The organism is Geodermatophilus sp. TF02-6 (assembly GCF_003319115.1).
Lineage (GTDB): Bacteria > Actinomycetota > Actinomycetes > Mycobacteriales > Geodermatophilaceae > Geodermatophilus.
In genome coordinates this window covers 170,451-281,726 of record NZ_QOHF01000001.1, presented here as the reverse complement: position 1 = coordinate 281,726, position 111,276 = coordinate 170,451, and the positions used below count along the sequence as shown (strand labels likewise).

At 74.8% G+C, this 111,276-nt stretch carries 116 protein-coding genes and 3 pseudogenes (2 of these 119 running past the window's edge); 68 read left to right on the top strand and 51 right to left on the bottom strand.

All coding sequences use genetic code 11. From position 1 onward, the window contains the following. The 3 genes from DQ238_RS01380 to DQ238_RS01370 all read left to right on the top strand — a co-directional run. Positions 1-1,383, top strand: partial view of an APC family permease gene (locus tag DQ238_RS01380; protein ID WP_113779494.1) — the 3' portion only. Its footprint begins 147 nt before the window's first position; the window shows 1,383 of its 1,530 coding nt (coding positions 148-1,530); the start codon falls outside the window, past its left edge; its stop codon occupies positions 1,381-1,383. 363 nt (positions 1,384-1,746) lie between these two features. Beyond that, positions 1,747-3,180, top strand: coding sequence for a hypothetical protein (locus DQ238_RS01375; RefSeq protein ID WP_113779493.1), 1,434 nt, complete (start codon positions 1,747-1,749; stop codon positions 3,178-3,180). Positions 3,181-3,278: 98 nt separating this feature from the next. Continuing rightward, the gene (locus tag DQ238_RS01370; protein ID WP_158550681.1) at positions 3,279-4,328 is read left to right on the top strand and encodes a PD-(D/E)XK nuclease family protein; all 1,050 of its coding nucleotides are present in this window, start codon (positions 3,279-3,281) and stop codon (positions 4,326-4,328) included. A gap of 85 nt (positions 4,329-4,413) precedes the next feature. On the opposite strand, the gene DQ238_RS01365 is transcribed toward DQ238_RS01370, so the two are convergent. The 6 genes from DQ238_RS01365 to DQ238_RS01340 all read right to left on the bottom strand — a co-directional run bounded on the left by DQ238_RS01365 (position 4,414) and on the right by DQ238_RS01340 (position 12,124). Continuing rightward, complete coding sequence (locus tag DQ238_RS01365; RefSeq protein WP_113779491.1) at positions 4,414-5,385, bottom strand: NAD(P)-dependent oxidoreductase; 972 nt, start codon at positions 5,383-5,385, stop codon at positions 4,414-4,416. A gap of 13 nt (positions 5,386-5,398) precedes the next feature. Further along, positions 5,399-7,954: an alpha/beta fold hydrolase gene (locus DQ238_RS01360; RefSeq protein ID WP_233495615.1), complete on the bottom strand. Its 2,556-nt coding sequence runs from the start codon at positions 7,952-7,954 to the stop codon at positions 5,399-5,401. Continuing rightward, positions 7,951-8,982 (bottom strand): 3-oxoacyl-ACP synthase III, encoded by a 1,032-nt coding sequence (locus DQ238_RS01355; protein ID WP_233495614.1) that lies wholly within the window; start codon positions 8,980-8,982, stop codon positions 7,951-7,953. The genes DQ238_RS01360 and DQ238_RS01355 overlap by 4 nt, the downstream gene beginning before the upstream one ends. A gap of 182 nt (positions 8,983-9,164) precedes the next feature. Then, on the bottom strand, positions 9,165-10,691 hold the full coding sequence (locus DQ238_RS01350) for a long-chain fatty acid--CoA ligase (RefSeq protein ID WP_113779490.1): 1,527 nt from the start codon (positions 10,689-10,691) through the stop codon (positions 9,165-9,167). Further along, positions 10,688-11,560, bottom strand: a complete 873-nt coding sequence (locus DQ238_RS01345) for an amidohydrolase family protein (protein WP_113779489.1) — start codon at positions 11,558-11,560, stop codon at positions 10,688-10,690. The genes DQ238_RS01350 and DQ238_RS01345 overlap by 4 nt, the downstream gene beginning before the upstream one ends. A gap of 120 nt (positions 11,561-11,680) precedes the next feature. Then, positions 11,681-12,124, bottom strand: coding sequence for a TIGR03618 family F420-dependent PPOX class oxidoreductase (locus DQ238_RS01340; RefSeq protein WP_113779488.1), 444 nt, complete (start codon positions 12,122-12,124; stop codon positions 11,681-11,683). Positions 12,125-12,227: 103 nt separating this feature from the next. Between DQ238_RS01340 and DQ238_RS01335 the strand changes: the two genes are divergently transcribed. After that, a complete protein-coding gene (locus tag DQ238_RS01335; RefSeq protein WP_113779487.1) occupies positions 12,228-13,043 on the top strand; it encodes an SDR family oxidoreductase in 816 nt (271 codons plus the stop codon). Between the two features lie 52 nt (positions 13,044-13,095). Here the strand turns inward: DQ238_RS01335 and DQ238_RS01330 are convergent, their stop codons facing one another. Next, complete coding sequence (locus DQ238_RS01330; RefSeq protein ID WP_113779486.1) at positions 13,096-13,794, bottom strand: alpha/beta fold hydrolase; 699 nt, start codon at positions 13,792-13,794, stop codon at positions 13,096-13,098. 31 nt (positions 13,795-13,825) lie between these two features. Beyond that, positions 13,826-14,587 (bottom strand): IclR family transcriptional regulator, encoded by a 762-nt coding sequence (locus DQ238_RS01325; RefSeq protein ID WP_199506055.1) that lies wholly within the window; start codon positions 14,585-14,587, stop codon positions 13,826-13,828. A 106-nt stretch (positions 14,588-14,693) separates the two neighbouring features. On the opposite strand from DQ238_RS01325, the gene DQ238_RS01320 reads away from it, so the two are divergent. Further along, entirely contained in the window at positions 14,694-15,686 is a 993-nt protein-coding gene (locus tag DQ238_RS01320) for a PDR/VanB family oxidoreductase (protein ID WP_233495613.1), read from the top strand. Positions 15,687-15,712: 26 nt separating this feature from the next. Next, positions 15,713-16,942, top strand: a complete 1,230-nt coding sequence (locus DQ238_RS01315; RefSeq protein ID WP_113779485.1) for a cytochrome P450 — start codon at positions 15,713-15,715, stop codon at positions 16,940-16,942. Between the two features lie 36 nt (positions 16,943-16,978). Here the strand turns inward: DQ238_RS01315 and DQ238_RS01310 are convergent, their stop codons facing one another. The 3 genes from DQ238_RS01310 to DQ238_RS01300 form a co-directional block, all read right to left on the bottom strand. Next, entirely contained in the window at positions 16,979-17,788 is an 810-nt protein-coding gene (locus DQ238_RS01310; RefSeq protein WP_113779484.1) for a fructosamine kinase family protein, read from the bottom strand. Positions 17,789-17,878: 90 nt separating this feature from the next. After that, complete coding sequence (locus tag DQ238_RS01305) at positions 17,879-18,829, bottom strand: alpha/beta hydrolase (protein ID WP_113779483.1); 951 nt, start codon at positions 18,827-18,829, stop codon at positions 17,879-17,881. 17 nt (positions 18,830-18,846) lie between these two features. Further along, positions 18,847-19,662 carry a mycofactocin-coupled SDR family oxidoreductase gene (locus DQ238_RS01300; RefSeq protein WP_113779482.1) on the bottom strand — a complete coding sequence of 272 codons (816 nt, stop codon included), beginning with the start codon at positions 19,660-19,662 and terminating at the stop codon, positions 18,847-18,849. A gap of 117 nt (positions 19,663-19,779) precedes the next feature. Between DQ238_RS01300 and lhgO the strand changes: the two genes are divergently transcribed. Next, positions 19,780-21,003, top strand: a complete 1,224-nt coding sequence (gene lhgO, locus DQ238_RS01295; RefSeq protein WP_113779481.1) for an L-2-hydroxyglutarate oxidase — start codon at positions 19,780-19,782, stop codon at positions 21,001-21,003. Between the two features lie 21 nt (positions 21,004-21,024). Here the strand turns inward: lhgO and DQ238_RS01290 are convergent, their stop codons facing one another. Next, on the bottom strand, positions 21,025-21,351 hold the full coding sequence (locus DQ238_RS01290; RefSeq protein ID WP_113779480.1) for a hypothetical protein: 327 nt from the start codon (positions 21,349-21,351) through the stop codon (positions 21,025-21,027). Between the two features lie 84 nt (positions 21,352-21,435). On the opposite strand from DQ238_RS01290, the gene DQ238_RS01285 reads away from it, so the two are divergent. The 6 genes from DQ238_RS01285 (at position 21,436) to DQ238_RS01265 (ending at position 23,290) form a co-directional block, all read left to right on the top strand. Next, positions 21,436-21,780, top strand: coding sequence for a hypothetical protein (locus DQ238_RS01285; RefSeq protein ID WP_199506054.1), 345 nt, complete (start codon positions 21,436-21,438; stop codon positions 21,778-21,780). Positions 21,781-22,070: 290 nt separating this feature from the next. Next, positions 22,071-22,307 (top strand): hypothetical protein, encoded by a 237-nt coding sequence (locus DQ238_RS22645; protein WP_158550680.1) that lies wholly within the window; start codon positions 22,071-22,073, stop codon positions 22,305-22,307. After that, on the top strand, positions 22,304-22,483 hold the full coding sequence (locus tag DQ238_RS01275) for a hypothetical protein (RefSeq protein ID WP_113779479.1): 180 nt from the start codon (positions 22,304-22,306) through the stop codon (positions 22,481-22,483). Before DQ238_RS22645 ends, DQ238_RS01275 begins: the two co-directional genes overlap by 4 nt. A gap of 17 nt (positions 22,484-22,500) precedes the next feature. Then, positions 22,501-22,656, top strand: coding sequence for a hypothetical protein (locus DQ238_RS22640; RefSeq protein WP_158550679.1), 156 nt, complete (start codon positions 22,501-22,503; stop codon positions 22,654-22,656). Between the two features lie 2 nt (positions 22,657-22,658). Continuing rightward, the gene (locus DQ238_RS01270; RefSeq protein ID WP_158550678.1) at positions 22,659-22,940 is read left to right on the top strand and encodes a hypothetical protein; all 282 of its coding nucleotides are present in this window, start codon (positions 22,659-22,661) and stop codon (positions 22,938-22,940) included. Continuing rightward, on the top strand, positions 22,937-23,290 hold the full coding sequence (locus DQ238_RS01265) for a hypothetical protein (protein ID WP_113779477.1): 354 nt from the start codon (positions 22,937-22,939) through the stop codon (positions 23,288-23,290). The genes DQ238_RS01270 and DQ238_RS01265 overlap by 4 nt, the downstream gene beginning before the upstream one ends. Before the next feature lie 121 nt (positions 23,291-23,411). Here the strand turns inward: DQ238_RS01265 and DQ238_RS01260 are convergent, their stop codons facing one another. The 9 genes from DQ238_RS01260 to DQ238_RS01220 form a co-directional block, all read right to left on the bottom strand. Next, the gene (locus DQ238_RS01260) at positions 23,412-23,597 is read right to left on the bottom strand and encodes a hypothetical protein (protein ID WP_147262992.1); all 186 of its coding nucleotides are present in this window, start codon (positions 23,595-23,597) and stop codon (positions 23,412-23,414) included. Between the two features lie 62 nt (positions 23,598-23,659). Continuing rightward, positions 23,660-24,052, bottom strand: coding sequence for a hypothetical protein (locus DQ238_RS01255; RefSeq protein WP_113779475.1), 393 nt, complete (start codon positions 24,050-24,052; stop codon positions 23,660-23,662). Between the two features lie 1,127 nt (positions 24,053-25,179). Then, positions 25,180-25,413, bottom strand: a complete 234-nt coding sequence (locus tag DQ238_RS01250; RefSeq protein WP_113779474.1) for a hypothetical protein — start codon at positions 25,411-25,413, stop codon at positions 25,180-25,182. Beyond that, positions 25,413-26,510 (bottom strand): phage major capsid protein, encoded by a 1,098-nt coding sequence (locus DQ238_RS01245; protein ID WP_147262991.1) that lies wholly within the window; start codon positions 26,508-26,510, stop codon positions 25,413-25,415. The genes DQ238_RS01250 and DQ238_RS01245 overlap by 1 nt, the downstream gene beginning before the upstream one ends. A 202-nt stretch (positions 26,511-26,712) precedes the next feature. Further along, positions 26,713-26,952: a hypothetical protein gene (locus DQ238_RS22635; RefSeq protein ID WP_158550677.1), complete on the bottom strand. Its 240-nt coding sequence runs from the start codon at positions 26,950-26,952 to the stop codon at positions 26,713-26,715. 295 nt (positions 26,953-27,247) lie between these two features. Beyond that, positions 27,248-27,547 (bottom strand): hypothetical protein, encoded by a 300-nt coding sequence (locus DQ238_RS01235; RefSeq protein WP_113779471.1) that lies wholly within the window; start codon positions 27,545-27,547, stop codon positions 27,248-27,250. Continuing rightward, complete coding sequence (locus DQ238_RS01230; protein ID WP_113779470.1) at positions 27,544-28,452, bottom strand: hypothetical protein; 909 nt, start codon at positions 28,450-28,452, stop codon at positions 27,544-27,546. Before DQ238_RS01230 ends, DQ238_RS01235 begins: the two co-directional genes overlap by 4 nt. Positions 28,453-28,455: 3 nt before the next feature. After that, complete coding sequence (locus tag DQ238_RS01225; protein WP_113779469.1) at positions 28,456-28,821, bottom strand: hypothetical protein; 366 nt, start codon at positions 28,819-28,821, stop codon at positions 28,456-28,458. Between the two features lie 67 nt (positions 28,822-28,888). After that, a complete protein-coding gene (locus DQ238_RS01220) occupies positions 28,889-29,092 on the bottom strand; it encodes an AlpA family transcriptional regulator (protein ID WP_233495612.1) in 204 nt (67 codons plus the stop codon). Positions 29,093-29,177: 85 nt separating this feature from the next. Here DQ238_RS01220 and DQ238_RS01215 point away from each other — a divergent pair, with 85 nt between their 5' ends. Genes DQ238_RS01215 through amrB form a run of 4 tightly spaced genes read left to right on the top strand, consistent with a single transcriptional unit; the run spans position 29,178 to position 32,435 of the window. Next, a complete protein-coding gene (locus DQ238_RS01215; RefSeq protein WP_113779467.1) occupies positions 29,178-29,567 on the top strand; it encodes a helix-turn-helix domain-containing protein in 390 nt (129 codons plus the stop codon). A gap of 1 nt (position 29,568) precedes the next feature. Beyond that, positions 29,569-30,696 carry a site-specific integrase gene (locus tag DQ238_RS01210; protein ID WP_113779466.1) on the top strand — a complete coding sequence of 376 codons (1,128 nt, stop codon included), beginning with the start codon at positions 29,569-29,571 and terminating at the stop codon, positions 30,694-30,696. A gap of 29 nt (positions 30,697-30,725) precedes the next feature. Continuing rightward, positions 30,726-31,580: an AmmeMemoRadiSam system radical SAM enzyme gene (gene amrS, locus DQ238_RS01205; RefSeq protein ID WP_370447497.1), complete on the top strand. Its 855-nt coding sequence runs from the start codon at positions 30,726-30,728 to the stop codon at positions 31,578-31,580. Positions 31,581-31,583: 3 nt separating this feature from the next. Continuing rightward, positions 31,584-32,435 (top strand): AmmeMemoRadiSam system protein B, encoded by an 852-nt coding sequence (gene amrB / locus DQ238_RS01200; protein WP_113779465.1) that lies wholly within the window; start codon positions 31,584-31,586, stop codon positions 32,433-32,435. Between the two features lie 16 nt (positions 32,436-32,451). On the opposite strand, the gene DQ238_RS01195 is transcribed toward amrB, so the two are convergent. After that, on the bottom strand, positions 32,452-33,432 hold the full coding sequence (locus tag DQ238_RS01195) for a magnesium transporter CorA family protein (protein WP_113779464.1): 981 nt from the start codon (positions 33,430-33,432) through the stop codon (positions 32,452-32,454). 61 nt (positions 33,433-33,493) lie between these two features. Then, entirely contained in the window at positions 33,494-34,183 is a 690-nt protein-coding gene (locus tag DQ238_RS01190) for an NRDE family protein (RefSeq protein ID WP_113779463.1), read from the bottom strand. 269 nt (positions 34,184-34,452) lie between these two features. Between DQ238_RS01190 and DQ238_RS01185 the strand changes: the two genes are divergently transcribed. After that, the gene (locus DQ238_RS01185; RefSeq protein WP_113779640.1) at positions 34,453-35,304 is read left to right on the top strand and encodes an alpha/beta fold hydrolase; all 852 of its coding nucleotides are present in this window, start codon (positions 34,453-34,455) and stop codon (positions 35,302-35,304) included. Between the two features lie 22 nt (positions 35,305-35,326). Here the strand turns inward: DQ238_RS01185 and DQ238_RS01180 are convergent, their stop codons facing one another. After that, positions 35,327-36,784 carry a DUF2252 domain-containing protein gene (locus tag DQ238_RS01180; protein WP_113779462.1) on the bottom strand — a complete coding sequence of 486 codons (1,458 nt, stop codon included), beginning with the start codon at positions 36,782-36,784 and terminating at the stop codon, positions 35,327-35,329. Positions 36,785-36,899: 115 nt separating this feature from the next. On the opposite strand from DQ238_RS01180, the gene DQ238_RS01175 reads away from it, so the two are divergent. From DQ238_RS01175 to DQ238_RS01160, 5 genes are all read left to right on the top strand, one after another. Then, positions 36,900-37,472, top strand: coding sequence for a gluconokinase (locus DQ238_RS01175; protein ID WP_113779461.1), 573 nt, complete (start codon positions 36,900-36,902; stop codon positions 37,470-37,472). Further along, positions 37,469-38,950, top strand: coding sequence for an SLC13 family permease (locus DQ238_RS01170; protein WP_113779460.1), 1,482 nt, complete (start codon positions 37,469-37,471; stop codon positions 38,948-38,950). Before DQ238_RS01175 ends, DQ238_RS01170 begins: the two co-directional genes overlap by 4 nt. A gap of 60 nt (positions 38,951-39,010) precedes the next feature. Beyond that, entirely contained in the window at positions 39,011-39,613 is a 603-nt protein-coding gene (locus DQ238_RS01165) for a DedA family protein (RefSeq protein ID WP_233495611.1), read from the top strand. 87 nt (positions 39,614-39,700) lie between these two features. After that, complete coding sequence (locus tag DQ238_RS22630; protein ID WP_158550676.1) at positions 39,701-39,868, top strand: hypothetical protein; 168 nt, start codon at positions 39,701-39,703, stop codon at positions 39,866-39,868. Further along, complete coding sequence (locus tag DQ238_RS01160; RefSeq protein ID WP_233495610.1) at positions 39,865-40,971, top strand: major royal jelly family protein; 1,107 nt, start codon at positions 39,865-39,867, stop codon at positions 40,969-40,971. Before DQ238_RS22630 ends, DQ238_RS01160 begins: the two co-directional genes overlap by 4 nt. Positions 40,972-41,031: 60 nt before the next feature. On the opposite strand, the gene DQ238_RS01155 is transcribed toward DQ238_RS01160, so the two are convergent. Beyond that, positions 41,032-42,144: an ABC transporter substrate-binding protein gene (locus DQ238_RS01155; RefSeq protein ID WP_113779459.1), complete on the bottom strand. Its 1,113-nt coding sequence runs from the start codon at positions 42,142-42,144 to the stop codon at positions 41,032-41,034. Further along, complete coding sequence (locus DQ238_RS01150; protein ID WP_113779458.1) at positions 42,145-42,633, bottom strand: ABC transporter substrate-binding protein; 489 nt, start codon at positions 42,631-42,633, stop codon at positions 42,145-42,147. It lies immediately after the preceding gene. Positions 42,634-42,804: 171 nt separating this feature from the next. Between DQ238_RS01150 and DQ238_RS01145 the strand changes: the two genes are divergently transcribed. The 3 genes and pseudogenes from DQ238_RS01145 to DQ238_RS24315 form a co-directional block, all read left to right on the top strand. After that, positions 42,805-43,857 (top strand): NAD(P)-dependent alcohol dehydrogenase, encoded by a 1,053-nt coding sequence (locus tag DQ238_RS01145; RefSeq protein WP_113779637.1) that lies wholly within the window; start codon positions 42,805-42,807, stop codon positions 43,855-43,857. 39 nt (positions 43,858-43,896) lie between these two features. Beyond that, positions 43,897-44,046: a hypothetical protein gene (locus DQ238_RS23450; protein WP_233495609.1), complete on the top strand. Its 150-nt coding sequence runs from the start codon at positions 43,897-43,899 to the stop codon at positions 44,044-44,046. Next, a pseudogene (locus DQ238_RS24315) lies at positions 44,043-44,507 on the top strand (SDR family NAD(P)-dependent oxidoreductase); the annotation flags it as partial. The gene DQ238_RS23450 and the pseudogene DQ238_RS24315, both read left to right, overlap by 4 nt. Positions 44,508-44,609: 102 nt before the next feature. Here the strand turns inward: DQ238_RS24315 and DQ238_RS01135 are convergent. Further along, the gene (locus DQ238_RS01135; RefSeq protein ID WP_113779457.1) at positions 44,610-46,106 is read right to left on the bottom strand and encodes a carboxylesterase/lipase family protein; all 1,497 of its coding nucleotides are present in this window, start codon (positions 46,104-46,106) and stop codon (positions 44,610-44,612) included. A 2-nt stretch (positions 46,107-46,108) separates the two neighbouring features. Between DQ238_RS01135 and DQ238_RS01130 the strand changes: the two genes are divergently transcribed. Together DQ238_RS01130 and lon are read left to right on the top strand one after the other, a co-directional pair. After that, on the top strand, positions 46,109-46,288 hold the full coding sequence (locus DQ238_RS01130; RefSeq protein ID WP_113779456.1) for a hypothetical protein: 180 nt from the start codon (positions 46,109-46,111) through the stop codon (positions 46,286-46,288). 100 nt (positions 46,289-46,388) lie between these two features. After that, the gene (gene lon, locus DQ238_RS01125; protein ID WP_113779455.1) at positions 46,389-48,719 is read left to right on the top strand and encodes an endopeptidase La; all 2,331 of its coding nucleotides are present in this window, start codon (positions 46,389-46,391) and stop codon (positions 48,717-48,719) included. Between the two features lie 82 nt (positions 48,720-48,801). Here the strand turns inward: lon and DQ238_RS01120 are convergent, their stop codons facing one another. Further along, positions 48,802-49,029 (bottom strand): hypothetical protein, encoded by a 228-nt coding sequence (locus tag DQ238_RS01120; protein ID WP_113779454.1) that lies wholly within the window; start codon positions 49,027-49,029, stop codon positions 48,802-48,804. A gap of 203 nt (positions 49,030-49,232) precedes the next feature. Continuing rightward, positions 49,233-49,808, bottom strand: coding sequence for a PadR family transcriptional regulator (locus tag DQ238_RS01115; protein WP_199506053.1), 576 nt, complete (start codon positions 49,806-49,808; stop codon positions 49,233-49,235). A gap of 258 nt (positions 49,809-50,066) precedes the next feature. Between DQ238_RS01115 and DQ238_RS01110 the strand changes: the two genes are divergently transcribed. From DQ238_RS01110 to DQ238_RS01095, 5 genes and pseudogenes are all read left to right on the top strand, one after another. Next, positions 50,067-51,467 (top strand): ferric reductase-like transmembrane domain-containing protein, encoded by a 1,401-nt coding sequence (locus DQ238_RS01110; protein WP_113779636.1) that lies wholly within the window; start codon positions 50,067-50,069, stop codon positions 51,465-51,467. 4 nt (positions 51,468-51,471) lie between these two features. Beyond that, on the top strand, positions 51,472-51,930 hold the full coding sequence (locus tag DQ238_RS01105) for an FMN-binding protein (RefSeq protein WP_113779452.1): 459 nt from the start codon (positions 51,472-51,474) through the stop codon (positions 51,928-51,930). Between the two features lie 47 nt (positions 51,931-51,977). Next, positions 51,978-52,214, top strand: a pseudogene (locus DQ238_RS23445) (FAD:protein FMN transferase); the annotation flags it as partial. Beyond that, positions 52,151-52,732 carry an FAD:protein FMN transferase gene (locus DQ238_RS23440; RefSeq protein ID WP_370447496.1) on the top strand — a complete coding sequence of 194 codons (582 nt, stop codon included), beginning with the start codon at positions 52,151-52,153 and terminating at the stop codon, positions 52,730-52,732. The pseudogene DQ238_RS23445 and the gene DQ238_RS23440, both read left to right, overlap by 64 nt. Before the next feature lie 30 nt (positions 52,733-52,762). Further along, complete coding sequence (locus DQ238_RS01095; protein ID WP_113779451.1) at positions 52,763-53,188, top strand: hypothetical protein; 426 nt, start codon at positions 52,763-52,765, stop codon at positions 53,186-53,188. A 112-nt stretch (positions 53,189-53,300) separates the two neighbouring features. Here the strand turns inward: DQ238_RS01095 and DQ238_RS01090 are convergent, their stop codons facing one another. Next, a complete protein-coding gene (locus DQ238_RS01090) occupies positions 53,301-53,591 on the bottom strand; it encodes a DUF1540 domain-containing protein (RefSeq protein ID WP_113779450.1) in 291 nt (96 codons plus the stop codon). A 369-nt stretch (positions 53,592-53,960) separates the two neighbouring features. Here DQ238_RS01090 and DQ238_RS22625 point away from each other — a divergent pair, with 369 nt between their 5' ends. Next, entirely contained in the window at positions 53,961-54,584 is a 624-nt protein-coding gene (locus tag DQ238_RS22625; RefSeq protein WP_158550675.1) for an AAA family ATPase, read from the top strand. Here the strand turns inward: DQ238_RS22625 and DQ238_RS01080 are convergent. Beyond that, entirely contained in the window at positions 54,569-55,036 is a 468-nt protein-coding gene (locus DQ238_RS01080) for a DUF1707 domain-containing protein (protein ID WP_113779449.1), read from the bottom strand. The genes DQ238_RS22625 and DQ238_RS01080 overlap by 16 nt on opposite strands. 143 nt (positions 55,037-55,179) lie before the next feature. Between DQ238_RS01080 and DQ238_RS01075 the strand changes: the two genes are divergently transcribed. After that, positions 55,180-56,724, top strand: coding sequence for a cell wall metabolism sensor histidine kinase WalK (locus DQ238_RS01075; protein ID WP_233495608.1), 1,545 nt, complete (start codon positions 55,180-55,182; stop codon positions 56,722-56,724). Positions 56,725-56,886: 162 nt separating this feature from the next. Here the strand turns inward: DQ238_RS01075 and DQ238_RS01070 are convergent, their stop codons facing one another. The 4 genes from DQ238_RS01070 to DQ238_RS01055 form a co-directional block, all read right to left on the bottom strand. Then, entirely contained in the window at positions 56,887-57,492 is a 606-nt protein-coding gene (locus DQ238_RS01070; protein WP_158550674.1) for a flavodoxin domain-containing protein, read from the bottom strand. 126 nt (positions 57,493-57,618) lie between these two features. Further along, positions 57,619-58,662 (bottom strand): zinc-dependent dehydrogenase, encoded by a 1,044-nt coding sequence (locus tag DQ238_RS01065; RefSeq protein WP_113779447.1) that lies wholly within the window; start codon positions 58,660-58,662, stop codon positions 57,619-57,621. 8 nt (positions 58,663-58,670) lie between these two features. Next, positions 58,671-59,108, bottom strand: a complete 438-nt coding sequence (locus DQ238_RS23435; RefSeq protein ID WP_113779446.1) for a PTS sugar transporter subunit IIA — start codon at positions 59,106-59,108, stop codon at positions 58,671-58,673. A 19-nt stretch (positions 59,109-59,127) separates the two neighbouring features. Beyond that, a complete protein-coding gene (locus DQ238_RS01055; protein WP_113779445.1) occupies positions 59,128-60,702 on the bottom strand; it encodes a PTS mannitol transporter subunit IICB in 1,575 nt (524 codons plus the stop codon). Between the two features lie 251 nt (positions 60,703-60,953). Between DQ238_RS01055 and DQ238_RS01050 the strand changes: the two genes are divergently transcribed. The 4 genes from DQ238_RS01050 (at position 60,954) to DQ238_RS01035 (ending at position 67,026) form a co-directional block, all read left to right on the top strand. Then, positions 60,954-61,904: a sugar-binding transcriptional regulator gene (locus tag DQ238_RS01050; protein WP_199506050.1), complete on the top strand. Its 951-nt coding sequence runs from the start codon at positions 60,954-60,956 to the stop codon at positions 61,902-61,904. A 44-nt stretch (positions 61,905-61,948) separates the two neighbouring features. After that, the gene (locus DQ238_RS24185; RefSeq protein ID WP_199506049.1) at positions 61,949-62,728 is read left to right on the top strand and encodes a phosphotransferase; all 780 of its coding nucleotides are present in this window, start codon (positions 61,949-61,951) and stop codon (positions 62,726-62,728) included. A 79-nt stretch (positions 62,729-62,807) separates the two neighbouring features. Continuing rightward, the gene (locus DQ238_RS01040; protein WP_113779444.1) at positions 62,808-66,182 is read left to right on the top strand and encodes a pyruvate carboxylase; all 3,375 of its coding nucleotides are present in this window, start codon (positions 62,808-62,810) and stop codon (positions 66,180-66,182) included. An 85-nt stretch (positions 66,183-66,267) separates the two neighbouring features. After that, positions 66,268-67,026 (top strand): FadR/GntR family transcriptional regulator, encoded by a 759-nt coding sequence (locus DQ238_RS01035; protein ID WP_113779443.1) that lies wholly within the window; start codon positions 66,268-66,270, stop codon positions 67,024-67,026. A 33-nt stretch (positions 67,027-67,059) separates the two neighbouring features. On the opposite strand, the gene DQ238_RS01030 is transcribed toward DQ238_RS01035, so the two are convergent. Genes DQ238_RS01030 through DQ238_RS01020 form a run of 3 tightly spaced genes read right to left on the bottom strand, consistent with a single transcriptional unit; the run spans position 67,060 to position 69,797 of the window. Next, a complete protein-coding gene (locus DQ238_RS01030; protein ID WP_113779442.1) occupies positions 67,060-67,830 on the bottom strand; it encodes a crotonase/enoyl-CoA hydratase family protein in 771 nt (256 codons plus the stop codon). Then, positions 67,827-68,591: an SDR family NAD(P)-dependent oxidoreductase gene (locus DQ238_RS01025; protein ID WP_113779441.1), complete on the bottom strand. Its 765-nt coding sequence runs from the start codon at positions 68,589-68,591 to the stop codon at positions 67,827-67,829. The genes DQ238_RS01030 and DQ238_RS01025 overlap by 4 nt, the downstream gene beginning before the upstream one ends. A gap of 3 nt (positions 68,592-68,594) precedes the next feature. Then, positions 68,595-69,797 carry a thiolase family protein gene (locus DQ238_RS01020; protein ID WP_113779440.1) on the bottom strand — a complete coding sequence of 401 codons (1,203 nt, stop codon included), beginning with the start codon at positions 69,795-69,797 and terminating at the stop codon, positions 68,595-68,597. Between the two features lie 140 nt (positions 69,798-69,937). On the opposite strand from DQ238_RS01020, the gene DQ238_RS01015 reads away from it, so the two are divergent. From DQ238_RS01015 to DQ238_RS01000, 4 genes are read left to right on the top strand one after another with little or no spacing between them, the layout of a single operon-like run. Further along, positions 69,938-71,062, top strand: a complete 1,125-nt coding sequence (locus tag DQ238_RS01015) for an acyl-CoA dehydrogenase family protein (RefSeq protein WP_199506048.1) — start codon at positions 69,938-69,940, stop codon at positions 71,060-71,062. Between the two features lie 30 nt (positions 71,063-71,092). Continuing rightward, positions 71,093-72,139 (top strand): LLM class flavin-dependent oxidoreductase, encoded by a 1,047-nt coding sequence (locus DQ238_RS01010; RefSeq protein ID WP_113779438.1) that lies wholly within the window; start codon positions 71,093-71,095, stop codon positions 72,137-72,139. Between the two features lie 24 nt (positions 72,140-72,163). Further along, positions 72,164-72,991, top strand: coding sequence for a mycofactocin-coupled SDR family oxidoreductase (locus DQ238_RS01005; protein WP_113779437.1), 828 nt, complete (start codon positions 72,164-72,166; stop codon positions 72,989-72,991). A gap of 10 nt (positions 72,992-73,001) precedes the next feature. After that, positions 73,002-73,838, top strand: a complete 837-nt coding sequence (locus DQ238_RS01000; RefSeq protein ID WP_113779436.1) for a mycofactocin-coupled SDR family oxidoreductase — start codon at positions 73,002-73,004, stop codon at positions 73,836-73,838. A 91-nt stretch (positions 73,839-73,929) separates the two neighbouring features. Here DQ238_RS01000 and DQ238_RS00995 read toward each other — a convergent pair whose 3' ends face one another. Both DQ238_RS00995 and DQ238_RS00990 read right to left on the bottom strand, forming a co-directional pair. After that, positions 73,930-75,606, bottom strand: coding sequence for an NAD(P)/FAD-dependent oxidoreductase (locus DQ238_RS00995; protein WP_113779435.1), 1,677 nt, complete (start codon positions 75,604-75,606; stop codon positions 73,930-73,932). 62 nt (positions 75,607-75,668) lie between these two features. Continuing rightward, complete coding sequence (locus tag DQ238_RS00990; protein WP_113779434.1) at positions 75,669-76,610, bottom strand: alpha/beta hydrolase; 942 nt, start codon at positions 76,608-76,610, stop codon at positions 75,669-75,671. 328 nt (positions 76,611-76,938) lie between these two features. On the opposite strand from DQ238_RS00990, the gene DQ238_RS00985 reads away from it, so the two are divergent. From DQ238_RS00985 to DQ238_RS00975, 3 genes are all read left to right on the top strand, one after another. After that, positions 76,939-78,060 carry an NDMA-dependent alcohol dehydrogenase gene (locus DQ238_RS00985; protein ID WP_113779433.1) on the top strand — a complete coding sequence of 374 codons (1,122 nt, stop codon included), beginning with the start codon at positions 76,939-76,941 and terminating at the stop codon, positions 78,058-78,060. 11 nt (positions 78,061-78,071) lie between these two features. After that, on the top strand, positions 78,072-78,518 hold the full coding sequence (locus DQ238_RS00980) for a nuclear transport factor 2 family protein (RefSeq protein WP_113779432.1): 447 nt from the start codon (positions 78,072-78,074) through the stop codon (positions 78,516-78,518). A 66-nt stretch (positions 78,519-78,584) separates the two neighbouring features. Further along, positions 78,585-80,099 (top strand): aldehyde dehydrogenase, encoded by a 1,515-nt coding sequence (locus DQ238_RS00975; protein WP_113779431.1) that lies wholly within the window; start codon positions 78,585-78,587, stop codon positions 80,097-80,099. Between the two features lie 52 nt (positions 80,100-80,151). Here DQ238_RS00975 and DQ238_RS00970 read toward each other — a convergent pair whose 3' ends face one another. Further along, positions 80,152-82,161, bottom strand: coding sequence for an FAD-dependent oxidoreductase (locus tag DQ238_RS00970; RefSeq protein ID WP_113779430.1), 2,010 nt, complete (start codon positions 82,159-82,161; stop codon positions 80,152-80,154). Between the two features lie 123 nt (positions 82,162-82,284). Here DQ238_RS00970 and DQ238_RS00965 point away from each other — a divergent pair, with 123 nt between their 5' ends. The 14 genes and pseudogenes from DQ238_RS00965 to DQ238_RS00900 all read left to right on the top strand — a co-directional run bounded on the left by DQ238_RS00965 (position 82,285) and on the right by DQ238_RS00900 (position 95,333). Continuing rightward, positions 82,285-82,851, top strand: a complete 567-nt coding sequence (locus DQ238_RS00965; RefSeq protein WP_113779429.1) for a nuclear transport factor 2 family protein — start codon at positions 82,285-82,287, stop codon at positions 82,849-82,851. A 5-nt stretch (positions 82,852-82,856) separates the two neighbouring features. Beyond that, complete coding sequence (locus DQ238_RS00960) at positions 82,857-83,732, top strand: amidohydrolase (RefSeq protein WP_113779428.1); 876 nt, start codon at positions 82,857-82,859, stop codon at positions 83,730-83,732. Then, positions 83,729-85,195, top strand: coding sequence for an MFS transporter (locus tag DQ238_RS00955; protein WP_113779427.1), 1,467 nt, complete (start codon positions 83,729-83,731; stop codon positions 85,193-85,195). Before DQ238_RS00960 ends, DQ238_RS00955 begins: the two co-directional genes overlap by 4 nt. 175 nt (positions 85,196-85,370) lie before the next feature. Then, entirely contained in the window at positions 85,371-86,537 is a 1,167-nt protein-coding gene (locus tag DQ238_RS00950; protein ID WP_113779426.1) for an acyl-CoA dehydrogenase family protein, read from the top strand. Positions 86,538-86,628: 91 nt separating this feature from the next. Then, positions 86,629-87,522: a CoA ester lyase gene (locus tag DQ238_RS00945; RefSeq protein ID WP_113779425.1), complete on the top strand. Its 894-nt coding sequence runs from the start codon at positions 86,629-86,631 to the stop codon at positions 87,520-87,522. 58 nt (positions 87,523-87,580) lie between these two features. Continuing rightward, positions 87,581-88,102 (top strand): annotated as a pseudogene (locus DQ238_RS00940) (MaoC family dehydratase); the annotation flags it as partial. Between the two features lie 37 nt (positions 88,103-88,139). Further along, positions 88,140-89,015 carry an SMP-30/gluconolactonase/LRE family protein gene (locus DQ238_RS00935; protein WP_158550673.1) on the top strand — a complete coding sequence of 292 codons (876 nt, stop codon included), beginning with the start codon at positions 88,140-88,142 and terminating at the stop codon, positions 89,013-89,015. Between the two features lie 95 nt (positions 89,016-89,110). After that, positions 89,111-90,325: an ABC transporter substrate-binding protein gene (locus tag DQ238_RS00930; RefSeq protein WP_158550672.1), complete on the top strand. Its 1,215-nt coding sequence runs from the start codon at positions 89,111-89,113 to the stop codon at positions 90,323-90,325. A gap of 74 nt (positions 90,326-90,399) precedes the next feature. After that, a complete protein-coding gene (locus DQ238_RS00925) occupies positions 90,400-91,287 on the top strand; it encodes a branched-chain amino acid ABC transporter permease (RefSeq protein ID WP_113779421.1) in 888 nt (295 codons plus the stop codon). A 100-nt stretch (positions 91,288-91,387) separates the two neighbouring features. Continuing rightward, positions 91,388-92,410, top strand: a complete 1,023-nt coding sequence (locus DQ238_RS00920; protein ID WP_113779420.1) for a branched-chain amino acid ABC transporter permease — start codon at positions 91,388-91,390, stop codon at positions 92,408-92,410. Continuing rightward, complete coding sequence (locus DQ238_RS00915) at positions 92,407-93,237, top strand: ABC transporter ATP-binding protein (RefSeq protein WP_113779419.1); 831 nt, start codon at positions 92,407-92,409, stop codon at positions 93,235-93,237. Before DQ238_RS00920 ends, DQ238_RS00915 begins: the two co-directional genes overlap by 4 nt. Then, positions 93,221-93,943, top strand: a complete 723-nt coding sequence (locus tag DQ238_RS00910) for an ABC transporter ATP-binding protein (protein ID WP_113779418.1) — start codon at positions 93,221-93,223, stop codon at positions 93,941-93,943. The genes DQ238_RS00915 and DQ238_RS00910 overlap by 17 nt, the downstream gene beginning before the upstream one ends. A gap of 164 nt (positions 93,944-94,107) precedes the next feature. Then, positions 94,108-94,575, top strand: coding sequence for a nuclear transport factor 2 family protein (locus DQ238_RS00905; protein ID WP_113779417.1), 468 nt, complete (start codon positions 94,108-94,110; stop codon positions 94,573-94,575). Beyond that, positions 94,572-95,333, top strand: coding sequence for an SDR family NAD(P)-dependent oxidoreductase (locus DQ238_RS00900; protein WP_113779416.1), 762 nt, complete (start codon positions 94,572-94,574; stop codon positions 95,331-95,333). The genes DQ238_RS00905 and DQ238_RS00900 overlap by 4 nt, the downstream gene beginning before the upstream one ends. 32 nt (positions 95,334-95,365) lie before the next feature. On the opposite strand, the gene DQ238_RS00895 is transcribed toward DQ238_RS00900, so the two are convergent. Further along, positions 95,366-95,863, bottom strand: coding sequence for a pyridoxamine 5'-phosphate oxidase family protein (locus tag DQ238_RS00895; protein WP_113779415.1), 498 nt, complete (start codon positions 95,861-95,863; stop codon positions 95,366-95,368). Positions 95,864-96,014: 151 nt separating this feature from the next. On the opposite strand from DQ238_RS00895, the gene DQ238_RS00890 reads away from it, so the two are divergent. From DQ238_RS00890 to DQ238_RS00865, 6 genes are read left to right on the top strand one after another with little or no spacing between them, the layout of a single operon-like run. Further along, complete coding sequence (locus tag DQ238_RS00890) at positions 96,015-97,730, top strand: FAD-dependent oxidoreductase (RefSeq protein ID WP_113779414.1); 1,716 nt, start codon at positions 96,015-96,017, stop codon at positions 97,728-97,730. A 15-nt stretch (positions 97,731-97,745) separates the two neighbouring features. Beyond that, entirely contained in the window at positions 97,746-99,431 is a 1,686-nt protein-coding gene (locus tag DQ238_RS00885) for an FAD-dependent oxidoreductase (protein WP_113779413.1), read from the top strand. A 13-nt stretch (positions 99,432-99,444) separates the two neighbouring features. Further along, positions 99,445-100,998, top strand: a complete 1,554-nt coding sequence (locus tag DQ238_RS00880) for an AMP-binding protein (RefSeq protein WP_158550671.1) — start codon at positions 99,445-99,447, stop codon at positions 100,996-100,998. Then, positions 100,998-101,750, top strand: a complete 753-nt coding sequence (locus DQ238_RS00875) for an enoyl-CoA hydratase/isomerase family protein (RefSeq protein WP_113779411.1) — start codon at positions 100,998-101,000, stop codon at positions 101,748-101,750. The genes DQ238_RS00880 and DQ238_RS00875 overlap by 1 nt, the downstream gene beginning before the upstream one ends. Before the next feature lie 14 nt (positions 101,751-101,764). After that, positions 101,765-102,178 (top strand): nuclear transport factor 2 family protein, encoded by a 414-nt coding sequence (locus DQ238_RS00870; protein WP_113779410.1) that lies wholly within the window; start codon positions 101,765-101,767, stop codon positions 102,176-102,178. Further along, positions 102,175-103,032 carry a mycofactocin-coupled SDR family oxidoreductase gene (locus DQ238_RS00865; protein ID WP_113779409.1) on the top strand — a complete coding sequence of 286 codons (858 nt, stop codon included), beginning with the start codon at positions 102,175-102,177 and terminating at the stop codon, positions 103,030-103,032. Before DQ238_RS00870 ends, DQ238_RS00865 begins: the two co-directional genes overlap by 4 nt. A 5-nt stretch (positions 103,033-103,037) precedes the next feature. Here the strand turns inward: DQ238_RS00865 and DQ238_RS00860 are convergent, their stop codons facing one another. The 7 genes from DQ238_RS00860 to DQ238_RS00830 form a co-directional block, all read right to left on the bottom strand. Further along, positions 103,038-104,006, bottom strand: coding sequence for an alpha/beta hydrolase (locus DQ238_RS00860; RefSeq protein WP_113779408.1), 969 nt, complete (start codon positions 104,004-104,006; stop codon positions 103,038-103,040). Between the two features lie 74 nt (positions 104,007-104,080). Then, on the bottom strand, positions 104,081-104,389 hold the full coding sequence (locus tag DQ238_RS00855) for an EthD family reductase (RefSeq protein ID WP_113779407.1): 309 nt from the start codon (positions 104,387-104,389) through the stop codon (positions 104,081-104,083). A 53-nt stretch (positions 104,390-104,442) separates the two neighbouring features. Continuing rightward, positions 104,443-104,868, bottom strand: coding sequence for a thioesterase family protein (locus tag DQ238_RS00850; RefSeq protein ID WP_199506047.1), 426 nt, complete (start codon positions 104,866-104,868; stop codon positions 104,443-104,445). 77 nt (positions 104,869-104,945) lie between these two features. Further along, positions 104,946-105,374 (bottom strand): MaoC family dehydratase, encoded by a 429-nt coding sequence (locus DQ238_RS00845; RefSeq protein WP_113779406.1) that lies wholly within the window; start codon positions 105,372-105,374, stop codon positions 104,946-104,948. After that, positions 105,371-105,859, bottom strand: a complete 489-nt coding sequence (locus tag DQ238_RS00840; protein ID WP_113779405.1) for a hypothetical protein — start codon at positions 105,857-105,859, stop codon at positions 105,371-105,373. The genes DQ238_RS00845 and DQ238_RS00840 overlap by 4 nt, the downstream gene beginning before the upstream one ends. Further along, positions 105,856-106,656 carry an alpha/beta fold hydrolase gene (locus DQ238_RS00835; RefSeq protein WP_158550670.1) on the bottom strand — a complete coding sequence of 267 codons (801 nt, stop codon included), beginning with the start codon at positions 106,654-106,656 and terminating at the stop codon, positions 105,856-105,858. The genes DQ238_RS00840 and DQ238_RS00835 overlap by 4 nt, the downstream gene beginning before the upstream one ends. 2 nt (positions 106,657-106,658) lie before the next feature. Continuing rightward, positions 106,659-108,212, bottom strand: a complete 1,554-nt coding sequence (locus tag DQ238_RS00830; protein ID WP_113779403.1) for a class I adenylate-forming enzyme family protein — start codon at positions 108,210-108,212, stop codon at positions 106,659-106,661. A 141-nt stretch (positions 108,213-108,353) separates the two neighbouring features. Between DQ238_RS00830 and DQ238_RS00825 the strand changes: the two genes are divergently transcribed. Next, positions 108,354-109,178: a mycofactocin-coupled SDR family oxidoreductase gene (locus DQ238_RS00825; RefSeq protein WP_113779402.1), complete on the top strand. Its 825-nt coding sequence runs from the start codon at positions 108,354-108,356 to the stop codon at positions 109,176-109,178. 73 nt (positions 109,179-109,251) lie between these two features. Here DQ238_RS00825 and DQ238_RS00820 read toward each other — a convergent pair whose 3' ends face one another. Next, a complete protein-coding gene (locus DQ238_RS00820) occupies positions 109,252-109,662 on the bottom strand; it encodes a nuclear transport factor 2 family protein (protein ID WP_113779401.1) in 411 nt (136 codons plus the stop codon). A 354-nt stretch (positions 109,663-110,016) separates the two neighbouring features. Between DQ238_RS00820 and DQ238_RS00815 the strand changes: the two genes are divergently transcribed. Next, positions 110,017-110,505, top strand: coding sequence for a hypothetical protein (locus DQ238_RS00815; RefSeq protein ID WP_113779400.1), 489 nt, complete (start codon positions 110,017-110,019; stop codon positions 110,503-110,505). 519 nt (positions 110,506-111,024) lie between these two features. Here DQ238_RS00815 and DQ238_RS00805 read toward each other — a convergent pair. After that, a protein-coding gene (locus tag DQ238_RS00805) for an SMP-30/gluconolactonase/LRE family protein (RefSeq protein WP_113779399.1) crosses the window boundary here: on the bottom strand, positions 111,025-111,276 show its final stretch. It continues 807 nt past the right edge of the window; the window shows 252 of its 1,059 coding nt (coding positions 808-1,059); its start codon lies beyond the right edge, outside the window; the stop codon is at positions 111,025-111,027.

Below are 111,276 nucleotides of genomic sequence, written 5' to 3'. Positions count from 1 at the left end.
ACCGTGGCCGAGGTCGGCCTGCAGATGCCGGCGGTCTTCCTCGCCGGGTTCCTCCCGATGCTGCTGGTCGCCTACGCCTACCGGGAGCTCAACCGGGTGGCGCCGGACTGCGGCACGTCGTTCACCTGGACGACGAAGGCGTTCAACCCCTACCTCGGCTGGCTGTGCGGCTGGGGCGCCCTGCTGGCCACGATCATCGTGCTGTCCAACCTGGCCGGGGTCGCGGTCTCCTTCTTCTACCTGCTGCTCGGTGAGGTCACCGGCTCGGAGTGGGTGGCCGGGCTCGGGGACGACACCCTGGTCAACGTGCTCACCTGCGTGGCCTTCGTCGCGCTGGCCACCTGGATCACCTACCGCGGCGTCGAGGTCACCAAGCGGCTGCAGTACGTCCTGGTCGGCTTCCAGATGGCGGTCCTGGCGCTGTTCGCCGTCCTCGCGCTGGTCAAGGCCCCGGACGCGGCGGGCAGCACCTCCTTCGACGTCTCCTGGCTGGACCCGACCGCCATTCCCTCGTTCAGCGCCTTCACCGCCGGCCTGTCGCTGTCGCTGTTCATCTACTGGGGTTGGGACACCTGCCTGACGGTCAACGAGGAGACCGCCGGCAGCGCCCGGACGCCCGGCCGCGCGGCGCTGGTCACGATGCTGGTCATCATCGTCACCTACCTCGGCGTCGCGATCGCGGTGCAGGTCTACGCCGGGGTCGGCACCGAGGGCACGGGCCTGGGCAACCCCGAGACCGAGGACAACGTCTTCGCCGCGCTGGCCGGGCCGGTCATGGGCCCCGGGCTGGCCTTCCTGCTGTTCCTCGCCGTCGTCGCCAGCTCGGCCTCCTCGCTGCAGACGACGTTCCTGCCGCCGACCCGCACGATGCTGGCCATGGCCACCTACGGCGCGCTGCCGCGCCGGCTGGCCGAGGTGCACCCTCGCTTCCTCACCCCGTCGACCGCGACGCTCGTCGCCGGCGCCGGGACGGCGGCGTTCTACGTGGGCATGACGCTGATCAGCCAGAACGTCCTCATCGACACCATCTACGCGCTGGGGCTGATGATCTGCTTCTACTACGGACTCACCGCGTTCGCCTGCGTCTGGCACTTCCGCCGCGAGCTGCGCCGCAGCGCCCGCGACCTGCTGTTCAAGGGGGTCCTCCCGCTGCTCGGCGCCCTCATGCTCACCGCGGTGTTCGTGCAGACGGCGGTGGACACCCTCGACCCGGCCTACGGCAGCGGCTCGTCGGTGTTCGGGGTCGGCAGCGTGTTCGTCATCGGGAGCGGCCTGCTGCTGGCCGGGGTGGTGCTCATGCTGCTCTGGCGCAGACGGCACCCGGAGTTCTTCCGTGGGGAGATGCTGCGGCCCGACACCCCTGCCCTCGTGTTCGACGAGTGACCGTGCCGTCCGACGCCTCCGCCGAGCTGGTGGCGTCGTCGTCGTCGTCGTCGTCGAAGGCGAGGGAGCGGTGACCACCGGGGGACGGCGGTGCTCACCGCGGGAGTCGCGGTCCCGGGGGGCAGGTGGCTCCAGGGCGATGAGTGCCGGTGGCACCCCGTCGCCGTCCCCGCGGTCGTCATCGGATTCTGCCAACAGCGAACAGCCGGCGCCCGTGTGCTGGAACTCGTGCGGGACGAGCCCCTGAGCTGGACTTCTGCCACGGCCGGCCCGGAGGGGTGCAGACCGGCGCGCGGTCAACTTGTCACACCCTCTCCGTAGCTTCGGAGTCGACATCTTCCCCGTGTCGACAAGGAGTTCACCATGGCCGTCTCCGGCCTGAAGACCCGCAAGCCCACCGGTCGAGTGCCCTGGCCCTGCATCCTCCTGGAGGGTGAGGAGAAGGCCGGCAAGTCGTGGGCCCTGGCCCAGTTCAGCGCCAGCGACCGGATCGGCGCGCTGTACTGGATCGACCTCAACGAGGGCGCCGGCGACGAGTACGGCGCGATCCCCGGCGCGAACTACCAGCTCATCGAGCACGACGGCTCCTACGCCGCGGTGCTGGCCGCGGTGCAGGCGGTCAAGTCCGAGGCCCGCCGTGCGGCCGACGCCGGCGAACCCCCGGTGGTGCTCGGCATCGACACCGGCTCGGCCATCTGGGACGGCCTCAAGGACTGGGCCAGCGAGCGCGCCGCGAAGTCGGCCCGCAACCGCGAGCTGCTCAAGCGCGACCCCAACGCCGAGGTCACCATCAGCCAGAACCTGTGGAACGACGCCGGCGCCCGCTGGCGCAAGCTGCAGACCGAGCTGCTGACCTTCCCCGGCATCGTCGTGGTGACCGCCCGCGGCAAGGAGGTCACCGAGGTCGACGCCAACGGTCGTCCCGTCGAGGGGCAGAAGACCTGGTCGGTGCAGACCCACCGGGAGTTCCCCTACGCGGCGACGGTGTGGATGCGGCTGCGCCGCGGGCGGCGGCCGCTGATCGTCGGCGCGCGCAGCGTGCACATCGGCATCAAGCCCAACACCGACCCGGCCAAGGAGGTCACCGACTCGGCGGCCACCGGCCGGCTGCTGGAGTGGCTGGTCTTCGACGCGCTCAAGTGCGACCCCGGCACCGCGCACGTGCGCGACCTGGTCCCCTTCCACGGCGGCGGGCTGCTCGGCCACGAGCAGGCGGGCCAGAACCCGACCGGGCGCGGCAGGTCCGAGGCCGCCGCCCTGGCCCAGCGGATCCGCGCGGCGAGCGACGACGACGAGCTGCGCGAGGTCTGGGCCGAGGCCAACCGCAGCGCGCTGCTCGAGGCCGACGTGGAGACCCCGGCCGGCCAGTACACCGTCGCCGAGCTGATCCAGGCCCGGCACGAGGAGTTCCTCGAGGCGTCGGTGAAGGCCCACCCGGCCGGACGGCGGGCGGCTCCGGCCGCACCCACGACGCCCGCCGCGGTGGTCGAGGCCGCCCGCGCCGCGGCTGCCCGGCCGGCTCCCGGCCAGGACGCCAAGGCCCCGGCGCTCCTGGACGCCTCGCCGACCCCCGACGACCCGCAGGCCTGCCGGCCCAACGCGGCCCGCCGCGGCGTGCTCGCCAGCCTGGAGGCCCTCCACGTGACCGGGGAGCAGATCGCCGCCCGGTTCGGCCGGCCCACCGAGCAGGTGGCGACCAAGCGGCTGACCGCGCTCGTGCGCGAGGTCATCGCGACCCAGCGGTCCGGCGAGGCCGGGCAGCAGGAGATCGAGGTCGGCGGACAGGACGTGGCCTGAGCGACGCGGTCGCCGCAGGGGGTCGGTCCGGTCGGCGAGACCCCGCCGACCGGGCCGACCCCCGCGGCCCGCTGCCCACCCCCGACCCGAGGAGCGCCATGACCGCCGCCGTCCTGCCCACCCGCCCCACCGCCGCCGAACGGCGCGCCGCCCCCAGCCTGGCCGCCGCCGTGCGCGACCTGGACGCCCGCCGGGCCCGCTCGCGCCAGCGGATGATCGGCGCCTCGGAGGTGGGCGAGTGCCGCCGCCGGGCGGCCTACCGGATCGCCCGCCGCCGGCCCACCAACCCCCGCACCGGCCTGCCGGCCTTCCTGGGCACCGAGCTGCACCGCGGGGTGCTGCGCGCGCTGCGCCGGCAGTACGGCGGGCTGACCGAGGTGGCGCTCGCGGGGGAGCAGGTCAAGGGCCGCTGCGACTGGTGGCACGCCCCCGTCGTGGAAGACCTCAAGACCACCTCCCGGGGCGGGTTCGAGCGGGTCCTCACCCGCGGGGTGCCGGCCAAGCACTGGTTCCAGGTCGCCCTCTACGCCTGGCTGCTGCGCACCGGGCAGACCCACGACCGCCGACTGCCCGTCGGGACCGAGTGCGGTGTCGAGGGGGTGCGCCTGCGCTACCTGTCCCGGGACTCCGGCGAGGACGTCGTCTTCGAGGCCGACTACGACCCGCTGCTGACCGCCGAGGCGATCCTGTGGCTGACCGAGGTCTACGCCACCGTGGAGGACGACGGCGTCGACGCCGTCCCCCGGGACGGCTTCGGCCCCGGCGTGGACGCCATGTGCGACTGGTGCCCGTTCCTCGACCTGTGCTGGGGCCCACCGGTGGACCCGGAGACGGAGGGCGACCTCTCCCGCCAGTCGCGGCTGACGGTCACCGAGGAGGACTACGTCGAGGCCGTCGAGGACTACGACAGGTGGCGCGCCGCCGAGGGGGAGGCCCGACGCCACAAGGAGTACGCCCGGGAACGGCTGCGCGGCCGGTCCGGGCCGGCGGGGGAGCTGCACTGCGAGTGGTCGGGCGGCAACGTGCGCACCCAGGTCGACAAGGACGCCGCGGTCGAGCGGCTGGTCGAGCTGGGTGAGATCGTGCCGACCCGGAGGACCCGCAGCCCCCGGTCGATCCGGGTGACGAGGGCGGCCTCCGCGGAGTGACCCCGGGTTCCCCGCCGGAGGCGTACCAGGCCCTCACCCGCCGGAGGCGTACCAGGCCCTCACCCGCCGGAGGCGTACCAGGCCCTCACCCGCCGGAGGCGTACCAGGCCCCCAACCGCGCGAAGCCCTCGTCCAGGCCCACGTGCGGCCGCCAGCGCAGGGCGGCCCGCGTCCGCGTCTGGTCGAACCAGTGGGCGGTGGCCAGCTGCTCGGCGAGGAAGCGGGTGAGCGGCGGGGTGGAGCGCCGCCCGGTCGCCGTCCAGACGCCCTCGGCGACCCCACCGGCCAGCCAGGCCACCCCGAACGGCACCCGGCGGCGGGGCCCGGGGACGCCGGCCGCGCGGCACAGCCGGGCGACCACCTCGCCGACCGGGCGCGGCTCGCCGTTGGACACCACGAGCGCCTCGCCGTGCACCGGCCCGCACGCGTCGGCCGCGGCGAGCAGCGCGGCGGCGGCGTTGTCGACGTAGGTCGTGTCCACCAGCGCCGCGCCGGACCCGACCAGCGGCAGCCGGCCGGCGCGGGCGCGCTCGACGATCCGGCCGACCAGCTGGGGATCGCCGGGCCCCCACACCAGGTGCGGGCGGACGGCCAGCACGGCCAGCGACTCCGAGTCCGCAGTCAGCGCGTCGAGCTCGGCCACGGCCTTGGAGCGGGAGTAGTGCCCGCGGGCCCGCGCCGGGTCGGCGGGCTCGGCGCCGGCGCCCACCAGCGCCGCCCCGGCGTGCGCCACGGACGGCGAGGAGACGTGTACCAGCCGGCTGACGTCCGCGGCCCGGCAGGCGGCGACGACCGTGCGGGTGCCCTGCACGTTCGCCCGGGCGTACTCGGCCCAGGGGCCGGTGACGTCGACCTTCGCGGCCAGGTGCACGACGGCGTCGCGACCCTGCGCCGCCCGTGCCACGACGCCCGCGTCGGCGACGTCGCCGAGGACCTCGCGGCACGGCAGCCCCGACGGACGGCGCTGCAGCACCGTCACCTCGTCGCCCCGGGCCAGCAGCGCACGGGCCGTGGCCCGGCCGAGCATCCCGCTGGCGCCGGTGACCAGCACCCTCACCGGACCGGGACCCTCACCGCCGCCGCTCCCGCGTCCGGACGCCGGCCAGCAGCCGCGCCGCCGCCCGGGCCACCGCGCGGCGGTCCACCTTCGACTGGTGCCGGACGTCGACGGGCAGCCGCCGCGCGGTGAGCACCGCGGCGACGTCGACCCCGGCGACGGCCCGGACGGCGTCGGCCAGCTCGGCGCCGGCCACGGCCAGCCGGCGCCGGCCGGACCCGTCGGCGGGAACGACGACCACCACGACGACCTGGCCCCCGGCCGGGCCGACCCCGACGGCCGCGGCCGCGCTCACCGCGGCGAGGTCCTCCACCCGCTGCTCGACGCCGACCGGGGCGACCGGCCCCCGGGCGGTGGTGACCACGTGCGCCAGGCGCCCGCTGATCCACAGCCGGCCGGCCGCGTCCAGGTACCCGAGGTCCCCGGTGCGGTGCCAGCCCGGGTTCCGCGAGGCGGCGCGCTCGGTGGCCCACAGCGCGTCGTAGCGGTCCTTGACGTGGGCGGCGCGCACGCACACCTCGCCGAGGACGCCGGGTGCGTCGGTCAGCGGCCCGTCGGCCGCACCGGCCGCGTCCAGCGGGCTGACCTGCACCGCCACGCCGGCCAGGGGCCGCCCGACGCACACGCCGTCCCCCGCGCCGGCCGCCTCCACCTCGGCCGCGGTCACGTCGGTGACCGGCAGCGCCTCGGTCATGCCGTACGGCGTGCGGGCCTCGGCGGCCGGCAGGACCTCCCGCAGGGCCCGCAGCAGCGAGGCGGGGACGGGGGCGCCGGCCGACACCACCAGCCGGACCCCGCCCAGCGCGCCGCGCTGCTCCTCGGTCAGGTCGGAGGCGGTGGCCACGACCCGGCGCAGCGCGGCCGGGGAGGCGAACACCACCGTTGCGCCCAGCGCCCGCACCGCGTCGGCCAGGGCCGCCGCGGAAAGCGTGCCGGGCGCGGTGACGTCGACGTCGGGGACCGCCGAGCCGATCCCCAGCCCGGGGCCGAGGATCGCGAAGGGCGCGAAGGCGGCGACCAGCCGGTCCCCAGGAGTGAGGCCGTAGGTCGAGCGCACCAGCTCCAGCTGGGCCGCGGCCTGCCGGCGCGTGTAGACCACGCCCTTGGCCGGCCCGGTCGCGCCCGAGGTGAACAGCACCGCGCAGTCGGCGTCCTCCGGCGGCTCGGCCGGTGCCGGGGCGGACCGGCCGGCGGCCGCCAGCCCGTCCAGGGTCGGCGGGTCGCCCAGCGCGCGGCGGGCGGCCGGGCCGAGGCGGCCGGCGGCGACGCGGGAGCCGGGCAGTCCCATCAGCCGGGCGGCCGCCAGGCCCCGCGGACCGCCGATGACGGAGTCGACGCCGGCGCTGCGCAGGGCGCGGCGCATCCCGGCCAGGCCGAGCCCCTTGTCGGCCACGACGACGACCGCGCCGGCGCGCCAGACCGCGTACACCGCGGCGGTGAGGTCGGCCGAGGGCTCCACGAGCAGCGCGACGCGGTGCCCCGGGCGCACGCCGGCCGCGGCCAGCCCGGCGGCCAGGTCGCCGACGCGGGCGTGCAGGTCGGCCCAGCTCACGGTCGCCCCGCCCACCTCGACGATCGCGGGGGAGTCGTCGTCCGCCCGCGCGGCCAGCGCCGCCCCCAGCGGCCGGACGGCGTCCGGCGCGGGGCGCTCCCGGTCGGCCGGCCCGCGGTCGAGGTCGGTCACCCACCGGGCGACGACGTCGGCGTACTGCGGCGCGTCCTCGGGGAGCAGGTGGGAGGCGCCCTCGAAGCGGTGCAGCGAGGCCTGCGGCAGCCGGTCGCGCAGGTCGGTCAGGTACCGCTCGCCGAAGACCGGGTCACGGGGCCCCCACAGCAGCAGCACCGGGACGTCGAGCGTGCGGATCCCCTCGGCGACGGCCTCCTGCACCGGGCGCGAGGGGTGCCCCGGGACGAAGGGGATGTCGGCGACGAAGTCCCCGACCGACCGGCGACGCGCCGCCGACCGGTAGGGGGCGGCGAAGGCCCGGCGGACGTCGGCCGGCAGCGCCGGCCGGGACAGCGCGGTCGCCGCCCGCACGAACACCGGCGTGCCGACGGTGACGGCGGCGCGCACCCCGGGCGCGGAGGCCAGCCGGATGAGCGCCGGGCCGCGGTCGCCCTCGGGCATGGCGACCGCGGTGTTGGCCAGGACCACGCCGCGCAGCTGGCTGCGGTGCGCCAGCGCCCAGCCGAGGGAGACGACCCCGCCCCAGTCGTGCCCGACGGTGACCACCGGGCCGGTGACGCCGAGCGCGGCGGTGAGGTCACCGAGGTCGGCCACCCGCTGCTCCAGCGTCCGGGGCTCGTCCAGCCGCTGCGACCAGCCCATGCCCAGCTGGTCGGGGGCGACCACCCGCCAGCCGGGCGGGGCGGCGGCGAGCAGCCGGCGCCACAGGTAGGACCACGTCGGGTTGCCGTGCACGCACAGCAGCGTGCCGACCGGGTCCCGGACGCCGTTGTCGAGCACGTGCCAGGCGTGCTCCACCCCGGCGGGGTCCGCGACGCTCAGGCGGCGGGACCAGGCCGGGTCCAGCCCCGGGAGCGGGACGGCCGCGTCGTCCGCCGTCACCAGGCGATCTCGACGCACGAGGCGTTGAGCCCCGAGCCGATGCCCATGAGCAGCACCCGGTCGCCGAGCGCGAGGGAGTCCTGCTCGCCGGCGAGGGTGAACGGGACCGACGCCGGCCCCAGGTTGCCCCTGGTCGGGAACGTCCGCGGGACGAGGGCCGGGTCGACCGAGAAGCGGTCGATCATCGCCTGGGTGTGCACCTTGGACACCTGGTGCATCACGTACCGGCTCATGCCCCGCGCCCAGTCGAACTCCTCCGCGGCCTCGCGCCACATGTCCAGCGAGAGCGCCAGCCCGGCGTCCAGCAGGCCCTTGAGGTCGGTGTGCATCGCGTCGTTGTCGCCGACGCACAGCTCGTGGTGCTCGGTGCCCGCCCGGCTGACCGACCCCACCATGCGGTGGCCCTCGGGGTGCCGGTCGGCGCGGCCGAGGACCATGGCCACCGCCCCCGAGCCCAGGGTCAGGGTCGCGAACTGCGACAGCACGTCCCGGGCCACGGCCTGCGGCCGGTTCAGCCGCTCGATGGTGCGCTCCTGGACCGGTCGGGAGTCCTCGCCGTTGACGATCAGGGCGTACTCGACGGCCCCCGCGTCGATCATCGCGGCGGCCAGCTCCATGCCGTTGACGAACCCGAGGCAGGCGTTGGTGACGTCGAAGTTCCGGCACGAGCGCGGCAGGCCGAGGGCGGCGTGGACGGCCACCGCGGTCGACGGTTCGAGGTAGCGGCGGCTGACCGACGTGTTGATCATCACGCCGATGCGCGCCGGGTCGACGCCGCTCTCGCTGACCGCCTTCGCCCCGGCCTCGGCGGCGCCGTCGACGAAGGTCACCCCGTCGGACCACCAGCGCCGCTCGCGGATGCCGGCCAGCCGCTCGAGCAGCCCCGGGCGCAACCCCACCCGGCGGTAGGTGTCGACCAGCAGGTCGTCGAGGGCGTCGGAGGTGACGACCTGGGTGGCGTCGGCTCCCTGCACGGCCAGGACGGCCGTGTTGGCGAACCGGTGTGTCGCGTTGTCAGTCATGTGCATGGGTCCAGTCCTCCAGGAGGGCCGAGCCCCTGCCTGTCGAGCGCTGTCTGGCGGTCGGCCGGGCTCTACCCGGCCTCCCCGCCGTCATACCGTGCGCAATCCTCTCGCAGTCCCTGCCCGGGCGGGCAAGCACCCCGGGTGCCGCCCGCCGACGGCCGGCACCCGGGCGAGGGCTGCGGTGCTCACCTCGGGCCGGTGCAGCCGGCCCGCAGGTCGGGTTTGCGGATCTTGCCGGTGGCGGTCTTGGGCAGCTCGTCGACGAAGTGGACGTGGCGGGGCACCTTGAAGCCGGCCAGCCGCTCGCGCAGCGCGGTGCGGACCGCCTCGGGGTCGCGCTCGGCGTCGGGGGCGGCGACGAGGACGGCCAGGCCGACCTCGCCCCACCGCTGGTCGGGCACGCCGATGACCGCGGCCTCGAGGACGCCGGGCAGCTCGAGCAGGGCGGACTCGACCTCGGCGGGGTAGACGTTCTCCCCACCGGAGATGATCATGTCCTTGTAGCGGTCGCGGATGTAGAGGAAGCCCTCGACGTCGAACGAGCCGGCGTCCCCGGTGGCGTACCAGCCGTCGGACAGCACGGCGGCGGTCTGCTCGGGGTCGTTCCAGTAGCCGGCCATGACGTTGGGCCCGGAGACGAGCACCTCGCCGACCTCGTCGACGCCGGCCGGGCTGCCGTCGGGGCGGACCACCTGCACGTCGGTGAAGAACACCGGCTTGCCGGCCGAGCCGACCTTGCGCACGGCGTCGGCGGAGTCGAGCACGGTGCAGCCGGGTGCGGCCTCGGTCATGCCGTAGGCCTGCTGCACGGTCACCCCGCGGTCGAGCCAGGTGCGCAGCGTCGGCAGGGGCAGCGGGGCGCCGGCCGCGCCGATGGTGCGCAGCGCGGAGAGGTCGCGGGTGCGGAAGCCCGGCTCGCGGGCCATCGCGTCGAGCACGGTGGGGACGGCGAAGAAGCTGGTGACCCGCTGCTCCTCGATGACCGCCAGGGTCCCGGCCGGGTCGAACCCGCGCACGACGACCGCACAGCCGCCCCGCAGCAGGGTCGGGTTCACCGTGCCGTTCAGGCCGCCGATGTGGAACAGCGGCGCCAGCGCCAGCGTGCGCTCGGTGGGGGTGAAGTCGAAGCCGAGCAGCTGGTTGGCGGCGTTCCAGGTCATGTTGCCGTGGGTGAGCACCGCGCCCTTGGGCCGGCCGGTGGTGCCGGAGGTGTACATGACCAGGCACGGGTCGTCGAGGGAGACCGGCTCGTCGCGTCGCTCCGGCTGGGCGGCGGCCAGCAGCTGCTCGTAGGGCAGCGAGTCCGCGCCACCGCTCGTCGGCGGCTCGGCGGCGACCCAGGTGGGGACGACGTCGCGCAGGGCGTCGGCCAGGACGCCGGAGTCCCGCCCGTGCACCACCACCGTCGAGCCGGAGTGCTCGAGCACGTACCGCGCCTCCGGGGCGGTGAGCCGGGCGTTGACCGGCACCCAGATCGCGCCGAGCTGGCCGCAGGCGTAGAGCGTCTCCAGCGCCGAGGGGTGGTTGCCGCTGATCCAGGCGACCCGGTCGCCGGCGCGCACGCCGAGGCCGGCCAGCGCGCCGGCGGTGCGGCGGACCCGCTCGGCGAAGCCGGCGTGCGACGTCGTCCGTCCCTCGAACCAGATCGCGTCGCGCTCGGGGGAGATGCGCAGCCGCCGCTCCGGCCACGAGCCCAGCCCGGCGTTCCTCACCGCAGCCCCAGGGCCCGGATCGCGTTCTCCTTCATGATCAGGGGGCGGACCTCGTCGCGGATGTCGAGGGCGTCGAAGTCCTCGATCCACCGCTCCGGGCGGATCAGCGGGTAGTCCGAGCCGAACAGCACCTTGGTCTTGAGCAGGGTGTTGGCCGCGCGCACCAGCTGGGGCGGGAAGTACTTCGGGGACCAGCCGGACAGGTCGATGTAGACGTTGGCCTTGTGCTGGGCCACGGCGATGGCGGCGTCCTGCCAGGGCACCGAGGGGTGGGCCAGGATGATCGTCAGCTGCGGGAAGTCGGCGGCGACGTCGTCTAGCAGCATCGGGTCGGAGTAGCGCAGCTTGATGCCGCGCCCGCCGGGCAGGCCGGAGCCGATGCCGGTCTGCCCGGTGTGGAACAACGCCGGCACCCCCAGGCTCTGCAGCTGCTCGTACAGCGGGTAGGCGCGGCGGTCGTTGGGGGAGAAGGCCTGGATGGAGGGGTGGAACTTGAAGCCGCGCACGCCGTGGTCCTCGACCAGCCGGCGGGCGGCGCGCACGCCGGCGACGCCGCGGGCGGGGTCGATCGAGGCGAACGGGATGAGCACGTCGGGGTGCTCGGCGGCGGCCTGGGCGATCTCCTCGTTGGACAGGGTGGGGTGGCCGGTGGCCAGCTCGGCGTCGACGGTGAAGACGACCGCGGCCATGTTCTTCGCGCGGTAGTCCGCGGCGATCTGGGGCACGGTGGGGTGGTACGGGTCGCCCTTGAAGTACTTCGCCGCCGCGGCGAGCAGCTCGTCGTCCATCGACTTGTGGCCGTGCAGGTCCTGCTCGACGTGCACGTGCACGTCGATGGCGACCAGCGCGTCGAGGTCGAGTGCGGTCACGGGTCCTCCTCGGACGGCGCGGGTGGCAGGGGCCCGACAGCGGTGCCGCCGGTCACCGTAGGGAGGTGACCGTGCGGTCGGGAAGGGCGTGCACCGCTCCCGGTCCGAGCGGGGCGGCGGTCACCCGTTGCCGTAGGTCCTGACCGGTTCGACGAGCACGGCGGTGCGCCGCTGCTCGGCCATGACCCGGTCGTACTCGTCCCAGTCGTCGTGCCGGCCGCCGGCCGCGGTGAACACCTCCCGCAGCAGCAGGCGCAGCCCATCGGCGTCGACGAGCCACGGCTGCGGGTCCTCGGGGCCGGCCAGCTCGGCGCGTCCCTCCACCGTCGCCCACCGCCAGCCGTGCCGGAAGGTGACGGCCACCTGCGGCCGGCCGCGGAGGTTGGCCAGCTTGACCCTGCCGTAGGTCACGAAGCCGAGGACCGGGTGCCCTCCGGCGGGATGGGGCATCACCCCGGCGTTCACCACGGACGACTGGATGGTCGAGTCGGCCCGCAGGGTGGACACGACCGCCAGGTGGTGCTCGCTGCGGGCGACGGCCGACACGTCCTCGAGGCTGGTCATGCCCGCACCCTGGCACCGGCGACCGCCCGGCGCGCGCCGGTCGGTGCCGCCGCGGCCGCGTCGCCGACGTGCGGTCCTCCGCCGGGGGCGGGAGGCTGTCGGCGTGCAGCTGGGGGACGCCGTCGCCGTCGTCACCGGAGCGGGCAGCGGGATCGGGGCCGCGCTGGCCCGCCGCTTCGCCGCCGAGGGGGCCGCGGCCGTGGTGGTCAGCGACCGCGACGGCGCCTCGGCGCAGCGGGTGGCCGACGGGATCGGCGGGACGGCGGACACCACCGACGTCACCGACGAGGCCGCCGTCGCCGCGCTGGTGGAGCGGACGCTCGCCGCGCACGGGCGCATCGACCTGTTCTGCTCCAACGCCGGCGTCTTCACCGGCGGCGGGGTCGAGGTCGACCCGGCCACCTGGCAGCAGGTGTTCGCGGTCAACGTCCTCGCCCACGTGTACGCCGCCCGCGCGGTGCTCCCGTCGATGCTCGAGCGGGGCAGCGGCCACCTGCTCAACGTGGCCTCCGCGGCCGGCCTGCTCACCACCCCCGGGGACGCCCCGTACACGGTGACCAAGCACGCAGCGGTCGCGCTGGCGGAGTGGCTCGCGGTGACCTACGGCGACCGGGGGATCGGGGTCAGCGCCGTCTGCCCGCTCGGGGTGGCCACGCCGCTGCTGCTCGACCCGCTGGAGGAGGGCCGCTCGGCGGCGTCCGTGGTGGCCGCGTCGGGCTCGGTGATCTCGCCCGAGGACGTCGCGCAGTCGGTGGTCGAGGGGCTGGCCGCGGAGCGCTTCCTCATCCTCCCGCACCCCGAGGTGGGCACCTACTGGGCGCAGAAGGCCGCCGACCCCGACCGCTGGCTGGCCGGCGTCCGCCGGCTGGTGCGGACGACGACCGGGAGCGCACCACCCGCGCCGCCGGACCGACCGTGACGCGGACCGCCGCACCCGCCGGGCCGTGGGGTCAGCGCGGCGGGGAGCGCCCTCACCCGACCGCGGCGACCCGGTCGGCGACGAGCCCTGCCACGACCTCCGGACGGGTGGCTGCGGGGCTGTGCCCGCACGGCCACTCCAGCCGCCGCGTCGCCCGCTGCGCCATGGCCCGCTGCAGCTCCGGGTGCACCACCTCGTCGGCGGCGCACACGACGTAGGTCGACGGCACGGTGTGCCAGGCCACCGCCGAGGGGACGCCGCGGAAGACCCGCCGTCCCACCGGCCGCAGCCGCGCCGCCGCCTCGGCCGCCACGCCGGGCGGCGCGTCGCCGTACAGCAGGCGGGGCCCCAGCACCGGGTCGAGGGCCACCTCGTCGCCGGTGACGCGCAACGCCTCGCCCAGCCGCGTCTCCGGCACGGAGCGCCCGGGCAGGACGCGGCTGACCGACTCCCCGTCGTCGAGCTGGAACGCCGCGACGTAGACCAGCTCGCGGACCAGCGGGTGCGCGCCCGCGCCGGTGACGACGGCGCCGCCGTAGGAGTGCCCGACCAGCACCGCGGGCCGGCCGAACCGGTCGAGCGCATCCCGGGTCGCCCGCGTGTCGGCGGCCAGGTCGGTCAGCGGCAGCTCGACGGCGATGCTGCCGACGCCCCGCTCGTGAAGCGCGGCGCGGACGCCGTCCCAGCACCACGCGCCGTGCCACAGCCCGTGCACGAACACGGCGCCGGGCGTCGTCGGGTCGTCGTCCATCGACGCCAGTGTGGCGGGCGCTGCTCGGTCGTCAGGATCCGGGGCGGCTGCCGGCCAGGGCCCGGCTGATGCCGCGGGCGGCGGCCAGCAGGGCCGGTACCTGCGCCTGGGCGCGGCCGTCGTTGGGGACGATCACCGACAGCGCTGCCACGACCTCGCCCAGCGGCCCCCGGACGGGGACGGCGACCCCGGCGGCCTCCTCGTGCACGTGGCCGGGCAGCAGGGCGTACCCGCGGCGGCGGGTCTCGGCGAGCGCCGCCCGCAGCGCTCCCGGCGTGGTGATGGTGCTGCCGGTGCGGCGCTCCAGCGGCCGGCCGAGGACGCGTTCGTGCAGGTCGGGCGGGCCGTGGGCGAGCAGCACGTGACCCGAGGACGAGATGTGCGGCGGCAGCCGGCCGGCGATGCGCGAGAAGTTGACGACGGCGTCGCGGGCGGACAGCCGCTCGACGAACAGCACCTCGTCGCCGTCGAGCACGCCGAGCTGGGCGTGGTGGCCGACGACGGCGTGCAGGTCCTCGAGGTAGGGCATGGCGGCGTCCCGCAGCGACAGGGTGGGGGAGGCCCGGGACGCCAGCTCCCACATCCGCACCCCGACGCGGACCCTGCGGTCGGGTCCCCGCTCGAGCAGTCCGTGGGCGGCGAGCTCGGCGACCAGCCGCGACGCCGTGGCGACGTGCAGGCCCGTCCGCCGCGCGATCTCCGAGACCCGCAGGGACGTGTCGTCCGGGGTGAACGCGGCGAAGACCCGCACCGCTCGGGCGATGGACGACTCCCCGGTGGCGGTCCGCGGCACGACCGCAGTGTGCCACGCGGGCAGAACGCGTCTCTCGTCCATTGAGACGACGCTTCGCCACCGGTGCGACCTGGGCCACGCTTTCCGAGACGACGAGGAGGACCGGGTGGTGCACACACTGACCGGGGTGGTCGGCACCGAGGCGGGGGCCGTGTCCGCGGACGTCGCCACGCTGCGGGTGACCGGCAAGCGGCTGGTGGCCGAAGACGTGCTGACCCTGGACCTGGCCTCGCCCACCGGACACCGGCTGCGGGACTGGGCACCCGGCGCGCACGTCGACCTCGTGCTGCCCAACGGGGTGACCCGGCAGTACTCCCTCTGCGGGGACCGGTGGGACCCGTTCACCTACCGCGTCGGGGTGCTGCGCGAGCCGGCCGGCCGCGGTGGCTCCGCCTACGTCCACGGCGAGCTCGACGTCGGTGACCTGGTCGGCGTGGGCGGCCCCCGGAACAACTTCCCGCTGGTCCCGTCGGAGCGCTACCTGTTCGTCGCCGGCGGCATCGGCATCACCCCGCTGCTGCCCATGGTGCACCAGGCGGACCTGCTCGGCGCCGACTGGCGCCTCCTCTACGGCGGCCGCCGCCGCGCGTCCATGGCGTTCCTCGACGAGCTGGGCCGCTACGGGGAGCGCGTCCAGGTGGTGCCGCAGGACGAGTTCGGGCTGCTCGACCTGCCCGCCTTCCTCGGTGCGCCCCGCCCGGACGTAAAGGTCTACTCCTGCGGTCCGGCCCCGCTGCTGGCGGCCGTGGAGACCGTGTGCGCCGACTGGCCGCCGTACACGCTGCGCACCGAACGGTTCGCGGGGGAGGAGCTCACCGGCCCGGTGCGGCAGGCCCCCTTCGACGTCGAGCTCGCCCGCACCGGCGTCACGGTGACCGTCCCGGCGGACACGACCGTCCTCGACGCGGTCGGCGCCGCCGGAGTGGAGGTGCTGTCCTCCTGCCGGCAGGGCATCTGCGGGACGTGCGAGACCACGGTCCTCGCCGGGGAACCCGACCACCGCGACGCCCTGCTGGACGACCAGGAGCGGGCGGCGGGCGACTGCATGTTCATCTGCGTGTCCCGGGCGCGCAGCGACCGCCTCGTCCTCGACCTCTGACCACCCGCGACCGGGGAGGCACACCGGTGACCGCCACGCTGAACTCGACCCCCACCCTGCCGGCCAACGACGCCGACCCGTTCGGCGCCGAGGTGCTGGAGGACCCCCTGCCGCTGCACGCCGCCCTGCGCGAGGCCGGCCCGGTCGTGCACCTGACCCGGTACGACGTGTACGCCTTCGCCCGCTACGAGCAGGTGCACGCCGCGCTCGTCGACTGGCAGGGCTTCCAGTCCGCGGCCGGCGTGGGCCTGTCCAACTTCCGCTACGAGGAGCCGTGGCGGCCGCCGAGCCTGCTGCTGGAGGCCGACCCGCCGCGGCACGACGCACCCCGGCGGGTGCTGAGCCGGGTCCTCGGCCCGCGCGCGCTGCGCCGGCTGCGGGAGGGCTGGCTGGCCGACGCCGAGGAGCTGGTCGAGCAGGTCCTCGGCGGCGGTGAGGAGTTCGACGCCGTCAGCGCCCTGGCCCAGGCCTTCCCGCTGCGGGTCTTCCCCGACGCGGTCGGCATCCCGCAGGAGGGCCGGGAGAACCTGCTGCCCTACGGCGACCACGCCTTCAACGCGTTCGGGCCGAGCAACGACCTGGTCGCCGAGGGCGCTCCCCGGGTCGCCGAGCTCTCGGCGTGGGTCGACGCCCAGTGCGCCCGCGACGTGCTCACCGACGACGGGTTCGGCGCGCAGATCTGGGCGGCGTCCGACCGCGGCGACATCACCCCCGAGCAGGCGCCGCTCGTCGTCCGGTCGCTGCTCACCGCCGGCGTGGACACCACGGTGCACGGCCTGTCCGCCGTGCTGTACGCCTTCGCCACCGCCGCCGCCGCCCACCCGCAGCAGTGGGACCGGCTGCGCGAGCAGCCCTCGCTGGCGCGGGTCGCCTTCGACGAGGCGGTGCGCTGGGAGTCGCCGGTGCAGACGTTCTTCCGGACGGCGACCTGCGACGTCCGGGTCGGCGAGCACGTCGTCCCGGAGGGCAGGAAGATCCTGATGTTCCTCGGCGCGGCCAACCGCGACCCGCGGCGCTGGGCCGACCCGGACTCCTTCGACCTGTCCCGCGACCCCTCCGGGCACGTGGGCTTCGGCATGGGCATCCACCAGTGCGTCGGCCAGCACGTCGCCCGGCTCGAGGCCGAGGCGCTGCTCACCGCCCTGGCCCGCCGGGTGGACAGGATCGAGCTCGCCGGCCCGACGAGGCGGCACCACAACAACACCCTGCGGGCCTGGGAGAGCATCCCCGTCCGCGTCCGGCTGGGCCGACGGTGAGGCGCGCTCACCCCTGATCCGTTCCCCCTGACCCGGCTACCAGCCGTAGTGGTCGAGCACCGCCTCGACGCCCCGGCGGTGCGGCTGCGGCCCGAAGTGGCGGACCTCGAGCAGCAGGTGGTGCAGCTGCAGGGCGGGCCGCCGCGCGGCGAAGCCCGGCTCGAGCGGCCGGGCGCGCTGGTAGGCGGCCCAGAACCGCGGCGGCAGGCTGCGGGAGGCCTGCATGTAGGCCAGGTCGAGCTCCCGGTCGGCGTAGCTCACCTCCGGGTCGACCAGCCAGCGTCCGTCGACGACGTTGCCGGCCCACAGGTCGCCGTGGGTCAACGCCGGTGTCGTGGACCGCGGCAGCAGCCGCGGCAGGGGGCCGTCGCAGGCGCGGTGCAGGCGGGCGCGCAGATCGGCCGGCACGGTCGGGTCGGACAGGTGGGTGCGGACCCGACGCTCGGCGTAGAAGGTCCCCCAGGAGTCGAGCCAGCCGTTGTCCTGGCGGAAGCGGCCGGCGCAGTTGTCCCGGTGCCAGCCGAACGCCGGACCGGAGGTGCCGTGCATGCGGGCGACCGCGTGGCCGAGCCCGGCCCAGTTCGGCCGCCCGGTGACGTACTCGAGGACCAGGGTGCCGGCCGCGACGCCGAGGACGCCGGGTACCGGCACGCCGGCCGCGGCCAGCGCCTGCAGGCTGTCGGCTTCGGCGTCGGCGGGGTGCGGCGACTGCTTGACCACGACCTCGCGGCCGTCGACCAGCCGCCCCCGGCGGGTCCGCCCGACCCAGCCACCGGGGAGCGGCGTGCCGTGGGCCAGCGGCGGCAGGCCCGCCGGCCACGCCTCCCCGTCGTCCCCCCTCGGCATCCCGCGACCCTAGGGCCCGGACCGCTCCGGTCGGGGACCGGATCACAGCGAGGGGCCTGTGCCGGGCGCCGGGCCGAACCGGCCGCCGGGTCACCGGGCCAGGACGGCCGCCTGCTCCGCGCAGAGCTCGGCCAGCGCCTGGGGAGCGGCCCGGCACAGCCGCGGGAAGCTCAGGTAGCCGTGCGGCATCCCGACGTACTCGGTCAGCCGCACCGGCACGCCGGCCTCCCGCAGCGCGGCGGCGTAGCGCAGGCCGTCGTCGCGGATGGGGTCGTGCTCGGCCACCTGCACCAGGGCCGGCGGCAGGCCGGAGAGGTCGCCGGCGAACAGCGGCGAGGCGTAGGGCTGGCGCGGGTCCTGACCGCCCAGGTAGTGGTCGCGGAACGCCAGGCAGTCGGCCCGGGTCAGGATCGGCGCGGAGGCGTTCTCCTCGATCGAGGGGCTGCTCATGGTCAGGTCGACCGCCGGGTGGACCAGCCCCTGGTGGGCGATCCGCGGGCCGGAGCGGTCGCGGGCCATCAGGCACACCACCGCCGCCAGGTTGCCGCCCGCGCTGTCGCCCACGACCGCGACCCGCTCGGGGTCGGCACCCAGCTCCGCGGCCCGGCCGACCACGTCGACGAGGGCCGCGTAGCAGTCCTCGGCCGCCGCCGGCCAGCGGTGCCCGGGGGCCAGCCGGTAGTCGACCGAGACGACGACGGCGCCGACGGTGGCCGCCACGGAGGAGCACAGCCAGTCGCCGGAGTCGAGCGAGCCCAGCGTCCAGCCCCCGCCGTGGAAGCCGAGCACCAGCGGCAGCGGTCCGCCGCCCGCGCGGTCGGGCCGGTAGACGCGGACCGGCACGGGACCGACCTCGCCCGCCGCCGTCCCGTCGGTCAGGCGCACGCCCGGGGCGACCGCGCCGAACAGCAGGTCGGTGAGCGGGTTGTGGCCGATCCGCCGCTGCTGTGCCCTCCGCAGCCGGGCGTCGTCCATGGTGGCGACCGACGTCCGGGCGAGCAGGCGGCCGAACAGGCGCACCCGCAGGTCCGTGCGCGCCATCCCGCGCGTCCCCTCTGCTAGACCTGGGTGACGCCGGCGTCCACGGCCAGCTCGTGCGCGGTGACGTAGCGCGACTCGTCGGAGGCGAGGAACAGCACCGCGGCGGCGACGTCCTCGGGCCGGGTGACCTCGACCGGCAGCATGTTCATGAACATGACACCGAGCCTCTGGTCGGTGGCCATCGCGGCGCCGAGGGTCGCCTGCATGTCGCCCTCGCCCATCGGGGTGGCGACGCCGGTGGGGTGGACGGAGTTGACCCGGATGGAGTGGCGGGCCAGCTCGGCGGCGAACGCCTTGGCCATCCCGCGGACGGCGAACTTGCTGGTCGTGTAGTGGACCATGAACGGCTGGACCTTCAGGCCCGCCGCGGAGCTGATCAGCACGATCGAGCCGCCGCCGGCCCGCACCAGGTGCGGTGCGCAGACCATCACGGTGTTCCACACGCCGGTGACGTTCACGTCGAGGGTGTTGCCGAAGACCTCGGGGGTGACCTGGTCCCAGGCGCGCGGGCTGCAGATGCCGGCGTTGGCCACGACGACGTCGAGCCGGCCGAGCTCGGCGACGCCCCGGTCGGTGGCCTCGCGCAGCCCGTCGAGGTCGCGGACGTCGACGGTGGCGGCGACGATCCGCCGGTCGCGCTGCTCGACCTGCCGCACGGTCTCCTGCAGGTCCTCGGGGGTCGCCGAGGGGTAGCTGACGTCGGGGAGCGGCCCGCACACGTCGACGGCGATGACGTCGGCGCCCTCCTCGGCCAGGCGGACCGCGTGCGCCCGACCCTGCCCGCGCGCCGCTCCGGTGATGAGCGCGACCTTGCCCTCGACCCGACCCGCCACGGAGCCTCCCGTTCCTCGCCTCGGATGGCGGTCACACTACGTCCCGGGGCGCCGCGGCTGCGGACCGTTCGGCGCTCCCGTGACCGCTCGTACCCGCAGCAGTGGAGGTGCCCGGACATGCCAGGCCGGCACACCGACGGCGGTCGCATCGGGGTCGTCGGTGCCGGCATCGTCGGTCTCGCGGTGGCCCGCCGGCTCGCCCAGCTGCGGCCCGACGCGCAGATCACCGTGGTGGACAAGGAGGACGACGTCGCGGTCCACCAGACCGGCCACAACAGCGGCGTCGTCCACGCCGGCCTCTACTACCGGCCGGGCTCGCTCAAGGCGCAGCTGTGCACCCGAGGACGGGGCCTGCTGCGGGAGTTCTGCGCCGAGCACGGCCTGGGCTACGACGAGTGCGGCAAGCTGGTCGTCGCGCGCCGTCCCGAGGAGCTGCCCGCGCTCGCGGAGATCGAGCGCCGGGCCACCGCGAACGGCGTGCCCGGCCTGCGCCGGCTCTCCGGCGAGCAGCTGCGGGAGGTCGAGCCCGAGGCCGTCGGGGAGGCGGCGCTGCACTCGCCGCGCACCGCCGTCGTCGACTACCGCGCCGTCGCGCGGGCCATGGCCGAGGAGCTGCGGCGCAAGGGGCACGAGGTCCGGCTGGGCTTCGAGGTGACCGGCCTGCGCAGGGAGCCGGGCGGGGGAGTGGTGGTGCGCTCCGACGCGGAGGCCCTGGCGGTGGACCGGCTCGTGGTGTGCGCCGGGCTGCAGTCCGACCGGGTGTCCCGGCTGGCCGGCGACGAGGCGGGGCCGGCGATCGTGCCCTTCCGCGGCGAGTACCACCGGCTGGTCCCGGAGCGCACCCACCTGGTGCGCGGGCTGATCTACCCGGTGCCCGACCCGCGCTACCCGTTCCTCGGGGTGCACTTCACCCGGCGGGTGGGCGGCGGCGTCGACGTGGGGCCGAACGCGGTGCTGGCCCTGGCGCGCGAGGGCTACCGCCGGCGCGACGTCCGGCTCGGCGAGTTCTGGGAGACGGTGCGCTGGCCCGGGATGCGCCCGCTGGCGCGGCAGCACTGGCGCACGGGGATCGCGGAGATCCGCGGCTCGCTGTCGCGCCGGGTCTTCCTCGCCGCGGCCCGGGAGTTCGTCCCCGCGCTGACCGAGGACGACGTCCGGCCGGCACCGGCGGGCGTCCGCGCGCAGGCCGTCGACCGCGACGGCACGCTGGTCGACGACTTCCGCATCCACGCCGTCGGGCCGGTCGTCGCCGTCCGCAACGCGCCGTCGCCGGCGGCCACCTCGGCGCTGGCGATCGGCGAGCACGTGGCCGACCGGGTGCTCACCGAGCGGGGCGCCTGACCGGTGGCGCCGGCCGGTGCGTCAGCGACCCGGCTCGCCGACCGGCGCCGGCCCGGCGAGCAGGCGCTCGACCGCCGGGGACCGGCGCAGCGCCACCGGCCGGCCCGCCCGCTCGGCGGCGTCGAGGTGGTCGCGCAGCAGCTCGAGCGCCGGAGCCGACAGCGAGGTCACCGAGCCCGCGTCGACGCGGTCGACCCGCACCGGTTCGCGGCCGTAGCGGCGCAGGAAGGCGTCGACGGTCGTGGCGTCGACCGCCCCGGCCAGGCACAGCGCCCGCCCGTCGGCGGTGTTGAGCAGACGGACCACCCCGCGCGCCGCGGCCGGGCCGTCAGGCGGCAGCGAGCTCACCGCCCCAGTGTGCCGCCTCCTCGTCGGTGCCGCGCAGCCGTGTCGCTGCGGCCCGGCAGTTCTATCGTGGGGGCGGGAGGCGCGATGACCGAGATCAGCCTCGACGACCGGTACACGGTCCCGGGTCGCTTCTGGCACCGGCTCGACGACGGTCGCGTGCAGTGCGACGTCTGCCCGCGGGAGTGCCGGCTGCACGAGGGGCAGCGCGGCCTGTGCTTCGTCCGCGGCCGGGTGGACGACCAGGTGGTGCTCACCTCCTACGGCCGGTCGAGCGGCTTCTGCGTGGACCCGATCGAGAAGAAGCCGCTCAACCACTTCCTGCCGGGCAGCGCGGTGCTGTCCTTCGGCACCGCCGGCTGCAACCTGGCCTGCCGGTTCTGCCAGAACTGGGAACGGGGGGTCCGTGACCTGCGTGAACGCTCCGACTAGCGTTCTGAGCTGCGGATTTCGTCTCCCAACACTTACCAACGTCACCCGTCGTTTCCCGGCGTTTCTCCGGGTGTGTGTGCCCCACATGTGCCCTTGACGGAGCCCCCGGCGCGTGGTGACCGGGGGCCTCCGGTCACCACGCGGCCCGGCCGGTGAGCCGGCTCTTGACGGAGCCCGGCGGGCGGCTCACTGTTCCTGCACGGCCGCGTCTCACCCGAGGCGCCGCCGGGGGCGGGCGGCCACCCGACCCCCGGCGACTTGGTCGCACCTCAGCAGAGGAGGTGGACCCATTGCCGATCATTGACTACGGGTCCCGCGCCGGTCATGACTCCACGCCGAACACGCCCGGCGACCCGCCGGTGTTCTACGTCGACCCGGCCGCCGTCGATCTGGTGGACTTGCTCGAACACCTCGCCGAGCGCGACGACGCCCCCGAGGTCCGGGAGGCGGCCGGGGTGATCCTGGGCGCGCTGACCCGCCGGGGGGCTGACCTGTGGCTCGACGCGATCCGGGCGGCCGAGCGGTGACCGCCCCTGACGCGGCCGACCTGCTGGCGCTGCTCGGCGACGTGGTCGACGGCCACGTCTTGGACGGCGCCGACGCGCGCACCCTGGTCGTCCTGCCGAGGCCCGTGTACGACGTCATCGCCCGCCGGGTCGATGTCGAGCGCACCCGCGCCGCCGAGCGGGCGGGCGGCCGGTGAGCCGCCGCAGGCGCCTCGTGGACGCCCCCACGTGCCCGCCACCGGCCCCGGTGGTCACCGTGCCCGGCGCGGTCGTTCGTGAGGCCCTGGCGCTGGCTGGCGGCGACCGGCGGCGCCTGCGGGTCAACGACGACGGCACGGTGACCGTCACCAACACCCCGAGGAGGCCGTGACCGTGACCACCGACCCGCCCCGCGACTACGCCAAGCTCGCGCAGTACGCGCGGGCCCGGCTGATCGTGTCGGCCGCGTCCGACCAGACGTGCCCGTACGGGGAGCTGTCCCGGTTCGCGCAGTCTCGCTGGTATGCGACCCGCGTGCTCGGCGCGGTCTACGCCGAGTGCGTCGAACGCGGCGAGCCGGACCTGACGGCGATCCTGGTCAAGGCCGGGGAGCTGCCTCAGGATCTCGCGGAGGCAGAAGCCGTGTACGCCTACTGGCGGGAGGTCCACCAGTGAGCACCACCGGCGAATTCGGCCAGGTCGAGACGACCGGACTGGTCCCGCTGCCCCACGGCGAGCCGGCCGAGATCGGCGTCGTCCGGCCCGCCGCGGGCGACGACGGCCCACCGCTGGTCGTCGCCGTCGTGCCCGAGGACCCGATGACCGCGGCGACGGCGCGGCGGCTGGCCGGCGGGCTGCTGCTGGCCGCCGCCCGCGCCGACGGGCTGCTGCTGCCTGCCGCCCGGGCCGGCGGATTGGTGGGCGACCCCGGGACCGCGGCGGATGCGCAGCGCCGGCGGCGGTGGGCGCTGCCGTTCTGCGCGGCGGCGCGGGCCGCGTTCAGCCGTCGGCGCGCCGACGGTTGAGGCGTCCCGGCCGGTCCCGTCCCCCGGCCGGCCGGGACCCCCGCACCCCCCCGCACCGGGCCCCGCCGTCACCACACGACGGCGGGGCCCCGTGCTGCACGGTGAGGCTCTCGGCCGCAGGTCAGCGGTCGCCGAGCCTGTCCCACGGCCGCAGATCGAGGGTGTCGATCAGCCGGGCCTGTTCGGCGGTCATCGGGATGCAGCCGGTCGTCGCGTGCTCGGCCTCCAGTTGGTCGGTCACCGCGCGTTCCTCGGCCGCGTCGCGCATGTCGCGCCGGTCGGCGTCGGTGAACCACCTGATGGTCACGGGGTCAGTCTGCCGGACTCGCAGGCCCTCGCCGGTGCGGCCCGCCGGGGTCCTGCCCGTCCTCACCGCTCATCGGGGGCACCTCCCGGGAACGCGGGGTGGGGGGACTGCCGAGCATCCACCCGACCACCGGGCCGCCCGTGCAACGCGCGCAGCTCCGCCAGCTTCCCGTCCACCGGGTCCGGCTTCCGCCGCGCCGGCCGGTCCTCCGGCATCACCTGGTCCACCAGACGCCCGAACAGGGCCCGCTGACCGCGTAGTTCGGCCAGGATTCGGCGCTTCTCCACCCCCTCCGCGCCCTCCACCAGCCCGTGCAGGACATCACACGCGTCCAAGGTCCGGCACGCCTCCCGCAGCAGCACCAGCCGGTGCGCATCCAGGTCGAACGTGCTGGTCAACTCGGTCCACAACTTGCGGCCGGAGGTCTTGAGCCCGGCCGGGGCGCGTTCGTTCACGGGTGCTGCTCCTGTCGTCGGGGCCCCTCGGCGGGGCCGGTTTTCTCTGGGGGCCGGGGAGAGAGTTCCGCTGACCGGCGGACCGGCTGGATGATCTTGGGGTGGGGTTGGGGAAGCCCCCTCCCCTGGGGGTGGGTGGCGGTGGGTGTGGGTGTGGGCTGGTCGGTGTTACCAGCGGCGGGAGGGTGTGCCGAGGTCGGCGGGTGGGGGGCGGTTGCCGCGGCCGAGGTTGCCGGGGTGTGCGGCGGGTCGGGTTCGGCGCTGGTGGGGCCGCTGGGCGGGTTGTCGGTGGCCGCGGGCGGAGTCCGGCCTCGGGGGTCGGGCTCGGGTGCGGGTGCGGGTCGGTCCGGCGTCGGGTGCGGGTCGGTCGACCGGGTTCGGCGTCGGCTGTGCGGAGCGACGACGGCCAGCGTCGTCGTGGTGGTCGTCAGCGTCGGCGCCGCGCCGCCGCTCGTGCTGCTCGTTGTTGGTGCGCTGCTCGTGCCGCTGGTCGCCGTGCTCGTCACCGGCGCCGCCCGTCGTCGTCGCTGTCGTGCACGCGACTGTCTCGCCGTCGTGCCGCTGGTCGCCATCGTCTTCGTCGTGCCGTCGCTGCCCGCGGCTGTCGTGTTCGCCGTCGCTCGTGCTCGCTTGTCGTCGGGGCCGTCGTCGTCGTGCCCGCTCTGGCCGCTGTGTCGCTGTCCTGTCGCCGCTGTCGCGCTGCTGGTCGACGGTGCTGCTGGTCCGTGGCGCCGGACGCGGCTCGTCGGTCAGGGTGTCGTGTCCGGTCGCTGGTCGGGTGCTGCCGCCCGGGGTGCCGCCGGGGGTGGGGTGCCGCCGGGGGTGGGGTGCCCCGGGGGGCCGGTCCTCGCCGGGGGGGTGGCCCGGGCGGGGGCTGTGCGGGGCGGGGGTGGGCTGCTGCCCCCGGGGTGGTGGCCTCTTCCCCAGCCCGGGGTTGCGTCACGTGACGTAGGGGGGTGGGGGGGTGTGTGTTCGGGGGGTCCGGGGTCCCACCCCCCGCCCGCAGGAACCGCACAGAACCGGACGGGTGGGGGGTGGGGTCCTGCCCGCCTCCGGCAACTGCCAGGAAGCGGGGGCGGGCAGGGTCCCGCCGGCCGGCGTCAAGGAGGGCACCGGCCGGCGGGGGCCTACGGCGCCCAGTCTGCGAGGGCCTGCTCCAGCCGGTCGAGGGGCAGGCCCCGCCCGGTGGGCCAGTCGTCGGCGATGTGCGTGTGGGTGTCGGAGTCGACCAGGCGGTAGCGGCCCTCGCTCACCCGGTCCAGGCGCAGGCCGCGGGCGCGGGCCGCCTCGGCGACGCGGGTCTCCTGGTCGGGCTGGGGTGCGCGGCGGGCGGCGGCCCGCGGCTTGCCGGTGCCGGCCATCAGGTGGCCGCGATGCGGCGGGCGCCGCGGGCGTCGCGGACGTGGAACAACGCGTTCACCTCGACCCGCAGGGTGGTCAGGTTGCGGGTGAACCCGGTGTAGGGGTCGGCGTCGAACCGCATCCCGCCGAGGTACAGCATGCCGAGCATGGCCGGGTCGATCAGGTACGGCGGGGTGGTGCCGGGCCTCTCGATGACCCGCAGGCCCCACAGGCCGGTGCCGCCGGTCTGCGACAGGGGAAAAACGTAGCCGCCGGCGTCGGTGGTCAGGTCCAGGGCGGCGGCGTCGGCGGCGTTCACGACCAAGACAGAGGGGTTGGCGCCCTCGGCGCGCATCGCGGTGACACCGTTGCGGACCTGCGCAACCAGCCCGGTGCCGGTGTTGCCGAACGGTGGCGCGGCGGCGACGATCTGCCGTTCGACGTGCGCGTCCAGCTCCCGTTCCACGACGAACCTGCCCTCACTGTTGAGGAACTGCCGCAGCAGCGACTCCGCCTCCAGGATCGCGTTGGGGATGTCGCGGATGGTCACGGCGAGCTGCTTCATCGGCTCGCTCACCGCGGTCAGCGTGACGTCGAGCTCGGCCTTCGTGGTGGTGGCGTCGATGGCGCGTTCGACGGCGCCGGTGACGGCGCGGGCGGTCTGCCGGAAGTCGGCTACGGCGGTGTTGGTGCCGGCGTCGGCGCGGGGCAGCGCCGGCCACAGAAACCGGCTGTCGCGGCCGATGGGCACCCAGGCCGGGTCGGTGGGGTTGATCGTCGGCGTGGGCGGGAGGGTCGCGGTCTTGGCGTGCGCGCCGAGGGCGGCGTAGGCGGACAGCTCCACCGACGGGCGGCTCTTGGCGTGGAACCCGGCCTGGATGAGTTTCTGGCCGAGGCCGGGGCCCTGCCATCCGGGCGGGGAGCCGTCGACCGGGTCGCCGCGGCGCATCCGGTCGATCTCGTCGCGGAACGCGGCGGCGTCGCGGTCGGCGTCGGCCTGGTCGATGCACCGCTTGACGTACTCGCGTTCGTCGTCGGTGAGGGGGCGGCCGGCCTTGCGGGCGGCGGTGATGATGGTGTCGGCCCGGTCGAGGGCCTCGCGCAGCACAGCGCGCATGGGAGGGTCGTCCGTTCGAGAGGCAGGGCGGGGTAGGCCGGGCGCGGGATGCGCTCACGGCTGGTCGGCCGGCTGCCGGGGGCCGTCTCGACGGCGGTGGCCGTCTTACGTCCGCGGTACGGCTCTCTTCCCTTGCTTCACCGCCGGCCTCGGCGCTCCTGCGCGTCATCGGCGGGCGGTGCTCGCTCGGTGCTGCCCCCCATCATAGCGGGCCCTGTGACGGTTCCGGGTTGCCGGCGGCGGCGAGCGCGGTGGCGGCGAGGGTGCGGGCGGCCGTCGCCCGGTCGAACGCGGAGTCGGCGAGGTCGGCGGCGGCGGCGGCGAGGGCGTCGCCGGCACGGCCGCGGGCCCGGCACACCGCGGCGCAGGCGACCAGGGCGGCGCGCAACTCGGCGGTGGCGCCGCCCAGCTCGGCGGCGGCGGCGTCCAGGTCGGCGGTCATGACCGGGACCAGCGGCGGGCGTGGAGGACGTCGTGCCGGGCGGGCAGGGCCCGGCCCCGGCACCGTTGGCAGGGGGGGTGCACCCGGGCGAACCCGCACTGGTGGCCCCAGGCGGCCTGTGCGGCGCACCGTGGGCACCACCCGGCCCGGCGGTAGTCGGAGGCGACCGCATCCCATCTCGCGGCCTGGCGGGTCGTCTCGGGGCGTTCGATCGCCGGCCTGCTGTCGCCGGATGTCTCGACCCCCGCGGCGCGTGGGGCGGTGACGGACGGAGCGCTGGGGGCGCGCAATGCGGTCATGCGGGGTCTCCTGTCGGGTCGGTGAGGACGGCCAGGCGGCGGCCGTCGTCGTCGGTCGCGGGGGCGATCCACCCGGCCGCGGTCAACACGGTGAGGCAGCGGCGGACGACCGGGAGCGGGACCTGGCAGGCGTCGGCCAGCTCCCAGAGGGCGGGCATGAGCACCGCGGTCGCGTCGTCGGCGCCGCGGTCGGTGAGCCGGTGCCCGACCAAGATCGCGGTTGGTGGCAGGCCGGACGCCTTGAGCGCGTCCCTCCAGCGGGCGGGGGGCGCCAACGGCAGAGCGGTCGTGATCATCGGGCGGCCTCGCGCTCGGCGAGGCAGTCGAAGCAGTCGCCGCAGTGCAGTGCCCCGGGGGCGTAGTGCCCCGGGTCGGCGCACAGCTGGTCGTCCCAGCGATTCACCTCGCCGACCGCGTGCGCGTCGGAGGTCTGGGGTTCGGGGTTGGCGGGCACGGGGTGTCCTTCCTCGGGTGTGGGGTCGGGCTCAGGGGCACATAGACCTATGCGTTCGGCGGCCGGGGCACATAGACCTATGCGGGAGGGGCACGTAGTCCTGTCTTCGGGGGTGTATGTGCCCTTGGCCGGGTTGGGTGGCAGGAGGTCGTACAGGGCGGCCAGCCGCTTCCGTACGTCGCCGCGGCGGGCTCTGGTCATCACGCCGGCGGCTGCGAGCCGGGCGAGGGCGCAGCGGACGGCCTTGCGGGTGAGTCCGGTTCGGGTCATCAGCTCGGGCAGTGGTAGGGCCGGGCGGACGCTGCCGTGCTTGTCGGCAAGGTCGCAGGCGGCGGTCAGCACGGCGCGGTCGTTCGGGTTGGGGAGCCGGTACGGGTCGGCGGCGATGCTGCGGGCCTCGGCGATGACGGCGGCGACCTGCTCAGCCGTGGGCCGGGGGCGCGCCTTGACGTACTCCTCGGCGTTCTCCCACACCTTGATGAGCAGCTTGCGGTAGCTGCTGGTCGTGCGTTCCTTGCGGCCGCCGGCTCGGCGGGCCTGGTGGCCGAGGTGGGAGATCGACTCGTCGAGGAGGTAGGTCCAGCGGGCGAAGTCGAGGCCGTGTTGCATCGCGGCGAGGGCGGTGCGGTTGAGCGCGTGCCAGACGCGGCGGTCGTACTCGGCTCCGTAGGCGTCGGCGAGGCTGGGGGCGCCGGTGCGAATGAGGTCGAGGTACGGGCCGTCGAGGGTCTGGGGCTCGGCGCTCACCGGTCACCGCGCCGACCCGGGCCGGGTGAGGACGAGCGTCCGACCCTCCTGCGCGATCAAGCCGCGCGACGCCAGGTCGGCGAGAGCATCGGCGATGCCGGTCACCGGCAGGCAAGTGCACGCGGCCAGCTCGCCGGGGGTGGCCCGCACCCGACCGCTTCGGCCGGCGCGGTCGAGCAACTGACCGGCGACGGTGCGGCCGGCGAGGTTGAGGGGGACCCGCGCGACGGCGGCGGACCAGTCGGCGGGCGTGACGGTCCTCGGTTGTCGGCGGGCGGCGCTACGCTCGTCGGTGGAACCCCCACCCACGCGGATTCCCGGGCCCCCGCTGAGTTGCCGCTCGGCGGGGGCCGTCTCGTCGGGGGTCATGCCGCCGGGCCCTCCCGGGTGGCGCGGACGGCGGCGGCCCACGCCTCGCGGTCGACCGGGGCGGGGCTCATGCGGCACCGCCGTCCCGGCGCTGCGCCAGCCACGCGTCGAGGTCGCTGCGGCGGACCCGTACGTGCTTGCCGACGGTGTAGCCGACCGGGCCGGTGCCCTTGGTCCGCCAGTTGTAGACGGTGCCGAGCGGGACGCCCAGCTCGTCGGCGATCGCCTCCAGGGTCAGCCACTGGTCGCTGGGGGTCTTGGTCTTCGTCAACGTGAGTCCTTCCGGTGCTGTCTGTCCGTCCTCGCGGGGCGGCACACGTTGACAGTAGTCATCTTTCGGTACTACCGTTTCTGTCATGACAGGTGTCGATACGCAGGCAGAGGACCGGGAAGCGCAGCTCGGCCGCCGGCTGAGGGAGCTGCGCACCGGGGCCGGTTGGTCACAGGAACGGCTGGCCGAGGCGATGCGGGCGGCCGGGTTCGGCTGGCGCCCGAACACGGTCACCAAGACCGAGCAGGCCCAGCGGACACTGAAGGCCACGGAGGCCGCGGTCGTGGCGCAGGCACTCGACATCGAGGTGGCCGCGCTGCTGGTCATCGAGCCCGGCGCGGTGCACGTGCGCATCGGCGACCCGCACCAGGACCCGCCGGTGCTCACCCCGGAGCAGGCGGCGGCCGAGGTCGCCCGGCTGCGAGAGCGGATCGAGCGGGTCGCGGCGGCGCTGCTGCCCGACGAGGAGGTGTGACGTGGCGTCGATCGAGAAGCGCGGGGGGGTCATCTTCGCGCGCTGGCGCGACGGCGACGGGCGGCAGCGGAAGGCGTCACGCGGCCCGGACGGCAAGCCGTTCACCAGCGAACGCAAGGCCCGGCACTACGCCGAGAGCCAAGAGGTCGACGTGCGACGGGGCACCTACGTCGACCGGTCCGACCGCACCACGGTCAGCGAATGGGCGTGGGACTGGCTGGCCACCAGGTACGACGTCCGCGACGCCACGCGGGCCCGCATCGAGAGCGTCATCGCAACGCACGTCGACGGCACCCGGCTGGGGGACCGGCGGCTGGTCGACCTGCGGCCGTCGGAGATCCAGGCGTGGGTGGCCGACCGGTCCAAGGTGCTGGCGCCGTCCACGCTGGCCAAGGTCGTGGGTCGCCTGCGCCAGCTGCTCGCGGCGGCCGTGGACGACGGCCGCATCCCCTACAACCCGGCCGACCGGGTCAAGCGGCCGAGGGCGCCGCGCCGGGAGAAGGTCACCCCGCCGACCGTCGCGCAGGTGCGGGCGATTGCCGAGGCGATGCCGCCGCGCTACCGGGCGCTGGTGATCGTCCAGGCGGCGACCGGCCTGCGGGTCGGCGAGCTGCTGGCGCTGCGGCCCCGTGACGTCGACTTCCTGAGCAGGCCCCCGACGGTCACGGTCGCCGCGCAGGTCGACCACCTGACCCGGCAGCGGGTCGACTGGTGCAAGTCCGACACGTCGCGCCGCACCGTGCCGCTGCCGGAGCCGGTGCGCGACGTGCTGGCCGCGCACCTGGCGGCCTTCCCCGTCGACCGCGACGCGGCGATCTTCGGCAACGGGCGGGCCACCGGCCGACCGGTCACCAGGCACCACTACAACCAGATGCTCCACCGGGCGTGCACGGCGGTCGGGGTGCCGGACCTCACCTCGCACATGTTCCGTCACCACGCGGGGTCGGTGCTGCTGGCCGAGGGGCGGCCCGACGTGGACGTCGCCGAACACCTCGGCCACGCCAACACCCGGTTGGTTCAGGAGGTCTACGGCCATCCGATGCCGGATGGGAAGGCCCGGACACTGGAGGCGCTGGAGCGGGTGTGGTCCGACGCTGCCGGTGCCCTTCGTGCCCCGGCTGTGCCCTAGCGGTCGGGCGCGGGGCGGTGCCCTAGCCACTGAGCAGCAAAAACGGTCCGCCTAGGCGGACCGTTTACCTGTTCTGCCAGAACTGGGACATCTCGACGTCACGGGAGATCGACCGGCTCTCCGCCGCGGCCACCCCCGACGGCATCGCCGAGGCCGCCGAGCGGCTCGGCTGCCGCAGCGTCGCGATGACCTACAACGACCCGACGATCTTCCTCGAGTACGCGGTGGACGTCGCCGACGCCTGCCGGGCCCGGGGCATCGCAGCCGTCCTGGTCACCGCCGGCTACGTGACCGATCCCGCCCGCCGGGAGCTGTACTCCCACGTCGACGCCGCGAACGTCGACCTCAAGGCGTTCACCGACCGGTTCTACCACCGCGTCTCCGCGGCCCGTCTGCAGCCGGTGCTCGACACCCTGGTGCACCTGCGGCACGAGACCGACGTCTGGTTCGAGGTCACCACGCTGCTCATCCCGGGGCACAACGACTCCGACGCCGAGATCGACGCCGAGTGCACCTGGATCGCCGAGCACCTCGGCCCCGACGTCCCGCTGCACTTCACCGCGTTCCACCCCGACCACAAGATGCGCGACGTCCCGCCCACCCCGCCGGCGACCCTGACCCGTGCCCGCCGGATCGCCCTGCACGCCGGCCTGCGGTTCGTCTACACCGGCAACGTCCACGACGCCGATGGCGGGCGCACCCCCTGCCCCGGCTGCGGGGCGGCCGTGGTGGAACGGGACTGGTACGTCATCAACGGCTACCGGCTCACCGACGACGGCCGCTGCACGGGCTGCGGCACCGCCCTCCCCGGCCGCTTCGACGGGCCGGTCGGCCGCTGGGGAGCCCGGCGCCTGCCCGTGTCGCTCGCCCCTGCGGGCCGCTGAGCCGTGCGCGTCCGTCCGGCCGCGGTGGCCGGCCGGTTCTACCCTGCCGACCCCGCGGCCCTCGCCGACCTGGTGGACGGGCTGCTGCGCGGTGTTCACCTCGACGTCCGCCCCGGGGTCCGACCCGCGGTCCGCCCCGCCCGCCCGGTCGCCGTGGTCGCGCCGCACGCCGGCTACCGGTACTCCGGTGCGGTGGCCGCCGCCGCCCACGCCTGCCTGGCCTGCCGGCGCGAGGCGGTCGGCCGCGTCGTGGTGCTGGGCCCGGCGCACCTGGTGCCCCTGGACGGCATGGCCGTGCCGACCGTGGACGCCTTCGCCACGCCGCTGGGCCCGGTCGAGGTCGACGCCGACGCCCGGACGGCGGCGGCCGCGTCCCCGCACGTCGCGCTCGACGACGCCCCGCACGTCGGTGAGCACTCCCTCGAGACCCAGCTGCCCTTCCTGGTCCGGACGCTGGGGCCCGCGGTGCGGGTGCTGCCCGTCCTCGTCGGCCGGACGCCGCCACCGGCGGTGGCCGCTCTCCTGGACGCGCTGCTGCCCCTCGGCGGCACGGTCGCCGTCGTCTCCACCGACCTCAGCCACTTCCTGGGCGACCGGGCGGCCCGGGAGCGGGACCGTCGCACCGCCGACGCGGTCCTCGCCCGGGACGCCGCCGCGCTCGGTCCGGCCGACGCCTGCGGCCACCACCCCCTGCGGGGGCTGCTGCACTCCGCCGCCGAGCGGGACCTGGACGTCGAGCTGCTGCGCCTGGCCACCTCGGCCGACAGCGGCGCCGACCCCCGGCGGGTGGTCGGCTACGGGGCGTTCCTCCTCTCCGACGCGGGTCCGCGGGCACCCGGCGGGCGCACGCCCTGACCGACGGGCCGGGGTCTCACCACCAGCCCTGGCGCCTCGTCCAGAGCAGCAGCAGGGCCGACATCGCCACCATCACCGCGACGATCACGGCGAGGAAGGCCAGGTGGGTCGTGGAGCTGACGATGACGTTCATCCCCAGCACCCCGGACAGCGCGGTGATCGGCAGCGTGACGGCGGCGATGACCGCCAGCCGCTCGGCCGCGATCGTCATCTTGGTGTTGGTGCGGGCCTGGTAGAACTCGATCACCCCGCGCAGGTAGTCCTCCTGGGTCTGCCCCATCGTCGCCAGCCGGTGGAACTGGTCGGCGCTGTTCTCCAGCAGCGGCTGCCCGTCCGGGCCGAAGGCGGCCAACGCGTGCATCCGGCCGTACACCTCGCCGTTCAGGGAGGCCATGGTCCGCACGGCCAGCAGGCCGTGCCGCACCCGGAACATGCCGTCGAGGAAGCGCTCCGGGTCCCCGAGCTCGCCGGCGGTCACCTGCTGCTCGTAGCGCCAGACGTCGGTGGTCTGCCGGCTGAGGTGGTCACGCATCCGCACGGCCAGCGCGGAGACGACGGCCGTGGACAGCTCGGCGCCCGACGCCGGTCGGAAGCGGCCGCTGTCCACGCGCGCGGCGACCGCGTCGGTCTCCCGGTGCGCGGCCGCCGGGTCGACGGCCGGGTTGACCGGGCCGTGGACGGTGACCAGGAAGCGGGGCCCGACGAACTGGTCGAGCTCCACGTAGTGCACGTGGCCGCGCTGCCCCAGCTCGGGGCCGTGCAGGACGACGAAGACGCTGCCGGGGTAGACGTGCACCTTGGGGACGGGGTTGCGCTGCAGGCAGTCCTGCACCGCCCGGGCGTGGAAGCCGAAGACCCGCTCGAGCACCTTCACCGCGTCGGGGTCACCCTGCGGGACGTCGACCCAGAGCACGCCGTCGTCCCGCGCGAGCAGGTCCGGGAGGTCGTCGGGTCCGTGGTGCTCGACGCCGTCCGGCGTCACGACGCGAACGTCCACGATCCCACCCGCATGGCCCCACCCGCCGTCCGCCGATGGGCCACGGTACTGCCCGCGGCCCTCACCGACCGACCGCGAGCGTGCGCCACGGTGCTCCCGTCCACGGCTGCCGGCTGTACTCCAGGCGCAGCCGGCCCGGCCGGGCCTCGATGAGCTCGCCGAACACCGTCGCGAACACCCGGCCGTCGTGCTCGTGGCGCACCACCAGGGCGGCCGGGTCGTCCCTCGGGGGACCGCTCGCGACCAGCCGGCGCCACCCGTGCGGGTAGCCGGCGTCCGCGAAGGCCCGCAGGTGGCGGGCCACCTTGCCGTCCTCGGGGCCGCCGGAGGTCACCATCGACGTCCCCGGCGGGTGCTCGGTCGTCCCGAGGGTGGCGCCGTCGAAGTCCCAGGTGGTCAGCCGGGACGGCGTCGCCAGCACCAGGGTGAAGCTGGCCATCCCGTCGAGAGCGGTGTACCGGGGCCAGTCCGCGCCGTGCGTGACCCCGAGCAGCGGCAGGACCCCCCGGCTCGGCGCACCCGGGTCGGCCAGCGGCTTCTGCGGCCGGTTGAGCACGAGCGCGGTAGCGCCGGTGCCCACCCGGGAGGCGCACCACGTGCCCCCGGCGCTGCGGTCGCGCCCCCCGACGACGTCCGGGGACCCCGGCCACCAGCGACCGGGGTCGTCGAACCCGCGGCTGGTCAGCTCGTCCCGCAGGGCCAGGATCCGGACCGGCTGTCCACGGGACCAGCACGCGACGACCGTGCACACGCGCCCATGGTCGCAGCCTCCGACGAGGTGCTGGCGGACGTGACCGCCTTCCTCGACGAGGCGCTCGCGGCACGCCGCGGCGCAGCGACCCGGAGCGCCGCGTCCGCCGCCGCCCGGCTGTGGACTCCGCCACACCCGGCCGCGGTCCCTGCGGCGCGCGCCGCCGTCGGCCTAGCGTCGAGGGGAACCGGGGCACCGCCGTGGGTCCCGCAGCGCGGGAGGGGAGCGGTTCCATTCCCCGTCGTCCTCACCTCGGGCGTCCGGTGCCGGTGCGCAGCCCGGACGGGACGCTGGTCAGCGCCTGGTCCAACGGCGGCAGCGGGACCCCCGTGCTGCTGTGCAACGGGTTGGGGGCCTCCCCCGCCGCCTGGCCGGCCGTCGTCGCCCGCACCGGCGCCGTGCACGTCGTCACCTGGGACCACCGTGGGCTCGGCGCCTCCGAGCGCCCCCGGGACCCCGGCCGGGTCCAGGTCGAGGACCACGTGGCCGACGCCCGGGCGGTCCTCGACGCCTTCGGCCTGGACTCGGCGGTCGTCGTCGGCTGGTCGCTGGGGGTGAACGTGGCGTTCGAGCTGGCCCTGGAGGACCCGGCGCGGGTGCGCGGCGTGCTCGCCGTCGCCGGGGTGCCGGGCGGCAGCTTCTCGTCGCTGTTCGCGCCGATGGGCGTGCCGCGCCGGCTGCGCGCCGTGGCGGGGCGGCACGGCAGCCGGCTGCTGCCGCTCGTCGGGCCGCTGCTGCCGCTGCTGCTCGACAGCGCGCAGCCGTGGCAGCCCCTGCTGTCGCTCGCGACCGCCTCCCGGTCGACCGAGGAGACCGCGCGGCTGCGGAGCCTGGCCACGGTGGTGCGCGAGTTCGCCGGTCACGACTGGCGGTGGTTCCGGCACCTGGCGGTGGCGGTCGCCGGCCACGCTCCGCTCGACCTGTCGCCGCTGCGTTGCCCGGTGACCTTCCTGGCCGGCCGCTACGACGTGCTCGTCGACGTCGCCGACGTGCGCAGCACCGCCCGCGCGGTCCCCGGCGCCCGGTACCGCGAGTTCGCGGCGTCGCACTTCCTGCCGCTGGAGCAGCCCGAGGCGATGCTGGAGGAGCTGCGCCTGCTGACCGGGCGCGTCCCGGTCTGACCCGCGGCACCGGGTCGGCCGGTCAGACGCCGGTCTCGGCCGGCAGGACGCCGCGCCGGACGGCGGCGACCAGCGCGGCGTGGTCGCGCTCGGTCTGGTCGGCGTAGGCGCGGGCGAACCGGCACAGCGCCTCCCGGACCCGCCGGCCGCCTCCCAGGTAGCCGGCGATCATCGATGCCCCGCTGGTGCGGGCGTGCCCCTTGGCCAGCAGGTAGCCGCAGATGCCCGCGTAGTCGGCCAGCGCGGCCGCGTCGATGCCGTCGACGGTGATCGCGCCCTTCATGTCCCGGTACTGGCGGACGTAGTACTGGACCCCGCCGTCGTGGACCCCGCCGTGGTGGACGTCGTCCACGGTGGTCCAGCCGAGCAGGGGGTCGCTGACCGTCTGCAGCGCCTGCTGGTACTCCACGACCCGCTGCCCCTGGTGGGCGTGCCAGGCGGCGTCGCCGTGCACGAACGGCGCGACCACCGAGCGCCGGGCCTGCTTGAGCTGGAGGAACAGCACGTCGTCGGGGCTGCTGCCCTCGCACAGGGCGACCCATGCCCGCAGCCCGACCGAGCCCACCCCGACCACCTTGTGCGCGATGTCGACGAGGTGGTAGCCGCCGAGCACCCGGGCCCAGTGCGAGGGCAGCGTGGCCAGGTAGCCGTCCAGCGCCCGGGCCAGCGCGTCGGCCTCGGCCGGCTGCGGCCGGGTGGTCAGCGGCGGCTCCTCGACGATCCTGCGCGCACCCCCGCGCTGCTCGGTGAACCGGGGCAACGCCCGGTCGCTGGTGCGCCGGCGGGCCCGGCGGGCGGAGTCCTCGACCTCGGCGCGCAGCCCGGAGTCGCCGGCCGTGCGGAGCATCCGGTCGACGTCGAGACGCTCGAAGGAGCGGGCGAGCAGCGGCCGCTCGGCGAGGGTGGCGATGTGTTCGCGGTACTGCGCGACGCAGCGCGCCACCGCCTGCGCGCAGGAGTCCTCCGAGGAGCCGTTCTGCCGGCCGGCCACCCAGACGCTGGTGGCCAGCCGGCGCAGGTCCCACTCCCAGGCGCCGGGGTGCGCCTCGTCGAAGTCGTTGAGGTCGAAGACCAGGTCCCGCTCCGGGGAGGCGTAGAAGCCGAAGTTGCCCAGGTGGGCGTCGCCGCAGACCACCGGCGTGATGCCGGTGGCGGGCAGCGCGGCGAAGTCGTCGGCGTGCACGTTCGCCGCGCCGCGGAGGAAGGCGTAGGGGGAGGCGGTCATCCGCCCGACGCGCACGGGGACGAGCTGGGCCAGGCGGCCCTCGTTGGACCGGGCCACCTGGTCGGCGACGTCGGGGCGGCCGGGCGGGGCGGCCCAGTCGCCGAGCGCGCTGCGCGGGACCCGCCCGCGCAGCCGGCGGCCGAGCGCGTACCGCTCGGCCCGCGGCGACGCGCCGCGCCGCAGGGAGGCGAACTGGTCGCCGTCGGCCGATGCGAGCACGGGGTGTCCTCGTCGCACGTCCTGCGCAGCGCTCATGGCCCGAGCCTGGCAGCCGCCCCGGGAGCTCCGCACCCGCACCGGCCGGCTGCGGCGGCCGTCCCCCGCCGCCCGGACTTGTCGGTGCGCCGATCCCCGACCTAACGTCCCGGCCATGGCAGCCGCGGAGGCCCCGGACAGGTCGGCTCCGACGACGACGCTGGTGGTGATGGGCGTCTCCGGGTCGGGCAAGTCGACCGTCGCGGACGAGCTGGTGGCCCGGCTGGGCTGGCCGTTCGCCGAGGGCGACGACTTCCACCCGCCGGAGAACGTGGCGAAGATGCGCTCGGGCCAGCCCCTGGACGACGACGACCGCTGGCCCTGGCTGCGCCGGCTGGCCGGCTGGATCGGCGAGCGGGAGGCCGCGGGGGAGTCGGCCGTGGTCACCTGCTCGGCGCTCAAGCGCAGCTACCGCGACCTGCTGCGCGCGGGCCACCCCTCGGTCTGGTTCGTCCACGTCGCGGCTTCCCCGGAGGTCATCCGCGACCGGATCGAGCGCCGCACCGGCCACTACATGCCGCCGTCCCTGCTGGACAGCCAGCTGGCCACCCTGGAACCCCTGGCCGCCGACGAGCCGGGGCGGACGGTCTCCGGCGTCCCCGCCCCGGCGCAGGTGGCCGACGACGTGCTCCGCGTGCTGCGCCGCGAACGCGGCCGCACCCTCCCACCCCAGGAGGCCCCGTCATGACCCTGCTCGCCGCCGTGGACCACACCGACAACGACGCCCAGCTCGTCGTCGCCGCCCTGCTCGGCATCGGCACCGTCGTCCTGCTCATCACCTGGCTGAGGGTGCACCCGTTCCTCGCGCTGATCTTCGGCTCGGGGGTGATGGGGGCGGTGGCGGCGGTGGCGGCTCCCGACATCGTCAACAGCTTCAGCACGGGCGTCGGGTCCACCGTCGGCGGCGTGGGCCTGCTGATCGCCCTCGGCGCCATGATCGGCGGGATGCTCGCCGAGTCCGGGGGAGCCGACCGGGTGGTCAACGGGTTCGTCGACCGGGTGTCGCCGCGGCGGCTGCCCTGGGTGATGGGCGGGGTGGCGGCGCTGATCGGCATCCCGCTGTTCTTCGAGGTCGGTGTGGTGCTGCTCGTCCCGATCGTGCTGCTCGCCGCGCAGCGCAGCCGGCTGCCGGTGCTGCGGGTCGGCATCCCCGCCCTGGCCGGGCTCTCCGTGCTGCACGGCCTGGTGCCGCCGCACCCCGGACCGTTGGTGGCGATCGACGCACTCGGCGCCGACCTCGGCCGCACGCTGCTCTTCGGCCTCATCGTCGCCGTCCCCACGGTGATCCTGGCCGGCCCGGTGTTCGGCACCTTCATCAGCGACCGGATCCGGCTGGGGTCGCCGCGGCAGCTGGTCGGAGCGGGGGTGGGCGACACGGGGGTGGGCGACACGGGGGTGGGCGACGAGGCCACCCCGGCCGGCCGGCCGGCGACCGGGGCGGGCGGCGCGGACGACCCCCGGGACGCCGATGCCCTGGACACGGTCGCCGGCCGGCCGCGGCGGCAGCCGGCGCTGGGGTCGACGATCGTGACGGTGCTGCTGCCGGTGCTGCTCATGCTGCTGCGGGCCATCGGCGAGCTGACCCTCGACGAGGGCCGCCTGCGCTCGGTGCTCGACGTCGTCGGCACCCCGGTCGTCGCGATGCTCGCCGGCGTCGTCCTGTCGATGTTCACGCTGGGCGTCGCCGTCGGGTACGGCCGGGACCAGATCTCCGCCGTCCTCGGCGGGTCGCTGCCCTCGATCGCCGGCATCCTGCTCATCGTCGCGGCCGGTGGTGGCTTCAAGCAGGTCCTCGTCGACGCCGGCGTCGGCGACCTCGTCGCCAGCGCCGCGGAGGGCGCGAACCTGTCGCCGCTCGTCCTCGGCTGGCTGGTGGCGGTGGGGATCCGGCTGGCCACCGGCTCGGCGACGGTCGCCACCATCACCGCGGCGGGCATCGTCTCGCCGCTGGCCGCGGGCCTGGACGCCTCGACGGTGGCGCTGCTGGCGCTGGCCATCGGTGCCGGCTCGCTGTTCTTCTCCCACGTCAACGACGCCGGCTTCTGGCTGGTCAAGGAGTACTTCGGGATGACCGTCGGCCAGACCATCGCCAGCTGGTCGGTGATGGAGACGATCATCTCCGTCGTCGGCCTCGTCGGGGTGCTGTTGCTCGCCGCGGTGGTGTGACCACGGGGGACGGCGGGCGCGTCCAGGGAATCCACAGGTCCGTCTGTCCAGAATGCGCCGGTGAGCACGTTCCTCGACCCGAGACACCTCATCGACACCTTCGGGCTGGTCGGCGTCATGGCCGTCCTGTTCGCCGAGTGCGGCCTGCTGGTGGGCTTCTTCCTCCCGGGCGACTCCCTGCTGTTCACCACCGGCCTGCTGGCCGCCGGCGGCCTGGTCGCGCCGCTGTGGGTGTTGGTGGTGCTGCTGCCGGTCGCGGCCGTCGCCGGCAACCTGGTCGGCTGGTGGATCGGCCACCGCGCCGGCCCGGCGGTGTTCGACCGGCCGGGGTCGCGGCTGTTCCGGCCGCAGCACGTCGAGCGGGCCCGCCGGTTCTTCGAGCGCCACGGCGCCCGCACCGTCTTCCTGGCCCGCTTCGTGCCCGTCGTGCGCACCTTCGCCACGGTGATGGCCGGCGTCGCCCGGATGGACTTCCGCCGGTTCGCGCTGCTCTCCGTCGTCGGCGGCGTCGTCTGGGCCGCGGGCGTCACCGTCCTCGGCTACTGGCTGGGCCACGTCGCCGTCGTCCGCGACCACGTCGAGCTGTTCGTCCTGGGCGTGGTCGCGGTCTCGCTGGTGCCCGTGGCCGTCGAGGCGCTGCGCACCCGCCGCCGGACCGCCTGAGCACCCCCGCCGGGGCAGGCGTTCGGCGGCACGCCGCCCGTGGGTAGGGCGTCGGCACCCGACTCCGTCCCACGACTGGAGGCCCCCGTGGCCCTGGACCACCCGACCCAGCCCGGCGACATCGACCACCTGATCGCCGACGACCACGCCGTCGTCGAGCGGCAGTTCCAGCACCTGGAGGCCGGCCGCGGCCGCCGCGTGCTGGTCGACCAGATCTCCCACTCCACCCGCGCCTCCACCGGGATCGGCGCGTGAGCGGCGACCGGATCGCGACCGACGAGCCGCTCGGCGAGCTCGAGGTCGTCCACCTCTTCGACGGCGCCATGCCCACCGGCGTCAGCGTCTCGCACACCGGCCGGGTGTTCGTCTGCTACCCGAAGTGGGGCGACGACGTCGGGTTCACCGTGGGCGAGATCCGCGACGGCGAGGTGGTCGCCTTCCCCGACCAGCAGCTCAACGACAACCGGTCCGACGCCGACCCCGAGCGGCTGGTCTCGGTGCAGAGCGTCGTCGTCGACCCGGCCGACCGGCTGTGGATCCTGGACACCGGCAGCCCGGTGTTCCAGCCCACCGAGCACGGCGGGCCGAAGCTGGTCTGCGTCGACCTGGCCAGCGACCAGGTGGTGCAGACGATCCTGTTCCCCACCGACGTGGCGCTGCCGACCACCTACCTCAACGACGTCCGCTTCGACCTGCGGCGCGGTGCGGCGGGGACGGCGTTCATCACCGACTCCTCCGACCAGGGGCCCAACGGCATCATCGTGGTCGACCTGGCGACCGGGGAGAGCTGGCGGCGGCTGCACGAGCACCCGAGCACCAAGGCGCAGACGCCGCCCGACCTGCGGATGGTCGTCGAGGGCCAGGACTTCTGCGAGCGCTCGCCGGACGGCACCACCGCGCCGGTGCGGATGGGCGCCGACGGCGTCGCCATCGCCGCCGACGGCAGCCGGCTGTACTACTGCTGCCTGGCCAGCCGGCGGTGGTGGAGCGTCCCGGTCGACGCCCTGGTCGACCGGGATCTGGACGACGACGCGGTGGCGGCGACGGTGACCGACGAGGGCGACAAGGGCTCGGTCGGCGACGGGATGGAGACCGACGACGCCGGCCGGCTCTACGTGACCGACGGCGAGCACGACGCGGTTCACCGGCGGCTGCCGGACGGCACGTGGCAGACCGTCGTCCACGACCCCCGGCTGCTGTGGCCGGACACCATGTCGGTGGCCGCCGACGGCCACCTCTACGTCACCGCCAACCAGCTGTACCGGCAGGAGAAGTACCGCGGGGGAGAGGACCAGCGGCGCAAGCCCTACGTGCTGTTCCGGACGCCGATCGACGCGGGCCCGGTCCGCCTGCGCTGAGGTCCGACCGGGGCGGGGCAGCGGACGCTCCGCCCCGGTCCGGTCTCAGCGCCGCGACTCTCAGCGCCGCGACCAGTGCCGGCGCCGTGTCGAGGTGTCGGCCAGCTCGAACGTGGTCGCGTACGGGCGGAAGGCGACCTCGCGGTTGACCGCGTAGAGCACCCGCGGCGCGACGAGGAAGAGGGCGAGCGCCTGCCCGGTCACGTGGCGGTCGACGCGGTTGGCGGCCAGCACCTGCCCCAGCTGCGAGGTGTGCATCCGGATCCGGTCGAACAGCCGCTCGAAGGTCGGGTCCACCGGGCCGGCGCGGAACTCGCCGGAGCGGCCGACGAAGGCCCGGTGCAGCTCCAGCGGCGGGACGTCGACCGACTGCGCGCCCTGCTCGAGCACCAGCACGTCCCAGTCGCGGGGCAGCTTCGCCGCCTGCCGGCGGCGCGCGTCGCGCTCGGCGTCCGCGCCGCGCAGCACCGTCACCTCGACGGCCAGGCCGAGGGCGGTGTGCCACTGGGCGGCGACGGTGTGCGCGACCGCCTCCCAGGGCGCCAGGGTGGCCAGCCGCAGCGGCCGCTCCGCTCCGCCGGCGGCGCGCCAGAGCCGGGCCGCCTCGCCCGGGTCGTGCGGGTAGGAGCGCAGCCGCCCCGGTGCACGGTGCAGAGCGGTCAGCGGCGTGGGCGGGGTGAGCCCGGCCAGCGGCCGGGCGTGCCCGCCGAGGACGTCGCGGACCAGAGCCCGCCGGTCGACGGCGAGGTTGAGCGCCCGCCGGGCCCGGACGTCGGCCAGCGGCAGCCCCTCGGCGCCGCGGTCGATCGCCCCGGCGAGCACGCGGACGGCGTCGACCGCCACCAGCCGGGCGTGCCGTGAGTGGCGCACCCGGTCGGCCCGGGCGTGCGGCACCTCGGTGACGACGTCGACCTCGCCGACGGTGTCGCAGACCAGGTCCAGAGCCCGGTCGGGGTCGACGTCGCTGCGGAACTCCACCTCGGCCACCCGGGGTCCACGGGCCCGGTCCCAGTAGCGCGGGTTGGCCCGCAGCCGCACCGTGGGGGTGCGGTGCTCGGTCTGCAGCCAGGTGCGGTCGTCGCCGTCGGTGACGACCGGCTCGGTGTCGATGCGGGAGTACCCCTCGACGAGGGTGAAGGCCCCCGAGGCCCACGGCCCCGGCTCGTCGATCACCTACCAGTGCCCCTCGCCGGACCCCTTCCGCGCGTAGCCGAAGCCGAGGTCGCGCCAGAACCGCTCGCTCATCACGTGCGTGGCCCGCAGCTTGCCCAGCGCCAGCCCGTCGACCTCCGGCAGGTGCAGCCGCACGGTGCGGTCGTCGACGACCTCGACGCGGGTGCGCGGGTCGATGTTGAAGTGGGTGCCGGGCGGGTGCGGAGCCTGCCAGCGGAACTGCTCCTCGGCGGCCCGGCGCACGGAGTCGGTGGTCAGCGGGGTGCCGTCGGCGAAGCGCTCCCCGCGGCGCACCCGGATCTCCAGCGTCCGCCCGCCGTCCCGCCACCGGTAGCGGCTCATCGCCGCCGGGCGCACCTTGCCCCGGTGGGTGACCCGGACGGGCTCCTCCACGGTGTTGTACGTGGTGTACAGCCAGTTCAGCGGGCTGGGGTCCACCACCCGCAGCACGCCGCGCGGCGCGCGTCGCGCCCGACTCGTCCTCGGCATCCCCGGCCGGTACCCCGCTCCGGGGACGCCGACCCGGGGACGCCGACCCGGGGACGCCGGCCGCCGGAGTCCGACCGCTGGCAGCGGTGTGGCCGGCAGCGGTGTGATTGACACCACAAGATGGCGCGCAGCATGCTGCACGGACCCCGGTCGCCCGAGAAGAGGGTCCCCATGAAGGCTGCGCTGCTGACGGACTTCCACGAGGACTTCGTCGTCGACACCGTCCCGGATCCGCAGATCACCGCGCCGAGCGACGTCATCGTCCGGGTGGGGGCCGCCGGCTTCTGCCGCACCGACATCCACATCTGGGACGGGCAGTTCGCCGAGATGTGGAAGGCGGCCGGCACCGGCCTGCCGTTCGTCTGCGGCCACGAGAACGCCGGCTGGATCGCCGAGGTCGGCCCGGGCGCGTCGCACCTGTCGGTCGGCCAGCCGGTGCTCCTGCACGACCTGGCCACCTGCGGCTACTGCCACGCCTGCCGTGCCGGCGACGACATGCACTGCACCAGCAGCTTCTTCCCCGGCATCGACTCCCCCGGGGGCTTCGCCGAGTACGTCCGCACCAACGCGCGCGCGGTGGTGCCGCTGCCGGAGAACCTCACCCCGGTCGACGTCGCCCCGCTCAGCGACGCCGGGCTCACCGCCTACCACGCGGTGAAGAAGGCCGTCCCGCACGCGGTCCCCGGCTCCTACACCGTCGTCCTGGGCGCGGGCGGGCTCGGCCACATCGGCATCCAGTGCCTGCGGGCGATGACCGCCACCGAGATCATCGTCGTCGACCGCAACCCCGCGGCGCTCGAGCACGCCCGCGGCTGGGGCGCCGACCACGTCGTCGCGTCCCGCGAGGACCGCTCCCACGTGGCGGAGGTGCGCGACCTCACCGAGGGGCTCGGCGCCAACGTGGTCATCGACTACGTCGGCGAGGGAGGAGCCGAGCGCGACGCCGTCGAGCTGCTGGCCGCCAACGGCGTCGACTTCCTCGTCGGCTACGGCGGCACGCTGCAGGTCAAGATCCTCGAGGAGGGGCTGTTCCCCGAGACCAGCTTCGTCTCCTGCATCGTCGGCCCGTACAACGAGCTGGTGGAGTTGGTGAAGCTCACCGAGAAGGGCCGGGTCGAGCTGACCTCGACCACCTTCCCGCTCGAGGGCGTCAACGACGCCCTCCACGCGCTGGACGAGGGTCGCGTGATCGGCCGCGGCATCCTCGTGCCCAACGAGACCTGAACCGCCCGTCCCAGCCCAGGAGACCGCCGTGTTCACCGCATGGGCACACCGTTCGGCGAGATCTGGGACCTGGAGGCCATCGGCCGCGACGGCGCCGAGGACGGCGTCCACGAGTTCTTCTTCTCCGCCGTCCCGCTGCCCGTCACCGGTGCCGCCGGCTCGCCGGTGGACCCCGCCGCCGTGACGTGACCGCCTCGAGGGGAGCCGGCCTGCTCGACGGTTCGGTCGCCGTGGTGACCGGCGCGGGCACCGGCATCGGCCGGGCGATCACCCTGCGGCCGGCCGCCGAGGGCGCCGACGTCGTCCTCGCCGCCCGCTCGACCGGACCCATGGCGGAGGTCGCCGAGCAGGTCCGGGCCGCCGGACGGCGGGCCGTGGTCGTGCCCGTGGACCTGCGCGACCCGGCCTCGATCGACGCCGCGGCACGGGCGGCCGACGCGGAGTTCGGCCGGGTCGACGTGCTGGTCGACAACTCCGGGGTGGGCGGGCCCAGCGCCCCGGTGGTGGAGATGCCGCTGGAGGAGTGGGAGGACACCTTCCGGGTCAACGTCACCGGCACGATGCTGGCCTGCAAGGCGTTCCTGCCCGGCATGATCGCCCGCGGCTCGGGGTCGGTGGTGGTCATCGGCTCGGCGACCGGCAAGCGACCGCTGGTGAACCGGGTCGTCGCGGGCGGCCGGCGTCACGGGGGAGGACCTCAACGTCTCCGCCGGCCTGGTCATGTACTGACGCCGCCTCGTGCGGCCCCGGGGTCAGCGGACGCCGTCCCAGAGCGTCCGCTGCTCCGCCCGCGGGTCGTCGTCCAGCCGCACCTGCTCGCCGAAGTCCTGCACCGGGCGCCGGTCGAGGTCGTAGGGCGCCCAGCCCGGGTCGCCGTCCCGGACGAAGCGCACCCAGGCGCCGTGCACCTCGTCGGCGAGGGCCTGGGGCGCCGCCGGGCCCATCAGGGCGCCGTGCGCCTCCAGCGCCAGGGTGTCGAAGGTGAAGCCGAGCTCGAGGGCGTGGCAGGCGCCCAGCCGGCCGCCGTACTGCGGGGACGGCCAGGAGAACTCGTACACCCACGCGCCGGCGCCCTCTTCGGCTTGCGCCTCGGCAACCCGGAGCGCCGGGATCCGGAAGAACCAGTCGGTGGCGACGTCGGCCAGCAGCTCGCCGGGCGTGGCGCCGGGCCGCCCCCGGCCGTAGACCTCGAGGGTCTCGGCCACCGGCGCGCCGTAGCCGGCGACCGCCATCTGCACCAGCTGGTCGGTCACCAGGTCGATCAGGCCGTTGGGCACCAGGAACAGCCGCTGCTCGTCGCGGTTGGCGCCGACCAGGACGGCGACGTCGCGGGCCGACCCGGCGGCGATCCGCCGGATCGGCAGGTCCGGCAGCACCTCGCCGTCGACCACCGGCTCGAACGGCATGAGGTTCACCGTCACCTCGCCCCACCGGGCGGGGTCGGGCACGGTCGTCGCATCCGCGACGACCGCCTGCTGGGCGGCGACCAGCTCGTCGACCGGCACCTGCGCCAGCGCCTCCCGCTCCGCCGGCCGGCCGAGTCGCTCGGCCACGTAGCCGCCGATCCGGGTCGCCGTCCCGGTGCTCAACGCGTGGTGGCCGGCACCGCTCTGCAGCACCGCCTGCGCGAACAGCCCCCGCGCCGACGGCATCGCCAGCAGGCACCCGACGCTCATCCCGCCGGCCGACTCGCCGCCGACGGTGACCCGCGCCGGGTCGCCCCCGAAGGCGGCCACGTTCTCCTGCACCCAGCGCAGCGCGGCCACCTGGTCGAGCAGGCCGCGGTTGGCCGGCCCGTCGTCGGCGAAGTGCAGGAAGCCGTCGACGCCCAGCCGGTAGTTGAGCGTCACGCACACCACGCCGTCGCGGGCGAAGGTCGCCCCGTCGTAGACCGGGACGGCGCCGGAGCCGTTGACGAAAGCCCCGCCGTGGACCCAGACGAACACCGGCAGCCCCGAGGCGCCCGGGTCCGGGGTCCAGACGTTGAGGTTCAGGCAGTCCTCACCGGGGATCTGCGGCTCGGGCAGCAGCACGTCGTACGGCGGGGCGTAGGGCGGCTTGGGCGCCGTCGGGCCGTACCCGGTGGCCGGGCGGACGCCGTCCCACGGCTCCGGGGGCGCCGGCGCGGCGAACCGGCGCGGGCCGAACGGCGGCGCCGCGTAGGGGATGCCGAGGAAGGCGTGCACGCCGTCGCGGATCGTTCCCCGGACCGTGCCGCTGGTCGTCCGGACGAGGGGTTCAGGGGCCATGGGTGCGCAACATAGCGCCCGCTCGCACGACCGGCGCCCGGGCCGGCCTCGGCGTCGTCGCCGTCCCCGGTGCCGCCTTCCTCCGTGCTGGGGGCGCCCCGGCGCTCGCCACGGCCGTCGTCGGCCCGCTCGAGGAGATTCCTCCGGAGGTGGTGGCGTCGGCGGCGCAGCGGGCGGGCTGACCCCGCGGTTGCGCTGTGGGCGAAGCGGCGGCCCTCCCGGGAAGTGCCGGGCACGCACCTGGGTTGAGTGGAGATCGCTCGACCTCAGGAAGTGACAGACATGGCAGAAGGGATCCGGCTCCCGGTCCTCCCCCTCAACGACGACGTCCTCCTCCCCGGCATGGTCCTGCCGGTCACCCTCGATCCCGAGGCGCAGGCCGCGGTCGACGCCGCCCAGGCCTCGGCCGGGTCGCGGCTGCTGGTGGTCCCGCGCCTCGACGGCGTGTACAGCGGCTCCGGCGTCCTCGCCACGCTGCAGCAGGTCGGGCGGCTGCCCACCGGCGAGCCGGCCGCGGTCGTCCGCGCCACCGGGCGCGCGCGCATCGGCACCGGCGTGCCCGGCGCCGGCGCCGCGCTGTGGGTGGAGGCCACGCCCGTCGACGGCACCCCGGCCACCGGCCGCACCGCCGAGCTGGCCGCCGAGTACAAGAAGCTCGTCGTCTCCGTGCTGCAGACCCGCGGCAACTGGCAGACCATCGACACCGTCTCGCGCACGACCGACCCCGGCGTCCTGGCCGACCTGGCCGGCTACGCCCCCTACCTCGACGCCCGGCAGAAGCTCCAGCTGCTCGAGACCGCCGACGTCGACGCCCGGCTGGAACGGCTGATCGCGTGGGTGCACGCGCACATCGCCGAGATGCAGGTCTCGGAGAAGATCCAGAGCGACGTCCGCGAGGGCATGGAGAGGTCCCAGCGGGAGTTCCTGCTGCGCCAGCAGCTCGCCGCGATCCGCAAGGAGCTCGGTGAGGACGCCGACCCCGGCACCGACCACCGCGCCCGGGTCGAGGCCGCCGAGCTGCCCGGGGAGGTCCGCGCGGCCGCGCTGCGCGAGGTCGACCGGCTGGAGGCGACCAGCGAGCAGAGCCCCGAGGGCGGCTGGATCCGCACCTGGCTGGACACCGTCCTGGACCTGCCGTGGTCGGTGCGCACGCCCGACGACGACGACGTCGTCGCCGCCCGCGCGGTGCTCGACGCCGACCACACCGGTCTCGACGACGTCAAGGACCGCGTGGTGGAACACCTCGCCGTGCGGGCCCGGCGCGCCGGCCGCGGCCTGACGGCGGTGGGCGGCCGGGGCTCGGGGGCCGTGCTGGTCCTCGTCGGCCCGCCCGGTGTCGGCAAGACCAGCCTCGGCGAGTCGGTCGCGCGGGCGCTGGGCCGCCGGTTCGTCCGGGTGGCGCTGGGCGGCGTGCGCGACGAGGCCGAGATCCGCGGCCACCGGCGCACCTACGTCGGCGCGCTGCCCGGCCGCATCGTGCGGGCGATCCGCGAGGCCGGGTCGATGAACCCGGTGGTGCTGCTCGACGAGATCGACAAGGTGGGCAGCGACTACCGCGGCGACCCCGCGGCCGCGCTGCTGGAGGTCCTGGACCCGGAGCAGAACCACACGTTCCGCGACCACTACCTGGACCTGGACCTCGACCTGTCCGACGTGCTGTTCCTCGCCACCGCCAACGTCGTCGACGCCATCCCGCAGGCACTGCTCGACCGGATGGAGCTGATCGCGCTCGACGGCTACACCGAGGACGAGAAGGTCGCCATCGCCCGCGACCACCTGCTCCCGCGCCAGCTGGAGCGGGCCGCGCTGACGCCTGCGGAGGTGACGGTGGACGACGAGGCGCTGCGGGTGATCGCCGCCGAGCACACCCGCGAGGCCGGCGTGCGCCAGCTGGACCGGGCGCTGGCCCGGATCCTGCGCAAGGCGACGCTGGCCACCGACCCGACGGCCGCGCCGCTGCGCGTGACCGCGGCCGACCTGCGCACCTACCTGGGCCGGCCGCGCTTCACCCCCGAGGCCGCCGAGCGCACCGCCGTCCCCGGCGTGGCGACCGGTCTGGCGGTGACCGGCACCGGTGGCGACGTCCTGTTCATCGAGGTGACCGCCGTCGACGGGGAGCCGGGGCTGACCGTGACCGGCCAGCTCGGGGACGTGATGAAGGAGTCGGCGCAGATCGCGCTGTCCTACGTCCGCGGCTCCGCCGCGCGGCTCGGCGCCGACCCGGCGGTGCTGCAGAAGCGGCTGCACCTGCACGTGCCGGCCGGCGCGGTGCCCAAGGACGGGCCGAGCGCGGGCGTGACGATGGTGACCGCGCTGGCGTCGCTCGCCTCGGGGCGGCCGGTGCGGGCCGACGTCGGGATGACCGGCGAGGTCACGCTGTCCGGCCGGGTGCTGCCCATCGGCGGGGTGAAGCAGAAGCTGCTCGCCGCCGACCGGGCGGGCCTGTCCACCGTGTTCCTGCCCGCCCGCAACGAGCCCGACCTGGACGACGTCCCCGCCGAGGTGCGGGAGCGGCTCACCGTGCACCTGGTGGGCGACGTCACCGACCTGGTCGCGGCGGCCCTCGAGCCCGCGCGGGAGGACGCCGCTCCCCTCCAGGCGATCGCCGCCTGAGAGCGCACGTCCGCGGGAGGTGCACACGCTGCACCTCCCGCGGACGTGCCCGGGCCGGTGGCGCTCGCGCGCCGGCCGGAGGTCACACCTGTGGCAGCCCGACCAGCACGTTCGTCCCGTTGGAGCGGCCCACCGGATGGGCGCTGGACTCCCCGAGGTGCCGGACCGTCCACCACTGACCGGGTGCCCAGGCTCGCACCAGCACGCCGTCCTCGGAGAGGGCGACCAGCGCCCCGGCCTCCGTGGCCAGCCCCCAGGCCTCGACCCGCTCGTGCTCGCCGCCCGCGACCTGCACCGTCCACACCGGCATACCGCGTCCCCCAAGTCCTCCGCCGTCCGTTCCGAGCACCCGATCAGTCCCCATCCCGAGCGTCAACGCCGCCTGGGCGCGCCGTCGCTCTCGGTATACGGAACCACGTGGTACGGAATCGGTTGCGCGCGACGGGTCCGGTCGCGTGCGGCCTCCCTCCGGCGGGGTCCGGAGGGCGGACCCCGCCGCCGGTCGGTGGCGGGTCAGGCGCCGGGGGTCTGCGGCCCGTCGGCGAGCAGCAGGTAGAGCCTGCGACGGGTGTCGTTGAGGATGTCGGCCGCGGCGGCGCGCTGCGCGTCGGTGCCGGTGCGCGAGATCTCCCGGACGGCGCCGGGCAGGCCCATCAGCAGCCCGCGCAGGTCGGGCTCGGACCCGGCGCCCTCGCGGCCGGCGAACGGATCGGCCCATGAGTCGCGGCCGACCTCGACCTGCTGGCGGCCGGCGTCGGTCAGCGTGACGAGCTTGCGGCCGGCGTCCGCGGTCACGGAGACCAGGCCCTCGTCCTCCAACTGGCTGATCGTCGGGTAGATCGCGCCGGGGCTGGGCGTCCAGCGCCCGCCGCTGCGCTCGGCGATGGTCTGCATGAGCTGGTAGCCGTGCATCGGCTGCTCGGCGAGCAGCAGCAGGACGGCGGCGCGGACGTCGCCGCGGGGGGCTCGGCCCCGGCTGCCGCGGCGGTGGTGGGGCGGACCGCCCTCGACCGGCCCCGGGCGGCCGTGGCGGGGGTGGTGGAGACGCTGGCCGGGGTGCCGGCCCTCGCGGTCGCGGAAGGGGTGCATGGGATCCTCCTGACGTATCGGATGACAGTAACGATACATCGTTAGGAGCCCGTGTCGAGCGGTGCCGTGGAAGCCGGGCGGCATACAGCAGACGCACAGCCACCCTCCGGGTCCGCCCCAGCCCGGGCCGCCACGGTGGTGCTCCGGATCGGACGGGAGGAGCACCGTGGAGGACGATCGCTGCGGAGGTCCCGGGTCGGGGCCCGCGGCCGCGCGACAGGTGACCGCGGACCCCGCGGGCGGTACAGCGTGAGCGCCGTGGCGGTCCCGGACACGCGGCGGCCGGCGGGGGTCGGCGGTCGCCGTGCCGGGAGGGCGCAGGTCGACGCCGCCGTGCGCACCGGCGCGGGCGGACTGCTGTGGGCGGCGCTGCTGCTGGTCACCTTCTGGTGGGCGGCCGGAGGCGGGGTGCAGGACCTCGCCGGCTGGGCGAGCGGCCTGACCTCCGCGGGCCGGCTCACCGGCCTGCTGGCCTCGGTCCTGCTGCTGGTGCAGGTGCTGCTGATGGCCCGGGTGCCGGTGCTCGAGCACGCCTTCGGCCAGGACCGGCTCGCCCGGACCCACCGGTTGGTGGGCTTCACCTCGTTCACCCTGATGCTGGCCCACGTCGGCCTGATCACCTGGGGCTACGCCGCCGGAGAGCTCGCCCGGACGCCGGCGACGCTGTGGGACCTCACCGTCGACTACCCCGGCATGCTGCTGGCCGGAGCCGGCACCGCCTGCCTGGTCGTGGTCGTCGCCACCAGCGTGCGGGCGGCCCGGCGGCGGCTGCGCTACGAGTCGTGGCACCTGCTGCACCTCTACGCCTACCTGGGCGTGGGCCTGGCGCTGCCGCACCAGCTGTGGACCGGCCAGGAGTTCCAGTCCTCGCCGGCGGCCACCGTCTTCTGGTGGGGGCTGTGGGTGGCGGCGGCCGGGGCGGTGCTCGTCTGGCGGGTCGGGCTGCCGCTGTGGCGCAACGCCCGGCACCGGCTGCGGGTCACCGCCGTCGTCCCCGAGGACGACGGCGTCGTGTCGGTGCACCTGACCGGCCGGCGGCTGGACCGGCTGCGGGCCGAGGCCGGGCAGTTCTTCACCTGGCGGTTCCTGACCGGTCCCGGGTGGAGCCGGGGCCACCCGTACTCGCTGTCGGCGGCGCCGGACGGCCGCGGCCTGCGGATCACGGCCGGGCTCGTCGGCGACGGCAGCGCCGCCCTCACCGCGCTGCGGCCCGGCACCCGGGTGCTGGTCGAGGGGCCGCACGGCCGGCTCTCCGCCCGCGCCCGCACCCGGCCGCGGATCGCCCTCATCGGCGCCGGGGTCGGCGTCGCGCCGCTGCGGGCCCTGGCCGAGGAGCTGGACTACGCCCCCGGGGACGCCGTCCTGCTGTACCGGTTCCGGGACCGGCCGCTGTTCGACGCCGAGTTCGCCGCCCTCGCCGCGGAGCGCGGCCTGCGGGTGCTGTACCTGCCCGGCTCCCGCCGGGCGCCGGACTCCTGGCTCGGCGCCGGCGTCGGCGGCGTGGACGACCTCACCGCCCTGACCTCCTGGGTGCCCGACGTCGCCGAGCGCGACGTCTACGTCTGCGGGCCCGAGGCCTGGGCCGAGGCCGTCCACCGCACCACCGCCGCGGCCGGCCTGCCCGCCGACCGCTTCCACGTCGAGAGCTTCGGATGGTGATCCGGTGAGGCGCATCGTGCTCTGGTTCACGAGCACCGCGACCGTGGTGACGCTGCTGTTCGGCTACCACACGTCCACGTCGGCGGAGTCGGCCACGGGCGGGACGACCGTGGTCTCCGCGCCGGCCGGCCAGAGCTCGACGGCGACCTCCGGGTCGGCCGCCGACGAGGAGCCCACCTCGTCCTCCACGGTGACCGTGACCGGGCCGGCGGTCGACACCCGCTGGGGCCCGGTGCAGGTCCAGGCGACCGTGGCCGACGGCACGATCACCGACGTCACGGTGGTCGAGTACCCGACGGGCAACGGCAAGGACCGGCAGATCAACGCCTACGCCATCCCCCGGCTGGTGCAGGCGACGCTGGACGCGCAGAGCGCCGACATCGACATGGTCAGCGGCGCCACGGTCACCAGCGAGGGCTACGTCGAGTCGCTGCAGTCCGCCCTCGACCAGGCGGGCCGGTGAGCACGACCGCGACCCGGCAGCGGCCGGCCCGCTCCGTTGGGCACGTCATGGGCATGCCGATCAGCCTGGCGCTGCGCGGTCGGCACGCCGCCGACGACGCCGCCCGGGCCGCCTGGGCGGCGGCCATGGCCGAGCTGCGCCGGCTGGACGCCGTCTTCAGCACCCACCGCGCCGACTCCGTCGTCTCCCGGCTCGGCCGCGGGGAGCTGGACCTGGCCGACTGCCCGCCGGAGGTGGCCGAGGTGCTGGCGCTGGGGGAGGCCGCCCGGCGGGACTCCGGCGGCGCGTTCGACGTGTACCGCGCCGGGCCCGACGGCCGGGTCGTGCTCGACCCCAGCGGCGTGGTCAAGGGCTGGGCCGCCGAGCGGGCCGCCGGGCCGCCGGGCCGCTGGCCGGCACCGACTTCTGCCTCTCCGCCGGCGGCGACCTCGTCTGCCGCACCCTCGACCCGGCCGGGCCGCCCTGGTTGGTCGGCATCGAGGACCCCGCCGACCTGGGCCGGCTGCTCGCCACGGTGCCCGTGCGCACGGGGGCGGTGGCCACCTCGGGTGGCGCCCACCGCGGCCAGCACGTCGTCGACGCGCGCACCGGCCGACCGCCGTCCGAGGTGGCCTCGGTGACGGTCGTGACCGCCTCGCTGACCGACGCCGACGTCGACGCCACCGCGGCCTACGCGCAGGGCCCGGACGCCGCCGCGTGGCTGCGGACCCGGCCCGGGCGGACCGCCCTGGTCGTGTGGTCCGACGGCTCCACCACGCCGGTCCGCGGGCCGGTGTGGACGGCGCGCCCATGGCGAGGTTAGCCTCACCTCACCGAGAGGGAGGAGGTCGGGGTGGGGCTGCGACTGCCGGTCGGGAACGTGACCGTGCTGCTGGGGCCGGATGCGGCCCGGCGACGGGTGATGACCGCGCTGGACGACGACAGCGGGCGGTGCGCCTCCGGGCACGCGTCTGTCCCGGTGCACCGCCTCGCGGCGGGCGTGGACGACGACGTGCACCGGCGGCTGGCCGCGCTCGAGGCCGTCCGGCAGGCCGGCGCGACGATCGTGCTGGTCGATCGGTTCACCGACGGGCTCGCCGCGCCGGACCGGCGCGCGGTCCTCGCGGCGCTGCGACCGGTGGCCACGACGGGGCGGGCGGTCCTCGTCGACGACACCGACCCGGTGGCCGCCCTGGCCGTCGCCGACGGGGCGCTGCGCGCCGACCCGGCGGGCGGGCTGGCGTCGGAACCGGTCGGCGACCTCGACCCGCTGAGCTGACCACCTGGCGCCGACCACCCGGCGCCGGCTACCCGGCGCCGGCTACCCGGCGCTGACTACCCGGCGCCGGCTACCCGGCGCTGACTACCTGGCGCCGGCTACCCGGCGCTGACTACCTGGCCTCGTAGGTCAGGCAGTCAGCGGCGTCGGCCCCGGGCCCGACCCGCACGCCGGGGGCCGTGCACTCCAGCTTGTCGTTGTGCCGGCAGTCCGCACGGTGGCAGGCGCCGACCAGCCCGTTGCGGTCCAGGCCGCCGCGGAAGCTGATCTCCACGAAGGTGCCGCAGTGGGCGTGGTCGCCGCCGACGGTGATCGCTCCGGCGTGACAGCTGGAGGAGGCGTTGTACGAGCAGCTGGTCACCGCGCAGTCCTGCACCTGGGGCATGTCCTGGAGGGAGGTCATGGTGCAGGCTGGCACGGACGGGGAGGTGCCCGCCAGCCAGGACAGGCTGCCCTGACCCGCTGGTCAGGGCAGCGTCAGGTCTCCTGGGTGGCCGCGTCCGACCCGGTCTCCGGCGTGGTGGGCGTGCCGCCGTCGGGCAGGCTGCACGGGGGTGCTCCTCGTCGGTCGGCCGCGGGGCGCTCTGGCGGAGGCGGCCCTGCCAGGTCGCGGGGGAGGACCACCATCGGCCGCCGGCCTGCGGTGCGGCTGGCCGGCGCGTGGGGGCGAGCTGTGAGCCCGGTCCGGGTGCACAGGGTCCGTCCAGGTGACCTCGAGGATCCGCCGAGGGGGCAGGCGGATGCTCGGTGGCGCAGAGGGGAGGAGGCAGCGGTGCAGAGCGGATCCGTGCCGACCCTGACCAGGCCGTCCGGGGAGCCCGCGGCCGGGGGCGGCGCCGTCCTGGTCGTCGTCGGCGGGCTGCCCGGGAGCGGCAAGACGACGCTGCTGCGGCGGCTGCTCGCCGGCGGGGTGCCCGGCGTGACCGGCGTCGACTCCGAGCAGGTCGCCGCCCGGCTGCGGGGCGCCGGGGTGCGCGTCCCCTACCGCCTGCTCCGCCCGCTGGTGCACGGCTGGCACCGGTGGCGGGCGCTGCGGATAATCGCCGGGCCCGCACCGGTCGTCGTCCTCACCGACCCGTGGACCAGCGCGCCGTGGCGGGCGGCGGTGCTCCGGACCGCCCGGCGGGCCGGCCGGTCGGTGCGGCTGGTCCTCCTCGACGCCTCCCCGGAGCTGGCCGAACGCGGCCAGGCCGCGCGCGGCCGGGCCGTCCCGGCGCGCCGCATGCGCCGGCACACCGCCCGGTGGGCCCGACTGCGCTCCGCCGCTCTCGGCCGGGACGGCCTGCGCGGCGTCGACTCGGCCGTCGTCGTGGACCGGCAGCAGGCCGCCCGGCTGTCCCCGGCCGAGGTCCTCGGCCGGGGACAGCCGCGCGGGTGCGGTCAGGGCACGTCGTAGAGGCCCGGGCCCGGCCCGTGCCAGCCGTCGAGGTGCGGCCCGTCGAACAGCAGCTGCGCGGCCAGGTGGCCGACGAGCACCAGCAACAGGACGGCGAGCGCGACCGCGACGGCGATCCGCGCGGGGCGCAGCCGCCCGGGGGCGGGACCGCTGACCGAGGAGCGCAGCTGCTCGACCGCCATCGTGCCGAGCGAGCGCCACCCCGGCGGGGTGCTCGCCGCCGGTGCCGGCGGCAGGTCCTCGGTGAGCGGGCCCAGGTCGCGCAGGTGGACGGCGGCGTACGCGGCGGCCATCCGCTGGCTGCCCTCGTCCGGCGTGAGCAGGCCGCGGGCCACGGCGTCCTGCACCACCGCGACCGTGGCGTACCGGTCGGCGTCCGAGGCGCGCAACGGCGGCCCGTCCCGGTGCGCTCCGGACGGGCCCGCGCCGTCCCTGTCGGCCGAAGGGGCCATGACCTGCTCCTCTCCGTGGTCTGATCCAGCCGCGCGCAGTCTGCCCCGCCCACCTGTGGGCCGACTGTGAGTCGCGCCGGCCGCCCAGCCAGCTCCATCCCGGCGTCCAGGCAACGCCGAGGACCGCCGCGGACGGTGGGCCCGTGACGACGCGGCGCCTCCCGGGACGGCTGCGCCCCCGGCGGCTGTCGCTGCGGGCCCGGCTGCTGTGCGCGTTCCTCGTGCCGCTGGTCGGCGTCCTGGCCGTCGTCGGTGCCGCCGCGACCGCGGCGCTGTACCGCGAGCTCCTCGGCCAGGTCGACACCCAGCTGGCCGCGGCGGTCGACCGGTCGGCCCGCGCCGACGAGGCGCCGGGAGCCGTCCGCCGGGACGACGTGGGCCCCGACTTCCTCCTCGCGCCCGGGCAGGGCGACGGGACGCTCGGGGCCCGGGTGGAGGACGGCGTGGTCACCGAGGCCGCCGTCATCGGGACCCGGGGCCAGGGCGACCCCCTGACCGACGCCCAGGTCGCCGCCCTGGCCGGGGTCGCGGCCGACGGCGTCCCCCGGACCACCGGGCTGGGCGACCTCGGCGACTACCGGGTCGTCGCCACGGCGACCGACGACGGCGACGTCATCGTCACCGGCCTGCCGCTGCACTCGGCGCAGTCCGCCCTGCTGCGGCTGGTCGCCGTCGAGGTCGCCGCCGGTCTGCTCGGGCTGCTCGCCGCCGGCGCCGCCGGGTTCCTGCTCATCGGCCGGACGCTGCGTCCCCTGCACCGGGTCGCGGCCACCGCCAGCCGGGTGGCCGAGGTGCCGCTGTCCAGCGGGGAGGTGCGCCTGGCCGAGCGGGTGCCGGCCGCCGACACCGACCGGCACACCGAGGTCGGCCGGGTGGGCGGCGCGCTCAACCGGCTGCTCGACCACGTCGAGGCGTCGGTGACGGCCCGGCAGGCGTCGGAGACCCGGCTGCGGCAGTTCGTCGCCGACGCCAGCCACGAGCTGCGCACCCCGGTCACGTCGATCCGGGGCTACACCGAGCTGGTCCGCCGCAGCGGGCGCGTCCCCGACGACGTGGACGCCTCGCTGCGCCGGGTCGAGTCCGAGGCGGTGCGCATGTCCGGGTTGGTCGACGACCTGCTGCTCCTGGCCCGGCTCGACGCCGGCCGGGAGCTCGCGACCGGGACCGTGGACCTCACCGCGCTGGTCGTGGACGTGGTCAGCGACGCGCACGCGGCCGGGCCGGGACACCGCTGGCGGGTCGACCTGCCGCATGCCGTGGTCACCGTCCCCGGCGACGGCGGCCGGCTGCACCAGGTGCTGGCCAACCTGCTGGCCAATATCCGGACGCACACCCCGGAGGGGACGACGGCCACCACCCGGCTCTCCGCCGAGGACGGCGAGGCGGTGCTCGAGGTGGCCGACGACGGCCCGGGCATCCCGCCCGACCTGCTCGGCGGGGTGTTCGAGCGGTTCGCCCGGGGCGACTCGGCGCGGTCGCGGGAGCGCGGCAGCACCGGCCTGGGGCTGGCCATCGTGCAGGCCGTCGTCACCGGCCACGGCGGCCGGGTGGCGGTCACCAGCGTCCCCGGGCGGACCGTGTTCACCGTGCGGCTGCCGCACGCCACGGTCGCCGAGTTCGAGCCCGACGACGTCGAGACCGGCGCCGACGACGTCCTGGCCCGGGCCGGGGACCCGGCGGCGGGGTGAGCGCCCCCGCCGGCGGCTCGACTGTCGTCGGGCTCCGGCACCTGCCGGACCGAGGGGCGGCTACAGCAGCCCGCGCCGGCGGGCGGTGCCGATCGCCTCGCGCCGGCCGACGACCCCGTGATCGACACAGTCGGGGACAGGATGAGACTCTGTCCGGGACGGTCAGGCGGGGGTGGCGGAACCCGTGTCCTCGGTCGGGGTCCCGGCGCCGTCGAGCGGGAGCAGCTCGGCGGTGATCGCCCCGGCCCACGACCGGACGGCCGACCAGTCGCGGAAGTCGCCGAGCGGCGCCCGCATCGCGGTCACCACGGCGCGCTCGCCGAAGGTCAGCCGCCGCGGGTCGAGGCGGCCGGGGAAGACCCGGTGTCCGCGGGCGCCCAGCATCGGGCCGATCGTGGCGACGTCGTGCGGCTCGTCCGGCGGGAACGGCGGCTCGCCGATCGGCCCGCTGGAGAACAGCCACACCGGTCGCGCCCGCAGGGTGGTCAGGTGGGCGTGGGCGACGTCGCGGGCGGCGTCCTGCCATCGCCCCTGGTAGACCGCGCTGCCGAGCAGCACCGCCTGGTAGCCCGCCGGGTCGGGGCGGTGCTCCGCCGGGACCGCCGTGGCGAGCCCCGTCTGCCGGCTGCACGGATCCTCCCTCGGTGGGCTGCCATCGGACGCTGGGCAGACGGCCGGCCGGCCACCAGGGTCGGCAGACGCGCCCGATGGGGGACCTCCGTCCTCGGGACGGCCGGCGCTCCGGGACGCCGAGGGGCGGCGGCGCACCGTCCGGACACGGCGACCAGCGCACCTGCGGGGAGCGGGGCAGCCGACCGGGTGCACCGCGGCACGGGTGGTGGACCTCTGTCGTCGGGGCGCCGCTGGTCCGGCCGCACCCGGACCAGCCCGGCGTCAGGGTTCGACGGTGACCTTGATGGCCTCGCCCTTCGCGACGATGTCGAAGGCGTCGAGCACCCGGTCGAGCGGGAGGTGGACGGTGATCAGGTCCTTGACCGGGACCTGGCCGCTGGCGATGTACTCCAGCGCCCGCTTGTTGTGCGACGGGGCCGAGCCGTTGGCCCCCATGATCATCAGCTCCCGGTAGTGCACCAGGTTCGAGTCGCACTGGATGTAGGGGTTGGTCTTCGGCAGCCCCCCGAAGAACGAGATGCGACCGCGCCGCGCCGCCATCGCGATCGCCTGCTCCTGGGCCACGTTGGCGGCGGTCGCGGTGATCACCACGTCGGCGCCCCGGCCGCCGGTGAGCTCCTTGACCCGCTCGACGACGTCGACCTCCCGGCCGTTGATGACCTCGTCGGGCTCGACCGCCTTGGCCGACATGGCCAGCCGGTCGGCGAGCACGTCGATGAGGAAGACCCGACCGGCGCCGTTGGCCCGGGCCAGGCGGGTGTGCAGGCAGCCGATCGGCCCGGCGCCGAAGACGACGACGGTCTCGTCGCCCTCGCCGACACCGATGAGCTCCTGGGCGTTGATGACGCAGGCGAACGGCTCGGCCACCGAGGCCTCGTCGAAGCCGACGCCGTCGGGGATGCGGTTGAGCCCGTCGACCTTCAGCACCTGGCGCGGCACGACCATGTACTCGGCGAAGCCGCCGTCGTACTGGTAGCCGACCGAGGTCTGGTTCTCGCAGACCGCCATCCAGCCCCGCCGGCACTCGTAGCACTCCCCGTCGGGGACGGCGGCGATCACCTGGGCGCGGTCGCCGACCGACCAGCCGCCCACCTCGGCACCCACCTCGACCACCTCGCCGGCGATCTCGTGACCCATGGTCCGCGGCGGGGTCATGTTCTGGTGGCCGTTGTGCAGGATCTTCACGTCGGTGCCGCAGGTGGAGCAGTTGCGCACCCGCAGCTTCACCTCGTCGGGACCGCACTGGGGCTCGGGGACGTCCTCGAGCCGGACGTCCTCGGGTGCGTAGAACCGTAGGGCCCTCATGGTCGCTGTCACTCCTCGTTGACCGCGTTCAGCAACTCGTAGACCTCGTCGGCCGACCGCGCGGCGACGAGCCTGTCGACCTCGTCGGTGTCCGCGAAGAGGACGGCGACCCTGCCCAGGACCTCGAGGTGGCCACCCTCGACCCCGGCGATCCCGACCGCGAAGCGCACCTCGTTGCCGTCCCAGTCGATCGGGGTGTCGTAGCGGACGACGGAGATCGCCGACCGCGTGATGGCGTCCTTGGCCTCGTTCGTGCCGTGCGGGATCGCCAGGTAGTTGCCCATGTAGGTGGACACCGACTCCTCCCGCTCGAACATCGCGTCCACGTAGGCGGGGGTGACCGCGCCGGCCTCGACGAGGAGCTGCCCCGCCTCCCGGATGGCGTCGTCCTTCGTCCTCGCGGTGCCCGGGACCTTGACCTGTGACCTGGCCAGGATGTCGCTCACGTTGCTCGTCCCCCGTTCGTCAGTTCTGCGACGCCGCGCCGTGCGCGTTGCTGACCTTCAGCTCCTCGACGATCGCGTCGTACTGCGGGCTGTTGAGGAAGTTGTCGACCGACACGTGCTGGGCCGACGGCGACATGGTCCGAGCGCGCGGCGTGAGGTCCTGGTGGGTGACGATCAGGTCGGCGTCGTCGGTCAGGTTGGCGATCGCGATGTTCTGCACGTCGACGTCGGCGAACCCCGCCTTCTTGATCTTGTTGCGCAGCACGGAGGCGCCCATCGCGCTCGACCCCATGCCGGCATCGCAGGCGAAGACGATGCGGTGGATCGGCTGCTGCGCCGCCGTGTCCCGGGTCGCCGTGTCGTGGGGCGCCACACCGCTGGCCTCCAGCTGGTCCTCGACCCCCTCCTCCGTGGGGGTCAGCACCCCGGCGACGGAGCTCTTCTTGCCCTTCATGGCCTCCATCGAGGCCGTCGCCTGCGCCAGGTCGGCGCTGTCCTTGCCGCGGCTGAGCCGCAGCAGCAGCGAGCAGACGACGAAGGACGTCGCCGCGGCCAGCAGCACCGACAGGATGACGCCCACGAAGCTGTTGCCGGGGGTCTGGGCGAGCACCGCGATGATCGACCCGGGAGCGGCCGGCGCCCGCAGGCCCGCGTTGAACACGGTGAGGGTGCCGATGCCCACCATGCCGCCGGCGATGGTACCCAGCAGCAGGATCGGCTTCATCAGCACGTACGGGAAGTAGATCTCGTGGATGCCGCCGAAGAACTGGATGATCGCCGCGGCGGGGGCGGTGCTGCGGGCCGTCCCGGTCCCGAAGACCATGTAGGCCAGCAGGACGCCCAGCCCGGGCCCGGGGTTGGCCTCGAGCAGGAACAGGATCGACTTGCCCTCCGCGGCCGCCTGCGAGATCCCCAGGGGGGTCAGCACGCCGTGGTTGATGGCGTTGTTGAGGAACAGCACCTTGGCCGGCTCGATGATGATGCTGGCCAGCGGCAGCACGCTGTGGGCGACCAGCCAGTCGACGCCGTGGCCGAGGGCGCGGGAGACGTTGTCGATGACCGGGCCGAAGGTGAAGTAGCCGAGGACGGCGAGCGCGGCGGCCGCGATGCCGGCGGAGAAGTTGTTCACGAGCATCTCGAAGCCCGGCTTGATCTTGCCGTCCCAGAGCTTGTCGAGCTGCTTCATCACCCAGGCCGCCAGCGGGGCCATGATCAGCGCGCCGAGGAACATCGGCTGCTCGGTGCTGACGATCACGCCCATGGTGGCCACGGCGGCGACCACGGCACCGCGGACGCCGTAGACCATCCGGCCGCCCTGCACGGCGATCAGCAGCGGCAGCATGTAGCGGATCATCGGCCCGACCAGGCCGGTGTTCGGGTCGCCGTTCGCGTCGACCCCGAAGCCGCCGATGCCGGGGACCGGGGTCCACCCCGTCTCGATGAAGAACGCCGTGATGAAGCCCCACGCGATGAACGCGGCGATGTTCGGCATGATCATCCCGGACAGGAAGGTGCCGAACTTCTGGACCGCGATCCTGGCGCCGGAGGTCCTGCTGCCGCGGGTCGTGGCCGGCGCGGTGGCGGTTGCGGACACTGTCTGCCTCTGCTCTCGGTCTCTGCGCTCGGGCGGCGGCCCGGGACGGGCCCGGGCGGTCGTCCCCGGCGGCTGCGCGGCTCGACGGACGTGTGCGCGGGGGGCCGCGGATCGTCGACGGCGCCGCTCGACGGCGGCTGCGCAGGACGGCCCCTGCCCTCGTGCACCTGGAGTGTCGTGACCGATGTCTTCGCCCGTCAAGGCGTCACTGGCAGAATGCGCGCAGACCGCTCAGATGAGCAGGAGGTGGGATGGCCAAGCAGCTCGCGGGGCCGGCCTCGCTGGTGCTCTCGGCCCAGGTCGTGCGCCGCTACTACCTGGACGGCCGCTCCAAGGTGGAGATCGCCGAGGAGTTCCGGCTGAGCCGCTTCAAGGTCGCGCGGCTCATCGAGAGCGCCCGGGCCAGCGGCCTGGTCCGCATCGAGATCGGCCACCGCGGGCTCATCGACGTCGACCTGTCGGCGCGGCTGCAGAGCCGGTTCGGGCTGGCGCACGCGGTCGTCGTCGACACCCGGGACGACTCGGCCGAGACCCTGCGCAAGCACCTCGGCCAGGTGGCCGCCGAGCTGCTCGCCGAGGTGACCGGCCCGGACGACGTCCTCGGGGTGGCCTGGGCCCGCTCGGTCGGGGCCATGGCCGGCGCGCTGCCCCGGCTGGCCGCCGTCCCGGTGGTCCAGCTCACCGGCGCGGTGTCGCTGCCGGACGGCGACGCCAGCTCCATCGACGTCGTCCGCGACGTGGCCCGGGCCGCCGGCGGGCCGGCCTACGTCTTCTACGCGCCGTTCACGGTGCCCGACGCGGCCACCGCGCGGACCCTGCGCCGGCAGCGGGAGGTCGCCCTGGCCCTCGACCAGCTGCCGCGCGTCACCAAGGCCGTCGTCGGGGTCGGGCTGTGGGCGCCGGGGCAGTCGACGCTCCACGACGCCGCCGCCGAGAGCGACCGCAGGTCGCTGCGCCGGCTCGGTGTCTGCGCCGAGGTCTCGGGGGTGTTCCTCACCGCGGACGGCGAGCCGGTCCGCACCGCTCTGTCCGAGCGCATGATCGGGATCGACGCCGAGCAGATGCGCGCCATCGCGGAGGTCGTCGTGATCGCCTACGGCCTGCCCAAGGTGCCCGCCGCGCGCGCCGCGCTGCGCAGTGGCCTGGTGAACGGCCTGGTGACCCACACGTCGTTCGCCGAGGCGCTGCTCGCGTCGGCGTGACCGGGAGGCGGCGGACCGGGTCGCCGGCGGGGGACCCGGCGGAGGTGCCGCTGCCCGGGGGGATCGCCAACCGCGGCGCCGTCGTCCGGGTCGGGGACACCGTGCGCCGCCCCCGGCGCCGGACCAGCCCGGCCACGCACGCCCTGCTCCGCCACCTCGCGGACGTCGGCTTCGCCGGCGCTCCGCGGTTCCTCGGGGTGGACGCCCAGGGCCGGGAGGTCCTCTCGTTCATCCCCGGCTCCACCGTCCTGCCGCCCTACCCGGAGTGGGCGCTCCACGACGAGGCCCTGCTCAGCGTGGCGCGGCTGCTGCGCGAGTACCACCGGGCGGTCGAGGGCTTCGACCCCGCGCCGCACGAGTGGCCGACGTCGCCGCCGGGGTCCTTCGCGGGCGAGCTGGTCAGCCACAACGACCCCAACCTGGACAACGTCGTCTTCCGCGGCGGGCGGGCGGTCGCGCTCATCGACTTCGACCTCGCCGCCCCCGGCTCCCGGCTGTGGGACGTCGCGTGCGCCGCCCGGCTGTGGGCGCCCCTGCGGCCGGAGGCCTCCGTCCACGACGCGCGCCGCGGCCGGGGGTTCGACCGGCTGCGGCTGTTCTGCGACGGCTACGGGCTGGCGGAGGCCGACCGCGCCCGGGTCGTCGCCGCCGTGCGGGAGAACCAGGCGTGGTTCTGCCGGCTGGTCGACCGGTACGCCGCGGCCGGGCACGCCGCGTTCGCCGAGTACGCGCACTCGGACCTGCGGATGCCGGCGCAGGCCTACCGCCTCTGGCTGGCCGACTCCGAGCCGGCGATCCGGCAGGCGATGGGGATGAGAGGGTGAGCCCGCCGGCTCCCCGCACCGCGTGGTGTCCGGTCGCACCACCGGCAGGCCCACGGGGCCGACGACGACGGGAGGACCCGTGTTCACCAAGGTGTTGGTGGCCAACCGGGGGGAGATCGCGGTGCGGGCGTTCCGCGCCGCCTACGAGCTCGGCGCGGGCACCGTGGCCGTCTTCCCGTGGGAGGACCGCAACTCCGTCCACCGGCTCAAGGCCGACGAGAGCCACCAGATCGGCGAGGTCGGGCACCCGGTGCGGGCCTACCTGTCGGTCGAGGAGATCGTCGGGGCCGCCCGCCGGTCCGGCGCGGACGCGGTGTACCCGGGCTACGGCTTCCTGTCGGAGAACCCGGAGCTGGCCGCCGCCTGCGCCCGGGAGGGGATCACCTTCGTCGGCCCGTCGGCGGCGGTGCTGCAGCTGACCGGCAACAAGGCGCGGGCGATCGCCGCCGCTCGGGAGGCCGGGCTGCCGGTGCTGGCCTCCAGCGCACCCAGCGCCGACGTCGACGCGCTCGTGGCCGCCGCCGGGTCGATCCCGTTCCCGGTGTTCGTCAAGGCGGTCGCCGGCGGTGGCGGGCGCGGCATGCGGCGGGTGGAGGACCCCGCCGACCTGCCCGGGGCGGTGCAGGCGGCGATGCGGGAGGCGGAGTCCGCCTTCGGGGATCCCACGGTCTTCCTCGAGCAGGCCGTGGTCGACCCCCGCCACATCGAGGTGCAGGTGCTCGCCGACGGGGCCGGCGACGTGATCCACCTCTACGAGCGGGACTGCTCGGTGCAGCGCCGCCACCAGAAGGTCATCGAGCTGGCCCCGGCCCCGAACCTCGACCCGCAGCTGCGGGAGCGGATCTGCGCCGACGCCGTGCGGTTCGCCGAGCACATCGGGTACGTCAACGCCGGCACGGTGGAGTTCCTGCTCGACCGGTCCGGCCGGCACGTGTTCATCGAGATGAACCCGCGCATCCAGGTCGAGCACACGGTCACCGAGGAGGTGACCGACGTCGACCTGGTGCAGTCCCAGCTGCGCATCGCGGCGGGGGAGACGCTGGCCGACCTGGGCCTGTCCCAGGAGTCGGTCACGGTGCGGGGGGCGGCGCTGCAGTGCCGGATCACCACCGAGGACCCGGCCAACGGCTTCCGCCCGGACACCGGCCGGATCACCGCCTACCGCTCCCCGGGCGGCGCCGGCATCCGGCTGGACGGCGGCGCCTCGCTCGGTGCCGAGGTGCAGGCGCACTTCGACTCGCTGCTGGTCAAGCTGACCTGCCGGGGCCGCACCTTCGACATCGCCGCGGCCCGCGCCCGCCGCGCGGTGGCCGAGTTCCGCATCCGCGGGGTGGCCACCAACATCCCGTTCCTGCAGGCGGTGCTCGACGACCCGGACTTCCGCGCCGGGCGGGTGACGACGTCGTTCATCGAGACCCGCCCGCACCTGCTCACCGCGCGCAGCTCCGCGGACCGCGGCACCAAGCTGCTGACCTACCTGGCCGACGTGACGGTGAACGAGCCGCACGGGCCGCGGCCGCACCTGGTCGACCCGCTGGAGAAGCTGCCCCCCGTGGACCTGGGCGCGCCGGCCCCGGACGGCTCCCGGCAGCGCCTTCTGGCCACCGGCCCCGAGCGGTTCGCCGCCGACCTGCGCGCGCAGACCCCGCTGGCGGTCACCGACACCACCTTCCGCGACGCGCACCAGTCGCTGCTGGCCACCCGGGTGCGCACCAAGGACCTGCTCGCCGTCGCCGGGCACCTGGCCCGGACCACCCCTCGGCTGTTCAGCCTGGAGTGCTGGGGCGGTGCCACCTACGACGTGGCCCTGCGCTTCCTGCACGAGGACCCGTGGGACCGGTTGGCCGCGCTGCGCGAGGCGGTGCCCAACGTCTGCCTGCAGATGCTGCTGCGCGGCCGCAACACCGTCGGCTACACGCCCTACCCCGAGCAGGTCACCGACGCCTTCGTCGCCGAGGCCGCGGCGTGCGGCATCGACGTCTTCCGGGTCTTCGACGCGCTCAACGACGTCGCCCAGATGCGCCCGGCCATCGACGCCGTCCGAGCCACCGGGACGGCGGTGGCGGAGGTGGCCCTGTGCTACACCGGCGACCTCGGTGATCCCGGCGAGGACCTCTACACGCTCGACTACTACCTGCGGCTGGCCGAGCAGATCGTCGACGCCGGCGCGCACGTGCTGGCCATCAAGGACATGGCCGGGCTGCTGCGCCCGCCGGCCGCGGCCCGGCTGGTGACGGCGCTCCGCGAGCGGTTCGACGCGCCGGTGCACCTGCACACCCACGACACCGCCGGCGGGCAGCTGGCCACCCTCATGGCGGCCTGGTCGGCCGGGGTCGACGCCGTCGACGGCGCGGTCGCCTCGATGGCCGGCACCACCAGCCAGCCACCGCTGTCGGCGATCGTGGCCGCCACCGACGACACCGAGCGGGCCACCGGCCTGAGCCTGGCCGCGGTCAACGACCTGGAGCCCTACTGGGAGGCGGTGCGCCGCATCTATGCGCCGTTCGAGTCCGGCCTGCCGGCGCCGACCGGACGCGTGTACACCCACGAGATCCCCGGCGGGCAGCTGTCCAACCTGCGCCAGCAGGCGATCGCCCTGGGCCTGGGCCAGCGGTTCGAGGAGGTCGAGGACGCCTACGCCGCCGCCGACCGGCTGCTCGGCCGGCTGGTCAAGGTCACCCCGTCGTCCAAGGTGGTCGGCGACCTGGCGCTGCAGCTGGTCGGCTCCGGCGTGACGGTGGAGGACTTCGCCAGCGACCCGGGCAAGTACGACCTGCCCGACTCCGTGATCGGGTTCCTGCGCGGCGAGCTCGGCGACCCGCCCGGCGGCTGGCCCGAGCCGTTCCGCACCCGCGCGCTGGAGGGCCGCCGCCCCGCCGAGCCGCCGGCGGAGCTCTCCGAGGACGACGTCCGCGGCCTGCTCGAGGAGCCGCGGGCGACGCTGAACCGGCTGCTGTTCCCCGGGCCGACGCGGGAGTTCACCGCGCACCGCGAGCAGTACGGCGACACATCGGTGCTGCCCACCAAGGAGTTCCTCTACGGCCTGCGGCCCGGCGACGAGCACGCCGTCGACCTCGAACCCGGCGTGACGCTGCTGATGGGGGTGGAGGCCGTCTCCGACCCCGACGAGCGGGGCGTGCGCACCGTGATGTGCACCCTCAACGGCCAGCTGCGGCCGGTCTCGGTGCGCGACCGATCCGTCGACGCGGCGGTCAAGACCGCGGAGAAGGCCGACCGCAGCGACCCCGGCCAGGTGGCCGCGCCGTTCGCCGGCGTCGTCACCGTCCAGGTCGCCCAGGGAGACCGGGTGGATGCCGGGCAGACCCTGGCCACCATCGAGGCGATGAAGATGGAGGCCGCCATCACCGCCCCGACCGCCGGCACCGTCGCCCGGCTGGCCATCGCCGAGGTCGCGCAGGTCGAGGGCGGGGACCTGCTGGTCGTCCTGGGGTAGGTGTCCGATGTCGGCGAGGTAATGCTCCGCACCAGTATCAGGGATTCTCCGGCCGTCGTCCGGACGCCCGTCTACCCTGCCTGACATGACCTCGAGTGCTCGTCCCCGTGTCGACGGGTCCGCCCCGCGCCCCATCAAGCGCGGCGCCAAGGTGGCGGAGGCCCTGGCCCAGGAGATCGTGCACGAGATCGTCTCCCGCAAGCTCCCCCCGGGGACCCTGCTGTCCTCCGAGGCCCAGATGCTCGAGGACTACGGGGTGGGCCGCGGGTCGCTGCGCGAGGCGCTGCGCATCCTCGAGGTGCACGGGCTGATCACGATGAAGCCCGGCCGCAACGGCGGCCCCATGGTCATCGAGGTCGGCACCCGCGACTACGGGCGGATGTCGAGCCTGTTCTTCCACCTGGGCGGGGTCACCTTCCAGCAGCTGGTCGACGCCCGCCTCGTCCTCGAGCCGATCATGGCCCGCCGGGCCGCCGAGCGGCGCGGGCAGGAGCTGGTCGGCCACGTCGCCGACCCGGCGACCACCCCGGTGGAGGACGACAACGCCTACTTCGACGCCACCAAGGACTTCCACAAGACCGTGGCCTCGATGTCCGGCAACCCGATCCTCAACCTGTTCTGCGTGTCCCTCGAGGAGATCTTCCGGGACCAGGTGAGCGGTCTGCTCTCCCCGGACGAGGAGCGCCGGCACGTGCTCGAGGTGCACGCCGCGATCGCCGACGCCATCGCCGAGGGCGAGGCGGAGCGGGCCGAGCGGCTGATGCGCGAGCACATGCAGGAGTACGCCGACTGGGTGCACCAGCAGCACCCGCGGCTGGTCGAGGAGGTCATCGACTGGCGGTGAGGACGCCGCCGGGCTCCCGGCGCGGCCGGTCCCTCAGCGGCCGCGCCAGACCGGCTCCCGCTTCTCGGTGAACGCCCGGGCCCCCTCGCGGGCGTCCTCGGAGGCGCGGATCGGCGCGTAGACCTCCCACTGCCGCGCGAACGCCTCCGCGGCCGGCCACTCAGCGCCCTCGGTGAGGATGCGCTTGGTGCCCTGGACGGCCAGCGGACCGTTCGCGGCGATCCGTCGGGCCAGCTCCCGGGCGGCGGGCAGCGCCTGCCCGTCGGGTACCAACCGGTTGACCACCCCGGCGGCGGAGGCCTCCTGCGCGCTGACCCGGTCGCCGGTCAGCGCCCACTCGGTCGCCTTCGGCAGCCCGGCCTTGCGGGGCAGCCGCAGCAGGCCCCCGCCCCCGGCCAGCAGGCCGCGCTTCACCTCCGGCAGGCCGAAGGAGGCGCTCTGTCCGGCGACGATCAGGTCGCAGGCGAGGGCGATCTCGAAGCCGCCGGCCAGGGCGTACCCCTCCACGGCGGCGATCAGCGGCTTGGCCGGCGGCCGCTCCACCAGGCCGGCGAAGCCGCGCCCGGGCACGTGCGGCTTCTCCCCGGCGAGGAAGGCCTTGAGGTCCATGCCCGCGCTGAACGTGCCCCCGGCCCCGGTGAGCACCCCGACGAACAGGCCGTCGTCGGCGTCGAGGGTGTCCATCGCCGCGCCGATGCCCTCGGCGGCCGCGGTGTTGATCGCGTTCTTCGCCTGCGGCCGGTTGACGGTGACGACGAGGACCGCGCCGTCCCGCTCGACCAGGACTTCGGCCTCCCCGCTCACTTGGGCTGCATCCGGATGGCGCCGTCCAGCCGGATCGTCTCCCCGTTGAGCATCGGGTTGTCGACGATCGCCAGGGCCAGCCGGGCGAACTCGTCGGGCTGCCCGAGCCGGCGGGGGTGCGGCACCATCTCGCCGAGGGAGTCCCGGACGTGCTGGGGCAGCCGGGCCAGGATCGGGGTGTCGAAGGTGCCCGGCGCGATGGTCGCCACCCGGATCCGCCGGCTGGCCAGGTCGCGGGCCGCGACCAGGGTGAGCCCCACGATGCCGGCCTTGGCCGAGGCGTAGGGCAGCTGGCCGATCTGGCCCTCCCACGCCGCGACCGAGGCGGTCAGCACGCACACGCCCCGCTCCTCGCCGACCGGGTCGTGCGCCGCCATCCGGGCCGCGGCCTGGCTGAGCACGTTGAACGTGCCGATGAGGTTGATCCGCACGATCGACTCGTAGAACTCCAGCGAGCCGGGGTTGCCCTCCTTGTCGACCACCCGCATGGCGCCGCCCCGGCCGGCGCAGTGGACCAGGGTGCGCAGCGGGGCGAGCTCGTCGGCGGCGGCGACCGCGGCGGCGACCGGTTCGGGCTCGGTGACGTCGGCGGCGACGAAGCGGGTCTTGCCGCCGAGCTCGGCGGCGACCTCGGCGCCGGCGGAGGTGGGCAGGTCGACCAGCACGGTCGGCACGCCCTTCCCGACCAGCCGGCGGGCGGTGGCCAGGCCGAGGCCGGAGGCGCCTCCGGTGACGACGGCGGATCCTGCGGTGACGTCCACGTGTCAGCCCTCCCTGTCCTGGGCCCGAGCGGTGAGGTTCTCGAGCACCATGGCGTTGGCCATCCCGCCGGCCTCGCACATGGTCTGCAGGCCGAGGCGCTGCCCGGTGTCCTCCAGGAAGCCGAGCAGCGTGGTGGCCAGCCGGACGCCGGAGGCGCCCAGCGGGTGGCCGAGGGCGATGGCGCCGCCGCGGGGGTTGAGCCGGGCGTCGTCCACGCCGAACTCGGCCTGCCAGGCCAGGGGCACCGAGGCGAAGGCCTCGTTGACCTCGACGGCGGCCACGTCGTCGATGGACAGGCCGCAGCGGGCGAGCAGCTTGTGCGTCGCGGGGATCGGCCCGGTGAGCATGAGCAGCGGGTCGTCGCCGGTGACCGCCGAGGCGACCACCCGCGCCCGGGGGGTCAGGTCCAGCGCCGCGGCCCGCTCCTCGCTCATGACCAGGACCGCGGCGGCGCCGTCGGTCAGCTGGGAGCTGTTCCCGGCGGTGATCTTCCAGTCCAGCTCGGGGAAGCGGGTCGCGTGCGGGCTGCCCGCGAACGCCGGCTTCAGGCCGGCGAGCTTGTCGACGGTGGTGCCCGGCCGGATGGTCTCGTCGGCCGACACGACGCCGTCGGGGGTGGTGATCGGCACGACCTCCCGGTCGAAGGCGCCTGCGGCGGCCTGCGCGGCCCGGGCGTGCGAGCGGGCGGCGTAGGCGTCCAGCTGCTCGCGGGTCAGGCCCCACTTGTCCGCGACCAGCTCGGCCGAGATGCCCTGGGGCACCAGCCCGGGGGAGTAGCGGGTGCGCACCTGCGGGCCGTGCGGGTCGGCGTCCCCCCGCGCCGAGCCCATCGGCACCCGGCTCATCGACTCCACCCCGGCGGCGATCACGACGTCGTAGGCGCCGGCGACGACGCCCTGGACGGCGAAGTCGAGGGCCTGCTGGCCGGAGCCGCACTTGCGCTCGATGGTCACCGAGGGCACCGTCTCGGGCCAGCCCGCGGCCAGCACCGCCTGCCGGCCGGGGGTGGCCGACTGCTCGCCGTTCTGGCCGACGCAGCCGACCAGGACGTCGTCGACCGTGGCGGGGTCGAGGTCGCTGCGGGCGGCCAGCGCCTGCAGGACCTGCGCGAGCAGGTCGACCGGGTGGACGCCGGACAGGGCGCCGCCGGCCTTGCCGCGGCCCATCGGGCTGCGGACGGCGTCGACGATCACGGCGGAGGTCATGGGCGCTCCCGTCCTCTCCCGGGGAGTGTGGGCGTTGACACAATAACCATGACCACCAATAACATGGATAGTGCTCGCGCCCGGTCCCCGCGCCGGTCGGCCCCGCGCCGGCGCCGGGCGCGCAACCGCTGGGAGGCCCCGTGTCGTTCGAGCTGCCCGACTCCCACCGCACCCTGCTGGAGCGGGCGCGCGAGGTGGCCGACAAGGTGCGGTGGCGGGCGGCCGAGGCCGACGCGGCCACCGACGTCGACCCGGTGATGCGCGCGGCGCTGCAGGAGAGCGGGCTGGCGGCGCTCACCGTCCCTGCAGCCCACGGCGGGGCCGCCGAGCGGGTGGACCCGCTCGCGGTGACCGTCGTCCGGGAGGCCTTCGGCGGGGTGTCGGCGCACCTGGACTCGCTGTTCGCCATGCAGGGCATCGGCAGCTACGCCCTCTCGGTCGCGGCCGGCCCCCGGGTGCAGGAGGAGTGGCTGCCGCAGGTGGTGGCGCTCGAGGCGATCGCCGCGCTGTGCCTCACCGAGCCGGCCGTCGGCTCGGACCTGCGGTCGATCACCACCACCCTCACCGAGCGCGACGGCGAGCTGGTGCTCGACGGGCACAAGTCGTTCATCACCAACGCGCCGGCGGCGGCCTTCTTCACCGTGCTGGCCAAGGAGGGTGAGGGGTTCTCGCTGGTGTTCGTCCCGGCCGACACCCCGGGCGTGCACGTGGAGTCCGGGCCCGACCTCATCGCGCCGCACGTCATCGGCGACGTCCGCTTCGACGGCGTGCGGGTGCCGGTGGACGCGCGGGTGGGGCAGCCCGGGCAGGCCTTCCCGCTGGTGCTGCAGACCCTGGCGACCTTCCGGGTCTCGGTGGCCGGGTCCGCCGTCGGGCTGGCCTCGGCCGCGCTGGACGAGGCGGTCGCGCACACCACCTCCCGCGAGCAGTTCGGCAGCCCCCTGGCCCGGCTGGGCCCGGTGCCCCAGATCCTCGGCACCTGCTGGACCGAGGTCGAGCAGGCCCGGCTGCTCACCTACTCCGCGGCGACGAAGGCGGCCGCCGACCCGCTCGGTGCGCTGCACTGGTCGTCGATGGCCAAGGTCGCGGCCACCGAGACCGCGGGCCGGGTGGCCGACCGCTGCGTGCAGGTCATGGGCCGCTTCGGCGTCGTCACCGGCTCGACCATCGAGCGCCTCTACCGCAACGCCCGGCCGATGCGCATCTACGAGGGTGGCAACGAGGTGCTGCTCGGCCAGCTGGCCAAGACGCTCACCCGCCGCTGACCCGTCCGACCCGAGAGGAAGGGGCCTGCCATGGTCGCCGTCGGCATGCTGCTCTCCGACGTCCCCACCGAGGTCCCGCCCGCGCAGCAGTTCGACGACGTGCGCCGCATCGTCGACGCCGCCCAGCGCCACGGGCTGACCCACATCGCCATCGGCCAGCACTTCCTCTACGGCGAGCTGCGCTGGCTGCAGCCGGTGCCCCTGCTGGCCCGGCTGGCCGCCGACTGCGATCCGCAGACCCGGCTGGTCACCCAGATCATGATCGCGCCGCTGTACCACCCGGTGGTGCTCGCCGAGGAGCTGGCGACCCTGGACGTGGTCACCGAGGGACGGTTGGTCTTCGGCGCGGGCCTGGGCTACCGGCCGGAGGAGTTCGACTACCTCGGTATCCCGTTCAAGGAGCGGGCGCCGCGGATGGACGAGACGATCGAGCTGGTCAGGCGGCTGTGGACCGAGGACGAGGTCACCCACCACGGCCGGTTCTTCACCCTGGAGGGCGTCCGCCCGCACCTCAAGCCGGTGCAGCAGCCGCACCCGCCGATCTGGATCGGGGCGCAGAGCGTCGCCGGCGCCCGGCGGGCCGGCCGGCTCGGCGACGCCTTCCCCATCACGCCGGAGGCCACGCCCGAGGAGATCGAGGAGCGGCTGGCCGTCGTCCGCGAGGGCTTCGCCGCCCGCGGCAAGCCGTTCGGGCCGCAGCCGCTGCGCCGCAACGTGCTGGTCGCCGACTCCCGCGAGGAGGCGGTCGTCGAGTACGCCCGGGTCTCCAAGGGCAAGTACCTGAGCTACGCGCAGAAGGGCATGAAGTTCGCCGGCAGCGCCGCGGACCTCGACGCCGACTTCGTCGCCTCCGTGGTCCAGCACGCCGTGCTCGGCACCGACCAGGAGGTCATCGCCCAGCTGACCGAGCTGTGCACGCGCTTCCCGGTGGACCCGCTGCTGCTGCGGCCGCAGTGGCCCTCGATGAGCGCCGAGGAGACCATCGCCGCGATCGAGCGGCTGGGCCGGGAGGTGGTCCCGGCCATCCGGGCGCTGCCCACCCCGGAGCCCGAACCCGTGCCCGTGGGCACGGCCTGAGCGCAGCGACGGACAGGAGGAGCCATGGGGCGGTTCGACGGGAAGGTCGCCTTCGTCACCGGCGGGGCCCGGGGGCAGGGCCGCTCGCACGCGGTGCGGCTTGCGGCCGAGGGCGCCGACGTCGCGGTGGTCGACGTCGTCCGGCAGTTCGACTCGGTGCAGTACGCGATGTCGACGCCGGAGGACCTGGCCGAGACCGAGAAGCTGGTGCGCGAGCAGGGCCGGGAGTTCCTCGGCATCCCCGGCGACGTGCGCGACGAGGAGCAGGTCGCCGCCGCGGTCGGCCAGGTCGAGCAGCGCTTCGGCGGGATCGACCTGGTGTGCGCCAACGCCGGCATCCTGCCCTCGACCGGCCCGCACGCGCAGCGGATGAGCGCCTGGCACGACACCATCGCCACGAACCTCTCCGGGGTCTTCTACACCCTGCGCGCCGTGACGCCGGGGATGGTGGAGCGCGGCCGCGGCGGCGCGATCGTCCTCACCGGGTCGACGTCGACCTTCCGCGGCGTCGCCTACAAGCTGGAGATGCTCAACCCCGGCCACATGGCCTACGGCGCCGCCAAGTCCGGCGTGCTGTCGCTCATGCGCAACTACGCGATGGCCCTCGGCACGCACGGCATCCGGGTCAACACGGTGATCCCGGCCGGCGTGGACACCCCGATGACCAACAACGAGTTCTTCACCAAGGACCTGCAGGCCGACGCCCCTCCCGGCTGGATGGCCAACGTGATGGAGCACGGGCTGGTGCAGCCCGGGGACATCTCCGACGCCGTGCTGTTCCTGCTCTCCGACCAGGCGAAGTTCGTCACCGGCGTCGCGCTGCCGGTCGACATGGGCACCCTGCTCATCTGAGAGGACCGCCATGCCCAGACTCGAAGGCAAGGTCGCCTTCATCACCGGCGCGGCGCGCGGCCAGGGCCGCTCGCACGCCGTCCGGCTGGCCCAGGAGGGCGCCGACGTCATCGCCGTCGACGGGCTCACCGACGTGGCCAGCGTGGGCTACCCGATGGCCACCCAGGACGACCTGGACGAGACGGTCCGCCAGGTCGAGGCGCTCGACCGGCGCATCGTCGCCAGCAAGGTCGACGTCCGCGACGGCGCCGGCCTGGCGCGGGCCGTGGACGACGGGGTCGCGCAGCTGGGCCGGCTGGACGTCGTGCTGGCCAATGCGGGCATCGCGTCGTTCTCGCCGGCCGAGGTGATGTCGGACCAGGTGTGGGACGAGACCATCGACATCAACCTCAGCGGCGTCTTCAAGACGGTGCGGCCGGCCATCCCGCACCTGAAGCGCAACGAGGACGGCGGCGCCATCGTGCTGACCAGCTCGGTCGCCGGGCTGCGCGGCGTCCCGAACATCGCCCACTACTGCGCGGCCAAGTTCGGGCTGGTCGGCATGATGAAGGTGCTGGCCATGGAGCTCGCCCCGCACCGGATCCGGGTCAACACCGTCCACCCGACCAACGTGGACACGACGATGATCCAGAACGAGTCCACGTACGGCGTCTTCTTCCCCGACCGGGACGCGTCCACGGTGACCAAGGAGGACGCGGCCCCGGTGTTCCAGGAGACCAACCTGCTGCCCGTGCCCTGGGTGGAGCCGGCCGACATCAGCGAGGCGGTCCTCTTCCTCGTCGCGGACTCCGGCCGGTACGTCACCGGCGCCCAGATCCCGGTCGACGCCGGCTATTCCACCCGGTGAGCGCAGTCACCCGCTGAGCCCGGACCCGCCGCCGGACGATGTGCGGCATCGGGGGCCGGCCCGGCGGGCCGACCCCCGACGCACACGGTGCTCAGCTGACGGTGGCGGGCTCCTTGGCGTCGGCGTCGGAGAAGACGAAGCCCTCGTAGCCCTCCGCCGCCACCTCGTCGCACTTCTGCCGGTACGGGCCGACGCCGCCGATGTAGGGCATGAACACCCGCGGCTTGCCGGGCACGTTGGACCCCATGTACCAGGAGTCCGCGGTCGGGTAGAGCGTCATGTGCCCGACCTCGTCCACGTGTGCGGTCCACGCGTCCTCGGCCTCGACCGTGGGCTCCATGGTGTCCTTGCCCTCGGCCCGCATGTGGGCGATCGCGTCGGCCACCCACTCCACGTGCTGCTCGATCGACACCATCATGTTCGACAGCACCGACGGGCTGCCCGGGCCGGTGATGAGGAACAGGTTGGGGAACCCGGCCACCTGGATGCCCAGGTAGGTGCGCGGCCCGGCGTGCCACTTGTCGGCCAGGCGCACATCACCGCGGCCGCGGATGTCGACCGCCGTCAGGGCGCCGGTCATCGCGTCGAAGCCGGTGGCGAACACCAGGTCGTCGAACTCGAACTCCTCCTGCGTGGTGCGCAACCCCTTGTGCGTGATCTCCACGATCGGCGTCTTGCGCACGTTGACCAGGCGCACGTGCGGCAGGTTGTACGTCTCGTAGTAGTTGGTGCCCAGGCACGGCCGCTTGGTGCCGAACGCGTGGTCGTGCGGCTGCAGGTCGGCGGCGGTCTGCGGGTCCTCGACGATCTCGGCGATCCGGTCGCGGACGTACTGGGCCGCCGTGTCGTTGGCCTCCTTGCTCGTGATCATGTCGGTGTAGCCGGTGAGGAAGGTGACCAGGCTGTTGTCGGGGTCGTACCAGGCGAGCTCGTAGTGCGCGGCGCGCTCCTCCTCGGAGGCCTCGAGTGCACCCTTGGTCGCCGGCGGGACGGCGATGCCGAACCCGGACTCGCGCGCGGCCTGCCGGTGCTCGGCGTAGCTGGCCTTGACCGAGCGCTGGTGCTCCGGGTCGATGGGGTGGTTGTGCGCCGGGACGACGAAGTTCGGGGTCCGCTGGAAGACGGTCAGCTCGGTGGCCTGCTCGGCGATGCGCGGGATGGCCTGCACGCCGGAGGAGCCGGTGCCGATGACGCCGACCCGGCGGCCGGTGAAGTCCACCCCCTCCTGGGGCCAGTGCCCGGTGTGGAACCAGCGGCCTCGGAACAGGTCCAGGCCAGGCACCTCGGGCACCTTGGACGTCGACAGGCAGCCGGTCGCCATGATCACGTACTGGGCCGACAGCTGGTCACCCCGGTCGGTGCGCACGTGCCAGCGCTCGACGTCCTCGTCGAAGACCGCCTCGGTCACCCGGGTCTCCAGCTGGATGTCGCGCCGCAGGTCGAAGCGGTCGGCGACGTGGTTGACGTAGCGGAGCAGCTCCTCCTGCGGCGGGTACTTCTCCGTCCACTCCCAGTCCTGCTCGAGGTCGGGGTCGAAGGAGAAGCTGTAGTCCATGCTCTTCACGTCGACGCGGGCGCCCGGGTAGCGGTTCCAGAACCACGTCCCGCCGACGCCGTCGCCCTTCTCGAACACCCGGACCGTCAGGCCCAGGCCGCGCAGCTTGTGCAGCAGGTACAGGCCGGAGAAGCCGGCGCCCACCACGACGGCGTCGACCTCGGGGAGGCCGCTCGCCGCGGTGCGCGAGGACTGCTGGTGCGTCTGGGTCATGTGCTCGCGTTCCTCTCGGGGGTTGCCCCGGCCGCCGCCGGCGACCGGGGAGTGGGTGGGGATCAGGCGGGCTGGGCGGTGAGCTGGCGGTCGACGGCCTCGGCGACGTAGCCGATCCCGGCCTCGCTGCCGGGCAGCACGTTGACCATCGTGAAGAAGCCGTGCATCTGGCCGTCGAAGCGGCGCGACTGCACCGGCACGCCGGCGGCGCGCAGCGCCTCGGCGTAGTCCTCGCCCTCCTGGCGCAGCACGTCGTGCTCGGCGGTGAGGACGACGGCCGGCGGCAGGCCCGAGAGGTCGGCGGCCTTCGACGGGCAGGCATCCGGGTTCTGCCGCACCGCGTGCTCGGGGGCGTAGAGGTCCCAGAACCAGACCATCGACTCCCGCGTCAGCATCAGCTGGTTCTCCGGGTCGCGGTAGGTCTCGTTGTCCAGGTCGCAGTCGGTGACGGGGTAGACGAGCACCTGCATCGCGATCGCCGGGCCGCCGGCGTCCCGGGCCTTCTGGGCCGTGATCGCGGCCAGGTTCCCGCCGGCGCTGTCGCCGGCGACGATCAGCGGGACGCGCGACCCGGCGATCTCCTCCAGGTGGGCGTCGACCCACTGCAGGGCGGCCCACGAGTCGTCGGCGGCGGCCGGGTAGGGGTTCTCCGGCGCCATCCGGTAGTCGACGAGGACGACGGCGCAGCCGGTCCGCTGGGCGAGCGTGCGGCCGAGGGTCTCGAACTCCGGCAGCGCCCCGATCACCCACCCGCCGCCGTGGTAGTAGACGAGCACCCCGCGCGGGGAGGGGGTCGGCACGAGGACGTGCAGGGGGATGGCGTACCCGTCGTCCGCCGGCGCGCTGGTCATCTCCGCCCGGTGCACGTCCGGCCCGGGGCCGTACATCTCACCCAGCGCCGCGGTCAGTCCGCGCGCCTCCTCGGGGGTCATCTCGTGCAGGGGCTTGGTGCCGCTCTCGGCCAGCTGGGTGAGCAGCGCCGTCGTCGCGTCGTCCAACGCCATGGGGGTCCGCCTTCCGCCGGGGTGCCGGGCGGCGTCACGGCCGTCCGGCTGTGAGGTGCGCAACAACGTATGCAACCATGCGCAGGGATGCAAGGGTTCGCCGGCCACGACGACCGCCCGGCGGCCGGTCCGTCGAAAACCTACGAAAGATGCGCAGGGACCCTGGCTGCGCGCGTGGGGATGTGGTTAGGGTCACGCACGTCCGGTCACTCGCGTCCGGCCGGCCGCGCCGTCCTCCGGGCCGCCCGCCGGACCGCTCCCGGGCGCGTGCCCGCGCGCCCGGCCGGCCGAGACCCTCCAGCCGAGATGCCGAGATGAGGAGCCGCTCGTGAAGACCGTCGGTGCACTGCTCTGGGAGCCCGGGACCCACTCCGGCTGGAGCGTCGAGGAGATCGAGCTCGACCCGCCCAAGCGCGGGGAGGTCATGGTCAAGCTCACCTCGTCGGGCATCTGCCACAGCGACGACCACCTCGACACCGGCGACATCCCGTTGCCGTGGGCGCCGGTCCTCGGCGGCCACGAGGGCGCCGGCGTGGTGACCGAGGTGGGCCCGGAGGTGCACGACGTGCAGGAGGGCGACCACGTCGTCCTCTCCTTCCTGCCCTCCTGCGGCAAGTGCCAGATGTGCGTCTCCGGCCGCGCGAACATGTGCGTGCTCGGCGCCGGGGTGCTGGCCGGGTACGCGCCGGACGGCACGCACCGCATCCACGCCCGGGGCAAGGGCGTCGGCGCGATGAGCTACCTGGGCACGTTCGCCCCCTACGTCACCGTGCCGGTCGACGCGGTCGTGAAGATCGACGAGGAGATCCCGCTGATGCCGGCGTCGCTCATCGGCTGCGGCGTCCCCACCGGCTGGGGGTCGGCGGTCTACGCGGCCGAGATCCAGCTCAACGACACCGTGGTCGTCTTCGGCACCGGCGGGGTCGGCATGAACGCCGTGCAGGGCGCCAGGCTGCGCGGGGCGAAGAACATCGTCACCGTCGACCCGGTGGCCTTCAAGCGGGAGAAGGCCGAGGAGTTCGGCGCGACCCACTCGGTCGCCTCGTTCGAGGAGGCCGGGCCGCTGGTCGAGCAGATGACCGACGGGCAGGGCGCCGACCGGGTGATCATCACCGTCGACGTGGCCCGCGGCGAGATCGTCGAGCAGGCCAACCAGCTCACCCGCCGCGGCGGGGTCATCGTGCTCACCGCCGCCGCGCCGGTGATGCAGCGCGACGTGCAGTTCGACCTGTTCAGCTTCGCGATGTCGGGCAAGCGCCTGCAGGGCTCCCTCTACGGCACCACGAACTCGCGCAACGACATCCCGCTGATCGCCGACCTGTACAAGAGCGGCCGGCTCAAGCTCGACGAGCTGATCACCAGGACCTACCGGTTGGAGGACATCAACCAGGCCTTCGCCGACCTGCGCGAGGGCAAGAACATCCGCGGCGTCATCGTCTACGACGACTGAGGACGGCGGACATGACGCTCACCCCGGCCGAGACCCGCACCGCCGACCTGCTCGACATCCAGCGGGCCACGCACGTCTACGCCCGTGGGCTGGACCGCTTCGACCCGCAGGAGGCCGCGTCGGCCTTCACCGACGACGCCGTCTGGGACGCCACCGCGGTGGGCCTGGAGCGGTTCAGCGGCCGCGCGGCGATCCTCGGCTTCTTCGAGCGCGACGCCGCGGCGATCGCCGACCAGTTCCACGTCATCACCAACCACGTCGTGGACTTCGCCGACGACGGCGACACCGCCCGCGGCACCAACTACGTGTTCTCCGAGGGCCACACCAAGTCCGGGTCCGCCTTCAAGGCGATCGCGCTCAACGAGGACGTCTACCGGCGCACCGCCGACGGCTGGCGGATCGCCGAACGGCGCATCTCCGCCCTCACCCCACCCGAGCTCGAGGGCTTCGACGCCTGACCCCGCCCGACCCCAGCCCCAGCGGGGCCGAAGTGGCCACTTCGGCCCTCGACCGAGAGGACCCGCATGACCGCGGTACAGGAGCGCGCCGAGGCCGGCGTGCGCTCGTTCGACAGGCTCTTCATCGGTGGACGCTGGGTGCCACCGGCCACCGACGAGAAGATCGAGGTGGTCTCGCCGATCACCGAGGAGGTCGTGGCCACGGTGCCGGCCGCCAGCCCGGCCGACATGGACGCCGCGGTCGCCGCCGCACGCAAGGCCTTCGACGAGGGGCCCTGGCCACGGATGACCCCCGCCGAGCGGGCCGCGGTGCTGCGCCGGGTGGGGGAGGAGGTGGCCCGGCGGATCCCCGAGATGGAGGCCTCCTTCACCGCGGAGATCGGCGCGCCGGGGATGATCAGCAAGGCCTTCCACGCCAACGCCTCGGCCATGTGGGACGACGCGGCGACCCTCGCCTCGACCCTGCAGCTGGAGGAGGAGCGCACCCTGCCCGACGGCGGCACGGCCCGGATCGTCCGCGAGCCGGTCGGTGTGGCCGCGGTGATCATCCCGTGGAACGGGCCGGTGGCCACCGCGTCGCTGAAGATCGCCCCGGCGCTGGCGGCGGGCTGCACCGTCGTCCTCAAGCCGGCGCCCGAGGGCCCGGTGTCGGTGATGGTCCTCGCCGAGGCGCTGGAGGCCGCGGGCCTGCCCGAGGGCGTGGTCAGCATCCTCCCGGGCGGGCGCGAGGTCGGGGAGTACCTGGTCAAGCACCCGGACGTCGACAAGGTGTCCTTCACCGGGTCGACCGCGGCCGGCCGCCGGATCATGGCGCTGTGCGCGGAGCGGATCGCCCGCATCACCCTCGAGCTCGGCGGCAAGTCGGCGGCGATCGTGCTGCCCGACGCCGACGTCGCCTCGGTCGCCCAGACGGTCACCTTCTCCGGCATCGGCAGCTCCGGCCAGGTGTGCGCCGCGCTGACCCGCCTCGTCGTCCCCCGGGACAAGCAGGACGAGGTCGTGGAGAACGTCAAGGCGATCATGGAGTCGGTCAAGGTCGGCGACCCGCGCGAGGAGGACACCGTGCTCGGGCCGCTGGCCGCCGAGCGCCAGCGCGACCGGGTGGAGGGCTACATCCGCACCGGCATCGAGGAGGGCGCGCGCCTGGTCACCGGCGGCGGCCGGCCGGAGGGACTGGAGCGCGGCTACTACGTCCAGCCCACCCTGTTCGCCGACGTCGACAACTCGATGCGGATCGCCCAGGAGGAGATCTTCGGGCCGGTCATCTCGGTGATCCCCTACGACACCGTCGAGGACGCCGTCCGGATCGCCAACGACTCGCCGTACGGGCTGTCCGGCGCCGTGTTCACCGCGGACCCGGAGCTCGGCGAGTCGGTCGCCCGCCGGGTGCGCACCGGACAGATCTACGTCAACGACTGGGGCATGTGCGTCACCCAGCCCTTCGGCGGCTACAAGCAGTCCGGGTTGGGCCGCGAGGGCGGCCCCGAGGGGATCGGCGGCTTCCTCGAGACCAAGCTGATCCAGGGCATCGGCGCCCGTCCCACGAGCGAGCCGGACGCCGAGACACCGCCCGCCCCGTAGCCCACCGGCCCGCGGCTCCGGCCCCGCGACGCGGGACCGGAGCCGCGGTGTGTCAGGCCGCGGCCGTGACCAGCTCCTGGGCCAGGGCGTGCGCCTGGCGGGTGGCGAAGACCAGCCGGCGCGGGGCGTAGGCGTCGCCGAGCACGTGCACCTCGGGCAGCTCGGGAGCCAGCTCGTCGTAGAGCCCGGAGTCCGAGACGCTGCCGCAGGCCAGGACCACGGAGTCGAACTCCCCGACGGTGCGGACCACGCCGGAGTAGACGTTGCGGGTCGTGATCGTCGTGCGGCCGATGCCGACGACCTCCTCCATGAACCGGAAGCGCACGTCCCGGGCGTCGAGCCGGCCGAGGATCGCGCCGACGATGTAGCGGCCCAGCAGCGGCGCCGGCTGGGCGGTGGCGTAGACCACGGTGACCTCGCAGCCGCGCTCGGCGAGGGAGTCGGCGACCGACAGCGGGGCGACGTGGTCGTCCTGGGCGACCACGGCGACGCGGCGGCCGGGCGCGGCCCGCCCGGCCAGCACGTCCCGGACGTCGTGCACGTGCCCGGCGGTCACCCCGTCGATGGCCGGGGTGCGGGGGCCGGCCCCCGTGGCGACCGCGACGACGTCCGGGCCCAGTGCCCGGACGTCACCCGCCGTGGCCCTGCACCCGGTCCGGACGTCGACGGCGAGCGCGGTGAGCCGGCGCCGCTGCCAGTCGAGGTACTGCGTGTAGCCCTCGTGGCGCGGCGCCCGGACGACGTAGCGCAGCTGCCCGCCCAGCTCGTCCTCCGCCTCGAGCAGCGTGACGGAAAGGCCCCCCTCGGCCGCCAGGGCCGCCAGCTCCATGCCGGCCGGCCCGCCGCCCACCACGACCAGCCTGCGTCGGGACGCCGCCCGCGGCCAGGGGCCCTCCACCTCGTGGCTGGTGGTCGGGTTGACCGCGCAGCCGAAGGGGAGGCCCTCGACGTAGCGGCGGCTGATGCACTCGTTGCCCCCGACGCAGGGGCGGATCTCGGCGGTGCGGCCCGCGCGGGCCTTGCGCAGCAGGTCGCCGTCGGCGATGTGCGCGCGGGCCATGCCGACGAGGTCGGCGTGCCCGGCGGCGAGCACGTGCTCGGCGACGTCCGGGTCGGTGACCCGGCCGGTGTAGACGACCGGCAGGCCGACGCCCTTGCGGAGTTCCCCGACCAGCGGGGCGAACTGCGCGGGCGCGACGTAGGTCGGCTGGATGTAGCTGGGGTTGCCCCACGGGCTGCCGACGACGCCGTGCACGTAGTCGATCAGCCCGGTCGACTCCAGGTACTGGGCGATCTCGACGCCCTCGTCCACCCCGTACCCGCCGGGGACCTCCTCGCGGACGTTGAGCCGGACCCCCACGGTCATGGTGTCGCCGACGACCTCGCGGATGGCCCGCAGCGTCTCGACGGAGAAGCGGCAGCGGTTCTCCAGCGACCCGCCGTAGGCGTCCTCGCGGTGGTTGGTCAGCGGGGACAGGAACCACTCGTGCAGGTCGTCGTGGTTGAGGTGCAGCTCCACCCCGTCGGCCCGGCCGGCCTGGGACAGCCGCGCCGACTCGGCGTACTCCCGGACGAAGGCCTCGATGTCGGCCCGGGTCATCACGTGCGGCACCAGGTTGATGGTCGGGGCGCTCATCACCGCCGAGGCGCCGTGCGGCATGCCGCCCTGGTGCACCATCTGCACCGACACCGACGTCCCCAGCGCGTGCAGGGAGTCGCAGAACTGCTGCACCCGCTCGACGAAGAACGGGAGGCGGAAGAAGCCGGTGGTGGCCGCGCCCACCCCGGTCGGCTCGAAGCCGGGGATGAGCGTGTTGGCCACGTGCGTCGAGAGGCTGCTCACCCAGCCGGCGCCGCCGTCCCGGCACCGGTCGACGAAGTAGGCGATGTTGCGCGCCGCCTCCTCCTCGGTGCCGTAGACGTTCCCGATCGCCGAGGCGTGCGGCGGCAGGACCACCCGGTTGCGCAGCCGCATCGTGCCCACGTCGATCGGGCTGAACAGGCGCGGGTACGGCGGGGTGGCCGGGCCGGACGGCGGCGTCGCCGTGCTGGGGGCTGTCATCGGGACCTCCTCGGGCGGGGGCCCCTTTCTATCTTTTTCTGCGCATGATTACTACGGAACTCCTTGCGGCAGGGCGGGTCGGGCGCTAGGCATGGGGTCCCTGCGGTCGACGAGGAGGGTGTCGTGGCGGACGAACCGGACCTGGAGGCGCGCCTGGCCCGACTGGAGGACCGCACCGCCATCGCGGAGCTGGCCGTGCTGTACGGCTTCGTCATGGACGAGCGCGACGAGGAGGGGATCCGCGCGATCTTCTGCGAGGACGCGACGCTGCGGTCCCAGGACGGCGTGTTCGCCGCCCGGGGCATCGAGGAGATCGTCACGACCTACCTCGGCCGGTTCGCCGCCCTGGGCCCGACCAACCACTTCACCCACGGGCACGTGATCCGCTTTGACGACGCCGACCCGACCCGCGCCACGGGCCTGCTCGCCTCGCACGCGGAGGTCACCCGCGACGGGGCCGCCATGCAGGTGGCGCTGCGCTACAAGGACACCTACCGCAAGGCCGACGGCGCGTGGCGCTTCGCCGACCGGCTGATGTCCTACATGTACTACATGCCCCTCGCGGAGCTGCCCGAGGGCCTGGGGGACCGCCTCAGCGTCCGGGCCTACGGCGACCGGCGGCCGGCCGACTGGCCGGAGGTCCTCTACTCCGACGAGGGCAACGCGTTCCTGCGACAGTTCTACGAGTAGGGGCCGTGCACGTCACCGACGCGCACGTGCACCTGTGGCGGCTCGCCGACCGGCCGCAGCCGTGGATCGACCCGGTCGCCATGGCGGTGATCCACCGGGACTTCACCGAGCAGGACCTGACCGCGGCCGCGGCGGGCGCGGGCGTGGACGAGGTCGTGCTCGTCCAGGTGCTCAACCGCGAGGACGAGACCGAGGACCTCCTGCGCCGGGCCGCCGGCTGCCCCCTCGTCTCCGGCGTGGTCGGCTGGGTCGACCTGGCCGCCGTCGACGTCGAGGACCGGCTCGACCGCCTGCGCGGCCTCGCCGGCGGAGAGCTCCTGCGCGGGGTGCGCCACCAGGCCCAGGCCGAGCCGGACCCGGGCGCGTGGATCGGCCGCCCCGAGGTGCACCGCGGGATGGCCCGGCTCGGGGCGCAGGGCCTGGTGTGCGACCTGATGATGCGACCGGCGCAGCTCGAGCCGACCACGGCGGCGGTGCGCGCGCTGCCGCAGACGACCTTCGTCCTCGACCACGCGGGCAAGCCACCCGTGGCGGCCGGCTGGCACGCCGAGGAGTCGCGGTCCTGGCACGCCGGCATCCGGCGTCTGGCGCGGGCGCCGAACGCCTGCTGCAAGCTCTCCGGCCTCACCACCACGGCCGACCTCGAGCGGTGGACGGTCGAGGACCTGCGTCCCTTCGCCGAGGCGGTGCTCGAGGCGTTCGGGTCCGGGCGCGTCCTCTTCGGCAGCGACTGGCCGGTCAGCCTGCGGGCCGGGGACCACGCCAGGACGGTGACCGGCGTCCGCGAGCTGCTCGCCCCCTTCGGCGCCGAGGAGGCGGCCGCCGTCCTGAGCCGCACCGCGCGGCGGGTGTACCGGCTCGGAGACGCGTCCGCGGCATGAGCGCCGTGTCGCCGGCCGTCGGGTCCCGCCGTTCGGGCAGCGAGCCGGCGCTCGTCGGGTGCCTGGTGCTCGTCGTCGTCGTGGTCGGCCTCATCAGCAGCCTCGGCGCGCCGCTGGTCCCGGAGATCGCCGCGGACCGGGGGGTGTCGGTCCGGTCGGCCCAGTGGTCGGTGACCGTCGCGATGCTGGTCGGTGCCGTGGCCGCGCCCGTCCTGGGCCGGCTCGGCGACGGGCCGCACCGACGCCGCGTGGTCCTGGCGGCGCTCGCGGTCGTCACGACCGGCTGTCTGCTCGCCGCCGTGCCGCTGGGCTTCGCCGGTCTCCTGGCCGGGCGGGCGATGCAGGGCGTCGGCGTCGGGATGATGCCGCTCGGCATCGCCATCGCCCGCGACCACCTGCAGCCGCTGCGCGCGGCTCCCGCGGTCCCCCTGCTGTCGGTGACCACGGTGGCCGGTGCCGGCCTCGGGTACCCGGTGAGCGGGGCGCTCGCCGAGCTCGGCGGCGTCGAGGCGAGCTTCGCCTTCGGCGCGGCGGTGGCCGGCGCCGCGCTGCTGCTCGCCGTGCTGGTCCTGCCGCCGGGCGGGCACCTGTCGCCCGTGCCGTTCGACCTCCCGGGAGCCGTCCTCCTCGCGGTCGCGCTGACCTCGGTGCTGACGGCGGTGAGCGAGGCGGCCGCGTGGGGATGGGGGTCGCCGGCCGTCCTCGGCCTGCTCGGGGTCGCCGGGTGCAGCGCCGTCCTGTGGACCCGCCACGAGCTGCACCGGCCGCAGCCGCTCGTGCAGCTGCGCCTGCTGCGGCACCGGGAGGTGCTGCTCGCCGACCTCACCGGTCTCGCGGCCGGCGTCGGCGTCTACCTGCTGCTGTCGGCCGCGACCCGGCTGCTGCGCACCCCGCGGGACGAGCCCGACGGCCTGGCGGCCTCGGTGTTCGTCACCGCGTCGGCGATGGTCCCCTTCGCCGTGGTCAGCCTGGCCACGGCGCAGCTGGCGCCGCGGCTGCTGCGCGGCCGCGACGCGGCGCTCCTCCTCCCCGTCGGGTGCGTCCTGTTCGGGGCCGCGATGGGGCTGTTCCTCACCGCGCGGCACGACGTGGCCCTGGTGTTCGCCACGATGGCCCTGGCCGGGCTCGGCGCGGGGTGCACGTTCGCCGCGATGCCCGGCCTCATCGTGCGGGCCGTCCCGCCGTCGGAGGTGGGCAGCGCCGTCGGCTTCAACCAGGTCGCGCGCACCATCGGGTACGCGACCGGCAGCGCGCTGAGCGCCGCGCTCCTCAGCGCCTACGGCGGGTCCGCGGACGGCTTCCCGGCCGCCGCCGGGTACGACGCCGCCGCCGTCACGGGGCTGGTCGTCGTCCTCGGCGCGGCGGCGGCCAGCGTCGTCCCGCGGCGCCGGCCGCCGACCCGGTCGGCCGCCGCACCGGACACGGACGACGCCCCGACCGGCGCCGCCCACCCCCTGCCCTGAACGCCGGAGCCCGACCTTGACGTCAGAACGCTGCGCATGATTAGCATGTGTCGGCGCGTCGTCGCCAGCCCGTCGGCGGCGCGGACCCGGGCGTGGGGGATCCGGCGGCACCCCGGCGGGACCACGCCGGCCCGTCGGTGCGCGCCGGGACCGGCGACCCACGGAGGAGGACAGGGTGGACTTCAGCTCGAACCCGCTGCACGAGGACATCCGCCGGGCCGTCCGGGAGATGTGCGCGCCGTTCGACGACCAGTACTGGATGGAGCACGACATCTCCCACGAGTTCCCGTGGGAGTTCTACAACGCCGTCGCCAAGGCCGGCTGGCTGGGCATCACCATCCCCGAGGAGTACGGCGGCGGCGGCCTGGGCGTCACCGAGGCGGCCATCGTCGAGCAGGAGATCTCGGCGACCGGCGGCGGGATGAACGCCTGCAGCGCCGTGCACATCGGCATCTTCGGCTTCGACCCGATCATCCGGCACGGCTCGGAGGAGCTCAAGCAGCGCTTCCTGCCCCGCGTGCCCTCGGGCGACCTGCACATCTCCTTCGCGGTCACCGAGCCCGACGCCGGCACCGACACCTCCCGCATCACCACCTTCGCCCGCAAGGTGCCCGGCGGGTACCGCATCTCGGGCAAGAAGGTGTGGATCACCAAGGCGCAGCAGGCCGAGCGGATGCTGCTGCTCTGCCGCACCACCAAGCTCGCCGACGTCGCGAAGAAGACCGACGGCATGACGCTGCTGTTCGCCGAGATGGACCCCGAGCACGTGCAGATCCGCGAGATCCCCAAGCTCGGCCGAAACGCGGTGAACACCAACGAGCTGTTCATCGACGACCTGTTCGTCGCCGACGAGGACGTCGTGGGCGAGGTCGACAAGGGGTTCCGGGCCATCCTCGCCGGCCTCAACGCCGAGCGGATCATCTCCGCCAACGCCGCGCTGGGCATCGGCCGCGCCGCCGTGCGCCGCGCGACCACCTACGCCAAGGAGCGGATCGTCTTCGACCGGCCGATCGGCCAGAACCAGGGCGTCGCCTTCCCGCTCGCCGAGGCGCTGATGCGCCTGGACGCGGCCGACCTGATGGTGACCAAGGCCGCCTGGCTGCTGGACAACGGGCTGCCCTGCGGGCGCGAGGCCAACATGGGCAAGTACCTGGCGGCCGACGCGGCCTTCTTCGCCGCGGACGCCGCACTGCAGACGCACGGCGGCTTCGGGTTCGGCAAGGAGTACCACGTCGAGCGGTACTTCCGGGAGGCCCGGCTCAAGCGGATCGCGCCGATCAGCCAGGAGATGGTCCTGAACTACCTCAGCGAGCACGTCCTGGGCCTGCCGCGCAGCTACTGACCGAGCCCCTGCTGATCGAGCCCCTGCTGATCGAGCCCCTGCTGATCGAGCCCCTGCTGATCGAGCACCGCCCGAGCCCGGGAGGACGACGGTGAAGCCGTACCGCACGGTCCTGTTCGTGCCGGCGCACAAGACGTCGTGGTTCGACAAGGCCGCCGCCTGCGGCGCCGACGCGATCTGCTTCGACCTCGAGGACTCGGTGCCCGACCACCTCAAGGCCGCAGCACGGGGCGAGGTCGCCGACGCGGTCGCGCGCCTGAGCCAGGAGCGCCCCCGGACGGGGCTGTTCGTCCGGCCCAACTCGCTGGGCACCGGGCTGGCCGGGGCCGACCTGGAGGCGACCGTGGTGCCGGGGTTGACGGGGGTGTTCGCCCCCAAGGTCGACACCGCCCTCGACGTGGTCCGCTGGGACACCCTGCTCGACCACGTCGAGGCGCGGTCCGGCACCTCGGGCGTGGAGTACATCATCCCCGTGGAGACCGTCCAGGGGATCCAGCACTGCGAGGAGATCGCCGCGGCGAGCCCCCGCGTCGGCGCGGTGATCGGGCCGACGGCCGAGCACGCCGACATCGCCAAGGCGGTCGGCTACGAGTGGAGCCCCGAGGGCACCGAGTCGCTGTACCACCGCACGCGGATCCTGCTGGCCACCCGCGCCGCCGGCCGGCACCCCCTGACCGCCCTCTGGGAGCGCATCCACGACCTCGACGGCCTGCGGGAGTTCACCGTCCGCGGCCGGAAGACGGGGTTCCGCGGGCAGGTCGTGCTGCACCCCACGCACGTCCCGGTGGTCAACGAGGTCTTCACGCCGGACGCCGCCACCATCGACTTCTACCGCGGGCTGCTGTCGACCTACCGGGAGGCGGAGGCGCGCGGGGACGGCGCGGTCGTGTACGGCGACGTCCACGTCGACAAGGCGCACGCGGACAAGGCGGTGGAGTGGCTGGCGCGGGTGGACCAGCTGGCCGAGCTGAACGGCGGCAGCTGAACCCGACCGAGGCTGGCCGGGCGCAACGGCGCCAAGTGAACCCCGATCGAGGGAGGACGCGCAGATGGCAGGCCTGTTCTTCGAGGAGTTCGAGGTCGGCCGGGAGTACCGGCACGAGTGGTCGCGGACGGTGACCGAGACGGACACGATCCTCTACACGTCGCTCACCATGAACCCCGCGCCCATCCACCTCGACGAGCACTACATGCGCACCACGCTGCACGGCCAGCGGCTCGTCCCCAGCCTGTACACCGCGGGCCTCATCGGCGGGATGATCGTGCACGACCTGACCCTCGGGACGACGCTGGGCAACCTCGGCTACACCAAGTTCGACTTCCCGAAGCCGGTGTTCCACGGGGACACGCTGCGCGCGGAGTCGACGATCCTGGACAAGCGGGAGTCGAAGAGCCGCACCGACAGCGGCATCGTCTACTTCGAGCACCGGGGCATCAACCAGCGCGGCGAGGTCGTGCACATCGCCCACCGGGCGGGCCTCATGCTGCGCCGGGACGCCGCGGGGCCGTCGAACATCGACGCGCTCGTGCAGTCGGCGGAGTCCGAGGCCGGCGCCGCCGGCTGACGGCGGCCACCCGGTGCCCCCGCGGGTGGACGTCGCGGTGCGGTCCCGCGACGGTCTCGGCGAGAGCCCGTGCTGGGACCCGCGGCGGCGTGAGCTGCTGCGCGTCGACGTCCGCGCCGAACAGGTGGTCCGCTGGTCGCCCGACACCGGGCACGAGGTCCGCACGGACGTCGGCGGCCCGGTCAGCCTGGTCGTGCCGGACGACGGGGGCGGGCTCGTGGTCGCCGGCGGCAGCACCGTGACGCGGTGGCGACCCGACGGGACGCGCGCGGTGGTCTGCCGCGTCGACCCCGACACGGCCGCGACGACGACGAACGACGGCGGGTGCGACGGCCGGGGGCGGCTGTGGATCGGGACCTGGGACCGGGACGGCGGAGCGCGGGCCACGCTCTCGGTCGTGGACCTCGACGGCTCCGTCCGCGTCGCGGAGTCCGGTCTGTCCGCCGCCAACGGGCTGGCGTGGGACGCCGCCTGGTCGGTCGCCTACCTCGTCGACACGCCCCGCCGGGTGGTCTGGCGCTACGCCTACGACCTGGACGCCGGCGCCCTGGGTGCCCGCGAGCCGTTCGTCGAGTTCGCCGAGGGGACCGGCCTGCCCGACGGGCTGGCCACCGACCGGGCGGGCGGCGTCTGGGTCGCCCTCTTCGGCGGCGGGGCGGTGCACCGCTACGACCCCGACGGGTCGCTGACCCAGGTGGTGCCGGTGCCGGTCACCCACCCGACCAGCCCGGCGTTCGGCGGCGACGGCCTCGACGTCCTCTTCGTCACCACCTCGAGCGCGCACCTCGACCCCGGGCGCGCGGCCGCCGAACCGCTCGCCGGCAGCGTCCTCGCGTTCCCCGCGGAGGTGCCGGGCGTCCCGGTGGGGGTCTGCTCCGGGGAGGGCCCGGGCGCCGGCCCGCCGCGGCCCTGATCGTCGCGCTTTACAAGGCCCTTCCCGGCTGGCTATGGTGCCCACCACACATGCGAATGATGCGCATGTTAAGCCGGCATCGAGGAGGACCCCCCGTGGCTCGCAACCCGCTCCGCCGTCCGCGCGGCCGCGCCGTCCGGGCCGGGATCGCAGCGGCCCTGCTGATGAGCGCGGCGGCCTGTGGCGGAGGGGACGGCGGCGGAGGCGGCGACTCCGGAGGCGGCGACTCCGGAGGCGGCGGCCTGCCGGACACGATCCGGCTGGTGTCGGTGAACCCGACGACGGGCGTGGTCGCCTTCGCCGGGAACGCGGCCAACAAGGGCTACCAGCTGGCCGTCGAGGAGATCAACTCCTCCGACCTGCTGGGCGGCAGCACGCTCCAGCTCGACCTCGTCGACACCAAGAGCGAAGCGCAGACCGCGGCCCAGCAGGCCACCACGGCCATCGCCGACCAGGACGTCTCCGCGATCTTCGGGTCGGTCTCCAGCGCCGAGGCGGTGGCCATGTCGCCGCTGCTGCAGAAGCAGGGGCTGCCGGTGGTCTACACCCAGGCCGGCAGCGAGGGCGTCATCGCCGGCGACTACACCTGGCGGGCCACCCCGCTGATGAGCTCCTACTACCCGATCGTCTCGAGGTTCGTCGAGGAGCAGGGCGCCAGGTCCATCGGCGTGGTCTACACCAGCGCCCTGCCCACCCTCGACGAGGTCGGCAGCACGACCATCCCGCAGATGGCGAAGGACCTCGGCATCCAGGTCACGGCCAGCATCGACACCCCCGCGACGACCCAGGACTTCTCCGCCCCCATCTCGCAGGTGCTCGACACCAACCCCGACATCATGGCGATCCTGCAGACCGGAGCGTCCAACGTCACCGCGATGCAGCAGCTGCGCCAGGCCGGCTACACCGGCCCGGTGCTCGGCAACTCCGGTGCCGGCGCGGGCAACCTCAAGCCCGCCGGTGCCGACGGCGCGGGCATGGTGTGGCCGGTCGACTTCAACTACCAGCAGACGGCCACGTCCAGTCAGGACTTCGTGCAGGCCTACCGGGCCAAGTACGACGAGGACCCGCTCAACTACGCCGCCGAGGCCTACGACGCGGCCTACTTCCTCGCCCGCTCCATCGCCGCGGCCGGCTCGGCCGACCGCGCGGCGATCAAGGACGCCATGGTCGAGGAGGGGACGAAGACCTTCGACGGCGCCCTCGGCGAGGGCCTGTCCTGGGAGGACAACACCATCGTCGTCCCCGGGGTGGTCGTGCAGTGGAACGGCACGGCCGAGGAGATCCTCTACGAGGCATCCGCGCAGGACTGATCCGCTCGGACCGATCCCGCCGAGGGTGAGGAGCGGGCACCCATGACCGGACGACCGGCGCGAGAGGAGTCGCGGTGCAGGACCTCGTGAGCGTCGTCACGCTCGGCTCGGTCTACCTGCTCTTCGCCCTCGGCATGAGCCTGACCTGGGGCACGATCGACATCCTGAACTTCGCCCACGGGTCGATCTTCATGTTCTCCGCCTTCTCGGCCTCCCTGGTGCTGGAGCGGACGACCCTGGGGCTCCTACCGGTCCTGCTGATCGGCGCCGCCGTGGGCGCGCTGATGTCGCTGCTGATCCAGGTCGTCGCCTTCGAGCAGATCATCAAGCGGGCCAGGGACAGGCGCACCGCGGAGATGCAGATCCTCATCGGGGGGATCGGCGTGGCGATCATCCCGCTCGCCATCGCCCAGCACCACACGCAGAGCAACCCCTTCGGGCTCTCCGCGTCCAGCTTCTCCGTCGAGTCGATCAGCCTGGGGGGCCTGCGGATCACCAACGTGGCCGCCCTGACGGTGCTGCTGGCCGTGGCCCTGTGGGCCGCCGCCGCGCTGTGGCTGCGCCGTTCCCGGCAGGGCCTGGCCCTGCGCTCGATCGGCGTGGACGCGCAGACCGCCGCCCTCATGGGGGTCGACCGCCGCCGGCTGGCCCTGGTCACCATGGCGGTCGCGGGGGCGACGGCCGGCCTGTCCGGGATCCTGTTCACCTTCTCCCTCGGCGCGATGACCCCGGAGAGCGGTGACACCCTGCTGGTCAAGGCCTTCGCCTGCATCGTCCTCGGCGGCGTCGGCAGCATGCTCGGGGTCGCCTTCGGCGCCTACGCGCTGGCCGCCGCGGAGGTCCTGATCCTCACCCAGACCAACGGCTCCTGGGTCGAGGCGGTGAGCTTCGGCCTGATCTTCCTCGTCCTGCTCGTCCGGCCCGCCGGCGTCTTCGGCCGCAAGGAGGTGCGGCGCACGTGAGCGAGCTCGCGAGCGAACCGGGACACACAGCAGCGGCGCCGCGAACGCGGCCGACGAGCTGGGGGCACCTCCCGCTTGCGGGGGACAGCGAGGAGGACTCGTGAGCGGCTTCCTCTCCACCAACCTGGTCCTCGTCCAGTCCACGCTCAGCGGCCTGCTCCTGGCGCTGTCGATCCAGGTCCCGCTCCGCATGGGGGTCTTCTCCTTCGCCGGCGCGGGCTCGTACGGCATCGGCGCCTACGGCGCGGGGATCCTCGTGCTCCGGTACGAGTACGGCGCCCTGCCCGCCATCGCCCTGACCGTGGTGGCCACGGCCGTCGTCGGGTTGCTGCTCGGCCTGCTCATCAACCGGCTGGCCGGCCTCTACCTCGCCATGGCCACCGTCGCCTTCGACCTGATCATCAGCGTCGTCGCGATCAACGGGGGCGAGCTGACCGGGGCCTCGACCGGGCTGTACGGGATCATCGCCGACTTCACGACGGCGCAGATGGTCGTGCTGACCCTCGTCGCGCTCGCCCTGGTGGCGCTCTCCGAGCGGGGCCGGCTGGGCCGGCGGGTCGAGACCGTCCGCGAGGACCCGGAGCTGGCCGCCTCGATGGGCATCAGCGTCCGGCGCTACCGGCTGGCCGCCTTCGTGGCCAGCGGTGCCCTGGGCGGCCTGGCCGGGGCCATGAACGTGCTGGTGCGCAGCACCGTCGGCCCCCTGGACATCGGCTTCGGCCTGATCGTGCTGGCCCTCACCATGATCGTCGTCGGCGGCTCGCGGTCGTGGGTGGGCGCCGTCATCGGCGCCGTCATCTTCACCTGGCTGCCCGACCTGCTCGCGGTGATCGGCGAGTGGCAGGAGCTGGTCTACGGCGTGATCGTGGCGGTCGCGGCGATCTACCTCCCGCGCGGCATCCACGGCGTCCTCGCCGACGGCGTCCGGTGGGTCCAGCGCAAGCGCCGCGACCGGCGGGCGGCGGCCGCCGGGGTCGTCGAGGAGGACGAGGACGGCGGGGTGCGGCCCCCCGAGGGGGAGGACCTCACGGGCGAGGGTGGGGTCCCGCTGCCGGCCCGCGCCGGACCGGACCCCGCGCACGCGCTCGACCAGCTCGCCGCACGCCCGCAGGCGGGGTCGTGAGCACCGCGGCGGCGCACACCGACCGGGTCGACGCCCCGGGCGCGGCGCCCGTCCTCGAGCTGCGCGACGTGGCCGTGCACTTCGGCGGGGTCAAGGCCGTCGACGGGGTCACGCTGACCCTCGAGCCCGGCCGGATCCACGGGATCATCGGCCCGAACGGCTCGGGCAAGAGCACCCTGATCGCCGCCATCACCCGGCTGACCCGGCTGACCCGCGGAGAGCTGCTCCTGGACGGCAAGCCGATCGACGACGTGGCGCCCTCGCGGCTGGCCGGCCTGGGCGTGGCCCGCACCTTCCAGACCGTGCGGCTGCTGCCCGACCTGACCGTCCGGGCGAACGTGCAGATCGGGGCCGACGCCCGGGCGGCCGCCGCCGGGCAGCGCCGGACCCGCCGGGGGTGGCGGGACCGGCTCCGGGGCGGCGGGACGTCGCCGGCCGTGGTCGAGGCGATGCGCCGCACCCGGCTGGAGGGCTTCGAGGACTTCTACCCGGCGGAGATGTCCTACGGCACCCAGCGCCGCGTGGAGATCGCCCGGGCGATCGCCATGCAGCCGCGGCTGCTGCTGCTCGACGAGCCCACCGCCGGCATGAACCAGACCGAGCGCGCGGAGATCTCCGCCCTGCTGCAGAGCATGCGCTCGGCCGGTCTGTGCCAGCTGCTGGTGGAGCACGACGTGCAGATGATGATCGACACCTGCGACCACGTGTTCGCGATGAACTCCGGGCGGCTGATCGCCGAGGGCGCCCCCCGCGAGGTCGTGCAGGACCCGCGCGTCCAGGAGGCCTACCTGGGCAGGAGGTGGCGCGAGCATGCTCGAGGTCAGTGACCTGCACGTCAGCTACGGCAAGATCGAGGCCGTCCGCGGGGTGGGCCTGTCCGTCCGGCCCGGGGAGATCACCCTGGTGCTCGGCGCCAACGGGGCGGGCAAGAGCACCACCCTCAAGGCCATCGCCGGCCTGGTGCCGCCGCTGCGCGGCTCGGTCACCCTCGACGGCGCCGAGACCACCGGGCAGGCCCCGCACCGGCTGGTCCGGCGCGGCCTGGCCCTGGTGCCCGAGGGACGCCGGGTCTTCGGTCCGCTCAGCGTGGCGGAGAACCTGCGGCTGGGCGGCTACACCGCCGGCAAGCGCTGCGAGGAGACGCTGGCCCGGGTCTACGACACCTTCCCCATCCTCGCCGAGCGCCGCAACGGTGCCGCCGGGCTGCTCAGTGGCGGCGAGCAGCAGATGCTCGCCTTCGGCCGCGCGCTGATGTCCCAGCCGAAGGTCGTGTTGATGGACGAGCCGTCGATGGGGCTGGCCCCGGTCGTCGTCGACTCGATCCTGGCCAAGGTCCGCCAGATGGCCGACGAGGGCATCGGCGTCCTGATGGTCGAGCAGAACGCCGAGGCCGGCCTCGACGTCACCGACCAGGTCGTCGCCATGGCGCGCGGCGAGGTGGTCTACACCGGCGCGTCGGGCGACGCCCGCAACCACGCCTCGGTGCTGCGGGCCTTCCTCGGCGAGGCGGCGCTCGCCGGGCCGGGCGCCTGAAAGAGGACCCCTCCTCCCCGTGAAGGACCCCCCTGCCCCCCGCCCCTCGCGAGCTCGCGCCAGGCCCCGTCCAGAGGCTCGTCGCGAGCTTGCGAGCGGTGAGGGGGACGGGGTCCTCCTACCTGGAGGGGCCGACCGCCATCACGCCGACCGAGGGAAGGCCGATGACCGACGACCCCGCACTGCTGGCCGTGCACAGCGCGCGGCTGTACCACCGCTACGCCAAGGCCGTCGACGACGGCGACCTGGACGCCCTGCGCGCCATGGTGACCGAGGACGTCGAGATCACCCGGGGCGACGCGCCGACCGAGCGGGGCGTCGAGGCCTTCCTGGACGTCTACCGCGCGCACAACGCGCTGCGGATCCCGGTGTGCCAGCACGTGGTGACCAACGTGCTGGCCCAGCGGGCCCGGGACGCGGGCGCGACCGGCGCCATCGAGACGTCCGCCTACTTCCAGGCCACCATGCTCGAGGAGCAGCGCACCCGCGTGGTCATCGGCTCCTACGCCGACGTGCACGTGGAGCGCGACGGTGAGCTCAAGCTCGCCCACAAGCGGATCCGCGTCGACCGGGTCCTGCACCTGCCGGCCGCGTCCGCCTCCTTCGTGCACGTGGGACGGGAGCCGTCGTGACCGAGCCCGCCGCGCACCCCCGTGGCGTGGTGGTCACCGGCGCCGCGCAGGGTCTGGGCCGGGCCATCCTGCAGGGCTTCGCCGAGGCCGGGTCGTCCGTGGTGGGCCTGGACCTCTCCGGCGGCGTCGAGGAGGTCGTCGGGGAGCTCGGTCCCGGGCACGACGCGGTGGTCGGCGACGCGGGTGACGCCGCGGTGCTCTCCCGCGCCGTCACCCGGGCGGCCGAGCTGGGCGGGGGGCTGGCCACCTTCGTCGCCAACGCCGGCGTCATCGCGCCGGGGGAGACGGTCACCTACCGGCTCGAGGACTGGGACCGCGTCCTGGCGGTCGACCTGCGGGCGGCGTTCGTGGGCGCGCAGGTGGCCCGGCCGCTGATGGGCGCGGGCTCGAGCATGGTCATGGTGTCGTCGGTCTCCGCCGCCCAGGGGTTCGCCGCCCGGGCCTCGTACTGCGCCGCCAAGGCCGGCGTCGAGGGCCTCGTGCGCTCCCTGGCCACCGAGTGGGGTCCCGACGGCATCCGGGTCAACGCCGTGGCGCCCGGGACGGTGGCCACCGACATGCAGCGGGCGATGCTGGCCAGCGGTCGGGTCTCCGCCGAGCGCTACCTCGACCGGATCCCGATGGCCCGCTTCGGCCGGCCGTCGGAGATCGCCGACGCCGTCGTGTTCCTCGCCTCGCCCCGGGCCAGCTACGTCAGCGGCGTGGTCCTGCCCGTCGACGGCGGCTGGGTCGCCGGCGGGCTGCCGGCGACGGTGTGACCCCCGGGGCCGTCGGCACGGGAGCGGCGGCCTCAGCCGCGCTCGCCGCCGCGGCCGTCGCCGGCGATCCTGCGGCTGTCGTGGCTGAGTTGCCGGCCGGTCGGCGTCACCTCGAGGACGGCCCGGCGGGAGCTGTCCAGCAGCCGGACGAACGCGGCCGGGTCGGCCGGCGCCATCCGGGCGGCGAACGCCGGGTAGAACCAGTCCTTGGTCGCCCGGTCCTCGTGCACGACGGCCGTGCCCTGCACGGCGACCATCCGGCGCCCGGGCATGCCGGTGCCCCGGTTGTCGACCACGATCGTCAGCCTCGGGTCCGCCCGCAGGGACTCCAGGTGGTCCCGCCCGGCGACGGCGGTCAGCCAGAAGCGGCCCTCGGAGCGCAGGAAGCTCATCACCACCGCGGCCGGCCACCCCGCCCGGGAGGTGTACGCGACCGTGCACTCGGTCTGCGCCGCGTAGAGGTCGTCCTGCTCGGTGCGGGCCAGTGCGGTCCCGCGCAGGTCCTCGATGTCGCGGACGCCGACCGGCACGTCGTCACCCGCCCGACCCGGCTCCCGACTCCGCGGCCCGCTCACCGCCCGGACGCCAACGCGACGCCGGGTGCCGGGACCGGCCGTCCTTGACAAAGCCTGTTCATCATATCGTTAGATTAGCGTGTCCCACACCACAGGAGGTCTGCACATGACCGGTCGGCACACCGCCGTCGAGGACACCGACGTCGAGGACGCGGTGGTCGTCGTGGGAGCTGGGCTGTCCGGCCTGGCGACGGCCCTGGGAGTGGCGCTGCACGGCCGGCGCGCGGTGGTCCTGGAAGCGGCCGACCTGGTGGGCGGCGCCGCTGCCTACTCCGGCGGCCAGGTGTGGTGCGGGGCCAACCACGTCGCCGCGCGGGAGGGCGTCGAGGACAGCCTCGAGCTCACCGAGCGGTACGTGCGCAGCATCGCCCACGCCCACCCGGAGGTCCTCGACGAGCCGGCGATGCTGCGCTGGATCCGGACCGCACCGCGGGCGGTCCGGCACTGGGAGGACGTCGGGGCGATCCGCTGGAAGGTCATCCCGGCGCTGGCCGACTACCACAACGAGGCCGACGGAGCCCTCGAGGTCGGCCGCTACCTGACCAACGAGGTCGTCGACGGCAGCGTGCTGGGCGACTGGCGCGACCGCCTGCGGGTCAGCCCCTACTTCCCGGTGGGGACGACCTACGACGACATGATGCTCAAGGGCCGGCGCGCCGCCTACGTCGAGGAGTCGGTCGAGGACGGGACCATCGCCACGCACGCCGGCGTCCCGGCGTTCGGTCTGGCCGACGGTCGGGAGGTGCAGCAGCCCGGTGCGGACGCCGACCCCCTCACGTTCGGCACGGGTGTGGTGGCCAGCTTCCTCGCCCGTGTGCTGCAGGAGGACCGGGTCGAGATCCGCACGTCCCACCGGGTGACCGAGCTGGTCCGGGACGGCGAGGGCCGCGTGACCGGGGTCCGCGCCGAGGGGCCGTCCGGAGCGGTCGAGGTGCGCGGCCCCGTCGTCCTGGCCACGAGCACCTACGACTGGGATCCCGACCTGGTGCGGGAGATGGTCGACCTGGACCCGGAGGACTTCGGCAGCGTGGCCCCCGAGACCCTGCGCGGCGACGGCATCCGGCTCGCCCGGTCGGTGGGCGGTGCGGTGGCGCGGATCCCGGCCACCAGCGTGCCGATGCTGCCCGGCTGGCGGTCGCAGGTCGGCACCGGCTACGGCTACGGGCCGGAGTACGCCATGCCGCACAGCATGATCGTCGACCGCACGGGCCGCCGGTACTGCAACGACTCCTACTGGGTGGACATCGTCGCCAGGACGCTGGCCCCCGGCGACCACCACCTGCCGTTCTTCCTCGTCTTCGACGACCAGCACCGGCAGAAGTACGGACTGGCCGCCACCCCACCGGGCGGGGACTACCCCGCGGGCTGGATCACCTCCGCCCCGACGCTGCGCGAGCTCGGTGATCGGCTGGGCATCGACGGCGCCCAACTGGAGGAGACCGCGGCGAAGTTCAGCGAGCACGCCGCACGGGGGGAGGACCCGGACTTCGGGCGCGGCACGGTCACCTACGTCAACCGCTTCGCCGGCGATCCGCGGCACCGGCCGAGCCCCGTGCTCGGGCCGATCACCCAGCCGCCGTTCCACGGGCTGCGCCTGAAGTTCGTCGGCACCGGGATCGGCTCCAGCGGCGTCCGCATCGACGGTGACGGCCGCGTCCTGGACGAGTCCGGCGGTCCGGTGCCCGGCCTGTACGCCGTCGGCTCGTGCGCGGCGCTGACCACCACGGGCAGCGGCTACAACAGCGGGTTCGCACTCGGTCGCGGGATCACCCTGGCCTACCTGGTGTCGAACGAGCTCGGCGGCGTCCCCACGCCGGAGTGACCCCCAGGAGTCCTCATGCCACACCAGCAGCCTGCCGTGTCCACCGGTGAGGAGCCCCTCGACGTCGTGGTGCTCGGCACCGGAGCCGCCGGCCTGACCGCGGCGCTGGCCGCGGCGGACGCCGGCGCCTCCGTCGCCGTGTTCGAGAAGGGGAACCAGGTCGGCGGGACCACCTGTCTGTCCAGCGGGGTGGCCTGGCTGCCGGCCAACCCGCTGGCCGCCCGGGCCGGCATCCCCGACTCGCGGGAGGAGGGGCTGACCTACCTCGACTCGCTGTCCCGCGGGCTGATCCGCGCCGAGCTGGCCGAGGCCTTCGTCGACACGGTGGGGGAGCTGCTCTCCTGGCTCGAGCAGCGCACCCCGCTGCGCCTGCAGCTGATCGCCAGCTACCCCGACTACCACCCCGAGCACCCCGGCGGGAAGCCGCGGGGCGGCCGGTCGGTGGAGCCGGCGCTGTTCGCCGTCCCCCGGCTCGGCGCGTGGGGCGACCGCATGGTGGGCGCGGTCCGCCGGACGGCGGTCAGCGAGTCGCCGATGGGTGGGGGCACGGGCGTGCTCGACCCCGCCGTCCTCGCCGAGCGGGAGGCCGCCGGGCTGGAGGGCGGCGGGCGCGGGATGGTGGCGGCTCTGCTGCGCGGGTGTCTCGACCACGGCGTCGAGCCGGTCCTCGGAGCCCGGGGCGTCGAGCTGGTCGTCGAGGGCGGCCGGGTCGCCGGGGTGCGGGTGGAGTGGGACGGGCGCAGCAGCGTCGTCCGCGCCCGCTCCGGGGTGGTCCTGGCCACCGGCGGCTTCGAGTGGGACGCCGACCTGGTGCGGGACTTCCTCCGCGGCCCGATCGCCCACCCGGCCAGCGTGCCGACCAACACCGGGGACGGGCTGCGCATGGCCATGCGCGTCGGCGCGGCGCTGGGCACCATGCGGGAGGCCTGGTGGGCGCCGGTCTGCCTCCTGCCCGGACAGACGCTGCAGGGGGAGCAGGCCGTGTACCTGGTCAACCGGGAGCGGACCCTGCCCGGGGCGATCCTGGTCGACCGGCGCGGACGGCGGTTCACCAACGAGGCGGCGAACTACAACGCGCTCGGTGGCGCCCTGCACGCCCTCGACCCGGCCGACCTCGACTACCTCAACCACCCCTGCTGGCTGGTCTGGGACGCCGCCTGCGCCGAGCGGTACGGCGGCTTCGGCCGCGGGCCGGGCGAGCCGCCGCCGGAGTGGGTGCTGCGCGCCGACTCCGTCGAGGAGCTGGCCAGGCGGATCGGCGTCCCGCCCGAGACGCTCGTCGCCACCGTCGCGCGGTGGAACGCGTCGGCGGCCCGGGCCGAGGACCCCGACTTCGGCCGCGGCACCAGCGCCTACGACGGCTTCCTCGGCGACCGGTCGGCCTACCCCGGGCCGGCCAGCACGGTCGGCCCGCTCGAGCGCGCTCCCTACCACGCCGTGCAGGTGTTCGCCAGCACCCTGGGCACCAAGGGCGGACCTCGGACCACCGTCGACGGTGCCGTCCTCGACGTCGACGGGCGGGTGGTCCCCGGCCTGTACGCGGCGGGCAACGCCATGGCCGGCGCCACGGGCATGGTCTACGGGGGTGCCGGCGGCACGCTCGGGCCGGCGCTGGTGTTCGGCTACCGGGCCGGGCGCGCGGCGGCACGGGCCGCCGGCCCGGAGACGGCCCGACCGCTCGCCGACGCGGTGCGCCCGTGACCGCGGTGCGCCCGTGACCGCGGTGTTCCCGCTCGGGAACTGGCTGGCCGCGGCGGCCGAGCGCGCCCGCCCCGACGCGGGCGCGCTGGTGGCCGGGGAACGGGTCGCGTGGCGGGAGCTGGACGCCCGGGCCGACGCCGCGGCCGCCGGCTTCCGCGCCCTCGGTCTGCGTCCCGGCGACCCGGTGTGCGTGCTCATGCGCAGCAGCGTCGCCACCCTCGCCGTGTGGTTCGGCCTGGCCCGCGCCGGCCTGGTCGAGGTGCCGCTCAACCCGGCCAGCGGGCGCACGCTGCTGCGCTACCTGCTCGAGCACTCCGGCGCGGCGGTGGTCGTCTGCGACGCCGAGTTCGAGCCGGCGGTGCGGGCCTGCGCCCCCGAGACGGTCCGCGCCGTCGTCGTCTCCGGGGTGGGAGAGACGTCCGGGCCCGGCGGCCCGGCCCGGCTCGACCTGGCCGACGTCCTCGCCGCCGCGCCGGGCCCGCTGCCCCAGGTGGACCCGACCGCGGCCGCCGTCGTCCTCTACACCTCCGGCACCACCGGCCCGCCCAAGGGGGCGGTGCTCTCCCACCGGGCCAACGTCAACCTCGCCCGGCACACCGTCGCGCTGATGGGCTACACCGCCGACGACCGCCTCTACAGCGTCTTCCCGCTGTTCCACTCCAACGCCCGCTACTGCAGCGTGATGGCCGCCGCCGAGGCCGGCGCGGACCTGGTGCTCGACCGCGGCTTCTCCGCCAGCCGGTTCTGGGACACCTGCCGGGCGCACGGCGTCACCGCGTTCAACTACCAGGGCGCGATGATGAGCATCCTGCACAAGCAGCTGCCGCGGCCCGACGACGCGGACAACCCGGTGCGGCAGGCCTTCGGCGCCCCCTGCCCGCCGGAGGTGTTCGCCTCGTTCGAGCGCCGCTTCGGCGTGCAGCTGACCGAGATCTACGGCAGCACCGAGGTCTCCATCGTCACCGACATGCCGCCGCACGCCCGCCGGATCGGCTCGGCGGGCAACGAGTCGGCCAACTACACCGTGGCCGTGGTCGACGAGCGCGACGACCCGGTGCCGCCCGGGACGCCGGGGGAGATCGTCGTCCGCCCCAAGGCCGCCGGCTGGATGTTCGACGGCTACGCCGGCGACCCCGCGGCCACCGCGGCCAGCTGGCGCAACCTGTGGTTCCACACCGGCGACCGCGGCCTCCTCGACGCCGACGGCTACCTCTTCTTCCTCGACCGGGTGAAGGACACCATCCGCCGACGCGGGGAGAACGTCTCCTCGTGGGAGGTCGAGCGGGTGATCGCCGAGCACCCCTCGGTCGGGCAGGTCGCCGCCTACGGGGTGCCCTCGGAGCTGTCGGAGGAGGAGGTGGCGATCGCGGTCGTCCCGGCCGCCGGCGCCACCGTCGACCCGGCGGCGCTGGTGGCGTACTGCCGCGGCACGCTGACCTCCTTCGCCGTGCCCCGCTACGTCCGGGTGCTCGACGCGCTGCCGCTCACCCCCAGCCAGCGGGTGGAGAAGTACAAGCTGCGGGCCGAGGGCCTGCCCCCGGACACCTGGGACCGGGAGGCCGGCTGATGCAGCGCTTCGCCCGCACCGAGCCCGCCCCCGGCGTCGTCGTCCTGACCATGGACCGGCCGGCGAAGCTCAACGCGATGGACCAGGTCTGGTTCCGCGAGCTGCGCGACCTGATGGCCGGCCTGGGCGTGGACGACGGCGTACGGGCCGTCGTCCTGACCGGCAGCGGTCGGGCCTTCTCCGCGGGCGGGGACATCGACGTGTTCGCCGACCTCGCCGGGGACGTGGTCCGGGTGCGCCCGCACCTGCGGCTGGTCTACGACGCGTTCTGCTCGGTGGAGCGCTGCGCCGTCCCGGTCGTCGCCGCGGTGAACGGGCTGGCCTACGGCGGCGGCACCGAGCTGGCCCTGGCCTGCGACGTGGTGCTGGCCGCCGAGTCGGCGCGGTTCGCCTTCAAGGAGCCGACGGTGGGCCTGACCCCCGGGTACGGGATCGTCCGCGGGCCGGAGGTGATCGGCCGGCACTGGACCCGCTACCTCGCGCTCACCGGCCGGGAGATCGACGCGCACCGGGCCGAACGCGCCGGGTTGGTGCAGGAGGTGCACCCCGACGCCGAGCTGCTGCCCGCGGCCGTGCAGCTGGCGACCGAGATCGCCGCGCACCCGCCGCTGGCCGTGCAGGTCGGCAAGGCCTTCGTCAACCGCGACGCCGTCGGCGGGTTCAGCGAGTCGGTCGAGGCCGTCGCCCTGCTCTTCGGGACGCCGGAGCACCGCGCCGCCGTCACCGCGTTCCGGGCCGCCCGCGGCCGCTGAGGACAGGAGGGACCATGGACCCACACGACCGGGCCGTCGTCGAGGTCTACCTCGACGCCGTGGGCCGGCTGGACCTGCCGGCGATCGAGGCCACCTTCGCCGACGACGTCGAGCTCGTGCTGCCCTACGCCCCGCCGGGCTACCCCAAGGTGTGCCGCGGCCGGGCCGAGGCGATGGGGGTCTACCCCGAGGGCCTGATGGAGCCGATGCGCTTCGCCGGCTACCGGATCGACGCCCTGGAGGGGCGCCCGGGGGAGTTCGTCGCCGAGTACACCAGCGACACCCGGGTCATCCCCACCGACCGGCCGTACCGCAACACCTACATCTCCCGCTTCTCGGTCCGGGACGGCCGCATCGTGCGGCTGGCGGAGTTCTTCGACCCGATCGAGCTGGTGGTCGCCCTCGGCGGCGAGGTGAGGACGCCGTGAGCCGGCTCGAGGGCAAGGTCGCGCTGGTGACCGGGGCCGCCCGCGGCCAGGGGCGGGCGCACGCGGTCACGCTGGCCCGGGAGGGCGCGGAGATCGTCGCGGTCGACCTCGACCGGCAGATCGACACCGTGCCCTACGACACCGCGCGCGAGCAGGACCTGCAGCAGACCGTGGCCGAGGTCGAGGCCCTCGACCGCCGGATCGTCGCCCGCACCGCCGACGTCCGGTCGTCGGAGCAGCTGGCCGCCGTCGTCGAGGAGGGTCTGGCGACGTTCGGGCACATCGACGCCCTGGTCGCCAACGCGGGGGTCTTCTCCCAGGCACCGCTCTGGGAGATGGACGAGCAGACCTGGGACGACGTCGTGGACGTCAACCTCAAGGGCGCCTGGCGGACCATGAAGGCGGTCGTGCCGCACATGATCGAGCGGCGGACCGGCTCGATCGTGCTGACCTCGTCGGTGAACGGGTTCCGCGGCAACCCCGGCGCGGCGCACTACGCGGCCAGCAAGCACGGCGTCCTCGGCCTCATGCGGAGCGCGGCGCTGGAGCTGGGTCCGCACCGTGTCCGGGTCAACGCCGTCTGCCCCGGGCTGATCGACACGCCGATGACCAACTGGCCGGGGCTCTACGACCGGATGGCCGGTCACCCCGGCGGGGACCGCGCCGACTTCGAGCGCGCCGCCCTGCACTACGGCATCCTCGGTGGCGTCGGCGCGCTGCCGCCGGAGGTCATCGCCGACGCCGCCGCCTGGCTGGCCTCCGACGGGGCGTGGGCGGTGACCGGGCAGGCGATCGTGGTCGACGCCGGCCACCTCGAGCTGCCCGGCTTCAACCCGGCCCCCCTGCAGCCCTGAGCCCGTCAGCCGGCGGCCCGCGCGTCGGGCCGCAGGGCGCGGCGCAGCGCCGCGGTGCGGTCGGCGAGGTAGCGGCGGGACACCTCGGCGTCCGGGGCGAACAAGTCGAAGCCGTGCACGGCGCCGCGGTAGACGTGCAGCTCGGTGGGGACGCCGGCGGCGATGAGGCGCTGCGCGTAGTCGATGTCCTCGTCGACGAACAGGTCGAGCTCGGCGGTCGCGATCCACGCCGGGGGCAGGCCGGTGAGGTCGCTCGCGCGCGCCGGCGCGGCGTAGGGCGAGACGTCCGCGCCCTGCGCGCCGCCCAGGTACGCCCGCCACGCGATCCGGTTGGAGTCGCGGTTCCACACGTGCGGGTGGGTGATCGCGCGGCTGGAGGCGGTGACCTCCCGGTCGTCCAGCATGGGGTAGACCAGGAGCTGCTGGTCGAGGTGCAGCTCGCCGCGGTCGCGGGCCAGCAGGGCCAGACCGGCCGCGAGCCCGCCGCCGGAGCTGGCGCCGCCGACGACGATCCGCGTCGGGTCGACGCCGAGCCCACCGGCGTGCTCGGTGACCCAGCGCAGGCCGGCGTAGCAGTCGTCGAGCGGAGCGGGGAAGGGGTGCTCGGGGGCTCGCCGCCAGTCGACGGAGGCGCAGACCGCACCGGTGTCCTCCACCACCGCGCTGAGCAGCGGGTCGTCCTGGTCGACGTCGCCGAGGACGTGGCCGCCGCCGTGCGCCCAGTAGAGGCACGGGACCGGCCCGGCGACGTCCCGCGGCGCGTAGACCCGGACCCGGACCGGCGGTGCCCCTCCCTCGCCGGGCGCCAGGTGGTCGGTGCGGGTCACCGCCTCCGGAGCGGACCAGGCGGCGCGGGCCCGCTCGGCGAGCTCCCGGCGCTCGGCGCGGGCGGTGGGGATGTCGCGCAGGTCGAGCAGGGGGATGGACGGCAGGACCTGCGCGAGCCGGGGGTCCATCCGCGCGACGAAGTCCACGGGTTCCTCCCCGCCGATGGACTGAGCGCGTCCGCGGACCTGCTCGGGGCGGGTCCGCGGACGCGCCGGGACGCTTAGATGACGGTCTCGGTCTCGTAGAAGACGAGCGACACCCCGGCCTGGGCGAAGTTCGCCATGTCCGCGGTGCCCTCGGCGCCCACCGGGGAGCCGAGGTCGGCCAGCGCGGCCTCCTTGGACGGCCAGTCGAGGACGGCCGTGAGGAAGTACTCGGGCCGCGAGCCGTCGGGGTTCTCGCACACGCCCCAGGTGTAGGAGGAGACGTTGTCCATGCGCTTGCCGATCGGGGCGTGCGTGCTGCGGTAGTGGTCGAGGAAGGCCTGCGGGTCCTCGGGGTGGTGGTAGTTGGCGACGAGTCGGTACACGGGGTTCTCCTCTCCTGCGGGTCCTGCGGGGCACGGGCGCCCCGCCAGCTCGTTCACGTCGGCACCTCGGCCGGGGTCGGGAGGGTCCGGAGCACCTCCAGCAGCCGCTCGGGGATCGCCGCCTTGCCGCCGCCCTCCGGCGTCCGGCAGACGAAGGTCATCGACCCGTGGGTGACGACCTCGCCGTCGCGGAGGAAGTCGAACCCGAGGGTGTAGGACGTCGTCCCGACCCGGTCGAGCACGATCCGGATGGTCAGCTCGTCGAACACCCGCACCATCTGCCGGTAGGTGCAGTCGGAGTGCACCCCGACGGTGAGGACGCCGAGCTGCTCGGCCAGCTCACCGCTGCGCAGCCCGTGGGAGTACAGCCACAGCGTCTGGGCGCGCTCCATCCACGGGTAGTAGACGGCGAAGTAGACGATGCCGACGACGTCGCAGTCGCCGTAGGCCAGCCGGAACCGCAGCGGCTCGTAGCTCACGATGCCTCCTGGTTCGCCTCCGCGGGCCGCTCCGCTCCTCGCTCGTTCCTCGCTGCGATGCTCACGGCCCTGTCGGCTCACGGCAGCACCACCGTCGCCGTCCCCGAGAGGACCGCCTCGCCGGCTGTGTCGTCGCGGAGGACCTCCAGGACGACGTCGCAGTCGGCCAGCCGGGCGCCGACCTCCTCGCGCACGCCGGTCACCGTGGCCCGGACCCGCAGGTGCTGCCCGGCGAGCACCGTGCCGAGGAAGCGCACCCGCAGCCGGCGCAGCCGGTCGGGGCCACCGGCCCACCCGGTCACCGCGTTCATGACGTAGCTCATGTTCAGCGGCCCCTGGTTGACCGGGCGGTCACCCATCCCGAGGGCCTGCAGCGTCTCCACGTCCCAGTGGATCGGGGTGGGGTCGGACAGCAGCGCCGCCATCGTCTTCATCTTCTCGGCGCTCACCGAGGGGACGTCGTAGACCGGCAGCTCGGTGCCGACCTCCACCGCAGCCGCCGTCATGCGTTCCTCCGGGGGAAGACGATCGAGTTCCAGCAGGTGGCCACGTGCGTCCCGTCCTCGGTGTCGTGCAGGTCCATCGCGTAGCCGACGACGTCGAACACGCCGGTGCGCCGGCCGACCTTGCGCTCGGCGGAGACGATCCCGCCGCTCACCCGGTAGGTGGCCCCCACCAGCAGTGGCCGGTGCAGCGTCGTCTCGTGCTCGCCGAAGACCGGGCCGTCCGCCGCGGTCGCGCCGAACCAGGAGAACAGCTCGTCCCAGGTGACGCCCATCGCGCCGGTGGCCGCCATCCACGCGAACAGGGGGTGGGCCACCTGCGCACCGCCGCCGGAGCTGCGCAGCGACGGGGGATGCGCCAGCACGGTGTCGGCCAGGAGCCAGGCCCGCCACGGGTGCACGGTGTAGCTGCCGCCCGGGAAGGCCCGGCCCACCTGGCCGGCGAGGTCGGCCTCGGTGAACGGTGCCGCCGATCTGAGGTCGGTCATCGACCGGCGAGGAACTTCTCGACGACCTCGTTGAAGGCGTCGGGCCGTTCGAGGAAGGGACAGTGCGCCGTCCCCTCGATCACCTCGAGGCGAGCGTCGGGGATGGCCGCGGCGAGGTAGGGCGCGTTGCCGGCGGGGACGGCGGTGTCCGCCGACCCGGTGACCACCAGGGTGGGCACGGGCACCGACGGCAGCACGTCGCGGTGGTCCTGGGTGAGGAAGTCCCAGGACGCCGCCGCCATGCCCGGCGGGTGGCACTTGCACATCTCCGCGACCGTCACCTCGAGGTCGTCGTCCGACAGCGGCTCGGCGAAGAACTGAGGCAGGACCGCGCGTGCGGCGGCCTCGAAGTCGGTGCGGATGAGCTCGACCCAGCCGGCTGCGCCGGCGAGGTCCGTGAACCCGTGCTCCCAGTCGTCGGCCTTCATCAGCTTGGGCCCGGCGCCGACGAGCGTGAGCGTCCCGAGCCGGTCGGCACCGTAGAGCTCGATGTACTGGAGCACGGTCGAGCCCCCACCCGACCAGGCCACCAGGTGCACCTGGTCGGCACCGATGTGTCGGATGACCTCGTCCAGGTCGGCGGCCAGCCGGGCGACGCGCTGCCCCCGGGCCGTCTCCGACTCGCCCTGCCCGCGGGGGTCGTAGGCCACCACCCGGAAGCGCGGGGACAGCGCGGCGAACTGGTGTCGGAACCACCACGTCGACACCCCCCAGCCCGGCAGGATGAGCAGCGTCGGGCCGGATCCCTCCTCGCGGACGTGCAGCCGGACTCCGTCGCGGACGGTGAGCACCGGCACGGTCAGACGCCCCGGTCGCGTTCGGCCCAGAACGGCGCCCGCAGCTCGCGCTTGAGGATCTTCCCGGTCGGCGCCTTGGGCAGCTGGCCGACGAAGTCGACCGACCGCGGCTTCTGGTAGCCGGCCAGGTGCTTCTTCGCCTCGTCGATGATCTCCTGCTCGGACGCGGTCTGCCCGGGCTTGAGCACGACGACGGCCTTGACCGACTCGCCCCACTCCTCGTCGGGGACGCCGAAGACCGCGCACTCCAGGACGGCGGGGTGCTGGTTGATCGCCTCCTCCACCTGGACGGAGTAGATGTTCTCCCCGCCGGAGATGATCATGTCCTTGGCGCGGTCGACGATGAAGACGTAGCGCTCGTCGTCCCAGGTGGCCATGTCCCCGGTCCACATCCAGCCGTCGCGGATGGTCTGCGCGGTGAGCTCGGGCTGGTTGAGGTAGCCGATCATGTTCTGCTCGCCCCGGACGATGATCTGCCCGGCGGTGCGGCCGTCCTGCGGCACGTCGCGGCCGTACTCGTCGACGACGCGGATCGAGGCGGTGAAGCCCTCCCGGCCGCAGGAGCGCAGCCGCTCGGGGTGGTCGCCGGCGACGGCGCGCAGGTGGTCCTCCTGGGAGAGGAACGTCATGCCGGCGCCCTCGGTCTGCCCGTAGCCCTGGATCATCGTGCACGGGAAGTGGTCCATCGCCGCGCGCACGACGGAGGAGGGCATCGGCCCGCCGCCGTACTGGAAGTTGCGCAGGCTGGACAGGTCGTAGGAGGCGAAGTCGGGCACCGCCATCATCCAGTTGATCATGGTGGTGATGCCGAGGAACGCCGAGACCCGCTCCTCCTGGATGACCTCGAGCGCCTGCTTGGCCTCGAAGTTGACCAGCACCAGCGGGCAGCCGTGCCGGTTGTAGTTCATCGCCAGCACGATCGGGATGTGGTACATCTGCCCGGTCAGCATGTAGACGTCGCTGGGCACGATCCGCTCGGCCACGGTCTGCGCCAGCATCATCGCCCCGGCGCTGCGGTGGGTGTGTTGTGCGCCCTTGCTCCGCCCGGTGGTGCCGCCGGTGTAGAGGATGAAGAACGGGTCGTCGTCCCGCACGGACGTGGCCTCCACCGGCTCCTCGTCGCTGGCCGACTCGACCAGGCGGGGAAAGCTGCCGTCGCTCTTGTCGCCGAACTGCAGCCAGTTCGGGACGTCGACGTCGCGCTGCAGCTGCTCGACGGTCTCGGCCCACTCGTCGGCGCTGATCACGGCCTTCGGGGCGGCGTCGCGGACGATGGTGGCCAGCTCCTCGCCGGCCAGCCGCCAGTTCAGCGGCTGCAGCACCAGCCCGGCGCGGCCGGCGGCGAAGTAGAGCGCCATGTACTCGGCGCAGTTGCGGGAGAGGACGGCGAACCGGTCGCCCTTCTCCAACCCGAGCCCGCGCAGGCCGTTGGCCGCCCGCCGGACGAGGGAGTCGAACTCCGTCCAGGTCAGGCGGCGGCTGTTCGGCACGTCGACGATCGCCTCGTTGCGCGGCGTCAGCGCGGCCCACTTGGCGGGGATCAGGCCCTGGTTCATGAGACCTCTTCCGGCTGCCGGTCCGATGGCTCGGTGTGACCGAGGACACCGGCTAACATGCGCACCATATTCAGGAGCGGAGTGCCGCGCCAGATCCCGCGACGGGTCGTGCCCCGCTGAGCGCCGACGAGGGGAGGGGCGGTGCGCCCACGGTTCGAGGGCAAGGTCGCGTTCGTCACCGGGGCGGCCCGCGGCCAGGGCCGCAACCACGCGGTGCGGCTGGCCGAGGAGGGTGCCGACGTCGTCGCGCTCGACATCTGCTCCGGGATCGGCTCGATCGGTTACGACCTCGCGACGCCTGCGGACCTGGCCGAGACGGTGCGGCAGGTGGAGCGGCTCGACCGCCGGGTGGTGGCCGGGGAGGTCGACGTGCGCGACGGCGCCGCCGTGCGCGGCCTGCTCGACGAGGCCGTCGCCGAGCTCGGCCGGCTGGACGTGGTGGTCGGCAACGCCGGGATCGCCGGCAGCGCACCGCTCGTCGAGCTGTCCGACGAGGCGTGGGCGGACATGATCGGCACCAACCTCACCGGCGTCTTCCAGACCTGCAGGGCGGCGGTGCCCCACCTGGGGCGAGGTGGGTCGATCGTGCTGACCAGCTCCATCGCCGGGGTCAAGGGCCTGCCCAACAACGCGCACTACACGGCGGCCAAGCACGGCGTCATGGGCCTCATGCGGGCGCTCGCCAACGAGCTGGCGCCGTCCGGAATCCGGGTCAACTGCGTGAACCCCACCAACGTCGACACGCGGATGCTGTTCAACGACGCCATCTACCGGCTCTTCCGCCCCGACCTCGAGCACCCGGGACGCGGGGACGTGGAGGACATCATGCGCGGGATGCACCCCATGGACACCGGGTGGGTCGAACCCGACGACGTCAGCAACGCCGTCCTGTTCCTCGCCTCCGACGAGGCCCGCTACATCACCGGTGCCGCACTGCCCGTGGACGCCGGCGCGCTCAACAAGTAGCCGCTCGACGCGAGGGGGACGGTGTCGTCGGTGCGGCGCCGTCCCCCCGGTGCCGGCGAGTCGTGCCCGCGAGTCAGTAGGGCAGGTCCAGCTGGATGTGCCGCCGGGTGAAGCGCCAGGCGCCGTCGTCCTCCCGGCGCAGCTCGTCGTCGTAGCGCGCGGTGGAGAGCAGGTTGGCCTTGCCGTCCTTGACCTGGATCAGCGTCAGGTAGGAGCTGACGACGGCGCTGTCGTCGGTCTCCTTGCGGATCACCACGTTCGTGGTGACGTGGCGGCGCTGGTCGTCCTGGCTGGCCAGGCTGTCGGTCATCAGCTTCATCACCGCCTCCTTGCCCTCGAACGGGCCGATGAGGTCGCCGTCGGCGATGCGCATGCTCAGCACGGCGTCGTCGGTGAAGGTGTCGGCCATCTCGGTCATGTCGTTGTCGTCGTAGGCGATGGAGTAGCGGTTGAGCACGTTCTCGATGGCGCCGCGAGCGGACATGGCTGGCATCTCCTGACCAGGGGGCCGACGGGCGTCGGCGGAGGACGAGGTGTGACCGGGTTAACCCTACGAACCCTTCGCCTGGTTTGACCAGATGTGTGGACGGCCACCACGTCGATCCCGGCTGGTGACACCAGAGGGCGACCCCTGGTCGCCGCGGTTCGGGACGTCGAGGCCGTCCCGACTGACCGTGGCGCGCCCCCGGCCGACCCCTCTGTGAGGTGGCCCGGACCGGCGGGACGTCCCCCGCGTCACCGAGCTGATCCGCCGCGGGTCCTGCCGGGGCTCGACGACGTCGAGCCGGTCGATGCCGCGAAGTACGGTCGCTGTCGCGAGAGGAGGAAGGAGTCGGCGATGATCACGGACCCGACGCTCATCAGGATCGGGGAAGTGGTGCAGCTCAGCCACCAGGGCGAGCGCGAGGCCGCTCGCCGTCAGTTCGCAGAGATCTGGGACGAGATCGGCGGCGAGCGAGGGGACCCGCTGCACCGGTGCACACTCGCGCACGCCATGGCCGATGTGCAGGACGACGTGCGCGACGAGATGCTCTGGGACCACCGAGCGCTGGCCGCTGCCGACCTGATCACCGATGCGCGGGCCACCCAGGCGGGGGTGACGCTTCCGGTGGCCGGCCTGTACCCGTCGCTGCACCTGAACGTGAGCGAGTGCTACCGCAAGCTGGGCGATCTCGCCCGTGCTCGCGAGCACTTCCAGCAGGCGCAGGCCACGATCGGCGTGCTCGGCGACGACGCGTACGGACGCTTGATCAGGGACGGCCTGCAGCAGGTGGCCGAGCGGCTGCACCGAGGCGTCCTCGGTTCGCAGCTGCGGGGCTGTCCCTGAAGCCGCCTTCGGGGACACCAACGTGGCGCGGCGCTGGCTCTGTCGCGCGCGGCCGAGCCGTGTCGACTCGTCGACGTGGCGACCGGTCGACACGTCGCTGACCCCGGGCAGCTCGGCATCCGGCGCCCAGGATCCCTTCTTCGCTCCTGGCGTGCCCGGTGCCGGGTCGTCATCGGCGGGGGTGTCATCGGCCAGGCCCATGACCAGCTCGGCCTCGTAGGCGGCGTCCATCGCCCGACGTGCCTGGATGCGCTGCAGCTCGGCGGCCTTCTCCTGCCGGGTCAGCAGGCCCACCGGCAGCCGGGCGACCACCGGCGGGCGCTCGAGCAGCCGGCCGACCAGCGCAGCCTCCAGCGGGAGCGCGCGCAGCCGGTCGACGTCATGGGCCGAACCTGCGGAGGGGGTACGACGATCCCGGGCCGCCGACCAGGTCGAACGGCGTCCCTGATCACCCGATCGAGTGACAGCACGGCCAGGGCACCGGTGCGGGGGTGAGGACGCTGGAATCCGTCCTCGCGGTCACCCCTCCCAGACCGGCGGCAGCGCGTCGGCGAGTGCGGTGAACCTCAGGATCGAGATCCCCTCCGGCCCGCCGGCGGTGAGGTAGGCCTCCCGCGTGCCCGGCCGGATCGCCACGTTGGTCGTGGTCGGGAACTGCTCCGGACCGTTCCCCTCCGGCCGAACCGTGGCGACCGGGTTGCCGGAGCTGTCGAACACCTCGACACGCCCACCGAAGTACATCGCCTGGTACACGTTGCCGGCGGCGTCGAC

Coding starts and splice junctions, on each gene's coding strand:
- DQ238_RS01375 (WP_113779493.1), top strand. CDS start 1,747: ATGGCCGTCTCCGGCCTGAAGACCCGCAAGCCCACCGGTCGAGTGCCC.
- DQ238_RS01370 (WP_158550681.1), top strand. CDS start 3,279: ATGACCGCCGCCGTCCTGCCCACCCGCCCCACCGCCGCCGAACGGCGC.
- DQ238_RS01355 (WP_233495614.1), bottom strand. CDS start 8,982: ATGCACATGACTGACAACGCGACACACCGGTTCGCCAACACGGCCGTC.
- DQ238_RS01340 (WP_113779488.1), bottom strand. CDS start 12,124: ATGACCAGCCTCGAGGACGTGTCGGCCGTCGCCCGCAGCGAGCACCAC.
- DQ238_RS01330 (WP_113779486.1), bottom strand. CDS start 13,794: ATGGACGACGACCCGACGACGCCCGGCGCCGTGTTCGTGCACGGGCTG.
- DQ238_RS01310 (WP_113779484.1), bottom strand. CDS start 17,788: ATGCCGAGGGGGGACGACGGGGAGGCGTGGCCGGCGGGCCTGCCGCCG.
- DQ238_RS01305 (WP_113779483.1), bottom strand. CDS start 18,829: ATGGCGCGCACGGACCTGCGGGTGCGCCTGTTCGGCCGCCTGCTCGCC.
- lhgO (WP_113779481.1), top strand. CDS start 19,780: ATGCCAGGCCGGCACACCGACGGCGGTCGCATCGGGGTCGTCGGTGCC.
- DQ238_RS01285 (WP_199506054.1), top strand. CDS start 21,436: ATGACCGAGATCAGCCTCGACGACCGGTACACGGTCCCGGGTCGCTTC.
- DQ238_RS01250 (WP_113779474.1), bottom strand. CDS start 25,413: ATGGCCGGCACCGGCAAGCCGCGGGCCGCCGCCCGCCGCGCACCCCAG.
- DQ238_RS01245 (WP_147262991.1), bottom strand. CDS start 26,510: ATGCGCGCTGTGCTGCGCGAGGCCCTCGACCGGGCCGACACCATCATC.
- DQ238_RS22635 (WP_158550677.1), bottom strand. CDS start 26,952: ATGACCGCCGACCTGGACGCCGCCGCCGCCGAGCTGGGCGGCGCCACC.
- DQ238_RS01235 (WP_113779471.1), bottom strand. CDS start 27,547: ATGATCACGACCGCTCTGCCGTTGGCGCCCCCCGCCCGCTGGAGGGAC.
- DQ238_RS01225 (WP_113779469.1), bottom strand. CDS start 28,821: ATGACCCCCGACGAGACGGCCCCCGCCGAGCGGCAACTCAGCGGGGGC.
- DQ238_RS01215 (WP_113779467.1), top strand. CDS start 29,178: ATGACAGGTGTCGATACGCAGGCAGAGGACCGGGAAGCGCAGCTCGGC.
- DQ238_RS01180 (WP_113779462.1), bottom strand. CDS start 36,784: ATGAGCGCTGCGCAGGACGTGCGACGAGGACACCCCGTGCTCGCATCG.
- DQ238_RS01175 (WP_113779461.1), top strand. CDS start 36,900: ATGGCAGCCGCGGAGGCCCCGGACAGGTCGGCTCCGACGACGACGCTG.
- DQ238_RS01170 (WP_113779460.1), top strand. CDS start 37,469: ATGACCCTGCTCGCCGCCGTGGACCACACCGACAACGACGCCCAGCTC.
- DQ238_RS01150 (WP_113779458.1), bottom strand. CDS start 42,633: ATGCCGAGGACGAGTCGGGCGCGACGCGCGCCGCGCGGCGTGCTGCGG.
- DQ238_RS01145 (WP_113779637.1), top strand. CDS start 42,805: ATGAAGGCTGCGCTGCTGACGGACTTCCACGAGGACTTCGTCGTCGAC.
- DQ238_RS23450 (WP_233495609.1), top strand. CDS start 43,897: ATGGGCACACCGTTCGGCGAGATCTGGGACCTGGAGGCCATCGGCCGC.
- DQ238_RS01135 (WP_113779457.1), bottom strand. CDS start 46,106: ATGGCCCCTGAACCCCTCGTCCGGACGACCAGCGGCACGGTCCGGGGA.
- lon (WP_113779455.1), top strand. CDS start 46,389: ATGGCAGAAGGGATCCGGCTCCCGGTCCTCCCCCTCAACGACGACGTC.
- DQ238_RS01120 (WP_113779454.1), bottom strand. CDS start 49,029: ATGCCGGTGTGGACGGTGCAGGTCGCGGGCGGCGAGCACGAGCGGGTC.
- DQ238_RS01115 (WP_199506053.1), bottom strand. CDS start 49,808: ATGCACCCCTTCCGCGACCGCGAGGGCCGGCACCCCGGCCAGCGTCTC.
- DQ238_RS01090 (WP_113779450.1), bottom strand. CDS start 53,591: ATGACCTCCCTCCAGGACATGCCCCAGGTGCAGGACTGCGCGGTGACC.
- DQ238_RS01080 (WP_113779449.1), bottom strand. CDS start 55,036: ATGGCCCCTTCGGCCGACAGGGACGGCGCGGGCCCGTCCGGAGCGCAC.
- DQ238_RS01065 (WP_113779447.1), bottom strand. CDS start 58,662: ATGAGGGCCCTACGGTTCTACGCACCCGAGGACGTCCGGCTCGAGGAC.
- DQ238_RS01050 (WP_199506050.1), top strand. CDS start 60,954: ATGGCCAAGCAGCTCGCGGGGCCGGCCTCGCTGGTGCTCTCGGCCCAG.
- DQ238_RS01035 (WP_113779443.1), top strand. CDS start 66,268: ATGACCTCGAGTGCTCGTCCCCGTGTCGACGGGTCCGCCCCGCGCCCC.
- DQ238_RS01020 (WP_113779440.1), bottom strand. CDS start 69,797: ATGACCTCCGCCGTGATCGTCGACGCCGTCCGCAGCCCGATGGGCCGC.
- DQ238_RS01010 (WP_113779438.1), top strand. CDS start 71,093: ATGGTCGCCGTCGGCATGCTGCTCTCCGACGTCCCCACCGAGGTCCCG.
- DQ238_RS01005 (WP_113779437.1), top strand. CDS start 72,164: ATGGGGCGGTTCGACGGGAAGGTCGCCTTCGTCACCGGCGGGGCCCGG.
- DQ238_RS01000 (WP_113779436.1), top strand. CDS start 73,002: ATGCCCAGACTCGAAGGCAAGGTCGCCTTCATCACCGGCGCGGCGCGC.
- DQ238_RS00995 (WP_113779435.1), bottom strand. CDS start 75,606: ATGACCCAGACGCACCAGCAGTCCTCGCGCACCGCGGCGAGCGGCCTC.
- DQ238_RS00990 (WP_113779434.1), bottom strand. CDS start 76,610: ATGGCGTTGGACGACGCGACGACGGCGCTGCTCACCCAGCTGGCCGAG.
- DQ238_RS00980 (WP_113779432.1), top strand. CDS start 78,072: ATGACGCTCACCCCGGCCGAGACCCGCACCGCCGACCTGCTCGACATC.
- DQ238_RS00975 (WP_113779431.1), top strand. CDS start 78,585: ATGACCGCGGTACAGGAGCGCGCCGAGGCCGGCGTGCGCTCGTTCGAC.
- DQ238_RS00970 (WP_113779430.1), bottom strand. CDS start 82,161: ATGACAGCCCCCAGCACGGCGACGCCGCCGTCCGGCCCGGCCACCCCG.
- DQ238_RS00955 (WP_113779427.1), top strand. CDS start 83,729: ATGAGCGCCGTGTCGCCGGCCGTCGGGTCCCGCCGTTCGGGCAGCGAG.
- DQ238_RS00910 (WP_113779418.1), top strand. CDS start 93,221: ATGCTCGAGGTCAGTGACCTGCACGTCAGCTACGGCAAGATCGAGGCC.
- DQ238_RS00905 (WP_113779417.1), top strand. CDS start 94,108: ATGACCGACGACCCCGCACTGCTGGCCGTGCACAGCGCGCGGCTGTAC.
- DQ238_RS00890 (WP_113779414.1), top strand. CDS start 96,015: ATGACCGGTCGGCACACCGCCGTCGAGGACACCGACGTCGAGGACGCG.
- DQ238_RS00885 (WP_113779413.1), top strand. CDS start 97,746: ATGCCACACCAGCAGCCTGCCGTGTCCACCGGTGAGGAGCCCCTCGAC.
- DQ238_RS00875 (WP_113779411.1), top strand. CDS start 100,998: ATGCAGCGCTTCGCCCGCACCGAGCCCGCCCCCGGCGTCGTCGTCCTG.
- DQ238_RS00870 (WP_113779410.1), top strand. CDS start 101,765: ATGGACCCACACGACCGGGCCGTCGTCGAGGTCTACCTCGACGCCGTG.
- DQ238_RS00845 (WP_113779406.1), bottom strand. CDS start 105,374: ATGACGGCGGCTGCGGTGGAGGTCGGCACCGAGCTGCCGGTCTACGAC.
- DQ238_RS00840 (WP_113779405.1), bottom strand. CDS start 105,859: ATGACCGACCTCAGATCGGCGGCACCGTTCACCGAGGCCGACCTCGCC.
- DQ238_RS00830 (WP_113779403.1), bottom strand. CDS start 108,212: ATGAACCAGGGCCTGATCCCCGCCAAGTGGGCCGCGCTGACGCCGCGC.
- DQ238_RS00820 (WP_113779401.1), bottom strand. CDS start 109,662: ATGTCCGCTCGCGGCGCCATCGAGAACGTGCTCAACCGCTACTCCATC.
- DQ238_RS00815 (WP_113779400.1), top strand. CDS start 110,017: ATGATCACGGACCCGACGCTCATCAGGATCGGGGAAGTGGTGCAGCTC.